Origin of the sequence: Arthrobacter sp. UYCu712 (assembly GCF_040547005.1) — a bacterium.
Lineage (GTDB): Bacteria > Actinomycetota > Actinomycetes > Actinomycetales > Micrococcaceae > Arthrobacter.
The window spans coordinates 1-110,177 of the sequence record NZ_JBEPOZ010000011.1; the positions used below are offsets into that span (position 1 = coordinate 1).

At 66.1% G+C, this 110,177-nt stretch carries 120 protein-coding genes and 4 pseudogenes (1 of these 124 running past the window's edge); 73 read left to right on the top strand and 51 right to left on the bottom strand.

The features are described 5' to 3' along the window. From ABIB51_RS23235 to ABIB51_RS12270, 7 genes are all read right to left on the bottom strand, one after another. On the bottom strand, nt 1-153 hold a 153-nt coding region (locus ABIB51_RS23235), incomplete at its 3' end, for a TetR family transcriptional regulator (RefSeq protein ID WP_502916126.1). After that, nucleotides 150-596 (bottom strand): cupredoxin domain-containing protein, encoded by a 447-nt coding sequence (locus ABIB51_RS12245; protein ID WP_354188336.1) that lies wholly within the window; start codon nt 594-596, stop codon nt 150-152. The genes ABIB51_RS12245 and ABIB51_RS23235, both read right to left, overlap by 4 nt. Before the next feature lie 46 nt (nt 597-642). Beyond that, nucleotides 643-1,287, bottom strand: a complete 645-nt coding sequence (locus ABIB51_RS12250) for a hypothetical protein (RefSeq protein WP_354188338.1) — start codon at nt 1,285-1,287, stop codon at nt 643-645. Nucleotides 1,288-1,328: 41 nt separating this feature from the next. Then, entirely contained in the window at nt 1,329-1,769 is a 441-nt protein-coding gene (locus ABIB51_RS12255; RefSeq protein ID WP_354188340.1) for a sortase domain-containing protein, read from the bottom strand. 267 nt (nt 1,770-2,036) lie between these two features. Next, a complete protein-coding gene (locus ABIB51_RS12260) occupies nt 2,037-2,807 on the bottom strand; it encodes a hypothetical protein (protein ID WP_354188342.1) in 771 nt (256 codons plus the stop codon). A 183-nt stretch (nt 2,808-2,990) separates the two neighbouring features. Beyond that, entirely contained in the window at nt 2,991-3,377 is a 387-nt protein-coding gene (locus ABIB51_RS12265; RefSeq protein WP_354188344.1) for a hypothetical protein, read from the bottom strand. A gap of 86 nt (nt 3,378-3,463) precedes the next feature. Next, a complete protein-coding gene (locus tag ABIB51_RS12270) occupies nt 3,464-3,865 on the bottom strand; it encodes a cupredoxin domain-containing protein (RefSeq protein WP_354188346.1) in 402 nt (133 codons plus the stop codon). A 264-nt stretch (nt 3,866-4,129) separates the two neighbouring features. Here ABIB51_RS12270 and ABIB51_RS12275 point away from each other — a divergent pair, with 264 nt between their 5' ends. Further along, nucleotides 4,130-4,966, top strand: a complete 837-nt coding sequence (locus ABIB51_RS12275) for an alpha/beta fold hydrolase (RefSeq protein ID WP_354188348.1) — start codon at nt 4,130-4,132, stop codon at nt 4,964-4,966. Between the two features lie 25 nt (nt 4,967-4,991). Then, nucleotides 4,992-5,269 (top strand): annotated as a pseudogene (locus ABIB51_RS12280) (ATP-binding protein); the annotation flags it as partial. An 842-nt stretch (nt 5,270-6,111) separates the two neighbouring features. Here the strand turns inward: ABIB51_RS12280 and ABIB51_RS12285 are convergent. The 7 genes from ABIB51_RS12285 to ABIB51_RS12315 form a co-directional block, all read right to left on the bottom strand. Further along, a complete protein-coding gene (locus ABIB51_RS12285) occupies nt 6,112-6,870 on the bottom strand; it encodes an RES domain-containing protein (protein ID WP_354188350.1) in 759 nt (252 codons plus the stop codon). A 3-nt stretch (nt 6,871-6,873) separates the two neighbouring features. Then, nucleotides 6,874-7,266, bottom strand: coding sequence for a hypothetical protein (locus tag ABIB51_RS12290; protein ID WP_354188352.1), 393 nt, complete (start codon nt 7,264-7,266; stop codon nt 6,874-6,876). 446 nt (nt 7,267-7,712) lie between these two features. After that, the gene (gene glyS / locus ABIB51_RS12295) at nt 7,713-10,754 is read right to left on the bottom strand and encodes a glycine--tRNA ligase subunit beta (RefSeq protein ID WP_354188354.1); all 3,042 of its coding nucleotides are present in this window, start codon (nt 10,752-10,754) and stop codon (nt 7,713-7,715) included. 165 nt (nt 10,755-10,919) lie between these two features. Next, a complete protein-coding gene (locus tag ABIB51_RS12300; RefSeq protein ID WP_354188356.1) occupies nt 10,920-12,203 on the bottom strand; it encodes an ATP-grasp domain-containing protein in 1,284 nt (427 codons plus the stop codon). After that, nucleotides 12,200-13,246, bottom strand: coding sequence for a hypothetical protein (locus ABIB51_RS12305; RefSeq protein WP_354188358.1), 1,047 nt, complete (start codon nt 13,244-13,246; stop codon nt 12,200-12,202). Before ABIB51_RS12305 ends, ABIB51_RS12300 begins: the two co-directional genes overlap by 4 nt. A gap of 14 nt (nt 13,247-13,260) precedes the next feature. Then, the gene (locus tag ABIB51_RS12310) at nt 13,261-14,538 is read right to left on the bottom strand and encodes an ATP-grasp domain-containing protein (RefSeq protein ID WP_354188360.1); all 1,278 of its coding nucleotides are present in this window, start codon (nt 14,536-14,538) and stop codon (nt 13,261-13,263) included. Further along, nucleotides 14,535-15,863 (bottom strand): MFS transporter, encoded by a 1,329-nt coding sequence (locus tag ABIB51_RS12315; protein ID WP_354188362.1) that lies wholly within the window; start codon nt 15,861-15,863, stop codon nt 14,535-14,537. The genes ABIB51_RS12310 and ABIB51_RS12315 overlap by 4 nt, the downstream gene beginning before the upstream one ends. Before the next feature lie 245 nt (nt 15,864-16,108). Between ABIB51_RS12315 and ABIB51_RS12320 the strand changes: the two genes are divergently transcribed. Together ABIB51_RS12320 and ABIB51_RS12325 are read left to right on the top strand one after the other, a co-directional pair. Beyond that, nucleotides 16,109-17,134, top strand: coding sequence for an asparagine synthetase A (locus tag ABIB51_RS12320; RefSeq protein WP_354188364.1), 1,026 nt, complete (start codon nt 16,109-16,111; stop codon nt 17,132-17,134). Between the two features lie 77 nt (nt 17,135-17,211). Further along, nucleotides 17,212-17,571, top strand: a complete 360-nt coding sequence (locus ABIB51_RS12325) for a nuclear transport factor 2 family protein (protein WP_354188366.1) — start codon at nt 17,212-17,214, stop codon at nt 17,569-17,571. On the opposite strand, the gene ABIB51_RS12330 is transcribed toward ABIB51_RS12325, so the two are convergent. The 10 genes and pseudogenes from ABIB51_RS12330 to ABIB51_RS12375 form a co-directional block, all read right to left on the bottom strand. Further along, entirely contained in the window at nt 17,568-18,554 is a 987-nt protein-coding gene (locus ABIB51_RS12330; protein ID WP_354188368.1) for a S66 peptidase family protein, read from the bottom strand. The genes ABIB51_RS12325 and ABIB51_RS12330 overlap by 4 nt on opposite strands. 263 nt (nt 18,555-18,817) lie before the next feature. Then, entirely contained in the window at nt 18,818-19,243 is a 426-nt protein-coding gene (locus tag ABIB51_RS12335; protein ID WP_502916123.1) for a transposase, read from the bottom strand. A 32-nt stretch (nt 19,244-19,275) separates the two neighbouring features. Further along, nucleotides 19,276-20,133: pseudogene (locus ABIB51_RS12340) on the bottom strand (IS3 family transposase); the annotation flags it as partial. Between the two features lie 32 nt (nt 20,134-20,165). After that, nucleotides 20,166-20,456: a transposase gene (locus ABIB51_RS12345; RefSeq protein WP_354188370.1), complete on the bottom strand. Its 291-nt coding sequence runs from the start codon at nt 20,454-20,456 to the stop codon at nt 20,166-20,168. Further along, a complete protein-coding gene (locus tag ABIB51_RS12350; protein ID WP_354188372.1) occupies nt 20,369-20,992 on the bottom strand; it encodes a DDE-type integrase/transposase/recombinase in 624 nt (207 codons plus the stop codon). The genes ABIB51_RS12345 and ABIB51_RS12350 overlap by 88 nt, the downstream gene beginning before the upstream one ends. Beyond that, a complete protein-coding gene (locus ABIB51_RS12355; RefSeq protein WP_354188374.1) occupies nt 20,883-21,380 on the bottom strand; it encodes a transposase in 498 nt (165 codons plus the stop codon). The genes ABIB51_RS12350 and ABIB51_RS12355 overlap by 110 nt, the downstream gene beginning before the upstream one ends. A 99-nt stretch (nt 21,381-21,479) precedes the next feature. Next, entirely contained in the window at nt 21,480-22,223 is a 744-nt protein-coding gene (locus ABIB51_RS12360; RefSeq protein WP_354188376.1) for a copper homeostasis protein CutC, read from the bottom strand. Between the two features lie 414 nt (nt 22,224-22,637). Further along, complete coding sequence (gene nagB / locus ABIB51_RS12365; RefSeq protein WP_354188378.1) at nt 22,638-23,432, bottom strand: glucosamine-6-phosphate deaminase; 795 nt, start codon at nt 23,430-23,432, stop codon at nt 22,638-22,640. Further along, on the bottom strand, nt 23,413-24,690 hold the full coding sequence (locus ABIB51_RS12370) for an N-acetylglucosamine-6-phosphate deacetylase (RefSeq protein WP_354188380.1): 1,278 nt from the start codon (nt 24,688-24,690) through the stop codon (nt 23,413-23,415). The genes nagB and ABIB51_RS12370 overlap by 20 nt, the downstream gene beginning before the upstream one ends. Then, nucleotides 24,680-25,954, bottom strand: a complete 1,275-nt coding sequence (locus tag ABIB51_RS12375) for a PTS transporter subunit EIIC (RefSeq protein WP_354188382.1) — start codon at nt 25,952-25,954, stop codon at nt 24,680-24,682. The genes ABIB51_RS12370 and ABIB51_RS12375 overlap by 11 nt, the downstream gene beginning before the upstream one ends. Before the next feature lie 197 nt (nt 25,955-26,151). Here ABIB51_RS12375 and ABIB51_RS12380 point away from each other — a divergent pair, with 197 nt between their 5' ends. Genes ABIB51_RS12380 through ABIB51_RS12390 form a run of 3 tightly spaced genes read left to right on the top strand, consistent with a single transcriptional unit; the run spans nt 26,152 to nt 27,589 of the window. Then, nucleotides 26,152-26,382 carry a PTS sugar transporter subunit IIB gene (locus tag ABIB51_RS12380; protein WP_354188384.1) on the top strand — a complete coding sequence of 77 codons (231 nt, stop codon included), beginning with the start codon at nt 26,152-26,154 and terminating at the stop codon, nt 26,380-26,382. Next, nucleotides 26,379-26,864: a PTS sugar transporter subunit IIA gene (locus ABIB51_RS12385; RefSeq protein ID WP_354188386.1), complete on the top strand. Its 486-nt coding sequence runs from the start codon at nt 26,379-26,381 to the stop codon at nt 26,862-26,864. The genes ABIB51_RS12380 and ABIB51_RS12385 overlap by 4 nt, the downstream gene beginning before the upstream one ends. A gap of 5 nt (nt 26,865-26,869) precedes the next feature. Continuing rightward, nucleotides 26,870-27,589 (top strand): GntR family transcriptional regulator, encoded by a 720-nt coding sequence (locus ABIB51_RS12390; RefSeq protein WP_354188388.1) that lies wholly within the window; start codon nt 26,870-26,872, stop codon nt 27,587-27,589. Between the two features lie 497 nt (nt 27,590-28,086). Here ABIB51_RS12390 and ABIB51_RS12395 read toward each other — a convergent pair whose 3' ends face one another. Both ABIB51_RS12395 and ABIB51_RS12400 read right to left on the bottom strand, forming a co-directional pair. Further along, nucleotides 28,087-28,680 (bottom strand): sugar O-acetyltransferase, encoded by a 594-nt coding sequence (locus ABIB51_RS12395; protein WP_354188390.1) that lies wholly within the window; start codon nt 28,678-28,680, stop codon nt 28,087-28,089. Between the two features lie 144 nt (nt 28,681-28,824). Continuing rightward, entirely contained in the window at nt 28,825-29,199 is a 375-nt protein-coding gene (locus ABIB51_RS12400) for a hypothetical protein (RefSeq protein ID WP_354188392.1), read from the bottom strand. Nucleotides 29,200-29,304: 105 nt separating this feature from the next. On the opposite strand from ABIB51_RS12400, the gene ABIB51_RS12405 reads away from it, so the two are divergent. After that, entirely contained in the window at nt 29,305-29,508 is a 204-nt protein-coding gene (locus tag ABIB51_RS12405) for a tautomerase family protein (RefSeq protein ID WP_354188394.1), read from the top strand. A gap of 151 nt (nt 29,509-29,659) precedes the next feature. Beyond that, nucleotides 29,660-30,133, top strand: coding sequence for an NUDIX hydrolase (locus ABIB51_RS12410; RefSeq protein WP_354188396.1), 474 nt, complete (start codon nt 29,660-29,662; stop codon nt 30,131-30,133). Between the two features lie 180 nt (nt 30,134-30,313). Here ABIB51_RS12410 and ABIB51_RS12415 read toward each other — a convergent pair whose 3' ends face one another. The 3 genes and pseudogenes from ABIB51_RS12415 to ABIB51_RS12425 all read right to left on the bottom strand — a co-directional run bounded on the left by ABIB51_RS12415 (nt 30,314) and on the right by ABIB51_RS12425 (nt 32,499). Continuing rightward, nucleotides 30,314-30,877 carry a dihydrofolate reductase family protein gene (locus ABIB51_RS12415; protein WP_354188398.1) on the bottom strand — a complete coding sequence of 188 codons (564 nt, stop codon included), beginning with the start codon at nt 30,875-30,877 and terminating at the stop codon, nt 30,314-30,316. Between the two features lie 532 nt (nt 30,878-31,409). After that, nucleotides 31,410-31,790: pseudogene (locus ABIB51_RS12420) on the bottom strand (DapH/DapD/GlmU-related protein); the annotation flags it as partial. 52 nt (nt 31,791-31,842) lie between these two features. Then, nucleotides 31,843-32,499, bottom strand: coding sequence for a cation:dicarboxylate symporter family transporter (locus ABIB51_RS12425; protein WP_354188400.1), 657 nt, complete (start codon nt 32,497-32,499; stop codon nt 31,843-31,845). A gap of 40 nt (nt 32,500-32,539) precedes the next feature. Here ABIB51_RS12425 and ABIB51_RS12430 point away from each other — a divergent pair, with 40 nt between their 5' ends. Further along, on the top strand, nt 32,540-32,707 hold the full coding sequence (locus tag ABIB51_RS12430; protein WP_354188402.1) for a transposase: 168 nt from the start codon (nt 32,540-32,542) through the stop codon (nt 32,705-32,707). Between the two features lie 307 nt (nt 32,708-33,014). Here ABIB51_RS12430 and ABIB51_RS12435 read toward each other — a convergent pair whose 3' ends face one another. From ABIB51_RS12435 to ABIB51_RS12445, 3 genes are all read right to left on the bottom strand, one after another. Further along, on the bottom strand, nt 33,015-33,272 hold the full coding sequence (locus ABIB51_RS12435) for a hypothetical protein (RefSeq protein WP_354188404.1): 258 nt from the start codon (nt 33,270-33,272) through the stop codon (nt 33,015-33,017). A gap of 23 nt (nt 33,273-33,295) precedes the next feature. Beyond that, on the bottom strand, nt 33,296-34,024 hold the full coding sequence (locus ABIB51_RS12440) for a VIT1/CCC1 transporter family protein (protein ID WP_354188406.1): 729 nt from the start codon (nt 34,022-34,024) through the stop codon (nt 33,296-33,298). A gap of 214 nt (nt 34,025-34,238) precedes the next feature. Next, nucleotides 34,239-35,441: a ferritin-like domain-containing protein gene (locus tag ABIB51_RS12445; RefSeq protein WP_354188408.1), complete on the bottom strand. Its 1,203-nt coding sequence runs from the start codon at nt 35,439-35,441 to the stop codon at nt 34,239-34,241. Between the two features lie 30 nt (nt 35,442-35,471). Between ABIB51_RS12445 and rimP the strand changes: the two genes are divergently transcribed. The 7 genes and pseudogenes from rimP to rbfA all read left to right on the top strand — a co-directional run bounded on the left by rimP (nt 35,472) and on the right by rbfA (nt 41,331). Beyond that, on the top strand, nt 35,472-36,089 hold the full coding sequence (gene rimP, locus ABIB51_RS12450; protein ID WP_354188410.1) for a ribosome maturation factor RimP: 618 nt from the start codon (nt 35,472-35,474) through the stop codon (nt 36,087-36,089). Continuing rightward, entirely contained in the window at nt 36,089-37,069 is a 981-nt protein-coding gene (gene nusA / locus ABIB51_RS12455) for a transcription termination factor NusA (protein ID WP_354188412.1), read from the top strand. The genes rimP and nusA overlap by 1 nt, the downstream gene beginning before the upstream one ends. A gap of 160 nt (nt 37,070-37,229) precedes the next feature. After that, the gene (locus tag ABIB51_RS12460) at nt 37,230-37,562 is read left to right on the top strand and encodes a YlxR family protein (RefSeq protein ID WP_354188605.1); all 333 of its coding nucleotides are present in this window, start codon (nt 37,230-37,232) and stop codon (nt 37,560-37,562) included. 152 nt (nt 37,563-37,714) lie between these two features. Then, a pseudogene (locus ABIB51_RS23240) lies at nt 37,715-37,852 on the top strand (translation initiation factor IF-2 N-terminal domain-containing protein); the annotation flags it as partial. A 466-nt stretch (nt 37,853-38,318) separates the two neighbouring features. Then, nucleotides 38,319-38,477 carry a hypothetical protein gene (locus ABIB51_RS23245; protein WP_502916128.1) on the top strand — a complete coding sequence of 53 codons (159 nt, stop codon included), beginning with the start codon at nt 38,319-38,321 and terminating at the stop codon, nt 38,475-38,477. Then, on the top strand, nt 38,474-40,579 hold the full coding sequence (gene infB, locus ABIB51_RS12465) for a translation initiation factor IF-2 (protein ID WP_502916127.1): 2,106 nt from the start codon (nt 38,474-38,476) through the stop codon (nt 40,577-40,579). The genes ABIB51_RS23245 and infB overlap by 4 nt, the downstream gene beginning before the upstream one ends. Nucleotides 40,580-40,821: 242 nt before the next feature. Continuing rightward, nucleotides 40,822-41,331: a 30S ribosome-binding factor RbfA gene (gene rbfA, locus ABIB51_RS12470; RefSeq protein ID WP_354188416.1), complete on the top strand. Its 510-nt coding sequence runs from the start codon at nt 40,822-40,824 to the stop codon at nt 41,329-41,331. A gap of 125 nt (nt 41,332-41,456) precedes the next feature. On the opposite strand, the gene ABIB51_RS12475 is transcribed toward rbfA, so the two are convergent. From ABIB51_RS12475 to ABIB51_RS12485, 3 genes are all read right to left on the bottom strand, one after another. Then, nucleotides 41,457-42,641: a ScyD/ScyE family protein gene (locus ABIB51_RS12475; RefSeq protein WP_354188418.1), complete on the bottom strand. Its 1,185-nt coding sequence runs from the start codon at nt 42,639-42,641 to the stop codon at nt 41,457-41,459. A 232-nt stretch (nt 42,642-42,873) separates the two neighbouring features. After that, complete coding sequence (locus ABIB51_RS12480; RefSeq protein ID WP_354188420.1) at nt 42,874-43,083, bottom strand: hypothetical protein; 210 nt, start codon at nt 43,081-43,083, stop codon at nt 42,874-42,876. Nucleotides 43,084-43,208: 125 nt separating this feature from the next. Next, nucleotides 43,209-44,366, bottom strand: coding sequence for a pyridoxal phosphate-dependent aminotransferase (locus ABIB51_RS12485; protein WP_354188422.1), 1,158 nt, complete (start codon nt 44,364-44,366; stop codon nt 43,209-43,211). Between the two features lie 59 nt (nt 44,367-44,425). Between ABIB51_RS12485 and truB the strand changes: the two genes are divergently transcribed. The 3 genes from truB to ABIB51_RS12500 are packed head-to-tail and all read left to right on the top strand — an operon-like array spanning nt 44,426 to nt 46,249. Next, nucleotides 44,426-45,409 (top strand): tRNA pseudouridine(55) synthase TruB, encoded by a 984-nt coding sequence (gene truB, locus ABIB51_RS12490; RefSeq protein ID WP_354188424.1) that lies wholly within the window; start codon nt 44,426-44,428, stop codon nt 45,407-45,409. Beyond that, the gene (locus ABIB51_RS12495; RefSeq protein ID WP_354188426.1) at nt 45,409-45,762 is read left to right on the top strand and encodes a hypothetical protein; all 354 of its coding nucleotides are present in this window, start codon (nt 45,409-45,411) and stop codon (nt 45,760-45,762) included. The genes truB and ABIB51_RS12495 overlap by 1 nt, the downstream gene beginning before the upstream one ends. Nucleotides 45,763-45,820: 58 nt before the next feature. Continuing rightward, nucleotides 45,821-46,249 carry a hypothetical protein gene (locus tag ABIB51_RS12500; RefSeq protein ID WP_354188607.1) on the top strand — a complete coding sequence of 143 codons (429 nt, stop codon included), beginning with the start codon at nt 45,821-45,823 and terminating at the stop codon, nt 46,247-46,249. On the opposite strand, the gene ABIB51_RS12505 is transcribed toward ABIB51_RS12500, so the two are convergent. After that, nucleotides 46,209-46,697, bottom strand: coding sequence for a VOC family protein (locus ABIB51_RS12505; RefSeq protein ID WP_354188428.1), 489 nt, complete (start codon nt 46,695-46,697; stop codon nt 46,209-46,211). The genes ABIB51_RS12500 and ABIB51_RS12505 overlap by 41 nt on opposite strands. 9 nt (nt 46,698-46,706) lie before the next feature. Next, entirely contained in the window at nt 46,707-47,258 is a 552-nt protein-coding gene (locus ABIB51_RS12510; protein ID WP_354188430.1) for an NUDIX domain-containing protein, read from the bottom strand. 116 nt (nt 47,259-47,374) lie between these two features. Here ABIB51_RS12510 and ABIB51_RS12515 point away from each other — a divergent pair, with 116 nt between their 5' ends. Continuing rightward, entirely contained in the window at nt 47,375-49,063 is a 1,689-nt protein-coding gene (locus ABIB51_RS12515) for an HNH endonuclease signature motif containing protein (protein ID WP_354188432.1), read from the top strand. Nucleotides 49,064-49,539: 476 nt separating this feature from the next. Here the strand turns inward: ABIB51_RS12515 and ABIB51_RS12520 are convergent, their stop codons facing one another. Further along, nucleotides 49,540-49,713 (bottom strand): hypothetical protein, encoded by a 174-nt coding sequence (locus tag ABIB51_RS12520; protein WP_354188434.1) that lies wholly within the window; start codon nt 49,711-49,713, stop codon nt 49,540-49,542. Nucleotides 49,714-49,868: 155 nt separating this feature from the next. On the opposite strand from ABIB51_RS12520, the gene ABIB51_RS12525 reads away from it, so the two are divergent. The 11 genes from ABIB51_RS12525 to ABIB51_RS12575 all read left to right on the top strand — a co-directional run bounded on the left by ABIB51_RS12525 (nt 49,869) and on the right by ABIB51_RS12575 (nt 60,428). Beyond that, the gene (locus ABIB51_RS12525) at nt 49,869-50,852 is read left to right on the top strand and encodes a bifunctional riboflavin kinase/FAD synthetase (RefSeq protein ID WP_354188436.1); all 984 of its coding nucleotides are present in this window, start codon (nt 49,869-49,871) and stop codon (nt 50,850-50,852) included. Between the two features lie 90 nt (nt 50,853-50,942). After that, nucleotides 50,943-51,797, top strand: coding sequence for a tryptophan 2,3-dioxygenase (gene kynA, locus ABIB51_RS12530; protein WP_354188438.1), 855 nt, complete (start codon nt 50,943-50,945; stop codon nt 51,795-51,797). After that, nucleotides 51,794-53,077, top strand: coding sequence for a kynureninase (locus ABIB51_RS12535; protein ID WP_354188440.1), 1,284 nt, complete (start codon nt 51,794-51,796; stop codon nt 53,075-53,077). The genes kynA and ABIB51_RS12535 overlap by 4 nt, the downstream gene beginning before the upstream one ends. A gap of 139 nt (nt 53,078-53,216) precedes the next feature. Further along, nucleotides 53,217-53,486 carry a 30S ribosomal protein S15 gene (rpsO, locus tag ABIB51_RS12540; RefSeq protein ID WP_104063120.1) on the top strand — a complete coding sequence of 90 codons (270 nt, stop codon included), beginning with the start codon at nt 53,217-53,219 and terminating at the stop codon, nt 53,484-53,486. Nucleotides 53,487-53,734: 248 nt separating this feature from the next. Then, nucleotides 53,735-55,996: a polyribonucleotide nucleotidyltransferase gene (locus ABIB51_RS12545; protein ID WP_354188442.1), complete on the top strand. Its 2,262-nt coding sequence runs from the start codon at nt 53,735-53,737 to the stop codon at nt 55,994-55,996. Nucleotides 55,997-56,101: 105 nt separating this feature from the next. Then, a complete protein-coding gene (locus tag ABIB51_RS12550) occupies nt 56,102-57,445 on the top strand; it encodes a M16 family metallopeptidase (RefSeq protein ID WP_354188444.1) in 1,344 nt (447 codons plus the stop codon). 86 nt (nt 57,446-57,531) lie between these two features. Next, a complete protein-coding gene (locus ABIB51_RS12555) occupies nt 57,532-58,017 on the top strand; it encodes a DUF1579 domain-containing protein (RefSeq protein WP_354188446.1) in 486 nt (161 codons plus the stop codon). Between the two features lie 100 nt (nt 58,018-58,117). After that, nucleotides 58,118-58,924, top strand: a complete 807-nt coding sequence (locus ABIB51_RS12560) for a class I adenylate-forming enzyme family protein (RefSeq protein ID WP_354188448.1) — start codon at nt 58,118-58,120, stop codon at nt 58,922-58,924. Beyond that, nucleotides 58,924-59,586: a TetR/AcrR family transcriptional regulator gene (locus tag ABIB51_RS12565; RefSeq protein WP_354188450.1), complete on the top strand. Its 663-nt coding sequence runs from the start codon at nt 58,924-58,926 to the stop codon at nt 59,584-59,586. Before ABIB51_RS12560 ends, ABIB51_RS12565 begins: the two co-directional genes overlap by 1 nt. A gap of 4 nt (nt 59,587-59,590) precedes the next feature. Further along, on the top strand, nt 59,591-60,022 hold the full coding sequence (locus ABIB51_RS12570; protein WP_354188452.1) for an alpha/beta fold hydrolase: 432 nt from the start codon (nt 59,591-59,593) through the stop codon (nt 60,020-60,022). A 70-nt stretch (nt 60,023-60,092) separates the two neighbouring features. Continuing rightward, a complete protein-coding gene (locus tag ABIB51_RS12575; protein WP_354188453.1) occupies nt 60,093-60,428 on the top strand; it encodes a hypothetical protein in 336 nt (111 codons plus the stop codon). Nucleotides 60,429-60,459: 31 nt separating this feature from the next. Here the strand turns inward: ABIB51_RS12575 and ABIB51_RS12580 are convergent, their stop codons facing one another. After that, nucleotides 60,460-60,741, bottom strand: a complete 282-nt coding sequence (locus ABIB51_RS12580) for a hypothetical protein (RefSeq protein WP_354188455.1) — start codon at nt 60,739-60,741, stop codon at nt 60,460-60,462. Nucleotides 60,742-60,879: 138 nt separating this feature from the next. Here ABIB51_RS12580 and ABIB51_RS12585 point away from each other — a divergent pair, with 138 nt between their 5' ends. Continuing rightward, nucleotides 60,880-62,034 (top strand): helix-turn-helix transcriptional regulator, encoded by a 1,155-nt coding sequence (locus ABIB51_RS12585; RefSeq protein WP_354188457.1) that lies wholly within the window; start codon nt 60,880-60,882, stop codon nt 62,032-62,034. Here ABIB51_RS12585 and ABIB51_RS12590 read toward each other — a convergent pair. After that, nucleotides 62,031-62,297, bottom strand: a complete 267-nt coding sequence (locus tag ABIB51_RS12590) for a MoaD/ThiS family protein (protein ID WP_354188459.1) — start codon at nt 62,295-62,297, stop codon at nt 62,031-62,033. The genes ABIB51_RS12585 and ABIB51_RS12590 overlap by 4 nt on opposite strands. 7 nt (nt 62,298-62,304) lie before the next feature. Next, nucleotides 62,305-63,444 (bottom strand): GTP 3',8-cyclase MoaA, encoded by a 1,140-nt coding sequence (gene moaA, locus ABIB51_RS12595; protein ID WP_354188461.1) that lies wholly within the window; start codon nt 63,442-63,444, stop codon nt 62,305-62,307. 277 nt (nt 63,445-63,721) lie between these two features. Here moaA and ABIB51_RS12600 point away from each other — a divergent pair, with 277 nt between their 5' ends. From ABIB51_RS12600 to ABIB51_RS12620, 5 genes are all read left to right on the top strand, one after another. Then, the gene (locus ABIB51_RS12600; protein WP_354188609.1) at nt 63,722-65,194 is read left to right on the top strand and encodes a molybdopterin-dependent oxidoreductase; all 1,473 of its coding nucleotides are present in this window, start codon (nt 63,722-63,724) and stop codon (nt 65,192-65,194) included. Between the two features lie 99 nt (nt 65,195-65,293). Beyond that, complete coding sequence (locus tag ABIB51_RS12605) at nt 65,294-66,517, top strand: molybdopterin molybdotransferase MoeA (RefSeq protein WP_354188463.1); 1,224 nt, start codon at nt 65,294-65,296, stop codon at nt 66,515-66,517. Between the two features lie 113 nt (nt 66,518-66,630). Continuing rightward, on the top strand, nt 66,631-67,056 hold the full coding sequence (gene moaC, locus ABIB51_RS12610) for a cyclic pyranopterin monophosphate synthase MoaC (protein WP_354188611.1): 426 nt from the start codon (nt 66,631-66,633) through the stop codon (nt 67,054-67,056). Next, complete coding sequence (locus ABIB51_RS12615) at nt 67,053-67,565, top strand: MogA/MoaB family molybdenum cofactor biosynthesis protein (RefSeq protein ID WP_354188465.1); 513 nt, start codon at nt 67,053-67,055, stop codon at nt 67,563-67,565. The genes moaC and ABIB51_RS12615 overlap by 4 nt, the downstream gene beginning before the upstream one ends. Further along, nucleotides 67,555-68,028, top strand: coding sequence for a molybdenum cofactor biosynthesis protein MoaE (locus tag ABIB51_RS12620; RefSeq protein ID WP_354188467.1), 474 nt, complete (start codon nt 67,555-67,557; stop codon nt 68,026-68,028). Before ABIB51_RS12615 ends, ABIB51_RS12620 begins: the two co-directional genes overlap by 11 nt. Nucleotides 68,029-68,047: 19 nt before the next feature. Here the strand turns inward: ABIB51_RS12620 and ABIB51_RS12625 are convergent, their stop codons facing one another. Together ABIB51_RS12625 and ABIB51_RS12630 are read right to left on the bottom strand one after the other, a co-directional pair. Next, entirely contained in the window at nt 68,048-68,524 is a 477-nt protein-coding gene (locus tag ABIB51_RS12625; RefSeq protein WP_354188469.1) for a Clp protease N-terminal domain-containing protein, read from the bottom strand. Between the two features lie 9 nt (nt 68,525-68,533). Beyond that, on the bottom strand, nt 68,534-68,737 hold the full coding sequence (locus ABIB51_RS12630) for a helix-turn-helix domain-containing protein (RefSeq protein ID WP_354188471.1): 204 nt from the start codon (nt 68,735-68,737) through the stop codon (nt 68,534-68,536). A 119-nt stretch (nt 68,738-68,856) separates the two neighbouring features. Here ABIB51_RS12630 and dapB point away from each other — a divergent pair, with 119 nt between their 5' ends. Further along, nucleotides 68,857-69,615, top strand: a complete 759-nt coding sequence (gene dapB, locus ABIB51_RS12635) for a 4-hydroxy-tetrahydrodipicolinate reductase (protein ID WP_354188473.1) — start codon at nt 68,857-68,859, stop codon at nt 69,613-69,615. A gap of 5 nt (nt 69,616-69,620) precedes the next feature. Further along, on the top strand, nt 69,621-70,112 hold the full coding sequence (locus ABIB51_RS12640) for a hypothetical protein (RefSeq protein ID WP_354188475.1): 492 nt from the start codon (nt 69,621-69,623) through the stop codon (nt 70,110-70,112). On the opposite strand, the gene ABIB51_RS12645 is transcribed toward ABIB51_RS12640, so the two are convergent. After that, the gene (locus ABIB51_RS12645) at nt 70,109-71,344 is read right to left on the bottom strand and encodes a heparan-alpha-glucosaminide N-acetyltransferase domain-containing protein (protein ID WP_354188477.1); all 1,236 of its coding nucleotides are present in this window, start codon (nt 71,342-71,344) and stop codon (nt 70,109-70,111) included. The genes ABIB51_RS12640 and ABIB51_RS12645 overlap by 4 nt on opposite strands. 115 nt (nt 71,345-71,459) lie before the next feature. On the opposite strand from ABIB51_RS12645, the gene ABIB51_RS12650 reads away from it, so the two are divergent. The 8 genes from ABIB51_RS12650 (at nt 71,460) to ABIB51_RS12685 (ending at nt 79,739) form a co-directional block, all read left to right on the top strand. Beyond that, nucleotides 71,460-71,861, top strand: a complete 402-nt coding sequence (locus ABIB51_RS12650) for a hypothetical protein (RefSeq protein ID WP_354188479.1) — start codon at nt 71,460-71,462, stop codon at nt 71,859-71,861. Nucleotides 71,862-71,900: 39 nt separating this feature from the next. Next, nucleotides 71,901-72,074, top strand: a complete 174-nt coding sequence (locus ABIB51_RS12655; protein ID WP_354188481.1) for a nitrilase-related carbon-nitrogen hydrolase — start codon at nt 71,901-71,903, stop codon at nt 72,072-72,074. Nucleotides 72,075-72,161: 87 nt separating this feature from the next. Beyond that, a complete protein-coding gene (dapA, locus tag ABIB51_RS12660; protein ID WP_354188483.1) occupies nt 72,162-73,070 on the top strand; it encodes a 4-hydroxy-tetrahydrodipicolinate synthase in 909 nt (302 codons plus the stop codon). Nucleotides 73,071-73,131: 61 nt separating this feature from the next. After that, on the top strand, nt 73,132-74,823 hold the full coding sequence (locus ABIB51_RS12665) for a ribonuclease J (protein WP_354188485.1): 1,692 nt from the start codon (nt 73,132-73,134) through the stop codon (nt 74,821-74,823). Between the two features lie 231 nt (nt 74,824-75,054). Then, a complete protein-coding gene (locus tag ABIB51_RS12670) occupies nt 75,055-78,000 on the top strand; it encodes an FtsK/SpoIIIE family DNA translocase (RefSeq protein WP_354188487.1) in 2,946 nt (981 codons plus the stop codon). 9 nt (nt 78,001-78,009) lie between these two features. Further along, nucleotides 78,010-78,645, top strand: coding sequence for a CDP-diacylglycerol--glycerol-3-phosphate 3-phosphatidyltransferase (gene pgsA / locus ABIB51_RS12675; protein WP_354188489.1), 636 nt, complete (start codon nt 78,010-78,012; stop codon nt 78,643-78,645). After that, a complete protein-coding gene (locus tag ABIB51_RS12680; protein WP_354188491.1) occupies nt 78,642-79,148 on the top strand; it encodes a CinA family protein in 507 nt (168 codons plus the stop codon). Before pgsA ends, ABIB51_RS12680 begins: the two co-directional genes overlap by 4 nt. A 138-nt stretch (nt 79,149-79,286) precedes the next feature. After that, nucleotides 79,287-79,739, top strand: a complete 453-nt coding sequence (locus tag ABIB51_RS12685) for a helix-turn-helix domain-containing protein (RefSeq protein WP_354188493.1) — start codon at nt 79,287-79,289, stop codon at nt 79,737-79,739. A 128-nt stretch (nt 79,740-79,867) separates the two neighbouring features. Here ABIB51_RS12685 and ABIB51_RS12690 read toward each other — a convergent pair whose 3' ends face one another. After that, entirely contained in the window at nt 79,868-80,389 is a 522-nt protein-coding gene (locus ABIB51_RS12690; protein ID WP_502916124.1) for a MarR family winged helix-turn-helix transcriptional regulator, read from the bottom strand. A gap of 41 nt (nt 80,390-80,430) precedes the next feature. Here ABIB51_RS12690 and ABIB51_RS12695 point away from each other — a divergent pair, with 41 nt between their 5' ends. The 6 genes from ABIB51_RS12695 to dapF all read left to right on the top strand — a co-directional run bounded on the left by ABIB51_RS12695 (nt 80,431) and on the right by dapF (nt 86,183). Further along, the gene (locus ABIB51_RS12695; RefSeq protein WP_354188497.1) at nt 80,431-80,649 is read left to right on the top strand and encodes a DUF3046 domain-containing protein; all 219 of its coding nucleotides are present in this window, start codon (nt 80,431-80,433) and stop codon (nt 80,647-80,649) included. A 245-nt stretch (nt 80,650-80,894) separates the two neighbouring features. After that, entirely contained in the window at nt 80,895-81,947 is a 1,053-nt protein-coding gene (gene recA / locus ABIB51_RS12700; protein WP_354188499.1) for a recombinase RecA, read from the top strand. Nucleotides 81,948-82,107: 160 nt separating this feature from the next. Further along, nucleotides 82,108-82,587 (top strand): regulatory protein RecX, encoded by a 480-nt coding sequence (locus tag ABIB51_RS12705; RefSeq protein WP_354188613.1) that lies wholly within the window; start codon nt 82,108-82,110, stop codon nt 82,585-82,587. A 75-nt stretch (nt 82,588-82,662) separates the two neighbouring features. Then, nucleotides 82,663-84,237: a tRNA (N6-isopentenyl adenosine(37)-C2)-methylthiotransferase MiaB gene (miaB, locus tag ABIB51_RS12710; protein ID WP_354188501.1), complete on the top strand. Its 1,575-nt coding sequence runs from the start codon at nt 82,663-82,665 to the stop codon at nt 84,235-84,237. Nucleotides 84,238-84,316: 79 nt separating this feature from the next. Then, nucleotides 84,317-85,234, top strand: coding sequence for a tRNA (adenosine(37)-N6)-dimethylallyltransferase MiaA (miaA, locus tag ABIB51_RS12715; protein ID WP_354188614.1), 918 nt, complete (start codon nt 84,317-84,319; stop codon nt 85,232-85,234). Next, the gene (dapF, locus tag ABIB51_RS12720; RefSeq protein WP_354188503.1) at nt 85,227-86,183 is read left to right on the top strand and encodes a diaminopimelate epimerase; all 957 of its coding nucleotides are present in this window, start codon (nt 85,227-85,229) and stop codon (nt 86,181-86,183) included. The genes miaA and dapF overlap by 8 nt, the downstream gene beginning before the upstream one ends. Here dapF and ABIB51_RS12725 read toward each other — a convergent pair. Then, a complete protein-coding gene (locus ABIB51_RS12725) occupies nt 86,164-86,778 on the bottom strand; it encodes a class I SAM-dependent methyltransferase (RefSeq protein ID WP_354188505.1) in 615 nt (204 codons plus the stop codon). The genes dapF and ABIB51_RS12725 overlap by 20 nt on opposite strands. Before the next feature lie 521 nt (nt 86,779-87,299). Here ABIB51_RS12725 and hflX point away from each other — a divergent pair. Beyond that, nucleotides 87,300-88,868: a GTPase HflX gene (hflX, locus tag ABIB51_RS12730; protein ID WP_354188507.1), complete on the top strand. Its 1,569-nt coding sequence runs from the start codon at nt 87,300-87,302 to the stop codon at nt 88,866-88,868. After that, nucleotides 88,861-91,020: an ATP-dependent DNA helicase gene (locus ABIB51_RS12735; protein WP_354188509.1), complete on the top strand. Its 2,160-nt coding sequence runs from the start codon at nt 88,861-88,863 to the stop codon at nt 91,018-91,020. The genes hflX and ABIB51_RS12735 overlap by 8 nt, the downstream gene beginning before the upstream one ends. Before the next feature lie 132 nt (nt 91,021-91,152). Here ABIB51_RS12735 and lexA read toward each other — a convergent pair whose 3' ends face one another. Continuing rightward, nucleotides 91,153-91,902, bottom strand: coding sequence for a transcriptional repressor LexA (lexA, locus tag ABIB51_RS12740; RefSeq protein WP_354188511.1), 750 nt, complete (start codon nt 91,900-91,902; stop codon nt 91,153-91,155). Nucleotides 91,903-92,274: 372 nt separating this feature from the next. Here lexA and ABIB51_RS12745 point away from each other — a divergent pair, with 372 nt between their 5' ends. From ABIB51_RS12745 to ABIB51_RS12780, 8 genes are all read left to right on the top strand, one after another. Further along, on the top strand, nt 92,275-92,727 hold the full coding sequence (locus ABIB51_RS12745) for a LysM peptidoglycan-binding domain-containing protein (protein ID WP_354188513.1): 453 nt from the start codon (nt 92,275-92,277) through the stop codon (nt 92,725-92,727). A 111-nt stretch (nt 92,728-92,838) separates the two neighbouring features. Then, nucleotides 92,839-93,957, top strand: a complete 1,119-nt coding sequence (locus ABIB51_RS12750; RefSeq protein WP_354188515.1) for a histidinol-phosphate transaminase — start codon at nt 92,839-92,841, stop codon at nt 93,955-93,957. Nucleotides 93,958-94,040: 83 nt separating this feature from the next. Continuing rightward, nucleotides 94,041-94,667: an imidazoleglycerol-phosphate dehydratase HisB gene (gene hisB / locus ABIB51_RS12755; RefSeq protein WP_354188517.1), complete on the top strand. Its 627-nt coding sequence runs from the start codon at nt 94,041-94,043 to the stop codon at nt 94,665-94,667. Beyond that, nucleotides 94,664-95,419: an imidazole glycerol phosphate synthase subunit HisH gene (hisH, locus tag ABIB51_RS12760; protein WP_354188519.1), complete on the top strand. Its 756-nt coding sequence runs from the start codon at nt 94,664-94,666 to the stop codon at nt 95,417-95,419. The genes hisB and hisH overlap by 4 nt, the downstream gene beginning before the upstream one ends. Continuing rightward, entirely contained in the window at nt 95,420-95,578 is a 159-nt protein-coding gene (locus ABIB51_RS12765) for a CG2302 family histidine operon protein (protein ID WP_354188521.1), read from the top strand. A 56-nt stretch (nt 95,579-95,634) separates the two neighbouring features. Next, nucleotides 95,635-96,381, top strand: a complete 747-nt coding sequence (gene priA, locus ABIB51_RS12770) for a bifunctional 1-(5-phosphoribosyl)-5-((5-phosphoribosylamino)methylideneamino)imidazole-4-carboxamide isomerase/phosphoribosylanthranilate isomerase PriA (protein WP_354188523.1) — start codon at nt 95,635-95,637, stop codon at nt 96,379-96,381. Nucleotides 96,382-96,394: 13 nt separating this feature from the next. Continuing rightward, a complete protein-coding gene (locus ABIB51_RS12775) occupies nt 96,395-97,360 on the top strand; it encodes an SseB family protein (protein WP_354188525.1) in 966 nt (321 codons plus the stop codon). A 72-nt stretch (nt 97,361-97,432) separates the two neighbouring features. Further along, nucleotides 97,433-98,749: an MFS transporter gene (locus ABIB51_RS12780; RefSeq protein WP_354188527.1), complete on the top strand. Its 1,317-nt coding sequence runs from the start codon at nt 97,433-97,435 to the stop codon at nt 98,747-98,749. Between the two features lie 102 nt (nt 98,750-98,851). Here the strand turns inward: ABIB51_RS12780 and ABIB51_RS12785 are convergent, their stop codons facing one another. Beyond that, entirely contained in the window at nt 98,852-99,238 is a 387-nt protein-coding gene (locus tag ABIB51_RS12785; protein WP_354188529.1) for a DUF1844 domain-containing protein, read from the bottom strand. A gap of 448 nt (nt 99,239-99,686) precedes the next feature. Between ABIB51_RS12785 and infC the strand changes: the two genes are divergently transcribed. From infC to ABIB51_RS12805, 4 genes are all read left to right on the top strand, one after another. Next, nucleotides 99,687-100,793, top strand: a complete 1,107-nt coding sequence (gene infC, locus ABIB51_RS12790; RefSeq protein ID WP_502916125.1) for a translation initiation factor IF-3 — start codon at nt 99,687-99,689, stop codon at nt 100,791-100,793. Nucleotides 100,794-100,908: 115 nt separating this feature from the next. Next, the gene (gene rpmI, locus ABIB51_RS12795; protein WP_009358635.1) at nt 100,909-101,103 is read left to right on the top strand and encodes a 50S ribosomal protein L35; all 195 of its coding nucleotides are present in this window, start codon (nt 100,909-100,911) and stop codon (nt 101,101-101,103) included. A 120-nt stretch (nt 101,104-101,223) separates the two neighbouring features. After that, nucleotides 101,224-101,718, top strand: a complete 495-nt coding sequence (gene rplT, locus ABIB51_RS12800) for a 50S ribosomal protein L20 (RefSeq protein ID WP_354188531.1) — start codon at nt 101,224-101,226, stop codon at nt 101,716-101,718. Between the two features lie 66 nt (nt 101,719-101,784). Beyond that, nucleotides 101,785-102,693: a TrmH family RNA methyltransferase gene (locus ABIB51_RS12805; protein WP_354188533.1), complete on the top strand. Its 909-nt coding sequence runs from the start codon at nt 101,785-101,787 to the stop codon at nt 102,691-102,693. A 137-nt stretch (nt 102,694-102,830) separates the two neighbouring features. Here the strand turns inward: ABIB51_RS12805 and ABIB51_RS12810 are convergent, their stop codons facing one another. Then, nucleotides 102,831-103,097, bottom strand: coding sequence for a GlsB/YeaQ/YmgE family stress response membrane protein (locus ABIB51_RS12810; RefSeq protein WP_354188535.1), 267 nt, complete (start codon nt 103,095-103,097; stop codon nt 102,831-102,833). Nucleotides 103,098-103,346: 249 nt separating this feature from the next. Between ABIB51_RS12810 and ABIB51_RS12815 the strand changes: the two genes are divergently transcribed. After that, nucleotides 103,347-104,267 (top strand): cation diffusion facilitator family transporter, encoded by a 921-nt coding sequence (locus tag ABIB51_RS12815; protein ID WP_354188537.1) that lies wholly within the window; start codon nt 103,347-103,349, stop codon nt 104,265-104,267. Nucleotides 104,268-104,345: 78 nt separating this feature from the next. Here ABIB51_RS12815 and ABIB51_RS12820 read toward each other — a convergent pair whose 3' ends face one another. Continuing rightward, a complete protein-coding gene (locus ABIB51_RS12820) occupies nt 104,346-105,554 on the bottom strand; it encodes an MFS transporter (protein WP_354188539.1) in 1,209 nt (402 codons plus the stop codon). 158 nt (nt 105,555-105,712) lie between these two features. Between ABIB51_RS12820 and ABIB51_RS12825 the strand changes: the two genes are divergently transcribed. The 4 genes from ABIB51_RS12825 (at nt 105,713) to ABIB51_RS12840 (ending at nt 109,088) form a co-directional block, all read left to right on the top strand. Beyond that, a complete protein-coding gene (locus ABIB51_RS12825) occupies nt 105,713-106,168 on the top strand; it encodes a (deoxy)nucleoside triphosphate pyrophosphohydrolase (protein ID WP_354188541.1) in 456 nt (151 codons plus the stop codon). 69 nt (nt 106,169-106,237) lie between these two features. After that, a complete protein-coding gene (locus tag ABIB51_RS12830) occupies nt 106,238-107,395 on the top strand; it encodes a Re/Si-specific NAD(P)(+) transhydrogenase subunit alpha (protein WP_354188543.1) in 1,158 nt (385 codons plus the stop codon). Beyond that, nucleotides 107,395-107,718, top strand: a complete 324-nt coding sequence (locus ABIB51_RS12835; RefSeq protein ID WP_354188618.1) for an NAD(P) transhydrogenase subunit alpha part 2 — start codon at nt 107,395-107,397, stop codon at nt 107,716-107,718. The genes ABIB51_RS12830 and ABIB51_RS12835 overlap by 1 nt, the downstream gene beginning before the upstream one ends. Next, the gene (locus tag ABIB51_RS12840; RefSeq protein WP_354188545.1) at nt 107,715-109,088 is read left to right on the top strand and encodes an NAD(P)(+) transhydrogenase (Re/Si-specific) subunit beta; all 1,374 of its coding nucleotides are present in this window, start codon (nt 107,715-107,717) and stop codon (nt 109,086-109,088) included. Before ABIB51_RS12835 ends, ABIB51_RS12840 begins: the two co-directional genes overlap by 4 nt. A 25-nt stretch (nt 109,089-109,113) precedes the next feature. Here the strand turns inward: ABIB51_RS12840 and ABIB51_RS12845 are convergent, their stop codons facing one another. Beyond that, nucleotides 109,114-110,177, bottom strand: the 3' portion of a protein-coding gene (locus ABIB51_RS12845) for an Rv2578c family radical SAM protein (RefSeq protein ID WP_354188547.1). Its footprint extends 91 nt past the window's final position; 1,064 of the gene's 1,155 nt are visible here — the last part of the coding sequence; the start codon falls outside the window, past its right edge — the gene reads right to left on this strand; it ends in the stop codon at nt 109,114-109,116.

Below are 110,177 nucleotides of genomic sequence, written 5' to 3' on the forward strand. Positions count from 1 at the left end.
CTTGGCAACCCCGGCCCGCGATATCAGCTCCGCGATGCCGACATCGCGGATGCCACGCTGGGCGAACAACTCATAGGCAGCGGCCATGATCCGCTGCCGCGCCCCCACAGGACCTGGTGGCGGCGCGGCAGCCGCATCCCGTGAGGGTGCTATTTCACGGTGAGGGTGCCGTGCATGTTGCCGTGGAAGGTGCAGTGGTACGGGTAGGTTCCGGGTTTGGTCGGGGCGGTGAACGTGCCGGTGCCGACTTTGATGATCGCGTCGAATGCGGTGCCCGTGTCGGCGGTAGTGGTGTGAGCTTCGATGTCCTCGTTGGTGACGGTGACGACCGTTCCTGGGCTCACGGTTTCGGCCCCTTGGTATTTGAAGCCCTTGATCAGGATTTCCGCTGGAACCGCCGCCGCCGATGAGGAATCCGGGCTGGAAGGCGTGGTAGTCATCGTGGGCGGAGCCGATGTTGGCTGTTCTGCGGCTGTTGGTGCTGCTGCCGTGGAAGGCCCGGGAATGCCGGGGTTCCCGCAGCCGGACAGGGCCAGCATCGCCGCCGCTGCTGCCGCGAGTCCGAGCGCCCAGGGTGTCTTGATGCTTGTCTTCATAATGAAACCTTTCGTGGGCGCGGCCGTGGTCGCGTGCCGAGGGCTGTCAGGGGTGTTCGACCCAGCAGGCGAGGATAGTGGTGGAAAGCTGGTAGGCCAGAGCGTTCCTGGTGATGTTGTTCGGTCCCAAGGTCGCGGGGAGATCGGCGGCGTCCACGTGCAGGACGAAGTTGTCTTTTTGGAACACGGCTGACCCGTCGGCGGTTTCGTAGGCCGGGAATCCCAAATTGGCGAGCCCTGCGATGGGTTTGGCATCTTGTGCCAGGGCCCGCATCGCCTCAAAATACTTCAGCGCCGACGCCTTGTCGGCGGCTTCCTGGACGGAGATTTCCAGTGCTCCGTCCTGCAGATGGTAGGTGCAGGTGAAGGTGTTGTTTGCCCAGTCGTTGACGGTGTGCGGTTTCTCCTTCAGGCCCAGGATGGATGTGAGCCTGTCCATTGGTTGGTCTCCGCAGACCATCAGGGCGGCTTCGCTGGGCCCGTCCGCGGCTGCGCTGGGCGAGGACGTCCCGCCGCCGTGGTGACCGCCTCCGTGTCCCGTCTGGGCAGATGGGGAGCCCGGCGGCCCGGCCTCGCCCTGCGCTGCTCCGGTTCCCGCAACGGGTGCCACGGCCCCGGTAGCGGCCGCGCAGCCGGAGAGCAGGACGGCGGCCAGGGTGAGGGCGGCCAGTCTATGATTGCGGGTTTTCATTCCTTGTCCGTCCTTGCCACCGTTAGGGGCAGTGGCCCTTGTCAGGCCTTGAGTTTGGCGTAGATCACGTAGTTGTCATCGAAGAGTTTGGTCGCGGGGTCGTAACCGTCGCAGGTGATCAGCCGCAGCTCGGCGCCAGGGGTGTTTCCGTAGACCTCAACGGTGGGGAAGCTGTCTTTGCTGTAGGCGGCTCCGCGGTCAACGGTGAACACGGCCGTGGTGCCGTCGGTTCGTGAAACGTTGATTTCGGTCCCTGGGGTGAGCTTCCGCAGGTCCGCGAAGACTCCGGTGTTGCCGCCGAGTGCGTTCACATGGCCCAGCATCACGGAGGGTCCGCGTTCCCCGGGAGTGGGGGATCCGTTGTACCAGCTGGCGGGTGCCCCGCTGCCGTTGTCCTGCGGTACGTCCAAGGACCCGTTCTCGCGCAATCCGAGGTGGAGAAGGTCCGTCCGGACCCCGATCGAGGGAATGCTGAGGGTCACGGGAGCAGAAGCACCCATCACCGGTGGAAGCTGCTGCGTTGGCGGGATTGCCGCGGGTGAGGGCGCTGCAATCGCCGGGGACGGAGCAGCGCTAGAGGTAGCCGGGGCCGCAACGGAAGCAGAAGGAGCGGTCCCGGCATCGGCGGTTCCGGCGGCGCAGCCGGCCAGGGTCAGCAGGAGCAGAACCCCGGCCGCCGTGGGGGCACGGAGGCCTCCGCGGCGGCCGGGCTTCTTTGTTCTCACAGTAGTGATCTGGTCAGCCGGTGCTTAGGCTGCCGTGCCGCCGCTACGGCGGCGCACGACATAGGCTCCGCCGGCGAGGGCGACGAGGACGAGGCCACCACCAACGGCGAGGGCTCCGGTGTCGGTGCCGGTTTCCTGGTTGACACCGGTGTCAGCGCCACCGACGGGCATCTTCATCTGCCCGGCCTTCAAGGTCCCGCACAGGGCGGGGGATGTGGCGGCCAGCGGAAGTGTGGGAGCCAGGTCGGATTTGGCCGCCTGTCCTGCCGCGCTGAGGGTCGCGGGGTCAAGGCCGTGGACGACGACCACAGCGGTGCCGGCTTCCAGGGCTGTTTTGGTCTCGGCGTTCAGTTCGAACGTGCGGTCAACGGTGTACGCCGCGCCCTGGCCGCCGACTTTCAGGTCAAGGCCAGCTGCGGGGCTGGTGTCGCCGCTGGTGGACAAGGTGGTGACGATTGCGCCGTAGGACGGGGCGCCTTCGGTGGTGGAGATGACTTTGTCGCCGTCCTTATCAGCCGAGGGTGCCGGGCAGGTGCCCTGGGCTCCGCCGTGGATGTGCTGAACGTGCGGGTACGGGGCGTCCATGAAGGTCGCGGGCATGCCCGAAACTTTCAGGACAACGTGGGCCTGGTTGCCCGTGACATCAACCGTCACAGTGCCGGCGCCTGCGCTGCCGTTGACCTGGCCCAAAGTGGACTGGTAAGAATGGTCCGCTGCCATCGCGGGAGAACCGGAAACAGCCAAGGCGGCCAGGGCCAGGGTGGGGACCGCCATAAGGCGAAGAGTCTTCTTCATGGGATAAATCTCCTCAAATCACGCGCGTGTGATGTTTGCGCCCCCAGGAAAGGGACACCGGTACTTCGGAGCCGAACAGCAGGAGGACTGGTGTGAATGTGGCGTGGACCACAGAATCTTCTGAGAAGGGCCCTGCCGGGCAGGTACCGGCAGGCGTTCAGAGGTGACGGCTGCGCAGCGCGCTCAGGCAGTTGAAGCCCCTCGGCGGCCCCGGGCGGCCGTCCCCGATCCAGGTCGTGTCTTGTGCAGCAGGGCGTATCCGGTCAGCGCCAGGGCGCCGGCGGCCGCTTCGGCGACCGCCGTGATGACCTTGGCCGCGTACCAGACCGGTTCATACATCGACGGCAGCGGCCCGAGGGCAGGGACCTGGACATACCGGTAGAGGATAACTGCGGCCAAGGACGAGAACGCCACCACGGCGGCGGCCGCGAAAGCGGCACGGGAGCCTTTGATCAGAACAAACGCCGCGGCCAGGGCCGCGGCTCCGGCCTGGATCAAAAACAGGGTTCCTTGTCCGATGCCGCCGGGGGCTGCCTGCTGATAACCCGGGGCGAGCTGGACATGGATCACGGCACTGACTACCAGGGCAGCCGCGACACAAACACGCGGCACCCACAAGGCGCGCGTCCGGTTAGCTGGCGGTAGTTCCGGGCGGTTCATTTCACGACCAGCGTCCCGGTCATCTGCGGATGAAAGCTGCAAATAATCCCGTACTCACCCGCGGCGTCGGGTGCCTTAAAACTCACCGTTCCACCGCCCGGGACTTCAACGTCGAAACCGCCGTTGTCCTTGGCAGTGACCGTATGCGGTGCGCTGTCCGCGTTCGTCACCGTCACCATCGCCCCCGGTTTCACCGAATCCGGAACCGCATAGGCGAAGTCCCTGATCGTGATGACAGCTTCACCGGACTGCGCCGAAGCAGCTGTAGACGGGGCAGAAGCGGTGCTGCTGGCGGCGGGCTTCGGGCCGGACTGCCCCCCTTCCTGAGCTGCGCACCCGCCGATGCCGGCCAACGACACTGCCGCCGCCACGGCCAAGACCCTATTGAAAATTTTCATGACAATCCCCTCCAAAGGGATGTGACCTCCACCCGCCAGACGGCGCGCCATCAGGAAACTACCCCACGGGCTATTCGTCACACACGCCCCCGCGGACTGCCCATCCGGCGTTCGGGTCGAATGTTTCTGAAGTCATCGTGCGGCCGCGACCAGCTAATTGGCCGGGTATGCTGCCCCGCGGATGATTTCGAATCGAAGTCACCATGCCTGGGGCCTGTGTAGGCTGGCTCCAACCGGCACGGAACAAACATCGAAGGGTGAGTCATGACTGAAATCACTGCACATCACGGATTGTTCAAAGACACCAACCTGCACGTGGATGACACCGGCGGGCCGGGCCGGCCGGTGGTCCTGATCCACGGGTGGCCGCTCTCGGGAGAAGCGTTTCAGGCCCAGATTCCGGCCCTTCAGGGCGCCGGGTACCGGGTCATCACCTATGACCGGCGCGGCTTTGGCCGCAGCGACAAGCCCCGGACCGGGTACACCTACGACACCCTGACCGAGGACCTGCACGCACTGCTGGAGCAACTTGACCTCAATGACGTCACCCTGGTCGGTTTCTCCATGGGCGGGGGCGAAGTCGCCCGCTACTTCAGCCGGTATGGCGCCGAGCGGCTGCGCAGCGTGGTTTTCGCCTCAGCCGTTCCGCCCTACCTGATGCAGACCGAGGACAACCCCGACGGGCCCCTGACCAAGGACGCGGCCGCCAACATGACCGCTGACCTGACCAAAGACGAAGATGAGTTCTACGACGGATTTACGCGCACGTTTTTCTCCGTCAATGGAGAGCTCAAGGTCAGCGAAGAACAGCGCCAAGACGCCCTCGCGTTGTGTAAGCAGGCAGACAAGGAAGCAGCCCTTGCCTGCATGGCCGCTTTCGGCGGGACGGACTTCCGGGATGATCTGCTCAACGTGAGCGTACCCGCGCTCGTGCTGCACGGTGACGGCGACGCCACCGTGCCCTTTGAAGGATCCGGCCAGCGCACCCACAGGGCCCTGCCCGGCAGCGAACTGCACGTCATCGCCGACGCACCCCACGGGTGCAACGTCAGTCACCCCGACGAATGGAACAAAACACTGATCCAATTCCTGGCGAAATAGCCGCTAAGACGGCGGGGACCGGGTGGAAACCGGCTACATGGAACCGGACAAGCGCGGCGCCGGACTCCTCTTCCAGGTCCTCACCGAGCGGGAAGAAAAGTATCCGTTGCGATCGCCACCAATGAGTCGTTCTCCGGATGGACGAAGACCACCACAGATCCGCTGCTGTGCGTCGCGATCGTGGACAGGCTCAGGTTCAAAGGAACCGTCATCGACACCGGTACGGATTCCTACCGCCTCGCCCACACCCTCAACGGGGTTGTGGCGGACCTGATCCGGGCCGTCACAGCTGATCCGGGATGAAATCCCGATATAGGTATCGAGGTGCGGATGGAGGATGACCCGGAGGAGGAGCCGTGGGGCTTCCCGCGCGGCCGCGGCCACAGAATCTTCCCGAGCTCCGCTTTTCAGTGCCTTTTCCTGCGGCAGCGTCAGGGGCCGGGCAAGCCGGTCCGGTCCGTCGGGGCCGGCGCGTCGAGCAAGGTCCGCGATCCATCCCAGAACCTGGCGCTTGTGTTCCACGGAGCGGCCTCAGCCGCGGCGTTGATAAATGGACACCCTCGGAAACTCGCGTGTCCACTCACGGAATCACGAGCATCAAACAACCCCCACCGGCTGGTGACCCGGATCCGGCCCGGCGGCCTCGGCAGCGACGGGAGGCTGCCCGGTCCAGGCATGGTCGACCCGGACGGGTTTGAGCAGTTTCTAAAGAATCTTGAAATACAAATGACCCGAAGCTTAGACTCGCCCCAGGCCGCAACGAGCCGATTTTTTGTTTTTGGGGGAAATCGACAGTCTCTGGCGGCTTCGGCAATGAAGTGCAGGGAACACCGTCGGCTGCGTCCGGCGGCGAATGAGGATTGGGGGAAGGCCGTTGCGCCCACAGATGCGGGTGACGGCCTTCCTCCTTCTTCAACACAGGGCTCGGCGGAAAAGGCGCGGGTGTGTCCGTGTCGAACAAGCCGAAATCGTCTGCCATGGCTGATTGATTCCTTACTCCGTGACCCAGGGGTCAGCGACCGGTGCAGCGGGCACCGGGGCGGGCTCTACTTCCTCTGGGTGGGGGCTGTATAATTCCATGTTGTTCATGGCAGCGTCGAGCAAGAACAAGACGGCCGCGCAAACGGCACTCATGGTGCAACTGATCAACACCGCGCCGTGTACGAAATGCACGCCCAGTCCGGCGGTTGGGAATGGTTCTGGTCGTTCTCCCACACAAGTCCGAGGAAGCGGAAAGCAGCGGTCACTTCGGGGCTGTCGTGTTGCAGCTCTTCGACCAGCGCTTCCTGGATTCTCGGCGTGATGAGCGAATCGCCCGGACGCTCGAAGATGGCCCAGAGTTGGAGATCGTCACCGTGGCGGGAAGCAAAAGTGACGCCGTTGAAGTCTGTCATCTCGTAAAGCCAGGAGGCTACAGCCTGAGTCAGGTGACGCGGGCGGGCGTCTTTGAGCGCCGCCGTATCGAAATCACCCAAACCTGCGGCCAGCGCCAGTCCGATGAAGTGCGGGTACAGTGCGGCGAAACTGCCGGAGTCGGTCACCGCGCAGTATCGGCCGGACAGCTCCGCCGACGCGGCGGCGCGCACATCGAGCCACTCCCTGGGGACCAGCCCCGGGGCGATGGTGGGGTGCAGGACCTTATCCTCGTCGTCCTCGATGATCTCGTCCAGTTCCATGCTCAGCCGTGCATCCTTGCGGAAATGCGCCAAGACCTCCAAAAGGCACGCCAGCAGGGACGAGCCGGCGTAGATGGTGCGGAAGTTGCCGTGCAGGTCATCCCACCGTCCCGGGAACCGCCCCTCGGTAGCCCATTCCCAGCCGCTCCAGGCCCACGGCTCCGGCCGGAAGCCAACACGCCAGACCCTGCCGGCGGCCTCGGCCGCGGCCAGTTGTACAGAAACCACCGATCAGCCTGCGGCCGTGAATGCGCGTGCAGCGGCCAGCACCTGCGGGCCGGCGTCGTCCAGCTGCCCGTCTCGGAGCAGCCGTGCTGGCGGAACGTCATCCAGCTGCGGGTTCATGCCCTGGAACCAGGCCTGCACCACGGCCCGGGAATCCCGCTCCGCGAGCAGGGCGGCCACGTGGTAGGCGGTCCTTAACCGGTGCATCACCTCATCGGAGGGTTTCCGTTCCCCGTCGGCCCATTGCCGGACCGCCCGGGTTTCCTTCACGGACCCGATGTAGGCGACCAGTTTCGCTCCCAGCAGGTCCCTCAGATCCCGGACCAGCACGTCGTCGGCCAGCCGGATGGAATCCTGATGGGCCTTCAGCCCTCCACGGGCGCCTGTCACTGCAGTCATAGTTCATGGTCCCACGAAAAGGCTCGCTGAATCAAGGGGTCAAACACACTCCAGATCACACCCTGAAACACCAATATCCGTGATTATGACAAGTGGGGAAGGGCAATTCCTGGGCGACCGGGAGAGTCGGCTGCTTTCACAAGCTTCGTGCCGCCGCCTCTGGACTCTGCTCGCTCCTATCAGCCCTGGACTCCGGCAACTGATACCAGACACCCACCGGCGACACATTCAAGATACGGACTCCGCCCTTTCCTGAATGTGTCGCCGACTGGAATAATCAGGAAGCGCAAATACCGATCACCGGTACACCGGATGCCATCTCCGAAGAGCTCTGCACATGGAGGCAGCGTCCAACCTTCAGGGGATCAGCCCACAGGGGGATGCCCTGGATTGCGCGTTCATCGAGGTCTCCAGTCCATCACCCCCGATGAATCGAGCCGCAAGACTTAGAACTGCGTCCAATCGGCGTAGCTGTTCGCGAATTCCACCACAGAGTTCAGGAGTGAAAGGTTACCGTTTCTCAATTCCAGGTCATCGTCCATAACGCGCACGTTTTCAAGGAATTCGTTCAGGGCTGATGCCAGCCCACTGGAGCCCCTCACAAGGTTTGGCAGGCTCTGGTTGGCTGCGTCCGAGCGGGCAAGTGTGAGGCGCAGTTTTTGAAGTTCTGCGAGGAGCTGATGTGCGTATCCGTTGTCAGCGTTCGCAGGGGCGGGAGCGAAATCGGCCGCCGAGCCAAGCATATTGGCGGCCCGGATCACTGCGACTGAGAGTTCCTGGAGCTGGTCCTCGGGTGAATTCTTATACAAGAAGTTCACGTTCTGAACAAACTCGTAAGGTCGCCCGGCTGAAGGGCGGCACGCGCGGATGTGACGCACATCGTGTCCATCTTCCAGCAGCTGCTGCTCCAACCGGCTCTGAACCAGCGCGAGAAGCATGTCAACCTGGGTTTCGCTGACAATAATGCCTTGGTTGGCGTAGCCCTTGACAGCGCTCCGAATAGCAGTGTCCGTGTCCAGCTGCCGCAGCGCGGGCTGCGAACTCATCACCAAACCAAGCCCGAGCGCAGCACGTCGCAGGCCGAACTGATCTGAACTGCTTGTGGACTTGATTTCCAAGCTGCATAGTCCGGCCAACAGATCCGCTCGGTCGGCTATGGACAGTAGCGCCCCCGGCAGAGTCGCCGGGAGGCGTCCCCCCGCCTTTTTGGGCCACTCCGATTCCTCCAGCGCCGCGGAAACCTCATCACTCTCGCCAGAGGCCAATGCGTAGTACTTGGCCATCGTCCCGGTCAGGGAAGAGAATTCGGCCACCATGCCCGTCACGTGGTCAAAGCGAATAAGCTGACCAGCCCGTCGTACCGTTCGTGTTACGTCCGGTGCCGCTCGGACGTGTCCAGTCAGAGCAGACGCCAATGTACTGATCCGTCCGGCCCTTTCGCGCATTGTGCCCAGCTGCGTCGCGAATATCAAGGAATCCAGTTCCTGCGTCCATTGCTCAGGAGTCCGGCTTAGGTCTGTGCGCCAGAAAAACGCTGCGTCCTCAAAGCGCGCACGGATCACCGACTCATTGCCAGCTCGGACCAGAGTATCGTCGCGCCGGCCATTGGTCACGGTGATGAAGTTCGGCAGCAGCTTGCCATCCGTGTACACCGGCAGATACCGCTGGTGTTCGGTCATGACGGTCAGAAGTACCTCGTCCGGTAGGACGAGGTACTTTTCTTCGAAGCTGCCCATGATCGCTACAGGCGCTTCCACAAGGTTCACGATTTCATCAAGCAGGTCACTGTTGAGAGCGACGTCGACGCTGCCTCCAACGGATGAAGCAAGTGTGGCCGACTGCTCAATGATCATGTCCCTCCGTTTGCCTGGATCGGCCACGATTCCGTGCTCCAGAAGCGTGCTCTCATAGAGTTCGGCGCCACCTACTTTAACTTCTTCCGATGCGCCACCACGCAAACCCCGCGTGGTGGCGCCCGCCACCAGCCCGGCAGCTTCAAACCGAATGGTCTGCGATCCCCGCAGCGCCAGCAACCAGCGGATGGGTCGAGAAAAGCCGATGTCGGATCCTTGCCAGCGCATATTCTTACCGGGCTGCAATTCGAGCAGGCATTCCCGAAGAATTCCTGGCAATAGTTCTTGCGCTGTCTTTCCTGCGTCCACTCTTCGGTATGACACGTGAACGTCCCCGCCGGCCGTTGTGATGGTGCTCAGCTCAGCAGGTTCTACTCCGTTTTTCGCCGCGAATCCCACGAGTGCACGCGTCGGGGACCCGTTGCTGTCGAACGCATCCCTGGTCTTGGGTCCGCGGACATCTACCGAGTGGGCAGTCTCTGCGTCACTCACATCCTGGATCAGCACGGCCAGGCGACGAGGTGTTGCGAAAGTCTTTATGGTACCGGTGGACAGACGTGTCGCGGCTAACTTCGAGGTCATGCTTCGCGCCAATTGCTGGGCGAGTGAGGTTACTTCCCTGTGAGGAAGCTCTTCGACACCGATCTCCAGCAGCACATGCTCGTGTGCCCGGGGCACGGGCTGTACTTCGTCCGGTTCCGCGGCCTCGGCCAAGGAAGGCAGTGATGGCCCCTTTGCCGGGCCAGCGCCAAGTTCGGCGACGTCTCGTGCCGCCGCGAGCGGGAAGCCTAGTTCCTCGCGCCGTTCCAACCACAATTCCGCTGCGCGTCGCGTCAGATCCCGCATCTGGGCGAAAGATCCGGCCCGTTCGGTAGGACTCACTGCCCCGCGGGCATCCAGGACATTGAAGAGATGGCTGCACTTCAGCACACTGAGGTACGCCGGGACGGGCAGGCGTCGGTCCAGAAGCATGTCTGCTTCCTCTGCGTATAGACCGAACAGGGCCCGGCTGCGGTCCAAATCAGCGTCGTCCAAGTAGTAGCGGCTCATTTCGTACTCGCTTTGGCCCCAGATTTCACCGTAACTGACGGCCTCGGAATATTTGATGTCCTTGAAGTGGGCCACGCCCTGAAGCGCCATCATGATGCGTTCGATGCCATAGGTGAGTTCAACAGCGACCGGTTCAAGGGAGGCGCCGGCGGCCTGCTGGAAGTAAGTGAACTGGGTGATCTCCATACCGTTGAGCCATACTTCCCAGCCCAGACCCCAAGCACCCAGTGCGGGCGATGCCCAGTTGTCTTCAACGAACCGGACGTCGTTGGAGTCGGTGTTCACGCCGATGGACCGCAGGCTGGCAAGATAGAGCTCCTGGGCGTTGGCGGGTTCGGGCTTCAGGATTACCTGGAACTGGGTATGGGTCTGCAACCGGTTCGGATTTTCCCCGTATCGGGAGTCATCTGGACGCACGCTGGGTTCTACGTAGCAGGCGTTCCACGGCTCGGGGCCAAGAACACGCAGCAGCGTGGAAGGGTTGGCGGTGCCGGCTCCGACCTCTGTGTTGAAAGGCTGCAGAACGATGCAGCCATGGGCTGCCCAGAACGCCTGCAGCGCCTGTAGAACCTGCTGCATGGACATAAATTCTTTGTGTGCCGGCACTTTCATTCCTTTTCTACAAACTCTTTACAGTGGTTCCACCACCGCTAGAAAATCCTAACTGTGGTTGCAAGCGTCGCAATCCATCGGGGGCACGATCAACCGGAGATCGCAGAGAGATACCGGCTTCAGTCCGCTAAAAGCGGCCTATCTGATTGATTTTCGCAGCGTGGCAGTCGACGCGTTAGGCGGTATAACGCTGACATTCTCCCCACACCATTCCAAGAAAGTGTCCATGGATGCGTTGAGGTCGTCCATGGTTGTTGCTGTCATGCATGCCCCTCCGAGTTTGAACAGGGTGTTTGCCACGCCGCCCATGGAGAATCCGAGCGGTAGTTCGATGCGAACCAGTTCCACGCCCGGAAAGTCCGCAAAATCCTGTTCGGGGGGCATCGAGAACAGCACGCCTGGAGGGCATGGAATAAGCGTGCTCCCCACCTCCGCCGGATTCAGCGTTACCTGGATGTCCCGCCCGCGCCCGATCGACGCGAGAAGTGACTCCTCCGCCAAATCCACGCCGTGTTTAACCAGTGTGTCCTCCTGGAGCAATCCTCCGCCACGACGTGCCGCGCATTCCCCAAAAACAAGAGCGCCGTCGTCAGGGTTTCTGAATAGCTCCAGATGGAAGATTCCGTTGAACTTTCCTAGGGCCTGGATGCACGCGCTGGCAAAGACGATCAGTTGGTCGTGGAGCTCAGGATTTCGGTCTGGATCCAGCTTCAGCATGCGCACCGGGCGCCGGGCGTCAATAGCGCTGAGGCAAGGTTCGCCATAGTGGGTAGTTGACGCGAACGTAATCTCGCCGTCGTACAAGATGCCGTCCACAATCCATTCCTCGCCGGCCGCAAAATCCTCAACTATCACGGTCCTAGGACCTTCTGTTCGGCCTATGGACTCGAGTACCTCCGGCAGGGCAGCAATATCCGGTACGAGCAGGGTGTCGTTCGTGGCTGCACCCGAAATCGGTTTGACCACCACACCATGGTGGCCAAACCCGGGGGTGATTCTCTGCGCGGTCTGGCGGATGTCGTCAATGACTATATGGGCGCTGGTTCTGATTCCGGCGGCTTCGATCTTCCGCTTCTGCAGAGACTTGTCCCGATACCCGAGTAAAACAGCCGAATCGTTGGTCGTGGTGGCAAAGCGTTCCGCGACAGCTGCGGCTGTGAATACTGAGAATTCATCATTGGTGACCACGGCTGCGAAGGGCTTTCCGGAGAAACCTGCGCGAACAAGCGCCGCGCAAACCTGCTCATAGTTGCTGATGTCCTGGACGAAAAGCTCGGTGAATCCGGCGGGAGTTGAATGGAATCCGAAGTCCCTGGCGGCAGCGCCGACCACGACAGTAGCGTGCAAGCGTTGGCGCACTGCGGCGTCCATGAGGGCTTGGTCGGCTCCTATGAATAGGATGTGGGGCTGCTCGGGGTTCACGATGTCACTTTCTGCAGAGCGGTTGAGACCGGGCCGATGGTAGGAGATATTTTCCTGATCCCGGTAAGAATGATGTCGGCGGCTTCCTCCGGGCATAAGTCCTCGAATCCATCGGGTTCGCTGGCGACTGTGCGGAGCTCCATTTCCGCGCGGGTTGCAGCCTGGACCGTCTCTTCCATCCGCGAATAGTTCAGCGCGGGTGCAAGCACCTTCAGAAAATCGCGGAAGTTGCGCCCCCGTCCCCGACCGGAGGGACGCAGCCCATCCAATGCCAGAGCGGCCGCCGAGCCGAGGGCATCGGTCTCTATCTCCGAACCGAAGTCTGGCCGGCAGCCAAGTTCCCGGATGACGCCGTGTGCAACGGAGGCGTGAACGGGGTGGGCCAGATTCTCTGCCCGTGAGAGAAGATTGTTGATCCCGAACGCCATCTCCACCCCCACCGGAACACCGTTGTGTTCGATGACAATGACATTCCCGACATCGAACAAACCGCGGTCGGTCCGGATGGCAACATTCGAGTTACGTCCGGTGGTGCCTCCGACGCCGAAGACGTGCCGATAGCGACTCGGTTCGTAACCGTCGGCCTCACTGGGCATCCCTAGGGCCTCCACTGCGCGCGCCAGCTCCACATCTCGCGATGAGTATCGCCACACCACCCGCTCTTCCGGTATACCCAGCCGATGCACCAGGAAGGCCGAGACGAGGGCATGGAACTCTTCGAGCCAGGATGGGCCGGCTAGAGCTCCGAAGGCCATGAAGTAGCAGCCGAATGCCGACATGGAGCCGGTCCTTTTCCAGTGTTCAATATTCTGCAGCCGAAGTGCGGGCTGGAGCAGGAATGACGGGTTGGAGACCCCGTTCTGCAACAGGGGTTTCAGGACGCTGATGGTGGAATTCGTGAACCGAATGGACTCGTCGTGGCGGGACACCAAAGGAACTCGCTTTTCCTCAGTTATCCCTGCACCAGCACACAGCGCCCTGAATTCCTGGGCTATGTACCGGCTGGATCCCAAAACTTGAGACCGCTTCAGCGAATCCTGCACCTTGGGTCCTGGTGTCATTGCGCTGCCCGTCGGAGCTTCCCCTGGCTGGGTGCCGTTCCGATCAGGTAAGTTTCGGTAATTCGGGCAGCTGCTGCCTCCAATTCGACCTCTGAATTAGCCACGATAACAGTGAGGATGCACCATACGGCAGGGTGGTGCAGTTCCACTAATTCCCCTACGCTTCTGGAGACGGTGACGCTGGATATGTTGGGGTCCGCCAACAGCGCTACCTCGTCCGGCAGCTCCGTGATGTATCCGCTGCTGCGTGGTCCTAGATTGATCACCCCGACGTGTGAGAAAGCTGAGGGTTTCAACGGCAGCTCATCCAGATGTCTACCCGTCAATTCATGCAGCCAGAGTTCGCGTTCGTCTACACCGCAACGTTCGCGAATCATCTCAAAGATGGAGGCGCCGCCGTATCGGGACGCAATCTCGGAAAATGTAATCTCCCCGCTCTGCGGGTCCATAAAGACCTCAAGATGAGTTGCCCCGTCCTCGAGCGACAACGCAGAATTCACTTGATCGTGGAATACTCGGAGCCGGGCGTACAACTCCGGATACTCGTCTTCGTTCAGCATCGCGGAGCCGTTGATGCCCCCATCGGTGAAGTACTCCAGGCGGGGAACAAAGTAGCGACTGACGTAGAAGATCCACGGCTTACCTCCGCGCCAGATGGCGTCGATGTGGAGTTCATCGCCGTGGATGAAGGCTTCAGCGATGAGTTGTTGAGACCGGATTTCCGGGCGTGTTGTGAACCCCTTGAGGCACCAGTTGAGTTCTTCGGCAGTATCCAAACGGTATGTGGACATGGTGCTCATCCCGTTCGCGGGCTTGAGGACTAAAGGCAGCCCGACTGAGTCGACGATCTCTTTCGCCGAAGCGGTGCTGGAATCAGAAACGGACAGAAATCTCGCGGTGGCCAGTCCGGCTCCCGCGATGAGCTGCTTCATTCGCCGTTTGTCCCGGGTGTTGAGTGCTACTTCACTTGAGTAATTGTCGACGTTGAGGAGGCCCGCCAGGTAGCCGGCGGCATATTGGCTGAACTCCGTATGAGTCGCGATTTTGTCGATCTGGACGCCGTTGCACAGCAGATCGACGGCGACAGCTGAGATTTCGTCAATCGAGTCGCAGGAAGACACCAGATACGTCTTTTCTACCCGGGACCGGATCCGAGGGTCCAGCTCGCGTGCGGCATCAAAGGCATCAAGTACTAGATAGACGCGGTCGGCACGCTCCAGTAGCCAGAGAGGAACCTCTTGGGTGGTGTCGATTTTAAGCAGCAGAATATTCATTTCCGTGTTCCTTCAGTTAGTGTCGGTTGCTCGGATTCAGTCGTTAAAGGCTCCAGCTTGGTTCTTGCCGCCAGCACTGCGAACCCGGCAAACGGCACTAGCAGAAAGGCGGCCAGCGTCCACAGGGTTGAAGAGGCGCCAATAGTCTCCACGAGGGGGCCGGCCATGACCGGCCCGGCGACGAACGCCAGAGAGACGGCGACATTCTGAGCTGCAAAAGCTCTCCCACGCAGTCGTGGAGGGACGATATCCGTGGTCAGAGCAGGAATTGACGCTGCGTACATGACTTCGCCCAAGGCAAATACGACGGCTCCCGAAGCGGTAAGAATAGTGATGGCTGGCTGCCCCGAAGCCGACATCAGGACCCCCAACACCACCCAAGCCACAGCCCAGACCAGAGGCACTAGACCAGCAATGATCGTCCGGTCCTTGCGGGCAAGCAACGGCAGCACCGCCAGGTTCAACAGAATTACTGCCGCGGTGTTAGCCAGCATCAGGAAGGCTATAACCCACGGAGGGAGGTGCGGAGAATCGATGATTGCGGCCACGACGCCTGACTCAATCTGGACGTACCCGAAGGTGTAGACCAGGAAGATGCAGCACGTGAGAAGCCCGAATCGGGCAAGCCGTCGACCGGATTTGGTTCCGGTATCGAGCGCAGCTCCGCTAGGGTCTGGCTCCGGACAGACGTCAGATTTGATCTTGGCGTAGGGAGAGGACTTTTCTTCGGGTTTCGAACCGTCGCATCGGATGATCCGGATCAGCACAAGGATTACGACGACATAACCGGCAGCCTTGATTCCGTACAGCGACCGATAGGTGACTTCCGATGCGCTGGAAATCAGCAGACTGCTGGCAGCCAGCCCCAGTCCCACCCCAACATTGATGCCCAGCTGATTGGCGCCGAACACAAAGGAACGCTGCTGTTCCGTTGAATGCAAGGCCAACATGGCGAACCATGCGGTGGTTGCGCCGAGACCGAGCCCGGACACAACAGACCAAACCACTACATCGGTAAACGACCGCGCTGTGGCAAAGCCGGCGCTGCCGGTGACCGAGAGAGCAAGAGCGAGGATACCTCCGGCCGCCGGGGACTTGCGATCTGAAATCCAGCCCACTATTGGGTGCCCCAGTATGGCGCCGGCGGAAATCATGGCCACCGTAGATGTGGCCAGCGCAAGACCCACGCCGATCACCTGGGTGGAAAAGATAATTCCCACCGGAAGTGTCAGCCCGATGCCGAGGCTGTTCAGGGCGCCCGAAAAGAGCAGTGACCTGGCGGGACTATTCAACCGCGAAAACTCACGAATCCAATTATTTGTCATTAATCTGTGTCCATTATGTGGATATTTGCGCCAACACTACCAGAGCTATCAGTGGTTTTGCTCGCATGGATGTGACACGGAGGATCACTGCGGACAGATGAAAGTTTTACAGACTTGACTTGACAAAAATGCCCTTTGAACAGGCACGATGAGTCCATCAGTCGATCTGGCAGGTAGTGCTACAGTCTCGGTGCTATGGCAACTTTTCAGTTTTGTGACAAAAATTTAGAGAAAGACGCGAAAAAATGACAACAAATGCTTTGAGCACTCGACACGCCCCCTCTTGGGAGTCCGGACCCACCAGATTTCTTGACATCCTTGACTCGCCGCTAACTAAAGCCCTCGTTGACGTTCAGGACCACATCACGTTTTACACTGCCCAGTTCTGGCATGATCGCGGAGTGAAGTCGGTTCACCTCCCGGTGACCACGGACTCTGTTTCCAGTCCTATGGGACTCGGTTCAGATTCTGAGCCGGTGTTGATCGAGCTTTACGGGCAGCCGACATACCTCGCTGACTCCATGCAGTTTCTATTGGAATATGGTTGCCGCCTCAGCCCGGAGGGCGCTTGGTATCTCATGCCTAGCTTCCGCGGTGAGTCTGTAGATTCCACGCACCTCAATCAGTTCTTCCACAGCGAGGCGGAAATTCCGGGTGATCTGTCAGACGTGATTGCGGTAGTAGAGGAGTACGTCAATTTTCTGGGGCGCACGGCTCTCGAGCGCCTAGGTGAAACGATCAAGTCAATTGCTGGTAATACACAGCACATCGAGGACTTCGTGGCTGCGAAGACGTTCAAGCGGATGACCCTGGACGAAGCATGCAGTTACCTTCAGGATGCCCCTGAGTTCGTCCGCGATGAGGGCCGCTGGAAGACCCTCACCCGGGCTGGCGAACAGGAACTGATCCGTGCTTTCGGGCCAGCCGTATGGGTCTCCCATTCCGATGCCCTCTCCGTGCCGTTCTATCAAGCGGATGCGGCCGACCACCCGGGCAAGACACTGAATGCTGATCTTCTGTTCGGATTGGGTGAGATTGCGGGATGTGGTCAGAGGCACGAAAACCGGGACCAGGTCCTGGCCGCCTTGGCAGCGCGAGAGGTCAATCCGGAGCACTACGACTGGTACATCCGGATGAAGGAAGCCCGCCCGATGCTCACATCAGGTTTCGGGCTGGGTGTGGAGCGCTGGGTGATGTGGCTTCTGCAGCTGGACGATATCCGGGATGTTTCCCTCGTCCCGCGGGTCAACGGCGTTTCGCTTCAGCCATAGTCAGGTGAGTTAAAGGTGCGGGGGCGGCTCTTTATCTGCGCGTCCCCGCACCGGATGCTACACCCGAGAGGAATATTATGCCGAAAAATGAATCGCCTCTGCTCGTCAGGGAATATTATCGTCTTGTCGATGCCAACGAATTCGCCGGGCTGGTCAGCCTCTTCGCGGAAGACGCTGAGTATGACAGGCCCGGTTACAACACGATTTTCGGGCGCGAAGCCCTGCGTCGCTTCTACTTGGACGAGCGTGTGATTGAGCGCGGCGAACACCGGATCGAAAGTATTCTCACGGAAGGCCGTGAAGTGGTGGCCTTCGGTGATTTCATCGGCGTAGCAAAATCTGGTGAACCTTTGCGTGTTGGTTTCTGTGACCGGTTCCTCTTCGAATCGGGTTCGATTCGGAAAAGAACCACATACTTCTTCCAGCCAGCTGTCTAAGTTTCCGGCAGGATCTGCAGAAAAGGATTGAGTTCGACGCTGCTGATCTGAATCCGGCCACCGACAGGCCAAGTCATCAACGGGTTGGTGTGGCCGAAATCTACATTGGCCATCACTGGTACGTTGGCTGCCAGGGGCAGGCCTTGGAAGATCAATTCCAAATCCTGCCGCGAAACGGCTGACTCCCGCTGGAACCGGCCCACCACGACTCCGGCAGCCGATACGCCCAGATGCGAGTGGCATAGAGAGTGCATTTCCCGCGCGAAGCGCTGCGCATTAGTGCCAGAGGTCGCCTCGACAAACAAGATCGGGTTCTCCACCTGCGGCATAAAATCCGTGCCCTGAAGGAGAAGGAAGCTCGACAGATTCCCGCCTACGGCTCGTCCGGTGGCTTCTCCTGGTGCGATGGCCCACCATCCTTCACCGCTCTGCACTGATCGATTTTCCTGATCAAGAAACCATAAATCGTCCGTCCAGTAGGACGATGGATCAACTCGGACCTGTTCGTTGAATGCGGCGGCAACAAACCACTGAAGCGTCTGGTCAAAGTGGTTCTTCATGCCGAAAGTCGACCAGTGTGGCCCGGAGTACGTCTGGATCCCGGTCTTGGCAAGAATGGCATTTTGGAGCGTGGTGATGTCTGAGTAGCCGGAGAATATCTTCGGATTCTCCCGCACTAAGTCCCAGTCAATATGGGGCAGAAGCTCGATGCTGTTATACCCTCCGATGACCGTCAGGATGCCCCTTACCCCGGGATCCTCGAACGCCTCGTGAAAGTCTGCTATGCGCGCGCTGACGGGGGAAGAGTCATAGCGGTCCCGCTGCATTACGGTCCTGCCGTAGCTGAGGGAAAGTCCAAGAGTCTCGAACCTCTCCTGGATAGCCACTGAATTCTGCATCCCCACGAAGCCTAATGATCTCGATGGGGCGATAACTCTGAGGTGGTCACCTGAATGAAGTCGGGCCGGTTGGATGAATTTCATGGCCGCCATCCTAGTGCGCTTGTTGCTAACTGGCTGTGTCAATCGTTCTCGGGAGGTCCGAGACATCGGAGCGTCGGGTGGACACGCGTGCGTTGGCACACGATGAGCGTCCGATAAGCATGTCACTTTGATCGGAGCTCACTCACTGTGGCGGGGCAGAGATACTTTCACCCTGAGTCAAGCCAGGCAGCCTCAGCGAGTGGCGCTGGTCTTCTTCACCCTCTGCGAACTTCTGCCGGAAGTCACGAGTGCCCAGCCCGGAATCATGCCGCCGTTTTGTTGGCGGCGTCGTCCTGTGACGAGCCGATTTCTCGAGCATAGTATGCCTGCTCGAATTCCTCGGGCGTCTGGTGCCCGAGGGAGGAATGGAGGCGCTGGTTATTGTACCAGTGGACCCACTCGAAAACGATCTCCATCACGTCGGTTTCGGTCTTCAACGCCCCCGTGCGGAACGGTGAATCCTTCGCGACAGCCTCGTTCTTGAACAGCCCCATCACGGTCTCCGCGGCAGCGTTGTCATATGCGTCACCGACGCTGCCGATGGACGGCTGCAGGCCCTCCAAAGCCAGTGTGTCGGTGTACCGGATCGAGGTGTACTGGCTGCCCGCGTCTGAATGATGGATCAGTCCCGCCGGTACCGGCCGTCCGGTGTGTTGACGCCGCCACAGAGCCATACTGAGGTGTGTCAAGGATGTGAGACAGTCGCGTGGTTTCGTTTTGGTCAGGCGGCCGCAGGTAGCGGCTGCTGGTGGGTGGTGAATTTCGCCATTGCTGTCGCTGGCGGCAGGCCGGCGTTGTTGGTGTGGGGCCGCCAGCGGTTGTAGAACACCTCGATATAGCGCATGGTCGCCCGGCGGGCGTCCTGGCGGGTGGCGAAGCTGTGGTGGTGGTAGAACTCGTTTTTCAGGGAGGAGAACGCCGACTCGGCGACGGCATTGTCCCAGCAGACCCCGGTGGCTCCCATCGACTGCCGGACGCCGTTGCCGGTGCACCAGGCGCCCATTTCCCTGGACGTGTATTGCGTGCCGCGGTCACTATGGAAGATCGCGTCCGGGGCCAGGTGTCCGCGGTCTCTGGCCATTTTCAGCGCATCCGTGACGAGGGAGGCGCGCATGTGATCGGCCATGGCCCAGCCAACGACCATGCGGGTGCACAGGTCGGTGACGGTGGCCAGGTAGAGCCAGCCCTCTCCGGTACGAAGGTAGGTGATGTCCCCGACGAGCTTCGTGCCGGGGGTATCTGAGGTGAAGTCCCGGCCGATGAGGTCCGCGAAGACCTTGTCCGGGTCCGAGGGGATTGTCGTGCGTTTGAACGCGCGCATCCGCTTGGCCGCCCAGCCGTTCTCGGCCATGATGGCAGCGACCGTGCCCACGGAAACCTCCACACCGGTGGAGGCAAGTTTGGTGGGAACCATCCGGTGGCCGAAGATCCCGTCCGAGGAATCGAACATCGCCTTCACCAGTCCGGTCAGCTCCCGGTGCCGGGCAGCCGTCGCTGATTCCTTCTGGTCCAGCCACCGGTAGTACGAGGCCCGTGGAATGCCCAGCCGGGCGCACATCCAGGCCACAGGGAATTCGGCGTTCTTCTCCTGAACAAGCCGGTAAAGGTCCTCTACCGTTGTTCTTTGGCGAAGAACGCCGACACTTTTTTCAGGAAATCATTTTCCCTTTCGACTTCCCGCAGCCGGGCCTCCAACGCCTTGTACTTCGCGGGATCAACCGGATCATCCGGTGTGCCACGGGCACCGCTCTGCCCTTCCCGGTGCAGTTGCACCCACCGCTTTAGCGCGGTCACGGAGATCCCCAGTTCGGGGACTACCGAAGCGGGCGAACGGCCGGAGGAAATGACCAGGCTAACGGCATCGGCCCTGAACTCATCGGAATAGGTGGGACGGGAAGACATGGGCACAATCCTTCCAAACTGTGTCTCACATCAGTAGTACACCTCATACGAAGGCAGTGTTCGACGAACGCGGTGTCCTTGACGGTTGAGGTCTCCCAGCCAACGATCGCCCGGGAGTACAGGTCGATCACCAGGGCAACATAGACGAATCCGGAGTAGACAGGGACGTAGGTGAAATCGGTCACCCAGATCTGGTTCGGGGCCGGGGAGGTGAAGTCCCGATTCAGCAGGTCTCCTGCGCGGCGGCCGTCCTTGCCAGGGATCGTGGTGCGGGTCTTGCGACCACGGACCAGGCCGTTCATGCCCTCTTCGCGCATGAGCCGGTCCACGGTGTGTTTGGAAGCTTCCGGGAAGCCGCTACGCCGCAGCCACTGCGTAATTTTCCGTCGCCCGTAGATGATCTCGGGCCGGGGGCGTCCCTTCACATCAGGGACTTTCAAGCCTCGGAGCGCGTCCGTAATGCGTGCGTCTTCGATGGTGCGCAGGGCCGGCAGGCGCTTTTTCCACGCCCGGTAGGTTCGTGCGGCGACCTGCACGCCCTGCTCCCGCAGGACGGCGCAGATCGACTCGACCGCATAACCAACAGCGCGCATTTCGTCGATGAACCGACAGATCAGCGGCGGCGAGGTCGAGCTCCCTCGCGAAGAAAATCGAGGCCTGTTTCAGGATCTCGTTGGACTCCTTCAAGTCCCGCACTTCAGCCCGAAGCCGCTTGATTTCCTCCAGCTCATCACTGCTTGGTCCGGTCTTCTCTCCGGCATCGATCTGGGCCTGGACAACCCAGCGGCGCAGCGATTCAGGACCGACTCCGAGCTTCGGCGCCAGCGCCTTGCAGGCAGCATAAACAGACGGGTACTCGGACAACCGATCCACCGTCATGCGCACTGCACGGTCACGGATTTTAGGAGGGAACTGCTTGGGCATAATCACTATCTTTCTCACAGAAGATAGCGGCATCAGACTCGGGACGGTTCAGACCGGCTTGTGGGACATTCGATGTCATCTCCCGGTCCATGGCAGTAACTAGCTGTTGCCGGCCGTGCGGGCGGCCCGGACTGCCTCTGCGTCCGTTACTTGGTATTCCGTGGGATCAGTTCCATCCCGGTCACCCGTGGGCGTTGAGCCCGGCGGAAGGGTTGACACTGTTTTCTTAGCGGACAGGTGGACGGCGTCCATCCCGGACCTCTTCATGCTTGGGATGTCTTGGATCCTCAGCCCGCCGCCGGCCATGATCTGAACGCGGCCGGCTGAGAACCGGGCCATGCGTGCCAGTGTTTTCAGGCCTGCACCCGCAGAAGCGGCCTGCCCGGAGCTCAGAACACGGGTGATACCGAGGCCTATCAATACGTCCAAGGCTGTTTCTGCGTTCGGGGTCTGATCGATGGCCCGGTGGAATGTGAGCTGCGCCGAGGGGTTTGCGTTCCGGGCGCACTCAACGAGACGGCGGATGGCGGGAACATTAATTTCGCCTCCGGGCCTTAGGGCTCCGAACACGACCCCGTGGGCACCTTGCCTCAGCAGGTGTTGAGCTTCGCGTCCCATGGTGTCCAGCTCCGCGGCGGAGTAGATGAAGTCGCCAGGGCGGCACCTGATCAGCGGGTGGATCTCCAGCCGGTCGGCTACTTGCTCCGCTGCGGCGTCCATCAGGCCCTGGGACGGCGTGATGCCGCCGAGTTCGAGACTGCTGCATAATTCGATCCGGTCGGCACCCTCAGTTGCGGCGATTCCGGCACCCTCCGCGCTGACGACTGCTATTTCAAGTTTCATGGGTAACTCCTGGCGTTGAGGACGGCCGTTCAGTGGTGGCCGGATCTGTTGGGGCGGGGTATTGGCGGGGCGGCTGAGTGTCTACAGATCCGGGATAGCTGTGGGCAGGGCGTCCGGCTCCTTCCGGGGTGGTTTCGCGTCGGCTGGGCCCGATCTCCTGGCGTCACTGCATGCCGACACAGGTTCAGTGACGCGTGCTGGCAGTCGGAAGCAGCGGGATTGAATACCGATCGAGCATCTCAGCCCTGGTAGGGAAGAGTCCGGGGCGAACTCCTCGAAAGACATCACCTGGGCCGGCACGGGTCGTGCATGGAACCTGCTCGGAAGATGCCTTCGAGGTGGGGAAATGACCCGCCCTCGCCTGGTGCCCTCCGGTTTGGGCTGTCCGAAGGGCACCAGACCCTCTGGTCGGTGTTAGAGCCAGGGTCGTGTGGGGCTGCGGTCCAGTTGGTCGTTGAATTCCTGGGCTTCCCGGTAGTACTCCTGCATTGACAGCTGGGACGCGGCCCCGGGGTCGAGGATGATCACTGCCCGGCGGTGCAGCTGCAGCACTGAGGCGGGGCAGTGGGCGCTGACCGGTCCTTCCACCATGGCCTGAACGGCGGCAGCCTTGTTCTCTCCCATGGCAACCAGTATGGCCAGCTTCGCTTCCCGGATGGTTCCGAGGCCCTGGGTCAGGCATAGCCGCGGAACATCGCCCTCCGGGAAGTACCGGGCGTTGTCCGCCCGGGTGGCCCCTGCCAGCGTCTTCACCCTGGTACGGGAGGCCAGGGAGGACGTGGGTTCGTTGAAGCCGATGTGGCCGTTGGCCCCTATGCCCAGGATTTGGACGTCCACGCCGCCGGCCGCCACGATGGCAGCGTCGTAGCGTTCAGCCTCGGTGACCAGGTCCGGGGCGTCCCCTTGCGGAGTGATGAGCTGACCCAGGGGCAGGTCGACATGGTCGGTGAATTCCCTCCGGATGCTGGAGTAGTAGGACTGCTCGTGCCCCGGTGGCAGCCCGGCGTACTCATCGAGGGTGAAGGCGGTGACCTGGCCGAAGCTGAGCTGTTCTTCGCGGTGCCGCCGGATGAGTTCCTGATAGGTGGACTTCGGTGAACCACCGGTGGCCAGGCCCAGTACCGCCGGTCCCTGCCGGACCCGGGCTTCGATGATGTCCGCGGCCCGGACCCCGACATGCTCGGCGGACTCACACAGAATAATCTGCACGCGTATTCCTTTCCTGCGTTAGTGATATGCCGGCGCGGTAGACCTGCAACAGTTCAAGTTCTTCGTTGGTGACCAGCAGGTCCGCCCGGCGCCCTTTCGTGATGGAGCCAACTTGGTCGAGGCCCATCAGCCGGGCCGGGGTGGAGGAAGCAGCCATGACGGCGTCCTCGAGGGGGATGCCCCACTCAATGCAGCGGCGCACGTTTTCCAGCAGCCGGCTCGTCGCGCCGGCGATCGCTCCAGGCTGCCCTCGGTCCACCGCTGGGGCCAGCCGGGCGACGCGGTCCTGAACCAGCACCTCCAGCCGGCCCAGGGTGTAGGGGCCGTCCGGCATTCCCGCCGCCGCCATGGCATCCGTGACCAGTGCTATCGATCGCGGGCCCACCAGGTCGAAGACCATGCGGACGATCTCCGGGTCCAGATGTATGCCGTCGGCAACCAGCTCCACCACCATCTTTTCCGGGGACTGCCGGGCCGTCTGCAGCAGGACCGCGATAGGCCCGGGCGCCCGGTGGCCCAGCGGGGGCATCCGGTTGAACAGGTGCGTCGCCGACCAGGGACCCGCGTCCCCGGGACCCGCGTTGCCCGGACTGCTGTCCGGCGAACTCGCCAGTGCTTCCCTCGTCCTGGCCGCCGTGGCGTTGGTGTGGCCGAGGGACGGGACCACACGGTACTCGCGGCATAGCTTCACGAGTTCGGCAAAGTGCGGGGTTTCCGGGGCGAGGGTGATCGAACGCACCGTGCCGCGGCCCGCGTCGAGCCACCGCTTCAGGAGCGCAGGGTCGCCGTCGATGATGGCTGCCGGGTCCTGGGCTCCGCACATGCTCTTGGCGATGAACGGACCCTCCAGGTGCAGGCCGGCCAAGGTGCCGTCCTGCACCAACTCCCGCAGTATGGCGACCTGTTCCAGCAGCGCCGGGGAGGGCGCCGAGACGAGCGAGGCGACCACCGACGTCGTTCCCTGGGCAGCGTGATGGGTTGCGGCCAGGCGCGCTCCCTCCGCATCCGCGGAGAACGTGTGCCCGACGGCGCCGTGGCAGTGCACGTCCACGAGTCCGGGCAGGATGAGCGGCACCTGCGCGATTTCGACGGCGACACCGGGTGGAAGGTCTGCCGTGGGGCCGCACCACAGGATGCGGCCCCCGGCCACCACCACGGTGCCGTCGTCGATCACTTCCTCGCCGGGGCGGCCGGTGATGAGGCGGCCCCGCAGCCCCAGCCCGCCGGCGTTCAGGGGCAGTGTCCGGTCAGCTCGCATCGGCTTTGGCCATTGACTCGTTCTCGTCGGTTTCATCTTCGCGTCCCATGGTGCGCAGGTTCCAGCGCCGGATGACGAAGCGGAACACCACATAGTAGACGGCGGCGTAGCCAAGCCCGATGGGGATCAGCCAGAGTGGATTTTGGGCGATGCCGAAGTTGAGGACGTAGTCAATGGCGCCGGCGGAGAAACCGAACCCGTGGTGGATACCCAGGGCGTTGACCAGCATCATGGACGTTCCGGTCAGGACGGCGTGGACGAGGTAGAGCGGCCAGGCGACGAACATGAAGGAGAATTCCAGCGGTTCGGTGATGCCGGTGAGGAAGGCGGTGAGGCCGGTGGAGAGCATGACGCCGCCGACAATCTTCTTCTGGGAAGGCTTGGCTTCGTGCCAGATGGCGAGGGCGGCCGCGGGCAGGGCGAACATCATGATGGGGAAGAACCCGGTCATGAAGACCCCTGCGGTGGGGTCCCCGGCGAAGAACCGGTTCAGGTCGCCGTGGGCTCCGTCGTAATCACCGATGATGAACCAGACAATGGAGTTCAGGATGTGGTGCAGTCCCACCGGGATGAGCAGTCGGTTGAGGACGCCGTAGACTCCGCTGCCCACCACCGTGTTGTCCGCGACCGTGTTGCCGACCGCTGTCAGGCCCGTGTTGAAGAGGGGGTAAATCAGGGCCATGACCACACCGATGACGATGGCGGCAAAAGAGGTCAGGATCGGCACCAAACGGCGGCCGGCGAAGAACCCCAGCCAGTCCGGCAGGGTGGTGCGGTGGAAGCGCTGCCACAGCCACGCCGTTGTCAGGCCCATCACAATGCCGGCCAGCACGCCGTAGTTGATGACCGGATCCTTGCCGCCCTCCGGAGCGGCACCCAGCACCAAGGGTGCCATGACTTTGAAGACGTTGGTCAGGACCAGATAGCCGACGACGGCGGCCAAGGCAGTGGACCCATCACCCTTTTTGGCGAAGCCAAAGGAAATTCCGACGGCGAAGATCAGTGGCAGGTTCTCAAACAGGGCGCCACCGGCTGCGCCGATGACCTGGGCAACGGTGCTCAGGGATTCGAACCTGCCCAGCAGGTCGTCCTGGCCCAGACGCAGCAGGAGCGCGGCGGCTGGAAGGGCGGCGATCGGGAGCATGAGGCTGCGGCCGAAGCGCTGCATGTTCTGCAGCGTTTTTCCGCTGCCCTTGCCCTTGCCAGGGGCCGGAGCAGTCGCCGGGTCGGCCCCGGCAGAAGGGGGCGGGTTTTCCGTGGACATGAGGTTCCTCGATTCAAAGAAGGGCTTTGTGCTTGTGCGTAGGGGGCGGGTTCAGTAGAGTCATTCCAAGGTGGTTATAACCAGTGATACCCATCACTGTGAAGTGCAGCAGGTCCGGTTGTCAACCTCAGGGCGGACAGAAAAACCTAAAAGGACCCGGCCGTGGCCACCAGTGGAAACGACAAGAGGGAGTGGACATGTCCAAAGCAGAAATCATTCTGGCCGCGCTTGGCGGCGCGGACAATGTGGAAGAAATCGAAGGGTGCATCACGCGGCTGCGCACCGAAGTGATCGACGCCGGGCGGGTGGACGAGGCGGCGCTCAAGGCCGCGGGCGCGCATGGCGTCATGATGTCGGGCACGGTCGTGCAGGTGGTCGTAGGACCCGAAGCCGAGAGCCTGGCTGAAGACATCCAGGACCTGATGTGAGCACCGTCGCACCGTCCGGTTCACTCTCGGTGGTCTCGCCCCTGCCCGGTCGGCTCATCCCGCTTAGCGAGGTGCCGGACCCCGTCTTCGCGAAGGGGCTCGTCGGGGGAGGGGCCGCCGTCATTCCCGACGACGACGCGGGCGTGCTCACCGCCGTCGCTCCGCTGGACGGCCGCGTCGTCAAGGTCATGCCGCACGCCTACATCGTCCAGCACGCCACGGGACCTGCGGTGCTGGTCCACGTCGGGATCGACACCGTGGGCCTGAAAGGCGAGGGCTTTACGGTGATTGCTCAAAAAGGCGACGAGGTCCGTGCAGGGGACCCCATGATCAGCGTGGACGTCACATTGGTCCGCTCGAAGAACCTCAGCATGTGCAGCCCGGTGGTGGTGCTGGACACCAAACCGGAGGCCGTCGACTCCCCGGCTGCCGGAGGCCGCGTGGAAGCGGGTGGGCAGCTGTTCAACTTTCCCGGAAAATAGGGGACATGGATACGGCAGGGGAACTAAAACACGTCTGGGTCCGCAAGCAGATCCAGGACCTGGTGGCCAGCTCACTGCGGCCCGGGGACGCGCTGGTGGGAGAACGACAGCTTGAGGAACAGTTCGGCGTCTCCCGCATTACGGTGCGCCGGGCTATTTCGGACCTCGTCCAAGACGGAGCGCTGGTGCGGATCAAGGGCAAAGGAACCTTCGTCTCCCACGGACTGGTGCGCTCAACCCTGCACCTGGCCTCCTTCAACGAGGATATGCGCGCCGCCGGCTTCGAACCCAGTACCCGCGTCATCACCACCGTGACTGCGATGCCGCCGACAGCGGCGGCGGAGCATCTGCAACTTGCCGCAGGGCAGGAGGCGTACCAGGTGCGTAGGCTGAGGCTGGCCAACGGGGCTCCCGTCAGCGTGGACGATTCGTGGCTGCCGTCAGATCTGCTGCCTGATCTGCTCGCGGGCGACCTTACGGGATCTCTCTACGGGGTCCTCGCAGCCTTCGGGCACCCCGTGCAGCATGTTGAACAGACCGTTGAGGCCGCCGCGGCACCGGAGGAAACGGCCGCCCTGCTGGACATCGCACCCGGGGCGCCCGTACTGCTCTTCCGCCGACGTTCCTTCACCGGACCCGACGATCCAGGCACACCTATCGAATACTCCATCTCCACCTACCGCTCAGACCGGTACCAAGTCTCGATGCGCCTCGGGCTCGGGTAACTGCAGGCCTACCATGCGGACGTTTCTGTACCCGGCGGAAATAGCCAGATTGGCACATAATCCTGGGACGTCGGATTCGCTGTTTACGCGGAACCCCCATTTCCTCCGAACGGGTGACAGCGGCCGGCGGGTGTCCCATTCCCGCAATAGGGGCAGCCGAAGGCAAATCGGACGTAGCGGTGAGCGATCCTTTACCGGACGCTTCGGTCACCCGGCTACTTAGGTGAAGTAGTCAGCCAAACCGGAGGCAGTCCCGGTCGGCGCCCAGAATGAAATGAGCTGTCGCCCTTCTTCGGGTGTTCGATTTCCATCTCAACGGCAAAGCCTCGGATCGTCTCCAGTGGTCTGGCTAAGGCAGGCGCGGCGTATGACGATGGACGCTGGAGGGGCTGATGCCTGGGCTTGGACAATCCCGCAGATGGGCGGCTCCCTCTGATCGCGACGGTGTGCGGGCGGTCCGGGCTTAGTGTCCTTCGCTCGCGAACACCTGGGGAATTTCAGGCATCTAGGGAGCCGGAGCGGTCAGCGTCGGTGATCTTGCGGATGACCTTTGCAGGTACCCCGAGCGCGAGGGAGTTCGGGGGGACGTCACGTGTCACGACGCTGCCCGAGCCGATGACGGAGTTATCGCCGACAGTGACGCCTTGGTTGAGGGTCACGCCGCCACCCACCCAGACGTTGTTACCGATGTGCACGGGTTTGGCATAGCAGGCGCCTGCAGCACGTTCCCTCGTGTCCAGTGCGTGGTTGGTTGTGTAGATGGAAACCCGCGGGCCGAACAGCACGTTGTCGCCGATGGTGATGTCGGCTCCGTCCAGGAGAATGCAGTCGAAGTTGGCATAGAAGTTTGCGCCGATGAAGATGTTGTAGCCGAATTCACAGCGGAACGTGGGCTCGAAATGCACCCTCGTCCCCATGGAGCCGAGGATCTTCGCGAGGAGTGGTTCCCGCTGATCTCCTGCCTGCCCGAAGCTGGCGTTGTATTTGTTGGTGGCGATGACAGTACGTTCACGTGCATCCACGAGTTCCGGGGTGAGGTCGTTGTACACAGCACCTTGGCGCATGCGGGCGCGTTGGGCTTCAAGGTCCATGTTGGCTCCATTCTCGTAGGTCGGCAGCGCCGTCGCTGAGATCCCAGCCCGCGCAAGAAGTACGGCGGTCGACTCCCCGCGGGGGTCTGGTGATTTCTCACGATTGGGAGAGCGCTCGTTCAGCGTGCTGGTCCAGTAGAGGCTTTAGCTGTTGGCCCATGCCGTTTTGAACATTGCTTTGGTTTTTGGGTCAAGGTAGATCATGTACATGCCGGCCGCGACGGATAGTTTCGCCGCCAAACTGCGGGCAAAAGCAAGCGGCCAGGTCAGGTCTTCGGGATGCAGGAATGGGAAGACTTCGATCTGGTCTGAGATTGCGTAGATCATGAAGAAGATCGTCAGGGAGCAAACCGTTTTGGATTGCCAGCCGTCGGGGATCCCGATCACGGCGAAAAGCGGCAGGAACCACAAAATCCACCATGACTGGCGCAACTTGCGGTGAGCACGCGGGCGCAAGAGCTGGCAGTACAACTGGCAGGCCGAAATGCTCCGCCCGTAAACCGATCCTTTACCGGGCACTGTTGGGTACTGGTTCGAAAGCTCTCCGCCTATTGTTTTGCGCCTCGCGGGGCCTACGGGTCCGGACCTAGCTTCATCTCTCGCGGAAAGTGCCAGAATCTGAACATGCCGCTTATCCAGGTTCTCAATGCATCCCCTTCCTCCACTGAAAAAAAGCGTCAGCTGCTCGCTGCGCTGACGGCCACCTACGCGGAAGTCATGGAAATCCGTCCCGACACCATCCGGGTGGTTTTGCACGAACTCCCTCGCGAGAACTGGTCCGTCGCCGGCGTCACCCTGGCGGACTCAGGGCAGAACGAATCCATCTAAATGGGAATGACCCAAGACGGAGGACCGCCAGCGTCTTCGCTACGCTCGAGACGCCAGCCTTTGAGCTGTTCCTTTAGCAGGTCCGTAACCGGGTCCTGGAACTGAACGCTGCAAGGATGGAACGTCCCCTAAACCGTGAGAAGGATTGTCCATGGATAGCCGAGACCAGCTAACCCCAGTCAGTTATGTCATTTTCAGGCGCCAAGATTTTGTACTTCTACAGCTGCGCCAAGGAACTGGGTACCTAGACGGGCACTGGGCTACAGCGGCCGCTGGCCATGTTGAAGCCAACGAGTCTGCCCAGGATGCGGCGTCCCGTGAAGTCCAGGAAGAGCTTGGCGTTTCAATCAACGCGGATGCACTCTTGCCGCTGGTTGTCATGCACCGGAAGCAGGAGCAAGGGGAAACCTATCAGGGGAGAGTGGACTTCTTTTTCCAGTGCACAGCTTGGTCCTCAGAGCCACGCCTGATGGAGCAAGAAAAGGCCTCCGAGCTCAAATGGTTCCACCTCGATGATCTGCCGTCGCCAGTCGTTCCTCACGAGCTTCACGTCTTGAAATCTCTTCGCTCAGGAATGCCAGCGATCATCTCCCTCGGATTCCCTTCCCATGTGACTACTAAGTAAGCCCGCCACCGACTCGCTGAAGCGTTCGGTGGCGAAACTTCGCCCGTTAGCCGATCCCTATCCGGACGGATCGTCTGCGGTGAAGAACAGGGTCCGGCAGGAACGTCACGATCGCCTCGGAACACAGCGCCACGAGATCCTTGGGTGGCCCGAAGCCCGCGCTGATTCGACGTCGGGCACTCAGCTCCTGGTCTCGTACCTGGTAAGGACCACACCCTCGGGAAACGTCCGGGTCTCCACCAGGCTCAGGTTCACCCAGTTGTCCAGGGCTGTGAAGAACGGCGTGCCGCCGCCCACCAGGACCGGATGGGTGACGATCGCGTACTCGTCGATCAGCCCGGCCCGCATGGCCGCCGCGGCGAGTGTGGCACCGCCGATGTCCATGGGGCCGCCGTCGTCGGCCTTGAGCCGGGTGATCTCGGTGACCGCGTCGCCGGTGACCAGGCGGGTATTCCAGTCGACCGTGCTGGTCGTCGAGGAGAACACCACCTTCGGCATGTCCCGCCAGCGGCGGGCGAACTCGATCTGCGCCGGTGTGGCGCCAGGCTGCTGGTCGGCGGTCGGCCAGTGCGAGCTCATCGTCTCCCACAGTTTGCGCCCGTACAGCGCCAGGCCCGTCGCCCCCACCCGGTCGGACCACCATTGGAACAGCTCGTCGCTCGGTACGCTCCAGCCGAGGTCGTCGCCGGGCGCGGCGATGTAGCCGTCCAGGCTCAGGTTCATGCCGAAGGTCAGTTTGCGCATGGCGCCAGTCTCCCGTGAGTCGGTAGTGGTTGTACAGACCAGCACGGCGCGGAAAAGTCATCGGTCAGGCCACACCGAGGGCCAGTTGACCACCACGCCAAGCAGATCCTCCGTACGGAAAGGATCCCCCAACGGGCGGGTTGTGCAGACGACTTTGGACATTCTGTGCAGTCGACTTCGGAAACTGACACTTTCAGCCTGGAGGCTACAGGCGATTTCGGGGAGGCAGCCACCGTCACAGCACTTGCCGTCCTGGGCAGAACACCCCGTGACCCCGTCATCGCCCATAGACTTCTTCGACTGGCCCCGGCCAGGTGTCCCGCCAAATACTTCACGGACAAAAAGAAGCCATGATCTGTCTCCGTACCATCGGATCCTCCAGGGCCTTTCCGTCTTCGGCCCGTCCTGAAAAAGGATCCTTTATCCAGACAGGATTGCCGACCAAGCGGCGCCCGTCCGCATGACGGCGTCAGGCTACTGTCCACAGTGACGGTCGGCGGCTGCGCGATGATCGGCCAGATGATGATCAACGTCAAGGGCTGGTCAGTGAGCGCACCACTCGGGCGGGCGAGCCCACAACAATCGATCGTTCTGGTACGTCCTTCGTAACTACTGACGCAGCCGCCACGACGGCATCATCGCCAATTGTCACGCCCGGCAGAACGGTCACGTTCGATCCGTTCCAAACATCGCGGCCGATGACGATGGGGGCGGGGTGCATGTCCGCGCGGCGGCTCGGGGCCAAGTCGTGGTTGAGGGTGGCCAGCATCGCGTTGTGCCCGATGAGGCAGTCGTCCCCAATGACCACCCCGCCCTGGTCCTGAAACTTGCAGCCGGAATTGATAAAGATCCGCTTCCCGAGGGTGATGTTCTTCCCGAAGTCGGAGTAGAAGGGCGGGAAAACAGTCACAGATTCCGGGCCCGGCGACAACACCCCCCGGATCATCAATGACAGGGCGAGAAAGTCATACCGGGTCCAGCGACCAAATCCCCGGCATTCGGGGACTCAATAAATGTAACGGGGCGACTGCGTTGCCGGTGAAGTTCACGATGGCGCGGCATTCTGACATGAACCTGTCGATGCCGAAGATGAGCATGATGCCGGCGGCGGGGATGGTGCCGATGGTGGTCAGCGTGGCCGTGAGGGCGATGAAGCCGCCGCCTGTGACGCCCGCTGCACCCTTTGATGTGAGGAGCATCAATGCGAGCAGACCAAGCTGCTGGCCGATGGTCAGGTCGGTGTTGGTGGCTTGGGCGATGTAGAGGGCCGCGAGGGAGAGGTAAATTGCGGCGCCGTCGAGGTTGAAGCTGTAGCCGGTGGGGACGACGAGGCCGACGGTTTCCTTCTTCACGCCGGCGTGCTCGAGCTTGCGGATCAGGCCCGGGAGGGCGGGTTCGGCGGTGGAGGTGCCAAGGATGAGCAGGTATTCCTCTTTGAGGTGGCGGATCATCCTGAAGATGTTCAGCTTCAGGAAGGCCACGACGGAGCCGAGGACCACCACGATGAACAGGATGGAGGCGATGTAGAACAGGGCAATGAGCCCGCCCACGCAACCCGGGGCCGGAAAATCGAGCTGCATCCCGAGCACGCGCTGATGCGCGAACACCGCGCCGCAGCCCAAGAAGACAGTTTTCGAGCCGACTACACACGGCACCGGCCAAATGGTCGAACGCTCCATCGCCTGGCTCGTAAAAGCTAACCGGCGCCTGCGCTACCGCGGGACCACGAAGAACCACGCCTGGTGGCAGCTCCGCACCGCCGCAGTGAACCTCAAACGCCTCCTGAGACTTGGACTCAGCAACGAAAACTGCTCATGGGCCATCCAGTGAGCGTCGGGAAAGCCACCAGCGGAGCCCCAGGAGGACCAGCAACACGCCCCTAAGGCCATGAGTACGCCCTGACCAACAACCAAACGACGAACAGAGCCCGCCGGTACTCACCGGCACATGCCTGAAGGGCCAGACCAAGCACGCATGCCCGGCACCGACCCCTCAAACAGCACTCAGTTCAGCAGTCTCCTTGGAGTCCGTCCCCCGGCATCGGCGTGGGACGCCAGCAGCCGGTCAGCGCCGTCCCCGTCCCACAAGCTGAGTGCGTGCCGTTCCACGAGGGCCTCATCGTCCGGATAGGCGATTTTCAGGACGGCGGTTGGCCGGCGGCGGTGTCGCCTCGACGCCGGACCGGCACCACGATGGCGCCGTGCCCGTGCCCGTGCCCGTGCCCGTGCCCGTTCCAGGGCAGGGCGTCCGGTGCGAGGTCAAGACCGAGCTGCCACCGGTCGAAGCATTGGCTGACCAGACGGGGGAGTGGCGCCAGCCAGTCCCGGCCTTGGACGCTGCCGCTGTAGCGGCGGCTGAGGTCGGGCGGGATCGGGACATCTGCGGGCTGGTTCATCCGACCCAGCGTAGTTGCTGATGTCAGACGACACCGCTTGCGCCGAGGAGGTTGCCGATGAGGAAGGTCGCCACAAGTGCAAGGGCCCCACCGGTCACCACCCGGGCGGCGGCCGTCAGTTTTGACCCGCCGCCGATCCAGGCCCCCAGCGCACCCGTTGCCGCCAGCGCCACGAGCACGGACACGAACGTCAGCGGTACACGGATGTCCTCCGGCGGCAGCAGGATGGCCAGCATGGGCAGGATCGCGCCGGCCAGGAACGCGGTGGCGGACGCAAGCGCCGCGTGCCAGGGGCTCACGATGTCCGTCTCGTCGATGTTGAGTTCGGCGGAGAGGTGGGCGCCGAGGGCATCGTGCGCGGTCAGTTCCCTCGCGACCGTGCGGGCCGTGTCGGCGCTCAGGCCCTTGCCCTGGTAGATGGCGGCCAGTTCCTCGAGCTCTTCCTCGGGCTGTTCCAGCAGCTCCCGGCGTTCCTTCTCGATCAGGGCCTTCTGGCTGTCCTTCTGGCTGCTGACCGAGACGTACTCGCCCAAGGCCATCGAGATCGCCCCACCCACCAGCCCTGCGGCACCGGCGATGAGGATGGGACCCGAATCCGTGGTGACACCGGCGACGCCGACCACGATAGCTGCGACCGACACGATTCCGTCGTTGGCGCCCAGCACGCCGGCGCGAAGCCAGTTCAGTCGGTGTGCGATGTCGTTGTGGTGGGGCTCGTTCTCATGAAGCGTGGGGGCGCCGGTGCTGTCCATAAGAACAGCAAAGCATCAGCACCCGGGGCTGGCCAGTATCACGAGCCTAAGTTAGCCGCAGCTACCTCGCACCAGCGTCCCGGGGAGCGTCCAAACCGGGTGCCGCCGGCGTCGGGGCGCAGCCGGGGCACTTTGACACGGAACACGCCGCGTACAGAGCGGGATTCCCCGCTTGCGAGCGTCAAAGCCGCCCCATACGACGACGGGTGGCTGCTCAGCGCGTGGTGCTTGGGCTGGCGCTGGGCGTCGGCAGGGAGGGGAACGACGCCGGATCCGCCGCCAGCCCGGGGAGGCTTCCCGCGTCCGCGCCCCACAGCTCGGCCCGCCGGGCGGCGCCGACGAGTCCGGAGATGGCCCACTGGCGGGTCTCGCCGTCGCTCAGGGCCACGAGATCGCCGTAGACCGGCAGCGCGGCCGCTTCCAGCCTGCCCAGGCCGGAAGCGGGGGAGGCCAGGAAGGACTGCTCCAGGGTGTAGCCCGCTTCCCGCGGAGGCACAGGGACGCAGTGTGCCCGGCTCAGGGTTTCGGCGCCGCTGATCAGGGACTCGTGACGAGCCAGCTGCTTCGCGGCGGCGCTGGACTGCTCGCCGCCGAGCCGGGTCAGCGCCACCTGATAGCCGTAGATGGTTTCCAATTCGGTCCGTACCGCCGCGGCAAGTGCCCCTTCGAGGCTGGCGTCCTCGGCATCAGCGGCACCGTCGGTCCCGGCGGCGGCGGGCAACGACGTTGCCGCCGGCGTCCGGCAAGCCCCGGACAACGCCGGGGAGGCCGGATCCGCCGCGGCAGGTGCCGGAGACCCGGTGGCCACGGCGAGCGAGGACGCTTCCAGGAGCTGGGCCGCTCCGACCGCTGCGAGCAGCCGGGCGATGCCGCCGTCGGCCGCGGCAGCCTCGGCCAGCCGCTCGGACCCGCTCGCGGCAAGGGCGGCAGCCAGTTCCGCCGCCGACGCCGGACCGGGCTGTGCCGCAGCGGACGGCGTTGCCGGAGATGACGCCGGAAGCGGTTCAGCGGCGGGCTCGTCGCCCGGGCCCAGGAGCGCGCGGGCCTGGTCTGTCAGCAAATTCACAGTCTGCGCAATGGGGGCCTGCGATCCAGTGGGGGCAGCGCCCGCCGCAGGGGTGACAAGCTGTTCACCGGCGGCCCTGAGCCGGAGGGTCTCGGACAAGGCCGCGGCCCGCGCCTGCTCGGAAAACGGCTGGTCCGCGGATGCTTTGGGGCTCCCGGGCGTCAGGGCCACCCCCAGGCTGATCACTACGACGGTGATGCACGCCAGCAGCGCGATGCGGGGAAAAAACCGGGGAAGGAGCTCCCGCCATCGCTTTTCCCTGGTGTCGTCTTTCACAACAGACCATGTTGTCATGCCGGCCGGGAACTCCGTGCACCACGGCGCCCGGAAAATCGCTAGGCTAGTAGACACAACATCATCTAGCGGGAGGCGGCGGGCATCATGACCAACGCAGAGGCCACGACTTCAACAGACCGGACCGGGACGGGGAAGGCTGAAGCCGCACCCGCCCACAATTTCGAGGCTGAGCGTCTGCACGCCCTCCTCGAACCCGCAGTCCTGGCAAACCGCCTGTACCTGGAGGACGTCTCCATCCATGTCGCCGGCGCCAACCGGGTGGTCCACGTAGTAGTGGACCTGCCCCAGGAAGAGTCCGGCGGCGTCAGCCTGGACGTGATCGCCCAGACATCCACCACCCTGTCCGACATCCTGGACAACGATCCCAGCACCGACGCGCGCCCTTACGAGCTTGAGGTCTCCTCGCCCGGCGTCGGGCGCCCCCTCACAGAAGAGCGGCATTGGCACCGCGCCCGCGGGCGCATGGTCAAGATCAACGTCCTGCAGGGCGAAAACGTCACCGGAAGGATCCAGTCCGTCGAAGACGACGGCGTCACGCTGGTGCCGGAGATCGCGGTCAAGAAGGGCATGAAGCCCAAGCAGGGCGAAGCAGTCAAGATTCCTTTCGACAGGATCCGCAGCGGAAAAGTCGAGATAGAGTTCAGCCACCTTGAAGAGGCCGGGCTGGAAAACGCAAACAATGGACCTTCTGAGGAGGCCTAATGGATATTGACATGAGCGCGCTGAGACTCCTGGAGCGTGAGCGCGAAATCCCGCTGGATGTCCTGATCCCGACCATCGAGCAGGCCCTGCTGGTCGCCTACCACAAGACGCCCGGTGCCTTCGAGAAGGCCCGGGCCGAGCTGGACCGCAAGAGCGGCCACGTGACCATCTGGGCCACCGAGATCGACGACGACGGCGCCCCGATCGGCGAGTTCGAGGACACCCCTGCCGGCTTTGGCCGCATTGCTGCGAGCACTGCACGGCAGATCATCCTGCAGCGCCTGCGCGACGCCGAGGATGACAACGTCCTCGGCCAGTTCAAGGGCCGCGAGGGCGAGCTTGTTGCCGGCACCATCCAGCAGGGCAACAACCCGCACATGATCCAGGTCAACCTGGGCGCGGTCGAGGCACTGCTGCCGCCGCCCGAGCAGGTTCCCGGGGAGAAATACATCCACGGCAACCGCCTCCGTGCCTTCGTGATCGATGTGCACCGGGGCACCAAGGGTCCCTCCATCACGCTCTCCCGTTCGCACCCCGGGCTGGTCCGGAAGCTCTTCGAACTGGAAGTGCCGGAAATCGCGGACCGCTCGGTCGAGATCGTGGCACTGGCCCGTGAAGCCGGCCACCGCACCAAGATTGCCGTCAAAGCCAACACCCCGGGCATCAATGCCAAGGGTGCCTGCATCGGTGAAATGGGTTCGCGCGTCCGGGCAGTCATGACCGAGCTGAACGACGAGAAGATCGACATCGTGGACTACAGCGACGATCCCGCCAGCTTCATCGCCAGCGCACTGTCGCCGTCACGAGTGAATTCGGTCACCATCACGGATGAATCGACCCGCTCCGCCCGCGTTGTGGTCCCCGACTACCAGCTCTCCCTCGCCATCGGCAAGGAAGGCCAGAATGCCCGGCTCGCCGCCAAGCTCACCGGCTGGCGGATCGACATCGTCTCCGACGCTGTGGTCCACCGCGACAAATAGGCGGCCCTTCGGCCCGGCCCGTTGGCGCCCGAGTCCCCTCAGTTCGGGGTCCGAGCGCCGGAGGGGCTAGAATAGACATGACCGCGCCTAAGGGCCGGTGTCCGCGTGCCCTCGGGCAGGCAGTCAAGTACTGGCAGGAAGATACTCGAACGTGGCACAAGTGCAACACCTCGAGGATCAGCCCCAACGTACCTGCATCGGATGCCGGCAAAAAGGATCGCGGTCTGAGTTACTCCGGCTCGTCTCCGGCGGCAGCGGTTCATCCGCCGTCGTAGTGGATGAACGACGCCGGATGGCTGGCAGGGGTGCATGGCTGCACCCCAGCGAAAAGTGCCTGGCACTGGCGGTCAAACGTCGAGCGTTCGGACGCGCCCTCAACGGCGCGACCGGGACAGCCGACGTCGAACGCCGGATCACGGCAGGCACGAAAGCCGTGGACACTCCGGTGGCCGCAGCAACAACCGTCCAACCTGAAAGCGGGTCAGAAAACTGATGGAAACCCGATGAGTTCCCAGCGATGAGTGCGCAACGATGACAACTTTGTTGCGCTCTGCAATGGGCCTTTCAGCTGCACTCGCGGCGGAGGCCCGCAGTAAGAATTAGACGGTTCGTGCCTGGCTCGGTGCGGACCGAGACAGGAGAAATGTGGCCAAGGTCCGCGTACATGAGCTTGCTAAAGAGCTCGGTATTACTTCCAAAGATGCAGTAACCAAACTGCAGGAACTGGGCGAATTCGTTCGCTCGGCCTCTTCAACCATTGAGGCCCCCGTTGTGAGGAAACTCCGCAACGCCTACCCCGACGCACCGGCAGCTTCGAAGTCCGAGGCCCCCGCGTCCACCCCTTCGGCACCCGCCAGCCCCGCTGCAACCCGTCCGGCCCCCGCGCCGGCTCCGGCTGCACCCGGTGCCCCGGCGCAGGCAGCAGCACCCAAGTCCGAAGCCCCGGCTCCGGCAGCAGCTGCACCGGCACCCGCTGCCCAGGCACCGGCTGCTCCCTCGACGGGCATCAAGCCCGGCGCGCGGCCTGCTCCCAAGGCTGAGGCACCGGCTGCTCCGGCACGCCAGGGCGGCTCGGCACCTCGCCCGGGCGGTCCCCGTCCCGGCAACAACCCCTTCGCCACGTCCCAGGGCATGCCCCGGGGCCGCGGCGGCGACAACGAACGTCCCTCGCGTCCGGGTAACAACCCGTTCGCTCCCTCCCAGGGCATGCCCCGTCCGGGGGGAAGCCGTACCGAGGGCGAACGCCCCGGTGGCCCCCGTCCCGCAGCAGGCGCAGGGGGTCCCCGTCCGGGTGCTCCCCGCACCGGCGGCGCTCCGGGTGCACGCCCGGGTGCTCCCCGTCCGGCAGGCGCTCCGGGCGCTGGCCGTCCGGCAGGCGCCGGCGGAAACCGTCCGACTCCCGGCATGATGCCTAACCGCACCGAACGTCCGGCACCGGCTGGTGCAGGCCGTCCCGGCGGCGGCGCACGTGGTCCGGGCCGTCCGGGTGGCGCTCCAGGCACGGGTGCTCCCGGTGCCGGTGGCGGCGCTCCGGCCGGCGGCGGCTTCGGCAAGGGTGGCCGCGGTCGCGGTGGCACCCAGGGTGCCTTCGGTAAGGGCGGCGCAGGCCGTGGCAAGCAGCGCAAGTCGAAGCGTGCCAAGCGTCAGGAACTCGAGCAGATGAGTGCTCCGTCGCTGGGTGGCGTGAGCGTACCCCGCGGCGACGGCAACACCGTAGTCCGGCTTCGCCGTGGCTCGTCCATCACGGACTTTGCCGACAAGATCGAGGCGAACCCCGCAGCACTGGTCACGGTTCTCTTCCACCTCGGCGAAATGGCTACGGCCACGCAGTCGCTGGATGAAGAGACCTTCGCCTTGCTCGGCGAGGAGCTTGGCTACAAGCTCCAGGTCGTGTCTCCGGAGGATGAGGAGCGCGAGCTGCTCTCCGGGTTCGACATCGACTTCGAAGCAGAGCTGGAAGCCGAAGGCGACGAAGACCTCGAGGCACGTCCTCCGGTTGTCACCGTCATGGGTCACGTTGACCACGGTAAGACCCGGCTGCTCGATGCCATCCGCAAGTCCGACGTTATGGCGGGCGAGCACGGCGGCATCACGCAGCACATCGGTGCCTACCAGGTCACCCACCCGCACGAAGGCATCGATCGCAAGATCACCTTCATCGATACGCCGGGCCACGAGGCGTTCACCGCCATGCGTGCCCGTGGTGCGAAGGTCACCGACATCGCCATCCTGGTGGTCGCAGCGGACGACGGCGTTATGCCGCAGACCGTTGAGGCCCTCAACCACGCACAGGCGGCCAACGTGCCGATCGTCGTGGCTGTGAACAAGATCGACAAGGAAGGCGCCAACCCGGAGAAGGTCCGCGGCCAGCTGACCGAATACGGTCTGGTTCCTGAGGAGTACGGTGGCGACACCATGTTCGTGGAGGTCTCTGCCCGCCAGAACCTCAACATCGACGAGCTGCTCGAGGCTGTCCTGCTTACCGCAGACGCTGCCCTCGACATGCGCGCCAACCCGAACAAGGACGCCCGCGGCATTGCGATTGAAGCCAACCTGGACAAGGGCCGCGGTTCAGTGGCCACCGTCCTGGTTCAGTCCGGTACCTTGCACGTCGGCGACACCATCGTGGCAGGCACGGCCCACGGCCGTGTCCGTGCGATGTTCGACGACGACGGCAGTGTCCTGACCGAGGCCGGCCCGTCCCGCCCCGTGCAGGTCCTGGGTCTGTCCAACGTCCCGCGCGCCGGTGACACCTTCTTCGTGACTGCTGACGAGCGCACCGCCCGCCAGATCGCCGAGAAGCGTGAAACCGCCGACCGCAACGCCGCCCTGGCCAAGCGCCGCAAGCGCATCAGCCTGGAAGACTTCGACCAGGCCGTCGCCGACGGCAAGATCGACACCCTCAACCTCATCCTCAAGGGTGACGTGTCCGGTGCCGTGGAAGCCCTCGAAGACGCGCTGCTTAAGATCGACGTCGGCGAAGGTGTCCAGCTGCGTATCATCCACCGCGGTGTCGGTGCGATCACGCAGAATGACGTCAACCTGGCGACGGTCGACAGCGCCGTCATCATCGGCTTCAACGTCAAGCCCGCCGAGCGTGTTGCCGAACTGGCAGACCGCGAAGGCGTGGACATGCGCTTCTACTCCGTCATCTACGCAGCAATCGATGACATTGAGGCAGCCCTCAAGGGCATGCTCAAGCCGGAGTACGAAGAGCACCAGCTTGGCACCGCCGAGGTCCGCGAAGTGTTCCGTTCCTCCAAGTTCGGCAACATTGCAGGCTCGATCGTGCGCTCGGGTGTTATCCGACGCAACGCCAAGGCCCGCATCAGCCGCGACGGCAAGATCATCGGCGACAACCTCACCGTTGAGACGCTCAAGCGCTTCAAGGACGACGCCACCGAGGTCCGCACGGACTTCGAATGTGGTATCGGTCTTGGCTCGTTCAACGACATCAACGAAGGTGACACCATCGAGACCTTCGAGATGCGCGAAAAGCCGCGCGTCTAGTCTGTCCTAGCGTTACAGGTGCGGGGCCGTTGGATTTTTCCGGCGGCCCCGCCCCTACGCTGGGCGGCACCGGATCTGCGATCCTGTGCCGCCCAGCTCCGGTAGGCCCGATGCCGCTCCCGGGCGCCCCCAAAACTCTCCGGCATCGTCATAGACTCACCATAGGCGCGTGGCAGCAAAGGCAACTCAAAAGGCCAAGCCGCTACTGCGCCGTCGTACAACCCAAATTTTTAGGAGTGGAAATGGCTGATCCCGCACGGGCTGCCAAATTGGCGCAGCGCATTAAGGTTGTTGTTGCCGAGGCCCTGGGCCGTAGGGTCAAGGATCCGCGGCTTGAGGGCATTACTGTCACCGATGCCCGCGTGACCAACGATCTGCAGCACGCCACGGTCTACTACACGGTGTTCGGTGACCAGCTGGTCCAGGCCGAAGCCGCCAAGGGACTCGAGAAGGCCAAGGGTGTGCTCCGGCAGGAAGTCGGGCGGAACATCACTGTCCGGCTGACCCCCACGCTGGAGTTTGTGGCTGACCAGATTCCGGTCAACGCCTCCAACCTCGAGGAACTGCTCCGGGCCGCCAAGAAGCGCGACGCCGAGGTGGCGGCTCTCGCCGCCAGCGCCCAGCACGCCGGCGACGCCGACCCCTACAAGAGCGACGCCCCGCAGGACGTCGACCTCGACGAGGACGACTTCGACGAAGAGGACATTGACGTCACGGCAGACACCGATCTGGATGAGGACAGCAACAAGTAGTCCTCAGCAGCACAGCGTCGCCAACAAACGCAGCGAATGGCCGGCCCCGAAACGGGCCGGCCATTCTTGTGTCTGGCTGCTGTTGTATTCCGGCATTGTTGTGTCCGGGCAAAGTTGTCTCCGGCTCAGGAGTCGTCGGAATCGTCGGAGTCGCGGGAATCGCGGCCGAGCTTCAGGGTTGCGACCTGGCCGTTAGGAGGCGCGGGGTCGGACGGCAGCGAGTTCACCGTGGCATACAGCGTGGAACCACGGAGGACGACGTCGGCCGTCGAAGCCGAGGCCAGGGCAACGCTGGGCTTGCCGGTCCGTCCGTCCAGCTTGATGACTCCGTCGCCGAACAACGACGCAACGTACACATCACCGTCGCTGGTGACGGCAATCCCGGTGGGGGACAGGATGCTCTCGGCCAGCAGCTTCACCTTCCCGTGTTCCGGGTCGATTTTGAAGACGGCCCCCCGGGCGTCCGCGCCGGGGCTCTCCGGCCCGCCCGGCATGGTTGACACGTAGAGCCAGCCGTCCGGGCCGACGGCGACGTCGGTAGGCACCGGCTCGAAGGCATAGGACCGGCCCACGACACACTGCGGCAGGTGCAGCCCGGCCGCTGCGGCGGCGGTGATCCTGGACGGACGCGGCGGCAGGACGGCGACCGTTTTCGCCTTGCCGGACCGGATATTTACCGACACCACCGTGTTCGCCCCTGCATCGGCGGCGAAGACGGTGCCGTCAGAGACCGCGATGCCATAGGGACGCGTGTTCAGCTCGCCGGTGTAGGAGGCCGGAAGCTCCGGCGGAAGTTTCGACGCACAGTCAGCCGGAAGATCGCGGAAGCCGTAGCGGGCCCCGCCGTCGGCGTTGTCCTTCTTCTCGAGCGCCGCGAAATCGCCGATGGTCCGCTGGTCGCCGTCTTCTTCAATGATCCGGACATGGGCTGCCAGCTCACGGTTGTCCCCGCGGCCGGCTCCCTGGCTCTCAACGACGTAGGTGGTGGAGCCCTCCTGGGTGTTCCCGGCGACATCCCAACCGTTGTTTTCGTAGAGCACCTTCCTTGAACCGTCGGCATCGATCCGGGTCAGCCTGCTGGCGAACTGCTCGCTGACGGTCACCGAGCCGTCGCGTCCGGCGCTGACGTGGAGCGGTCCCACGAGGCCTGCAGCCAGCCGGACGGCGGGAATCCCTGCGGGACTCCTGGCGGAGGCCCCTGCGTAGCCCCCTGCGGAGGACCCGTCCGGGGCGTCGGCCCGTGGCGGCCCGGTAGCAAGGAGGAGGGCAGCCGTGGCGGCCACAGCCAGCGATGACAGTTGTTTTCTCATGGTGTGCTCCGAGGTGAATGAAGAATCCCCAGCTCTTGAGACCATGTAAATCGGGCAAATCAGCTAGATCAAACAGACCAGGCAGGCGGCCGGCTCATCACGGCCCCTACGAGCGGATTTTAATCCGTTGACGCGGGAAAGTCGATGCTCCGACGCCGGGTCCGGCGCCCGCCGGAGGTCCCTGGCGCAGCCGCAGTGCAGCCGCAGCTCCCTCAACGGGGCGGTAGCTCCATCAACGCCGCCGGGACCGCCCTCCGCGGACACCCAGGCCGCCCAGCAGGGGAGAGCCCATGCCCAGCAGGAACCCGAAGTCATACCAGTTCCCGGCCCGGGCGGTGTTGTAGAAGGGGTACTCGCCCCACTGCCCGAGGACATGGGCGATCAACACGATCCATGCCGTGAGCCCGTTCCAGATGCCCCACAATAAGTCCTGCCACCACATGCCATACCTCCCGACGGAACTATGAAGCCCACGGCGCAATGCGTCGTGGGCTCAGGCTAATGGCAGCGTTCCCGGGGCGATAGGGGCAACGGACCCTGGGGCCTGCCGGGCTCGGCCTGCCGGGCTCAGGCCTGGCGGGCTGGAAGCCGGCCGAGGCCCTCGACGAGTTCGTCCTGGCTGCCGCAGAGCGCTATCCGGATCCAGCCTTCGCCGATCGAGCCGAACGCGGTGCCCGGCGCGAACGACACACCGGACTCGGCCAGGAACCGGCGGACCCAGGCCCGGACGTCGCCGCCGCTGACGTGGGACATGTCCGCCCAGAGGTAGAAGGCTCCCTGCGCGGTGAGGAACGGGATCCCCCTGGACGCCAGGACCGCCGAGGCCGCATCCCTGTTGGCCCGGTAGTGGGCGTGCGCGTGGCTGACGTAGTCCTGCGGGCCCGTCAGCGCCGCCAGCGCCGCGTACTGCGACGGGGAGGCGACGCACGAGACAATCGACTCCATCACGTTGTTCATCTTCTGCTCCAGGCCGGGCGGGCAGATCAGGGCGCCGATGCGCAGTCCGGTCAGGCCGTAGGTCTTGGACAGCGTCAACGACGTGAACACCCGGGCCTCGCCCGGGACATCGCTGTCAAACCGGGCCGGGCTCACATGCGGAATGTCATAGGTGAACGCCTCGTAGCATTCGTCGGAGATGATCCACAGATCGCGGCGGCGGGCCAGTTCCACGAGGCTCCGGGTGAGTTCCTCGCCCAGGACCGCACCCAAGGGGTTGGACGGTGAGTTCAGGATCAGCACTTTGGTCCGCGGCGTAAGGAGTGCCTCGATGTCGTCGATCCGCGGCTGGAAGTCATGCTCCGGGAAGAGCGGGTACTGCACAGGGACGCCATGCAGGAGGCTGCTGGTCATCGCGAACGTGGGATAACCCGGGTTGGGAATGAGGATTTCGTCGCCGGGGGAGAGCAGCAGGCTCATGGCGAAGTGGAGCCCCTGCTGGGCGCCGTCGACGACGTAGACGCGGTCCGCTCCGACCGGCGTCGCGTTGTGTTCCCGGAACCTGGCCGCAAAAGCCTCCCGCAAGGCGGGGATGCCGGCGTTGGGCGTGTAATTGGTCTCGTCCCGGTCCAGGCAGGCCATCCCGGCCTCGAGGATGTGGCGCGGGAGCGCAAAGCCCGGCTCGCCGATGCTCAGGACGATGGCGCCGGGGGTGCTCCAGGCGGCTTCTGTGATCTCCCGGATCTGGTTGATGGGGACATCGCGGACGTGGGCGGCAAGCTCGGGCATGTCTGCCATCCTAGCCGCCGGGCGCAGGAGCGGGTCCGCGCGCAGATATACTGGGAAGCGTGCTTTCTGGACTGGTGATAGTGGACAAGCCGCAAGGCTGGACCAGCCACGATGTGGTTGGACGGATGCGGCGGCTCGCCGGTACCCGAAAGGTGGGCCACGCCGGAACCCTTGATCCGATGGCCACCGGCGTTCTGGTGGTCGGCATCAACAAGGCCACGCGTCTGCTGACCTATATCGTGGGCACCTCCAAGACCTACACGGCCACCATCCGGCTCGGCGAATCAACCGTGACGGACGACGCCGAAGGCGAGGTCACCGCGACGCACAGCGCCGCCGCGGTCACCGAAGAGGCGGTCCGGTCCGGCGTCACCGCGCTGACCGGCGAGATCGAACAGGTTCCCAGCAGCGTCAGTGCCATCAAAGTCAACGGCGAACGTGCCTACGCCCGGGTCCGTTCCGGCGAAGAGGTCAAGCTCGCCGCCAGGCCGGTCACCATCCACCGTTTCGAAGTCCACGGGGTCCGCCCGGTGCGCGATGGGGAGGCCCTGGACGTGGACGTCACGGTTGAGTGCTCCTCCGGCACCTACATCCGTGCCCTCGCCCGCGACCTCGGCAACGCCCTGGGCGTCGGCGGCCACCTGACAGCGCTGCGCCGGACCCAGGTGGGCCCCTACACCCTCGACCAGGCCCACACCCTGGAACAGTTGGCTGAAGAACTCGACGTGCTGGAAATGTCCCAGGCCGCGCGGGCCCTGATGCCGAACCGTGAACTCAGCGACGCGGAAACCACCGAAATTTCCTTTGGCCGCAGGATCCCGGCGGGAGCGTTGGCCGGGACGCCGGACGCGGCGACGGCGGACAAACCGGCGGCAGGGTTCGCCCCGGACGGCACGCTCGTGGCGCTGCTGGCCGACGCGGGAAGCTACGCCAAGCCTGTGCTCGTGTTCGCCCCGGACAACGAGAAGCGCGCCGCCAAGCAGGCGGCTCAGGCAGAGGAAACCCCCGAACAGCCCGCCCCATCGCAGCAGGCAGGGCAGTAGTGGACGCCTATTTTTACATCATCCTGACCGTCGGACTGATCTCCAGCATCATCTGCCTCACCGCCGGGATCCTCAAGAAGGCGCCGAACGACACGACGATCCTGTCGGTGGCCGCCGTCGAACTGTCCCTCCTGGTGTATCTGGTGGGGTCGATCGTCCGGGTGGCGGGCGGGGAACAGATTGCGGGGGAGGCCTGGGAATTCTGGGGCTATTTGCTGACCGCCCTGATGCTGCCCGTCGGCGCGGTGTACTGGTCCATTCTTGAACGCACGCGCTGGAGCAACTTTGTCCTGGCCGCCGTCGGTGTCACAGCACTTGTGATGGCGGCCCGCATGAACCAGATTTGGTACTGACTTGGAAGAGGCACATAACGTGACGGCAAAACCTTCGCATCAGGACACCGCCGCAGGAGTGCACACGGCCGCGCCCGGGACACCTGCGACCGACACCCGCAACACCGGTCCCGGCCGGCTCCTGATCGCGGTTTACGCCGTGTTCGCCATTTCGGCAACAGCCCGGGCGGGCTACCAGATCCTGACCAAGTTCTCCGAGGCTCCGCTGGCCTACCTGCTGTCCGCATTCGCCGCCGTCGTCTACCTCGTGGCCACCGTGTCACTCGCGAAGCCGGGCCGCACCTGGTTCAAAGTGTCCGTGGCGGCCGTCCTGGTGGAGCTGATCGGAGTGCTTGTGGTCGGAGCGCTCAGCGTCTTCGACTCGGTGAACTTCCCGCACGAGACGGTCTGGTCCCTGTTCGGCCGCGGCTACGGCTTCATCCCGCTGCTGCTTCCAATCCTGGGCCTCATCTGGCTGTACCGCCGCCGTCCGGGGCGTCGGGCCTGAGTCCGGCCGGCTCCCCGGCCGGCTCCCGAGGCGGGCCGAGCTCCTGGAACAGCGTGATCTGCAACCCGGCCGGAGCATCGAGCCTGGAGTTCGGTGACCGCCACGGGGTTTCCCGCGGCTCCGCGATCAGCGTCCCGCCGGCCGCCACGAGATCCCGGGTGGTGCCCGCGGAATCCTCTACCTCGAAGGCCGCCCTGATCTTGGCGCTGGGCTGACCGTCAGCCTCGATCCGGTCGATCATCCGGACCTGCGCGGGGTTGGAGAGTTCCAGCGTGGCCCTGCCGGCTTCCAGGATGGTGATGCGGGCGTCCCCTTCGCCCTGGGCCGCCTCGTGCTCGACCAGGCCGAGCACGTCGCGATAGAAGGTGAGGGCGGCGTCGTAGTCGTCAGTCTCGACGACGAGTCGAAGCTGCCGCACCCGTGGCGGGGTCCCGGGCTCTGTTGTCATGCCCGTACATTAGGACGCGTTGGGGCTCGAATCCATAAGCCGACGGCGCAGCTCCGGCCAGGAACGCGCAAAGCCGGGGTGCAACGCCTTGTCGCCGACCCCGTCAACAGGGACCCAGACGAGTTCCAGGCTTTCCGGATCGCTGATGGCCGGGTCGAATGGCGCGATCACCTCGACAACCACGGTTGTGTACGTCCAGTAGCCGACGTCGAACACCGAGGTGAACAGGGTCCGGACGTTCTCCGGTGGGACCGCTGCTTCCTCCCGGGCCTCCCGCAGGGCGCCGTGGACTGCTTGTTCGCCTTGATGCAGCGCTCCGCCGGGCAGCCCCCAGGTTCCCCCTTGGTCGCTCCACAAGGCCCGGTGCTGGAGCAGGATGCCCTTGGCCGGATCGTGGACCAGCAGACCTGCGGAGCCGAACCGGCCCCAGAACCGTCCGCGGTCGCCTTCGACCCATGCATCGCCCGGGTCGCGGGGACCCAACGGGCGCCGCGGGTCATCGGGTAGGGGGCTGACCGGCTGCGGGGATCCCGGTTGGTGCGGGACGGCGGTACGGTCCATGATTACAGCTTGCCACGGGCTGCCCGGGGCAGTGCAGGGCCTTATCTCCGTAGGCAACATTGCCCGGGCACAACTGTCTGGGCATTCTTGTCGGACCCCTCTGGCAGAGTTCAGTTATGGAGGCAATAGCAGACTTCACTCCGGACCAGGCCGCGCAGGCCGTGGCTCACCGCGGTTCGGGTGGCCTCGACAGCGCCATGGACGGGGCGCTTGGCCTGCTGTGCGATGCAACGACGACGGCGGTCGCAGACTCGGCACTGTTTGGCACGAAGGAAGCCGCGGACTTCGCCGGCCGCGTGGAGGAACTAACCTGCCTGGCCGAGTACTTGCAGCTCATTGCCGCCGCCGCGGTCGACCGGGCCCGGAACCAGGCGTCCACGGCATTGAGCGGATCCGGTGCCGGCGCACCCGCGGGGTGGTTGACGGGCTGGAACACGGCGGAAAGTGTCCCGCCGGACGTGGTGCCCGGAGCGGCCGCGCCGCCGGAATATGTGGATGACGGCTACCGGAGTACCGCCGAGTTCCTGCGGGCACGGTTGCGGATCAGCGCCGCGGAAGCCCGCCGTCGGCTCTCGCTCGTCGGCGCCGTCCTGCCACGTACCGGAATCGGAGGCCGGTGCCTCCCCGCCGCGAACGAAGAGCTCGCTGCGGCAGTCGCCGCTGGAAGCATCGCTTCCCGCGCCGCCACCGTCATTGCCCTCTCGCTGGACCGGGTCCGTCAGCGGGTCCCGCCAGAGACGGCGGCCCGGATGGAGCATGCCCTGACCCTGACGGCCATCGAGAATGATCACGATTTCCTGACCCGGATCGCCAAACGCTGGACGGACGCCTTGGACCAGGACGGCGACGAGCCCGGCGAAACGGAACTTCGTCAGCGGCAGGGCGCCTTCATCCGGCAGGACCGGCGAGGGCTGCATTATCTGGAAATTTTCGCCACGACAGATCAGTTCGAGCACCTCATCACGGTCATGAATGTCGCCACGAACCCGCGCATCGACAAGGGCGGCGCAGCTGCAGATCAAACTGGCGCCACCGCAGACGATGCCGGTGCCGCCGGGCCCGAGGGCGATGACCAGGAAGCGCCTGGTTTTCGGGAAGAACCAGGCGCCGAACAGTTGCACCAACGTTCCAGGCCACAGCGTCTCCTGGACGGCCTCGTCAGTGCCTGCAAGGCCGCTCTCGCAGCCGGAGGCCTGCCCGCGACGGGCGGCTTGCGCCCGCAGGTGATGGTCACCATCGACTACCGGCATCTGCTCGACCAGCTCGAAGGGGCGGCCCCGGACACCGGCGGTCCAGGCTCGAATGTGGGAATGCTGATGTTCGCGGGTCCGGTCACCGCCTCGACCGTGCGCAAGACCGCTTGCGACGCCGACGTCATTCCTGTCCTCCTCGGCGGCGAGGGCAGGATCCTGGACATCGGCCGCGCCTCGAGGCTCTTCCCACCGCATGTCAGGAAGGCCCTATCTGCGAGGGACGGGGGCTGCGCGTTCCCGCAATGCACCGTTCCAGCGCCCTGGTGCGAGGCCCACCACATCGACTACTGGTCGCGGGGCGGGAGGACCGGAGCCGGCAACGGCGCCCTGCTCTGCTCGCACCACCATCACCTGATCCACAAGGAACAATGGGTCATCGAGATACGAGGCGGAGTTCCTGGTTCATCCCGCCGCCACATGTGGACCCGCGCCGGAACCGCTACTTCCGGCTCGAATGATGCCCGACGGCGCAGCCGGTGCCAGTTCGCCCCGGCTGCTGGTTCGCCCTTCAGGACAGCTTCCACTTCCACCAGATGGATCCGGGCTCGGTAACCGTAGATCGTCGTTTCTCCGTCCGCGCGGACCGGTTGCCGATGACAACGAGGGCCGTCGAAGTGCTGCCGCGGTGACTCGAAACGGATCCAATCGACGCACCTTTCGGTGACTGTGCCGGTCAACAGGCCGCAACCGGCCGCCAGGGCGCGGGCCAGGAGCGCGACGAGCACCGTTCGGCAGTTCCTCCCATCCCACAACATAGCTGCGCCCGGTGGTGTGGTCCACGGCTTACCAAGGGCCTCACGGAACGGACGGTAAACGGGGCTTCCGTTGCCCGCTGACAGCCTTGGCCCGGGACCTCGGCGACGCCACCGGCTCCGTCACCGATATCTACCTGCCGAAATGGTTCGCGCGGAACCTGCCCGTGATTCACATCCCGCTGATCCTGGCCGCGGTGGCTCTGCTCTGGCGGAATCACCGCTTGGCCCACTCCGGGACGGCAACGGCGGAACGGGAGCGGAGGCCGGCGCAGGCTAGCGCAGGGGAAACCCGTTGACGTCCACGCGGAAGCTCTCGATGACCTTGTTCGTCGCGGTGCTGACTGCCACGTTTTCCTGCGGCAGTCCCGCCATGTCACCCGAAGCGGGCGTGCCGTTCCACCAGCCCTCATAGCCGCCGGCAGTCGCCGGCGCTGAAGCGGGCGGCATCGATGGAACGACCCTCCCAGCTCGCGCCACAGCGCCCGGGCGGCCTTCCCGGGGCGTCGGGGACCTGCGGTGAATGCGGGTAATCTTAGAGAGTTCCGGGGCCGGCACCTTTGCTCCGGACGAGCTCATGGCAGGCAGCAAAAAAGGCGAGGTTGATGGTCCACATCTGGAACGATCCGTCCGAAGTCCCGGCGGACTTCGGTCCTTCCGTTGTCACGTTCGGCAATTTCGACGGCGTGCACCGCGGTCACCAACAGGTGCTCTCCCAGCTCATCCGGGTAGCCCGGGTGAACCACGGCCGCGCCGTTGCCATCACCTTCGATCCGCACCCCGCGCAGGTACACCGGCCCGAGTCCGCGCCGGAACTGATCATGGGGCTGGAGGACAAGCTGGCGGCCCTCGGCGAGGTGGGCCTCGACGCCGTGCTGGTGATGAAGTACTCACTCGAGCTGGCCAGCCTCACACCGGAAGAATTCGTTTCCTCGGTCCTGGTCGACAGCCTCCGCGCCAGCCACGTCGTGATCGGCCACGATGCCCGCTTCGGCCGCGGCAACACCGGGGACCTGCACACCATGCAGGAACTCGGGAAAAAGCTCGGCTTCGAAGTGCTGGTGATCAGCGAGTTCGGTTCCGAGGGATTCCCCATCCACGGCGACGACGATTCGGACCGCCGCTGCTCCTCCACCTGGGTCCGGGAGGCCCTGCGGGAGGGAGATGTCGCCACCGCCGCCGCCGTCCTCGGCCGGCCGCACCGGATGCGCGGCGAAGTGGTGCACGGTGCCGCGCGCGGCCGCGACCTCGGCTTCCCCACAGCCAACCTCGGCCCCAGCGCGACCGGCTACATCCCCGCGGACGGCATCTACGCCGGCTGGCTGGTGGACCAGGCCGGTACGCGCTGGCCGGCCGCCATCTCCGTCGGCTCCAACCCCACCTTCGACGGTGTCAGCCGGCAGGTGGAAGCCCACGTCATCGACCGGCCGGAAGAGGACGTCGACGACTTCGATCTGTACGACCAGACTGTAGTGGTGGAATTTGTCGCCAGGCTGCGCGGCATGGTGGCGTACCGTGGCCCTGAAGCGCTGGTTGACCAGATGCGGCTTGACGTGGTCCAGGCCCACGAGATCCTGTTTGCGCACTGATTACTGCACTACCCCGTAGGCCCTGGTCCGCGGCGTCCCGGCGTCGGTTCGCGGATTGATTCACAGCCATTGGCAAGGAAGGCAAGAGACGTGACCATTGAGAAAAACACGAGGGAGCTGGACAAGGACATCGTCCGCGACTTCAGCTCGCGGATGAGCTACGCATCCTACCTGCAGCTGCCCACGCTGCTGAGCGCCCAGCAGCCGGTCAGCGCCCCGGAGCACCACGACGAGATGCTGTTCATCATCCAGCACCAGACCACGGAACTGTGGCTCAAACTGGTCCTGCATGAGCTCCGCAGTGCCGCCGCCTGGCTCCGCGCCGACGACCTCGGCTCGGCCCTGAAGGCGATCGCCCGGGTCAAGCACATCCAGAAGACCCTCACCGAGCAGTGGTCCGTGCTCGCCACCCTCACGCCCACCGAGTACTCGCAGTTCCGCGGTTTCCTGGGCAACTCCTCCGGGTTCCAGTCCAGCCAGTACCGCGCCGTCGAGTTCCTGCTCGGCAACAAGAACCGCAAGATGCTGCCGGTGTTCGAATCCGATCCGGAGGCCCATGCCATGCTGCTGGAGCTCCTCGAAGCGCCCAGCATCTATGACGACTTCCTGGCCTACCTCAAGCGCCAGGGCTTCGACGTTCCGGTGTCCCTCCTGGAGCGGGACGTCACCAAAGCCCACGAGTTCTGCCCGGAACTGGTCCCGGTGTTCAAATACATCTACGAGAACGCTGCCGACAACTGGGGCGCCTACGAGGCCTGCGAGGAACTCGTGGACCTCGAGGACAACTTCCAGCTCTGGCGCTTCCGGCACCTGCGCACCGTGCAGCGCACCATCGGCATGAAGTCCGGCACCGGCGGCTCCAGCGGGGCGGCCTTCCTGCAGAAGGCCCTCGAACTGACCTTTTTCCCCGAGCTCTTCGCCGTCCGGACGGAGATCGGCCAGTGAGCATCCCCGCCAGCACTGAAGCGACCGACATCCTGTGGCAGCGGGCCCGGGACCTCGACGCCGCCGACCCGCTCTCCGCGTACCGCGAGCACTTCATCGGCACCGACACGGCGCTGTCCTACCTCGACGGCAACTCCCTGGGCCGCCCACTCAAGCGCACCGTAGCCGACGTCGGCAGCTTCATCCAGGAGAGCTGGGGCGGCCGGCTGATCCGCGGCTGGGACGAGGAATGGCTGGAGCTCCCGCAGGCCATCGGCGACCAGCTGGGACGGGCCGTCCTCGGCGCCGCCCCGGGGCAGACCATCATCGCCGACTCCACCACGGTGGTGCTCTACAAGCTGATCCGGGCCGCGCTGGCTGCCGTCACAGACCCCGCCCGCACCGAAATCGTGCTGGACACGGACAATTTCCCCACCGACCGCTACCTCGTCGAGGGCATCGCCCGCGAAGGGGGACTGACGCTGCGCTGGATCGACGCCGATCCCGCCTCCGGCGTGACGGTCGAGCAGGTGCGCGCCGCCACCGGGCCGGCCACCGCCGTCGTGGTCCTGAGCCAGATCGCCTACCGCTCCGGGTTCCTCGCGGACCTGCCGGGGATCACGGCCGCCGTGCATGACGCCGGCGCCCTCATGGTCTGGGACCTGTGCCATTCCGCGGGTTCCGTGGAAATCGGCCTGGACGCTGCGGACGTCGACTTCGCCGCCGGCTGCACCTACAAGTACCTGAACGGGGGACCGGGCTCGCCCGCGTTCGCCTACGTCAACGCCCGGCACCTGCCGGGCCTGCAGCAGCCGATCTGGGGCTGGATGGGCCGCAAGGACGCGTTCGAGATGGGCTCCGGCTACGAGGCGGCCGCCGGCATCCGCGGGTTCCTGAGCGGAACTCCGGCGATTTTCGGGATGCTCGCCATGCGCGGGACTCTGGATTTGCTCGAAGAAGCGGGCATGGCGGCGGTCCGCGAGAAATCCCGGCTGCTGACCGCGTTCGCCGTCGAACTCCATGACGCCTGGCTGGCGCCGGCGGGTGTGACCCTGGGAACGCCGCGCGACCCGGAACTGCGCGGCAGCCACATCACCGTGGACCACCCCGCGTTCCGGGAGATGACCGCGGCGCTGTGGGACCAGGACGTCATCCCCGATTTCCGTGCGCCGCAGGGCATCCGGATCGGGTTGTCCCCGCTCAGCACGTCGTTTGCCGAGCTTTACCGCGGCGTCGCCGCCATCCGGGAACGGCTGGGGAGCGGCGGTTTCGACAAGATCACAAGCGTGCCGGTAAACTAAACGTTGGATCCGGCTGCAGTCCGTGGCGGCTGGCTCTTGTTGTGTACGGGAAAGCCTCTTTTTGGAGGGCTAATCCGGCGCAGCACCCCCGGCAGTGAGTTACTGATTCGGGCCTCACGGCACATCTCTAGGAGTTATCGTGGCACTTGAAGCCGCTGTAAAGCAGTCCATCATTCAGGATTTCGCAACGTCCGAGGGCGACACCGGTTCGCCGGAGGTCCAGGTTGCAGTCCTGACTCAGCGGATCAAGGATCTCACTGAGCACATGAAGGTGCACAAGCACGATTACCACACCCAGCGCGGTCTGCTGGCCATGGTTGGTCGTCGCAAGCGCATGCTGACCTACCTCAAGAACACTGACATCACCCGCTACCGCGCGCTCATCGAGCGTCTCGGCCTGCGCCGCTAGTCAGCTTTAAGGGGCGGCCCCTTCCGTGACGGAAAGGGCCGCCTTCTTCAAATAAAAACTCAACAGGAGGATCAACCGCATCACGCATTCGCGGTCCTCGGTAGTGATCCCCGGGAACGGCTTCAAAGAGTGAAGCCCTAGCCCGTGGGTCTCGATCGATGACCGGGTGCAGTGCAGGCCAGTAGACAGATGCTGGACTGGGTTGATGCGGCTGGGCTCCGTGAACCATGAAACGGAGGTGACTCTCTATGGAGGGTCCCGAAATCCAGTTCTCAGAAGCAGTCATTGACAATGGCCGCTTCGGCAAGCGTGTAATCCGCTTTGAAACCGGCCGCCTTGCCAAGCAGGCAGCCGGCGCATCGATGGTCTACCTCGACGAAGAGACCGCGCTGCTGTCCGCCACCACCGCCGGCAAGCACCCGCGTGAAGGATTCGACTTCTTCCCGCTGACAGTCGACGTCGAAGAGCGTATGTACGCCGCCGGCCGCATCCCGGGCTCGTTCTTCCGCCGCGAAGGCCGCCCGTCCACGGAAGCGATCCTCGCCTGCCGCCTGATGGACCGCCCGCTGCGTCCCGCCTTCGTCAAGGGCCTGCGCAACGAGGTCCAGATCGTCGTCACCGTGCTGTCCATCAACCCGGACGAGCTCTACGACGTAGTGGCGATCAACGCTTCCTCGATGTCCACCCAGCTCTCCGGCCTGCCGTTCTCCGGCCCGATCGGCGGCGTCCGCGTTGCCCTGATCGCCGACGAGCACGGTTCGCAGTGGGTTGCGTTCCCGAAGCACTCCCAGCTCGAGAACGCCGTCTTCAACATGGTCGTCGCCGGCCGCGTCAAGAGCGGTGCCGAAGGCGATGACATTGCCATCATGATGGTTGAAGCCGAAGCTACCGACAACTCCTGGAACCTCATCAAGGAACAGGGCGCCACCGCCCCGACCGAAGAGGTTGTTTCCGAAGGCCTCGAGGCTGCCAAGCCGTTCATCAAGGCCCTCTGCGACGCACAGTCCGACCTGGCAGCACGCGCCGCCAAGCCGACCGTCGAGTTCCCGGTCTTCCTGGACTACCAGGACGACGTCTACGCCGCTGTGGAGTCCGCTGCCGCCGAGAAGCTGGCCGCTATCTTCCAGATCGCCGACAAGCAGGAACGCGACACCGCGTCCGACGAGCTCAAGGACGAGGTCACCTCTTCCCTGGCCGGCCAGTTCGAAGGCCGCGAGAAGGAGCTGTCCGCAGCCTTCCGCTCGGTCACCAAGCACGTTGTGCGCCAGCGCATCCTCACGGACCAGATCCGCATCGACGGCCGCGGCCTGACGGACATCCGCCAGCTCACCGCCGAGGTTGAGGTTCTGCCCCGCGTCCACGGATCGGCCATCTTCGAGCGCGGCGAAACCCAGATCATGGGTGTCACCACGCTGAACATGCTCAAGATGGAACAGCAGATCGACTCGCTGTCTCCCGTGACGCGCAAGCGCTACATGCACAACTACAACTTCCCGCCGTACTCCACCGGCGAGACCGGCCGCGTCGGTTCGCCGAAGCGCCGCGAAATCGGCCACGGTGCCCTCGCAGAGCGCGCCATCATGCCGGTGCTGCCGTCCCGCGAGGAATTCCCCTACGCCATCCGCCAGGTGTCTGAGGCTCTCAGCTCCAACGGTTCGACGTCGATGGGTTCCGTCTGCGCCTCCACGCTGTCCCTGCTCAACGCAGGTGTGCCGCTGAAGGCCGCCGTCGCCGGTATCGCCATGGGCCTGGTCTCCGACCAGGTTGACGGCCAGACCCGCTACGCCGCCCTGACCGATATCCTCGGCGCCGAAGATGCCTTCGGCGACATGGACTTCAAGGTTGCCGGTACCGCTGAGTTCGTCACGGCCATCCAGCTGGACACCAAGCTCGACGGCATCCCGGCGTCGGTCCTGGCCGCCGCCCTGAAGCAGGCCCGCGAAGCCCGCCTGCACATCCTGGACGTCCTGAACTCAGCGATCGACACCCCGGACGAGCTCTCCGAGTTCGCGCCGCGCGTCATCGCGGTCAAGATCCCGGTAGACAAGATCGGCGAGGTCATCGGCCCGAAGGGCAAGATGATCAACCAGATCCAGGAAGACACCGGAGCCGACATCTCGATCGAGGACGACGGAACTGTCTACATCGGCGCCACGAACGGCCCGTCTGCCGACGCAGCACGGTCCGCGATCAACGCAATCGCCAACCCGCAGATCCCGGAAATCGGCGAGCGCTACCTGGGCACGGTCGTCAAGACCACGGCCTTCGGCGCCTTCGTTTCCCTGACTCCGGGCAAGGACGGCCTCCTGCACATCTCCGAGCTGCGCAAGATCGCCGGCGGCAAGCGCGTGGACAACGTCGAGGACGTCGTCTCCGTGGGCCAGAAGATCCAGGTGGAAATCACCAAGATCGACGACCGCGGAAAGCTTTCCCTGTCACCCGTAGTGGCTGACGGTGCGGGCGCCGGGGACGCAGACAACGCTGAGGTCTCCGAGGAGTCCGCAGAGTAGTCTCTCCTGTACCAAAGCGCGGGGCCGGTGGATCAACCACCGGCCCCGCTGCTGTTAAAGGTAGGATTGCAGCCAGATTTGGCACGTGTTCAATGAAAGGCCTTGATGACTGTCGTCCCCCTGCCGCTAGAGCAGAACCAGCACGCTGACACCCTGATCCACGGAGCCGACGGCGGCTCCGAAGTGCGCCGCTCGGTCCTGCCCGGCGGCGTCCGTGTGCTGACAGAGGCGATGCCCGGCCAGCGCTCTGCCACGATCGGATTCTGGGTCGGAGTGGGTTCCCGCGACGAGGCGCCCGGTCAGCACGGCTCCACCCACTTCCTGGAGCACCTGCTCTTCAAAGGCACCAAGCGCCGCACCGCCCTGGAGATCGCCTCGGCCTTCGACGAGGTGGGCGGAGAGTCCAACGCGGCCACCGCGAAGGAAAGCACCTGCTACTTCGCCCGTGTGCTGGACACGGACCTTCCCATGGCGATCGACGTCATTGCGGACATGATCACCGGCGCCGTCCTGGACCCGCAGGAGATGGAGCAGGAGCGGGACGTCATCCTCGAGGAAATCGCCATGGACAGCGATGACCCCACCGACGTCGCGCACGAGAACTTCGTCGCCGCCGTTTTGGGAACCCATCCGCTGGGCCGCCCCATCGGCGGCACCCCGGACGCCATCCGGGCCGTCGCCCGCGACTCGGTCTGGGACCACTACCGCCGCTACTACCGCCCCGACGAGCTCGTCATCACTGCGGCCGGAGGACTGGACCACGACGTCGTCTGCGGCCTCGTGGTGAACGCCCTGCATTCCGCCGGCTGGAGCCTCGAACCGGATGCGTCCCCGGTCCAGCGCCGCCCCACCGAACGTGCGGACATCACCGGCACCGCCGGCCTGCATGTGGTCAAGCGCCCCGTGGAGCAGGCCAACATCATCATGGGCTGCCCCACGATCGTGGCCACCGACGGCCGGCGCTTCGTCATGAGCGTGCTCAATGCCGTGCTCGGCGGCGGCATGTCCTCCAGGCTTTTCCAGGAGGTCCGGGAAAAGCGCGGACTTGTCTACTCGACGTACTCGTTCGCCTCGTCCTACGCCGACGCCGGCTACTTCGGCATGTACGCCGGGTGCACGCCCTCGAAGGTCCGCCAGGTCCTCGAACTCCTCGGCGCAGAACTGGACAACCTGGCCGAGGGCGGCATCTCCGACGAGGAGCTCCGCAAGGCGGTCGGCCAGCTCTGCGGCGGCATCGTGCTGGCCCTCGAGGACACCGGCTCCCGGATGTCCCGGCTGGGCCGCGCCGAACTGGTCTCCGGCGAATACCAGGACATCGACGAGACCCTGCGCCAGATCAAGGCTGTCACCGCGGCCGAAGTCCAGGAGCTGGCCCGCGAGCTCGCGGCCGCCCCAAGGACCGTCACTGTGGTGGGACCGTTCGAGGAAACCGAGACGTTCGGCCTCTGAGGCTCCCGGGAGCTGGACAGCGCTGGCGGGGCCGCGTGATGATGGGGTCGGGGTCACTCGGGAGGACCCCCACCTGGAAGGACAACATGAACCGTCCGCTGGCGGGCAGCGCGCATGAGGCTCTTGAGGCATTTGTGGGGCATTGGACCGGCACCACGCAGTGGGAGGCAACGCCCTGGGGCCCGGCGCGGTCGGCGACCGTCGAGTTGACGTTCGCCCGGGCCGCCGCCGGTCTCGCCGTCACGTACAGCTACCGGCACACGGACCCGGACGGCACCCGGTCCGAGGGCCACGGCGTGTTCACCATTGACCCTGACCACCCGGACACCCTTTGGTATCACGTCAACAGCATGGGTCTGCCCCCCGAGGCGCCGGCGCGGGCCATGTGGCAGGAGGGCACCCTCACCGTGGAACGGCGCAGCGACCGCGGCACCGCCCGGCACACGTTCCGCGTGGACGACGGCGTACTGACCCACGGCGCCGGGCTCCGGCTCGGCGCCGCCAGTGAATTCACGCCGTTCATGACCTCGGTCTGCCGGCGCGTGCCCGAGGCCGCCTCCGTCCCGGCCTAAGCCGCGCTCCGCTGCTGCTCAGCAGCCCCCGCCCCGCAACCCTCCGGCGGGCCCGGCACGCTGCCCCCGGCACATCAGGCGCCCGGACCTTTGCCATTTCATGATGGGCGTCCCCACGCACTACCTGATGCTGGCGGAACACCCTGATTTCGCGCACGCGGAGCTGGGGAACCTGCGGCACGCCGTGGTGGGCGGGGCGCCGATGCCCGCGCCGCTGCTGCGGATCTGGCACCGCAGGGGAGTGGCGCTCAGCCAGGGCTACGGGCTGACCGAGGCTTCCCCGAATGTGCTGTGCCTGGCCAACGAGGACGCCGCCCGGATGGTGGGCTATTCCGGCGAGCCCTACCCGCACGTATCGGTCGCCGTGGCCGACGCCGTCACCGGCGAGATCTTCGATGGCGCCGCCACCGGTGAGCTGCTGGTCGGCGGACCCGGGGTTTTTGCCGGCTATTTCCGCGACCCCGCTGCCACCGCCGCCGTCCTCGCGGACGGCTGGCTGCGCACCGGGGACCTGGTGGAACGCGACGCGGAGGGGTACATCAAAGTGGTGGACCGGCTCAAGGACATCTACATCTCCGGCGGCGAGAACGTCGCGCCGGCCGAGGTCGAGGCGGCCCTGCTGGCCCACCCGGCGGTGGGGCAGGCCGCCGTCGTCGGCGTGGCGGACGAGCGCTGGGGTGAAAGCGGCATCGCCTTCGTGGTGGTCCGCCCCGGCTCGGCCACCGACGAGCAGGAACTGCTGGAGCATGGCGCCGCCCGGCTGGCCCGCTTCAAGGTCCCGGCCCGGATCGAGATGGTCGGTGCGTTGCCCCGCACGGCCCTGAACAAGGTCCTCCGGGGCAGGCTGCGGCAGGAACTGGCGGACCGCGGGTCCGTTGCCCGCGAGTCCGTTGAAGGGGGCCGGTGATGAGCGCCGCACCGCGCACGGCACGGGGCACCCGCACCCGGGCCAAACTGCTGCAGGCCGCCGAGACAGTCTTCGCCTCGGTGGGCTATCACGAGGCCTCGATCGTGAAAATCACCGAGGAGGCAGGCGTCGGCCTGGGCACGTTCTACCTGTACTTCGAGGGCAAGCAGACCATCTTCGACGAGGTCGTCGAGGACCTGAACCGGCGGGTCCGGCACGCCATGAACGACGCCGCCCGCAGCGCCGGGACCCGGCTCGAGGCCGAACGGGCCGGTTTCAGGGCGTTCTTCAAATTCACCGCGGAACATCCTGCCCTGTACCGGATCATCCGGCAGGCCGAGTTCGTCTCGCCCGGCGCGCTCCGGCTGCACTACACCCGGATAGTCAACGGCTACATCGAAGGTCTCAAGGCGGCGCAGCTCAGCGGCGAGGTCCGGGAGATGGACCCCACCGTGGCGGCCTGGGCCCTGATGGGCATCGGCGAACTGATCGGCATGCGGTGGGTGCTGTGGGACGAGGAAGGCGCCGAACCGACGCCGGGCGCCCGCCCCGACGTGCCGGAAGAAGTCTTCGAGGAAATGATGAAGTTCATCGAGCGCGCCCTCGCCCCCGGCCCGGCCGCCGGAACCAGCGCCGGCCCCACCCGCCCCAGGAAGGGATAGCCCCATGACCCGTGCAACCTGCAACGCCAACTACCGGACCGCAGACATTGAGGTCCGCGGCGGCACCCTGCACACCGCCATCTGGGGACCGGAAGATCCGCACGTGCCGACCATCCTCGCCGTCCACGGAGTAACGGCGTCGCACAAGGCCTGGCCGTATCTCGCCGAGGCCATGCCCGGGGTGCGGATCATTGCCCCGGACCTCCGCGGACGGGGCCGCAGCAACGCGCTGCCCGCGCCCTACGGCATGCCGTCGCACGCCGAGGACCTTGCGGCCGTGCTTGCCGCCCTGGCCGCCGGCCCGGTGGTCGTCGTCGGGCATTCCATGGGCGCCTTCGCTGCCGTGGTGCTGGCCAACCTGTTCCCCGAGCGGGTGCGCTCCCTGGTCCTGGTGGACGGCGGCCGATCGCCTGACCGCCACTTTCCCCAGCCGTGAGGTCTACCGCGGCTTCTGGAAGCAGCATCCGGCGTTCAGCGCGGACTGGAGCCCGCTCGTGGAGGAGTACGTGGATTATGATCTCACCGGAGAGGAACCGGTGCTCCGGCCGGCCACGCGCTACCAGGCGATGGCGGACGACACCGCCGAGCTGCACCGCGGTGCTTCGCTGCTCAAGGCGCTAAATGAGCTGGCCGTGGACACCCAGGTTCTCCGGGCGCCGCGCGGACTTCTCAATGAGCCGGCGGGGCTGTACGCGCCGGGCTACCTGGACTCCTGGGCCCGGAGGCTGCCGGCCCTGCGGATCCGCGAGGTGCCGGACGTCAACCATTACACGATCGTCATGACCGAGGCCGGCGCGGGCGCCGTGGCGGAGAGCGCGCGGGAGGCCCTGGTGCTCCCTTGAGGCCCGGAACGGCCGCGGGACGCGCCTGTCATCAGGACGCGCACTCCATGACCCGGGTTTTCGGGGCGCCCAAAAGGGCGGGGGCGGTGTCGGGGGAGTTCCAGACCTTCGCACGCAGCTTGGCCAGGAAGGACTCGGCCTGCGCGTGCTGCTCGAAGTCGAGTTCAACCACGACGTAGTGCGGGTCGTCCACCGGCCGGCCGATCCGGTGCGCCGTAACTCCTGACGCCGCGCGGCCCACCGGGTCGCGGTCGAAAGCCGCCTTCCACATGCCGAAATCCTTGATCCCATGCTCGATCTGCAAGGTGTACATCGCACTTCCTCCTCGTGGCTGTGTGTCCCCTGGCCGGCGGGACATCACCACGCTAGGCCCGGCAGGGCGCGTACTGAATCCCAGAAATCTGGGTGCCGGACGGGCCCGGATTCCGCCGGTGCGGCGGATACTGAATCCATGACCAGCAGTTGGGCGTTGCACCGGAGCCTGGAACGGATCGGCAAGCTCTGCGGTGCTGCACTGGAGGACCACGAACTGCGCCGGCAGGCGCTCGATGAGCTGGCCGTGATTGTGCCGTTCAGCGCCTATGCCTGGCCGCTATCGGACCCGGAGTCGGCCACCGGGGTCTCGCCGATGGCCAGGATCCCGTGTCCGGAGGAGTTGCCGGAACTGATCCGGCTGAAGTACCTGACACCGGCCGGCCGCTGGACCGCGCTAATGGGTCAGCGCCGGCCGGCCATGAGCCTCCTCGCGGCCACCGGCGGGGAACCGTCACGCAGCCTGTTGTGGGACCGTCTGCTGCGGCGCTTCGGTGTGACCGACATGCTGTCCACGGTTTTCGCAGACAAATACGGTTGCTGGGGATGGCTTGACCTGTGGCGCAGCGGAGCCGGGGGAGGCTTCCCGGAAGCGGAGACGGCGTACCTCGGTGCAGCGGCGCCGCTGCTGGCCGGGGGGTTGCGCCGGAGCCGGGCGGCGCAGTGCCGGCGGGACGCCGCTGACGGCGCTGCTCCGCAAGCGGCCCGGAGGACCCTGCCGGAGCAGGCGGTACTGACCCTGGACGAGGGGATGGCAGTGCTGGGACAAACAGCCTCCGCGGGCGAATGGCTGGAGCTGCTGCAGCGCGGGCCGCGGCCGTACCAGGGTGTCCCGGCCGAGGTGCTCAATGTCGCAGCCCAGCTGCTGGCGAGGGAAGCCGGGGTGGACAGCCACCCGGCCATGTCGCGTGTGCCGGTCGGGTCCGGCGACTGGGCGCTGCTGCGCTCAACCAGGATGGATTCCGCAACCAGGATCGACGGCGGCCGGTCCCGGGCAGCGCCTCCGCTGGCGGTGACCATCCAGGTCTGCCCGGCGGCGGACCGCCTCGAGGTGTTTGCCCGGTGCTTTGCACTGACCGGGCAGCAGCGCCGGCTACTGGTGCTCGCCGTCGGCGGCCTCAATACTGCCGGGCTGGCCGCAGCCCTGCGGATCAGCCCCTACACCGTTCAGGACCAGTTCAAAGCGGTCTTCGCCGCGTGCGGGGTCCGCAGCAGAAGCGCGCTCCTGGCGCTGGCCCTGGGCACGGCGGCAGTGCCACCGCCGGCCGGACCTGATGCGCCGGTGGAAAGTTAGCCGCCCGCGAAGGGCGGGAGCACGTCCACGACGTCGGCCGGCCCGAGCGCCGCAGCGTGGTTCCGCACGGCCACCTCGTTGAGCAGGAAGGAGGACCGGGACAGGATGCGCGCCAGCGGCGGTGTCCCAGCCGGCGGTTTGGGACGCTCGACGGCGAGGATCGCCTCGAGCAGGCTCGCGAGGGTGTCCCCGTCGGAGAGGTCAAAATTTTCCTCGTCCACACCGGCGGCAGCGCGCGCGGCAGCGAAGTAGCGTACATTCATCCGTTGCTCAGCCTCCGATGGCGCTCATGCTGCGGTCCGGCTGGACGAAGTCCGGGGCGTCCAGCCCGACGTGGTCCATGCCGTGGGCCTTGGGCTTGATCCACATGGCGTCCTGCCAGCGTTCGGCGAGCTGTTCGTCGTCGGCACCTTCCCGGAGCAGCCCCAGCAGGTCCACCTCGTCGCGGGAGAACAGGCAGCTCATGATCTTGCCTTCGGCGGTGATCCTGGTGCGGCGGCAGTCCGAGCAGAACGGTTCGGTGACCGACGCGATGATGCCCACGGTCCCCAGCACTGGACCGGTGGCGTCCGCGGTGCCGGGCACGCGGGCACGGACCTCAAAGCGCTCGGCCGGGGCGCCGTCCCGGTCCCGCTGATCGGGGCTGAGCACATAGTCGACCGAAAGCAGCCCGCGGATCTCCGCCGCGGTGATCATGTTCCTGCGGGTCCAGCCGTGGTCGGCGTCGAGGGGCATCTGCTCGATGAAGCGGAGTTCATACCCGCGGTCCAGGGCCCAGGCCAGCAGCGACGGGGACTCGGCGTCGTTGATTCCGCGCATCAGCACGGCGTTGAGCTTCACCGGCCCCAGGCCGGCCGCCCAGGCGGCGTCCACCCCGGCCAGGACCCGGTCGAGGAAGGGGCGGCGGGTCAGTTTGGCGAAGGTTTCCTCATGCAGCGAATCAAGCGAGACATTGATTCGGGTAAGTCCCGCGGCCTTCAGTCCGGCCGCCTTCTTGTCGAGGCCGACGGCGTTTGTCGTCATCGAGATCGGCAGTTCCGGGTGGGCCTGGCGGAGGGCGGAGATGATGTCCAGCAGATCCGCGCGCACCAGCGGTTCCCCGCCGGTCAGCCGGAGTTCGCGCACACCCAGCATGTCCACGCCGATCCGCACGATCCGGACGATTTCTTCCGCCGACATGACGGCCTGCTTGGCCAGCCACTCCAGGCCTTCCGCCGGCATGCAGTACGTGCAGCGCAGGTTGCATTTGTCGGTCAGGGAAAGGCGCATGTCTGTGGCACGGCGGCCGAACCGGTCCACGAGTCCGGCGGGCATCCCGGCCGGGCGTCCGGGCAGCGACGGCGCGCCGGGAAGACCACCGGCGGGGCCGGTTCCTCCGCGGGGCTGGGGCATGCCAAGCTGAACACTCATATAGTCAGGCTACGCCACCTCAGGGTAAGCATCATCCCTGTTGAGCCGGTGATCTTAAGGATTTGCCTCCGCCGGGACGGCCATGCCGTGCCGGGTGCGCGCAGCGGCCCTCCGTGGGTGCGGGCCCGGTGCCGTGGCCCGGTTCCGAACCTATGCTGGAAGCGTGAACATCTCCCAGAGCGCGCCGGCGCAAACCGTTTCCGGAAACCGACGGATCCCGGACCGGCGGACCACCGCGTGGGCGGCCGCCGCCGGGGTGGTTGCCGTGGGTGCCGGGGTGGTCCTGGGCGAAGTCGCCGCCAGTCTTTTGAGCCCCTCCGTTTCACCCGTCACGGCCGTGGGCGGCGCCGTGATCGACGCTGTCCCGCCGGGAGTCAAGGACTGGGCGATCTCGTTGTTCGGCACGGCCGACAAAGTCGCGCTGGTGGCCGGCATCGTCCTCGCCATCGCGGGGCTGGCTGCCCTCTCCGGAGTCGTTGAGCTGCGCCGCCGGTTTGCCGGCGTGGCCGTCATTGCGGTGTTCGGCGCCGTGGGCGTGGTGGCCGTGCTGGGCCGGCCCGAGGTGACGGCCGTCGCGATCCCCATCCCGCTGCTGGTCGCGGCCGTGGGGATCGGGCTGCTGCGCTGGCTGATCCGGAGGTTGGCGGAATGGCAGGCCGACGCCGGAGCCGTGGCGGCCCCTGCCCGCCGCCGATTCCTGCAGGCGCTCGGCGGAACAGCCGCCGTCGCGGCCCTCGGAGCTGTGCTCGCCTCCACATTGCGGGGAGCCGCCGCCGTCGTGAGCGAAGTGCGCAGCAAACTCGTGCTCCCGGCGCCCGCGTCGCCGGCACCGGTGATCCCGGCCGGCGCCGAGCTGGGGCTGGACGGCATCGGCCCGCTCGTGACCCCCAACAAGGACTTTTACCGAATCGACACGGCGCTGCGGGTCCCGGTGGTGGACCCCGGCCCGTGGACGCTAAGGGTCACCGGACTCGTGGAGCAGGACGTGGAACTCGATTTCGCTGCCCTGCTGGCCAAGCCCCTGATAGAACGCCACGTGACCATAGCCTGCGTCTCCAACGAAGTGGGCGGTGACCTGATCGGAAACGCCCGCTGGCTGGGCTGGCCGGTCCGGGAACTGCTGGCCCTGGCCGTCCCGCAACCCGGCGCGGACATGGTGCTGTCCCGCAGCGCCGACGGCTGGACGGCGGGCACCCCGCTCGAGGTGCTGATGGACAACAGGGACGCGCTGCTGGCCGTCGGCATGAACGGAGAGCCGCTGCCCCTGGAGCACGGCTTCCCGGCCCGGCTCATCGTGCCCGGCCTCTACGGCTATGTCTCGGCGACGAAGTGGGTCACCGAGCTGAAGGTGACCCGCTTCGCGGACGATGTTGGCTACTGGACCCCCAGGGGCTGGAGCGACCGCGGCCCCATCAAAACCTCCTCCCGCATCGACGTGCCGCGGGCCAACCGCTCCGTCCCGGCGGGGACTGTTGCCTTCGGCGGCGTCGCGTGGTCCCAGCACACGGGCATCGGCAAGGTGGAACTCCGGGTGAACCGCGGCGCCTGGCAGCAGGCCCAGCTGGCTCCCGGGATCTCCAAAGACACCTGGTACCAGTGGAACCTGGCCCTGCCGCTGAGCCCGGGCCAATACGAGGTGCAGGTCCGGGCCACGGACCTCAACGGCGTCCCGCAGGTGGAGGACCGCGCCCCAGTGGTGCCGGACGGTGCCACCGGCTACCACACGGTTAGAGTTGACGTGAAGTCCTAGCGGACCGGCCCACCGGGCAGGGCCGACACAACACGACCAGACACGGGCCGGGCACAACAGGGCCGGGCCACCGGGCCACGACGAGGGGTCACATATCGTATGCACCGCACCCAGACACGGCGCCCCAGCGTGGACGAGCACCGCGAGTCAGTCCGCCGGCTGCTGGCCCCGCTCCGCACTCCGGACCGGATTGAAAAGCTTCCGCTGCTCGCGGCTCTCGGGCGCGGGCTCGCGGCGGACATCGTGGCACCGGTGGACCTCCCGCCCTTCGCCAACTCCCAGATGGACGGCTTCGCCATCCTGAGTTCGGACGTGCCCGACGGCGGGACGGAACTGCGCGTTGTGGCGCCCATCCCCGCCGGAGCCGCCCCGCAGGAACTCGCCCCCGGCACGGCCGCCCCGATCATGACCGGGGCCATGATGCCGCCGGGCGCTGACGCCGTCGTGCCCATTGAACAGGCCGTACCGGATTCCTTCCCCGTGCCCGGTGAGGCGGCCACTGTCACCGTGCCCGCCGCCCCGGCGGGGAACTTTGTCCGCGACGCGGGCAGCGACATCCGCGCCGGAGAGCCCGCCCTGGCCGCCGGGACGTTCCTGGGACCGGGACAACTGGGACTGCTGGCCGCGCTCGGGCTCACCGAAGTGGCTGTTTACCGCGCCCTGCGGATCCTCCTTGTCACCACCGGCGACGAAGTCGTGGAACCCGGCCGCCCGCTGGAGGCCGGCAAAATCTACGACTCCAATGGAACCCTTCTCGAAGCCGCGATGCGCCAGGCCGGCCTGGACGTGACCAGGACCGGGATTTCCACGGACCGGCCCGGGGAACTCGCCGCGCTGCTGCGCCGGCACGCCCCGGACGTGGACCTGATCGTCACCACCGGCGGCGTCAGCCAGGGCGCCTACGAGGTGGTCCGGCAGGCGATGGAAGGCCATGAGGTGGACTTCCTCGGCGTCGCCATGCAGCCCGGCGGCCCGCAGGGGATCGGAACGTTCGACGGCGTCCCCGTCCTCGGCTTCCCGGGGAACCCGGTGAGCTGCCTCGTCTCCTTCGAGATGTTCCTGCGCCCCGTACTGGGCGCCCTGTTCGGCGCGCCCGCCCCGCGTCCCGCGGTCCGGGCGCAGCTGGCCGAAGCCGTGACGTCACCGCCGGGCAAGCACCAGGTCCGGCGCGGCACGCTCCAGCCGGACGGCACGGTCCGCCTCGAAGGCGGCGCAGGCTCGCACCTGGTCAGCGCCCTGGCACACTCGAACGCCCTCATCCACGTCCCCGAAGGAATTGCCGCGCTCGCTGAGGGCGCAGAAGTGGAAGTATGGATGCTGTGAACGATGCAGATATCCCCACAACGGGAAACCCGGCAGGTGCTGACGCGGAAACCGTTACCACTGAAGCCAGAAAACCGGTCCTGACCCACCTGCGCCAGGACGGCACCGCCCAAATGGTCGACGTGTCCAACAAAGCCGAATCAACGCGGGAGGCCACGGCCACCGCCACGGTCAACAGTACGGCCGAAGTCCTGGCCCTCCTCGGCGCCGGTGACCTGCCCAAGGGCGATGCGCTGGCCGTCGCCCGCATCGCCGGCATCCTGGCGGCCAAAAAGACCTCCGACCTCATTCCGCTGTGCCATCCGCTGCCGATCGCCAAAGTCACCGTCGACTTCGAACTGGACACCTCGTCCATCACTGTGTTCGCCACTGTCAAGACCCGTGGCGTCACCGGCGTAGAGATGGAAGCGCTGACCGCCGCCTCGGTGGCAGCGCTCAGCGTGTACGACATGATCAAGGCCGTGGACAAGCACGCGGTCCTTACCGACATCAAAGTGCTGGCCAAAAGCGGCGGCAAGAGCGGGGACTGGACCATATGAGCATGCCCGAACCACACCGGCACGGCGAAGCGACCGGGCGGAAGGCCGGCGTCGTGATTGCCTCGACGCGGGCCGCAGCCGGCGTCTATGACGACCTCACCGGTCCCGTCATCATCGACTGGCTCACCGAACACGGCTTCGAGCCGTTCCCCCCGCTCGTCGTCCCGGACGGCGAGCCGGTGGGGGCTGCCCTCCGCGCCCTCCTGACCCAGCAGCCCGCCGTCATCATCACCAGCGGCGGCACGGGCCTCAGCCCCACCGACGCCACCCCGGAACAGACCCTGCCTTTCCTGGACCGCGAGATTCCGGGCATCATGGAAGGAATCCGGAGCGCGGGAACGGCCAAAACGCCCCTGGCCATGCTGAGCCGGGGCCACGCCGGGGCAGCAGGACAGACTTTCATCGTCAACCTCCCCGGATCCCCGAAGGGCGTCATGGACGGCCTGGGTGTGCTGGATCCCATCCTCGGACACCTCTGCGACCAGCTCGAAGGCAGCCATGGGCACTGACACTGGTTTTGAAATCGTCCACGCCGTCCTCAGCGCTGAACCGATCTCCGTGGACCAGGCCATCGCCGCAGTCGAATCGGACACCGCCGGGGCGGTCGTCAGCTTCAGCGGCGTCGTCCGGAACCACGACGGCGGCAAGCCCGTCCGGCGGCTCAGCTACAGCGCCCACCCCACGGCGCACCAGGTGATGGCCGACGTCGTCGCCCGGCTCGTCGCCGAACAGTCGAGCGCCGGCGGGACCGGCAGCGGGCCGGACCAGCCCGTGCGGATCTGGGCTGCGCACCGGATCGGCATGCTCGGGATCGGCGACCCGGCGCTGGTCTGCGCCGTCTCGGCCGCGCACCGCGGCCAGGCCTTCGAGGTCTGCTCTGAGCTTGTGGACCGGATCAAGTCCCAGGTTCCCATCTGGAAGGAACAGTTCTTCACCGACGGCACGGTCGAGTGGGTCGGCGCGGGGGAGTAGGAACCCGGCCGTCAGCCCGTCAGCCCGGTAGCCCGCGATCAAGGGCAAGGACCATGCGACGGGCCTCGGCCCTGTCGACCCCCAGCTCGTCGAGGAGCGAGGCCGCCGGATCATGTTCTTCGCGGTCCAGCAGCGAGAGCAGAAGGTCCGCGGTGGTGATGTGTCGTGACTTCTGGTCAATGGTGTACCGAAGCATGCTTTCCATGACCGACCGGGCACCTGAGCAGAAGGGCGGCTTTTTCCCCCGGCTGGGCATTGTGCCGCGTTCAAAGCCCTGGGCATCAATTCCGATGGACGCGAGTGCTGCGCGGTCCAGCGTCGCTGCTGCCGCCCTCGCCTGATCGAGCGTGACACCAAGAATGCCGGCCGGACCGGGATCGTGAAGCGCCCCCAACAGCAGATGATCCGTGCCCAGCCGCTTGTCGCCGCTGTAGCGGGCCTCTTCCATGGCAAAGCCGACGATCTTGCGGGTGTCGTCGGCAAATCGTTCAAACATCGTGTGCCCTCACTCTCGGTATTTCGCGTGGACGGACTGCCGTGAGACGCCCAGGGCGTCACCGATCTGCTCCCAGGTCCATCCCTGTTCCCGAGCAGCCCCTACCTGCGCTGCCTCGACCTGTTCTGCGAGACGGTGAAGGGCGCCGACCGCCCGTAGACCGACCGCGGGGTCAAGTGAATGAATGTGCGCGGACAGTTCGTCATTATCCATGCCTGTCAGTTTGGACTGACAGGCGGGTGCCGTCAATCCAGCCTGACAGTCGCAGGATTGGGCTTCAACGCAGGTCTCCGGTTCAAGGAGGCCCCGGCCCCGGCGGTAGGGTTGATGGCATGATCGAACAACTCGCAGTCGCCGTGCTGGGCGCGAACGGGCGCATGGGTGCCGAGGCGGTGAAGGCTGTCGAAGCCGCCGCGGACCTTAAGCTTGTCGCGGCCCTGGGCCGGAACGATTCCCTCGACACGCTCGTCGACGCCGGCGCCCGGATCGTGGTGGACCTGACGGTCCCGGAAGGCACCGAAGCCAACGTCCGTTTCGCCGTCGAACACGGCATGCACGCCGTTGTCGGCACCACCGGCTGGGACGCGGACCGGCTGGCACGGCTCGAGGAACTCCTCGCCGGCCGGCAGGACACCGGGGTCCTGATAGCCCCCAATTTTGCCCTCGGCTCGGTCCTGGCCTCGGCCTTCGCCGCCAAGGCCGCGCGGTACTTCGAATCTGTCGAGATCATCGAACTGCACCACCCTGACAAGGTCGACGCCCCCTCGGGAACAGCCGTGCGGACCGCCCAGCTGATCGCGGCCGAGCGGGAAGCCGCCGGCGTTCCCGCCAGCCCGGACGCCACCACCAGCGAACGCCCCGGCGCGCGCGGCTGCGACGTCGACGGCGTGCGGGTGCACAGCGTCCGGCTGCGCGGGCTCGTAGCACACCAGGAAGTCCTGCTGGGCGGGCCGGGGGAGCAGCTGACCTTCCGGCACGACTCCTTTGATCGCGCCTCCTTCATGCCCGGCGTGCTGCTGGGCATCCGCAACGTTGCCGCGAACCCGGGCCTGACCCTGGGACTCGACGGCTACCTGGACCTGGGACTCTGAACGCCGTGGCCAATGTGCTGACCGCCCTGAAAGCCAACCGCACCAAGATCTGGGTCGGCGCCGTCACCCTCCTGCTCGTGTTCTATCTGGTGGTGTCCTTCCAGCGTTCCGTGCTCCTGATGTCCGATCCCAACCTCGTGGCGAAGGCCATCGGCGTGGCCTACCTGGTCCTGCCGCTGGTCGGGGCCTGGGCCCTCGTCCGGGAGCTGCTGTTCGGCGCCCGTACCGAGCAGATGGCGAAAATCCTCGAAGCCGAAGGCGGGCTGCCGGAGGACAACCTGCCGCGCACCCCGGCCGGGCGGATCATCCGGGAGGCCGCGGATCTCGAATTCGAAAAGTACCGGGAGGAGACTGAAGCGGCGCCGGAGGACTGGCGCTCATGGTTCCGGCTCAGCTGCGCCTACGACGCCTCGGGTGACCGCAAGCGCGCCCGCGCCTCGATGCGCGACGCCGTCCGCCTGTTCCGTTCGGGCTCCTCCGGGACGCCCGCGGCCTAGCGGAGGCGGGCCGGCTGGTGCCGGCCCAGCTGGTTGGCCGCATGGGCCACCCATTCCAGCGGCCCGCGCCATGCCAGGGCGGCGAAGATCCCGCCAATAATCACGACGGCGGCTGCCTGCGCCCAGTACACACCATCCACCGTCCACCCGGATGGCAGCGGCTTCTGGTACAGGGATGCCATCACGCACAGATGGGCCGTGTAGAGGCTCAACGTCAGGGCGCCGGCGCCGCGCAATGGGAGCAGCAGGTCCAGCTCGACCCATTCGGCAAGCCGGCCCAGCAGCAGGCAGGCACCCACAACTGCGGCCGCGACCCCTGAGGTATGCAGCAGGTCCAGCGTGCTGCCCGAGTGCGGGGCGCTTGTGGCCAGCCACCACCACGATCCGGACTGCTCCACCCCGGCAACGTTGACCTGCAGCAGGTTCGCCAGCGGATACGAGGGGTCCGCCAGCTGCTCTTCGAGTGCCCGCCGGCCGCCCCAGTCCTCCATCATGAGAACGCTGGCCCATTTGGCCAAGATGGCCACCATGGCTCCGCCGGCCAGCAGCAGCGCCGGAACGGCCGCCGCCGTCAGGGCCATCCGGCCGATGGCGAGGCCGATCAGCAGATAGGCGATCCACTGGAACACGGGGTAATAGCCGGTCAGGAATAGATCGCCGAGCAGGGCCGCCGGGGTCCCGAGGTCGTCCCAGCCGGGGTTGTGTCCGAGGTGCAGCGGCGGAGTGGCCGCCAGGAGCCAGGGCCGAAGCAGAAAAGCCAGCACAGGCGCCACCACGATCCAGGCGGCGGCGAGGGGCAACAGTCTTTTGACGCCGAGCCCGAGGAACGGAAGGACGCAGAGGAACAGGACCGCGTAGTGGACCAGGATGATGGCGATATTGACTTCGAGACCGCCCAGCGAGAGCCCGACGGCGCCGACCACGAGGGCGCGCAGGGCGATGCCGCGCCGGGCCGCCCACAGGTCCGGGCCCTGGAGGGGTTGCTGCTTTCCCGTGGACAGGGCCAGCCCGATCCCTGCCAGCACGGCGAACAAGGCGGAGGCGCGTCCGGAGAACACCAGCCCCACCCACGTCGGGGTGAGCTGGGCATCGGGCTCGAAGGTGGGCAGCACATGGGTGGCCATCATGCCCAGGAGCGCCAGCCCGCGGGCGGCATCGATACCTGCCAGCCGGGCGCCGGGCCGCTTGCCCCGGGCGGTCCGGGAATTCGAGGCCGTTGCGCGCTGGGTCATCTTTCGATCGTCTCATGTCCGGCCGGCGCGAGGCCCCCGCATGCGGGTGCCCGGACATGTTCACAGGAGCTCCACAGGCCTTGTATTCGAATATATGTTCGAATACCATGGGGCCATGAACAACGCACCAGACCCCGCTTCCCACCCTCCAGCGTTCCCGGACCGGGCATTTCGGGATCAGGCAGTCCAGGGTCAGGCAGTTCCCGAAGGGGCGCCCGGCGTGCTGAAGGCGATGAGTCCCGGGGTTGTGGATTTCCTCTTCCGGCAACTCGTCGCCGGCGAGTCAGCGGAAGATATCCAGTGGCACCAGGAGGGCACGGTGCTGGCGGCGCAGGCGCCCGGTGCCGAGCTGGCCCGCCGGCTCGCCGAGACGGACCTTGAGGCGCTCACGCCCACGGAACTGTTCCACTACGTACGCGCCGCCCAGCGGCTTTCGGCCTGGGCGGAGTCCATGCGTGAGGCCGCCGTGGGCCGGTACTGCGCCACACCCGCCGGAGGTGCACCTCCGGCCGCCTGAAATCCCGACCGGGCGGTGCGGAGTGCCTACGATGGCAGCGTGACCACCGCGCTGACACTCTCCGCCATCCAGTACCAGGCACTCGACGGCGGCCCCGCAGCCAACGTGCCGGAGCACATCCGCCTGATCGAAGACGCAGCTGACCATGGGGCCAGGCTCGTGGTCTTTCCGGAGCTGTCCCTCGCGGGTGCTGAAATTCCGACGCTCGTGTGACGCCCGGAAGCCCGGACGCGCGAATTTGACGCTCATCACGCCCCCGCCATTCTCCTAACATGCCGCAGACAGGGTAACGTTTTTACCATGGTTGACTCTGACATTCGCTCTTACACGTTCGGAACCCTCGTGACCGCCATGGTCACGCCTTTCACCGCCGACGGTGAGGTCGACTACCAGGAGTCCGCTGAACTGGCCAGCAAGCTTGTCGACGACGGCAACGACGCCCTCGTCATCTCCGGCACCACAGGCGAAACCTCGACGCTGGAAGACGACGAAAAAGAACAACTGTTCCGCGTCATCGTCGAAGCTGTCGGGGACCGCGCGAAGGTGATCGCCGGGACCGGCACCAACCACACCTCACACTCGATCGAGATGGCAAAGCGCGCCGCCAAAGCCGGCGCCCACGGCCAGCTGATCGTCACGCCGTACTACAACAAGCCGAGCCAGGCCGGGATCCAGGCCCACATCGAAGCCGTCGCCGACGCCGCTGACCTTCCCGTCATGGTCTACGACATCCCCGGCCGGGCCGGTGTCCCGATCCTGCCGGAGACGATGATCCGTCTAGCGGACCACCCCCGCATCATTGCGCTCAAGGATGCCAAGGCGGATTTCGCCGCCGTGACCCGTGTCCTGGCGAATACCGATCTGGATGTCTATTCGGGCGACGACGGACTGACGCTGCCGTGGATGGCAGCCGGCGCCGTCGGGCTCGTCAGCGTTTCGGCCCACGTGGCCACCAAGCAGTTCCGTGCGATGATCGACGCCGCACTTGCAGGCGATTTTGCTACCGCCCGCACCATACATTTCGAACTGGACCCCGTGGTCCGTGCAGTGATGACCCATATTCAGGGTGCTGTTGCTGCGAAGCAAGTTCTTAAGTGGCAGGGAGTCCTGCCCAACTCGGTTGTCCGTTTGCCCCTCGTGGAGCCGGGCGAAGCCGAGATCGAAACCATCCGCGAGGACTTGGCAGAAGCGGGACTGGTCTTTTCCTGATCGGGTGTTTTCCCCGATCGGCAACGACCCGTCCCGGCGAACGCCTGGAAAGTAGTGCACTATGACCCAAACCGCCCTTCCCGGCCTTGTCACGCCGCCCAAACTCGCCAAGGACACCCTGCGGATTGTCCCGCTCGGTGGCCTGGGCGAGATCGGCCGCAACATGACGGTCTTCGAAATCGACGGCAAACTGCTGATCGTTGACTGCGGTGTCCTCTTCCCGGAGGAGACCCAGCCCGGCGTCGACCTGATCCTGCCGGACTTCTCCTACATCAAGAACCGTCTCGAGGACATCGTGGCCGTCGTCTTGACCCACGGCCACGAGGACCACATCGGTGCCGTCCCGTACCTGCTGCGACTGCGCGCCGACATTCCCCTGATCGGCTCCCGGCTGACGCTGGCGCTCATCGAGGCGAAGCTGCTGGAACACCGGATCAAGCCGGTGACCCAGACCGTCACCGAGGGACAGGTGCAGAAGTTCGGCCCGTTCGAATGCGAATTCGTCGCCGTCAACCACTCGATCCCTGACGCCCTCGCCGTGTTCCTCCGCACCTCCGGGGGCACCGTGCTGCACACCGGCGACTTCAAGATGGACCAGCTGCCCCTGGACGGCCGGATCACCGACCTCCGCCACTTCGCCAAGCTGGGCGAAGAAGGCGTGGACCTGTTCATGTCGGACTCCACGAACGCCGACGTGCCGGGCTTCACCACCGCGGAGAAGGAAATCGGACCCACCCTGGACCGGCTCTTCGGCCAGGCCTCCAAGCGACTGATCGTCGCGTCCTTCTCCTCGCACGTGCACCGCGTCCAGCAGGTCCTCGACGCCGCCGCCAACCACAACCGCAAGGTGGCCTTCGTCGGCCGCTCGATGGTCCGCAACATGGCCATCGCCGAGAAGCTCGGCTACCTCGAGGTGCCCCCCGGCATCCTGGTCGACATCAAGAACATCGACAACCTGCCGGACAACCGCGTCGTGCTGATGTCCACCGGTTCCCAGGGCGAGCCGATGGCAGCCCTGTCCCGCATGGCCAACGGTGACCACCGCGTCGTCGTGGGCCAGGGCGACACCGTCATCCTCGCCTCCAGCCTCATCCCGGGCAACGAGAACGCCGTGTTCCGCATCATCAACGGCCTCCTCAAGCTCGGCGCCGACGTCATCCACAAGGGCAACGCCAAGGTGCACGTCTCCGGCCATGCCGCGGCCGGCGAGCTGCTGTACTGCTACAACATCCTCGAGCCGCTCAACGCGATGCCGGTGCACGGCGAAACCCGTCACCTCATCGCCAACGGCAAGATCGCCCTGGACTCCGGCGTCCCTGAGGAAAGCATCCTGCTCGCGGACAACGGCACCGTCATCGACCTCCGGGACCACCAGGCCGACATCGTCGGCCAGGTCGAGGTCGGGTTTGTCTACGTCGACGGCTCCAGCGTCGGCGAAGTCACGGAAGCGGACCTGAAGGACCGCCAGACGCTGGGCGATGAAGGCTTCATCTCCATCATCACGGTCATCCACCGCGCCACCGGCAAGGTGGTCTCGGGACCGGAAATCCACGCCCGCGGCGTGGCCGAGGACGACTCAGTGTTCGACGAGATCATTCCCAAGATCAACGCCGCCCTGGAAGAAGCCGTGCTCAACCGCTCGGACCACACCACGCACCAGCTGCAGCAGGTTGTCCGCCGTGTGGTCGGCACCTGGGTCAACCGCAAACTGCGCCGCAAGCCCCTGATCATCCCGGTGGTCCTGGAGGCGTAAGCCCCTTACCCGCGGAGCCCTCCGCGGGTAAACCACGACGGCCTTCCCGGCCCGCAACAGCCCCTGGCTGAGGCTCGCCGGGAGGGCCGTTTTGCGTCGGACGAGGTCCCCGGTGGGGGAGTGCGCGGGGTGTGCGCGCGCCCGGCGGGGACGCCCGGGGCCGGCAACATGGTTCCCGTTCCGGCCCGGAAATCCGGGGTTTTCGGGGTGAAGTCAGGTACCGTGGCGGGTATGGCGACACGTACTTCCTCCGCGCCAAGAGGAAACTCAAACGGTAAATCAGGCAGCTCCACGGGCCGCGGCCCGGGCACGGCTGCGTCCAAAACACGGTCCTCCGGATCGGCAGGCACCGCACGGACCCGCCAGCTGGCCGCCGTCGAACCGAGGCAGCCCTGGCTGGTGCGGGTCGTTGCCGGCGCCTGGCTGGGTATTGCCCACGTCGTCGGCGCCGGGGTCCGCCGCGTCGGCTCCGACGTCAGCGACCTCGCCCCCGAGGACCGCCGCGACGGCGCAGCCCTGTTCAATCTCGCCCTCGGCGTCTTCGTCGCCACCTTCGCCTGGTGGGGCTTCCAGGGCTGGTTCCCGGACGCGGTCTACGGGATCGTGAACGGCACCTTCGGCTGGATGTCCCTGCTGCTGCCGCTGATGCTCTTCGTCTGCGCCTTCCGCCTGTTCCGCCAGCCCATCGACGGCCGGGGCAACAACCGGATCGGCATCGGCTTCCTGCTGATGACTTTCGCCGGCACGGCCCTGGCGCACATCATCGGGGGCGAGCCGACCGTCGCAGACGGCTTCGACGGCCTCCGCCAGGCCGGCGGCATGCTCGGTTACCTGGCCGCCGCGCCGCTGGCCGCCATCCACGCCGCCGTCCCCGTGGCCGTGTACGGCCTGCTCGCCTTTACCTCGCTGCTGATCGTCACAGCCACACCCTTCGGCGCCATCCCCAGCCGGCTCCGGGACGCCTACGAGCACCTCATGGGCATCGATCTGGAGGATCACGACGCCGACGACGGCCACGACCGCAGCTACCTCTACGAAAACGACGCCCCGGCCGCCCCGGCGAAGAAGAAGCGCCGGCGGCTCTTCGGCAAGGACGCCGAGGCCGACGCCGGCATGGAAGGCTATGTCGGGGACGAAGCCTTCGAACGTGCCCTCATCGAGGACCAGGAAGCCGAGGCCGCGAATGCTGCCATCGGCACTAAATCCGGCTCCAAATCCGGCTCCAAGTCCGTGGCTCCCGGCGTGCGGCGGCCCACCCAGGCCGAGCTCGCCGTCGAGAAGATCAAGGCGGCCCAGGGCCTCGGCGCTGCCGCCGGGGAAAACGCCACCGAGGCGATCCCGCTCGTCACCCCGGGAATGGTGGCCGCGGGGTCCCTGAACCTGGCCGCCGGCACGGCGGCGGCCGCCGCCGCCAAGGTCCCGTCCAACCCGGTCGCGCCGGCGCCGCTGCCCACACCCATTCCGCAGCGCACCGAACAGCTCTCCCTGGCCGGGGACGTCACGTACACCCTGCCCTCCTCGGACGTCCTGACGCCCGGCTCCATCCCGAAAGAGCGCACCGAGGCCAACGACGCCATCGTGGCCTCCCTGACGGACACGCTGAACCAGTTCAACGTGGACGCCCAGGTCACCGGCTTCAGCCGCGGCCCCACCGTGACCCGGTACGAAATCGAACTGTCCGCGGGCACCAAGGTGGAACGCGTCACGGCGCTGTCCAAGAACATTTCCTATGCCGTGGCCAGCTCGGATGTCCGCATCCTGAGCCCCATCCCCGGCAAGTCGGCCATCGGCATCGAAATTCCCAACACGGACCGCGAGACCGTCTCCCTCGGCGACGTGCTGCGCAGCCAGAACGCCCGCCGCACGGACCACCCCATGGTCATGGGCGTCGGCAAGGACGTCGAGGGCGGCTACGTCGTCGCGAACCTCGCCAAGATGCCGCACCTCCTGGTGGCCGGCGCCACCGGCGCCGGCAAGTCCTCGTTCGTGAACTCGATGATCACCTCCATCCTGATGCGGGCCACACCCGACGAGGTCCGGATGGTCATGGTCGACCCCAAACGGGTGGAGCTGACCGCCTACGAAGGCGTCCCGCACCTCATCACGCCCATCATCACCAACCCCAAGAAGGCCGCCGAGGCGCTGCAGTGGGTGGTCCGCGAGATGGACGCCCGCTACGACGACCTCGCCAACTACGGCTTCAAGCACATCGACGACTTCAACAAGGCCGTCCGCGGTGGGAAGGTCCACCCGCCGGAGGGTTCCAAGCGGGTCATCCGGCCGTACCCTTACCTGCTGGTGATCGTGGACGAACTCGCCGACCTCATGATGGTCGCCCCGCGCGACGTCGAAGATTCCATTGTCCGCATCACCCAGCTGGCGCGTGCGGCCGGCATCCACCTGGTCCTGGCCACCCAGCGCCCGTCCGTGGACGTCGTCACCGGCCTGATCAAGGCCAACGTGCCGTCCCGGATGGCCTTCGCGACCTCCTCCGTCACGGACTCCCGAGTGGTCCTGGACCAGCCGGGCGCCGAGAAGCTCATCGGCCAGGGCGACGCGCTGTTCCTGCCGATGGGCGCCTCCAAGGCCATGCGCGTCCAGGGCGCCTGGGTCACCGAATCTGAAATCCACAAGGTGGTCGAACACGTCAAGGGCCAGCTCAAGGCGGTCTACCGTGACGACGTCGCCCCGGAAGCGCAGAAGAAGCAGATCGACGACGACATCGGGGATGACCTCGAGGTGCTGCTGCAGGCCACCGAACTGGTGGTCACCACGCAGTTCGGCTCCACCTCGATGCTGCAGCGAAAGCTCCGCGTCGGCTTCGCGAAGGCCGGCCGGCTGATGGACCTGCTCGAGTCCAGGGGAGTGGTGGGCCCGTCCGAGGGATCCAAGGCCCGCGACGTCCTGGTCAAGCCGGACGACCTCGCCGCCGTCCTCGCCGCCATGAAGGGCCAGGACGGTCCGGTAACCGCGGACCCGCAGACCGCGGCGCTGAGCGAGAATGCCAACGCCAACATTGCCCAGGGGGGCTACGCGGAAGACCTCGTCGCCGCCGACCTGGACCGGCGGACGCAGAACACCGAGTACCACGATGGCGCCGACGGCGGGGACGGTTCCGGCGGTTCCGGCGAAGACGAAGACGGCTCCGAGGACGCCTGGTCGCTCACCGGACGGTAGCCTAGAAAGGTGACTAGCGCCGAAGCCAAAAGTGCCGGATCCGCCGCGCGGATCTGGAACCTGCCCAACATCCTGACGATGCTGCGGATTGTGCTGGTGCCATTTTTCGTCTGGTTCCTCATCCTTGACGCCCCCGGGCTGGTCAGCCAGAACGGCGTCTGGCGCTGGGTGGCGGCGGCGACGTTCGCCGTCGCGATCTACACGGACAAACTCGACGGCGACATCGCCCGCAGCCGCGGACTCGTCACCGACTTCGGCAAAATCGCCGACCCGATCGCGGACAAGCTCCTGATCGGCTCCGCCCTGGTGATGCTCTCCCTGCTCCAGGAACTCCCGTGGTGGGTCACCATCCTGATCCTGGTCCGTGAGTGGGGCATCACGGGGCTGCGGTTCTTCGTCATCCGCTACGGCGTGATCCCGGCCTCCAGGGGCGGCAAGCTCAAGACCGTCGTCCAGACGGCGGCCATATTCCTGTACGTCATCCCGCTGGCCTCCCTCGCGCCGTGGCTCGGCGTCGTGGCCTTTGCCGTCATGATGGCTGCCCTGGCCATTACGGTCTGGACCGGCGGAGAATACGTCATCGAGGCCCTCAAGCTGCGCGCCAGCGGCCGCCGGGCACCGCAGAACCAGGAGGGCAAGCAATGACCACTCTGCATCCCAACCTTCACCGCATCGCGGAACAGGCCGTCAACCAGGCAATCGAGCGCGGGCTGACCGTCGCCACCGCCGAATCCCTGACCGCCGGCATGGTCGCTGCCGTCCTGGCCGACACCCCCGGCGCCTCGGGGATGCTGCAGGGCGGCGTGGTCTCCTACCAGGACTCGGTCAAGGCCGGCGTGCTGGGAGTGCCCCGGGACCTCCTCGACGACGTCGGGGCCGTGGACGGAGAGGTCGCTGCCGCCATGGCAGCCGGCACCCGCCGGATCTGCGGGGCCGACATCGGGGTGTCCACCACCGGCGTCGCGGGCCCCGAGCCGCACGCGGGCAAGGCCGTGGGGTCGGTGTATGTCGGCATTGCCACGGCGGACGGCTCCACGTCGTACGCCTACACTTTCGAGGGCAGTCGGGCGGAAATCCGGGCCCTGGCCTGTGCCGCGGCGCTGGACCGCCTGCTGGAAGTACTGGCGCCCACGGGCCAGCCTGCGTAAGGTTGCCGGGAACAAAAGTTGAATCCCAATAGTTGTTACATTGTGTCGCCTCCGAATATGGGAGGCGCCTAGGATGAAAGCATCAATAGTTCGCCTCACAGCGGCGGACTCAACATACGAGGGAGCAAGGCGATACAGATGGTAAAGCAGCCCGTATCCGTAAACGGCGTTGTCCGCTGGAAGGATGTGGGCCTCGCCGATCAGGCTAAGAGCGAACAGAAGGAGCGCAAAATGGTTGTACTTCGTCACGAAATCGGCGATGTCCTGCGCGATGTTCGCCAACGCCAAGGCCGTACCCTCCGCGAAGTCTCGCACAGCGCCCGTGTTTCACTGGGCTACCTGAGTGAAGTGGAACGCGGCCAAAAGGAAGCCTCCTCGGAGCTTCTTTCCTCGATCTGCTCGGCCCTCGATGTTCCGCTCTCCAGCATGCTCCGCGAAGTCAGCGACCGCGTCGCCGTCGCCGAGGGTGTGGCAGTTCCGGACACCGTCCCGCAGGAGTTCGCACAGCGCTACGGCCGTGACCTGGACCGTGAGCTCAACTCGGACCTGAACGAAGAGTTGGCCAAGGGCCTTCTTTCCGGGGCGCGCTAGCTCCGTCCCCCATGCGATTCCAGGAAGGTCCCCGGCGGTGTGCCGGGGGCCTTTTCCGTGCCCCGGGCCCTGTTGTGCCGGAAAAGTCGGCGGCGGGGCGCTGTGCCGGGTAGGAGCCCCAGCGGTCCTTACAGGGACTCGTCCCTGGGGAAACCGTCGCGCTCGTAGGTGGCGTTGAGCTTCGCCATCAGGGTGGCGAGGGCCTGCAGGTCCCCGGCCGGCCACTCCGAGAGCCGTTCACGGAAGACTTCGCGGCGGGCGTCCTGGACCTGGTGCATTTTCTCTTCGCCCTTGTCCGTCAGCCTGATCGACTGCGCCCGGCCATCGAGCGGATCGGCCTCCTTGGACACGAGGTCGAGGTTCTCAAGGAAAGCGATCTGGCGGCTCACGGAGGGCTTGCCGACGCCGATGCAGGACGCCAGTTCAGTGAGCCGGATGGGGCCCTGCCGGCGGATCACGGACAGCAAGCCGTACGCGGCAGGCTCCATGTCCGGATGAACCTGCCGGGACAGCTGCTGGGAGACCGAACGGGCCCGGCGCCAGAGCAGGCTCAGCTGGTGCTCGACGGCGTTGAGGGCAGCGTCGGCGGGATCCCCTGGGTCGCCCGGAATTCCTGCTGACGTACCGGTTTCCCCGGCTGGGTTGCTCATGGCAACCATTCTATGGTCCCGCACCGTGAGAGACTTTATTGGTGCGAATCAGTGACTTCTGGCGGCTTATGGACGACGAGTTCGGGGCAGGGTACTCCCGCGTCCTCAGCAGCTCGCTGGTCCTGGCCGGAGTGGGCGGACGCACGGCAGACCAGGCCCTCAGGGCCGGGATCCCGCCGCGGCAGGTATGGCTGGCCCTGTGCGTCGTCCAGGACGTGCCGCCAGAACGCCGGCTGGGCCGCGACGTCACACCGCGCTGATCCACCGCGGAGGCCCGCGGCGCTGACCCCTAGCGGAGGCGGCCGGCCGGGACGCTCCGCTGTTGACACGCCGCCGGATTGTTCGAATATCTGTTCGGGTGGGACTATGCTTTTTCCTAGACTGTTTCCACATACGCGGCGCCGCCGGCAACTCTGTCGGTGGGTGCAGGTAGCGTCAGTGAAGACAGATAACGGGCCGAGAAATACGGCCACTCCACAGCGAGAAAGCATTAGAGGTGTGAACCATGGCAGCAGCCCCGGATCGCCAGAAGGCGCTCGATGCAGCGCTTGCCCAGATTGACAAGCAGTTCGGCAAAGGCTCTGTCATGCGCCTGGGTGACGAAGTCCGGGCGCCCATCGAGGTCATCCCGACCGGTTCCATCGCGTTGGATGTAGCCCTGGGAATTGGCGGGCTGCCCCGCGGCCGGGTCGTTGAGATCTACGGCCCGGAATCCTCCGGTAAGACCACCGTCGCACTGCACGCGGTGGCGAACGCCCAGCGCCTGGGTGGCATCGCAGCCTTCATCGACGCCGAGCACGCGCTGGACCCGGAATATGCCGCCAAGCTGGGCGTCGACACCGACGCGCTCCTGGTTTCGCAGCCGGATACCGGCGAGCAGGCCCTGGAGATCATGGACATGCTGATCGGCTCGGGCTCCCTCGACGTCATCGTTATCGACTCCGTTGCCGCGCTGGTTCCCCGCGCCGAAATCGAAGGCGACATGGGCGACAGCCACGTCGGCCTGCAGGCGCGCCTCATGAGCCAGGCCCTGCGTAAGATCACCGGACGCCTGAGCCAGACCAAGACCACCGCCATCTTTATCAACCAGTTGCGCGAGAAAATCGGCGTGTTCTTCGGTTCTCCGGAAACCACCACCGGTGGTAAAGCCCTGAAGTTCTACGCGTCCATCCGCATCGACGTCCGCCGGATCCAGACCCTCAAGGAAGGTGCGGACTCGGTCGGTAACCGCACCAAGGCCAAGATCGTCAAGAACAAGATGGCCCCGCCCTTCAAGATCGCCGAATTCGACATCATCTACGGCCAGGGCATTTCCCGCGAGGGCGGCATCATCGACATGGGTGTCGAGCACGGTTTTATCAAGAAGTCCGGCTCGTGGTTCACCTACGACGGTGACCAGCTGGGCCAGGGCATGGAGAACTCGCGCCGCTTCCTGCGCGACAACCCCGAGCTTGCGGCCGAGCTCGAGCGTCTGATCAAGGAGAAGCTCGGCGTCGGCGTGAAGGCGCCGGTCGAGGCCGAAGCTTCACCGAAGCTGAAGGCCGTTGACGGCTTCTAACGGCGGACGGCGCAAGGGGGCAGGATTCCCGTCCCGGAATCCTGCCCCCGCCGTCGAGGATGGCGGCGCGGCCCACGGCGCGCCCCGCGAAGGGCGCCGCGGGCAAGGGGGGTCTCCGGAAGAGGACCTCGAAGCCGATCCGGCGGCGGTAGCGCGCACCATCGTGCTGCGGCAGCTGACTTCCTCACCCAAGAGCCGGCTCCAGCTCGCCCGCAAGCTGGCCGAGCGGAACGTCCCCGATGACGTCGCCGAAGCCGTGCTGGACCGCTTCGAGGAAGTCCGGCTCGTCGACGACGCGGAGTTCGCAGACATGTGGGTCCGCAGCCGGTCCCAAAGCCGGAAGCTTGCCAAGGGCGCCCTGCGGCGCGAACTCGCGGACAAAGGCATCGACGGCGACACTGCCGCTGTTGCCCTCGAGCAGCTCAGCGACGAGGCCGAGGAAGCCGCGGCCCGGGAGCTCGTCGAGCGTAAGCTCCGGGGAGCCACCGGGCTCGAGGACCGTGAGACGCGGGACAAGACCACACGCCGGCTGGCGTCCATGCTTGCCCGCAAGGGTTACCAGCCCTCGCAGGCCTTCCGGTTCGTGGGCGAGGTCGTCGCCGATGCGGCGGCCCGTGAGGACGCCGGCCCAGCCTACTGACCGGTCCAGGCTACTGACCGGGCTGCCGGCACCCGGTCCGGCGCGGCAACCGTGCCGACCCGTTACCCTTAACAGGTGAGTTTGACCATTCCCTCCCCAGCAGCCGGCACCACCCCTTCCACGGACGGGACGCCGGCCTCCGGCACCGCGCAGGCACCCGTCGCCGCGCAGCCCCGTACCTATCAGGTGCGTACTTTCGGCTGCCAGATGAACGTCCACGATTCCGAGCGGATGTCCGGGATGCTCGAAGCCGCCGGTTACGTTCCCGCGGCGGGGGAACTGGCCGACGTCGTGGTCTTCAACACCTGCGCGGTCCGGGAAAATGCGGACAACAAGCTGTACGGCAACCTCGGCATCCTCGCGCCGGTGAAAGCCGCCAACCCGGGCATGCAGATCGCCGTCGGAGGCTGCCTGGCGCAGAAGGACCGCGAAACCATCCTGAAGAAGGCGCCCTGGGTGGACGCCGTCTTCGGCACGCACAACGTCGGCGCCCTGCCTGCCCTGCTGGACCGGGCACGCCACAACAACGAGGCGCAGCTCGAGATCCTCGAGTCCCTCGACGTCTTCCCGTCCACGCTTCCCACCAAGCGTGACTCAGTCTACTCCGGCTGGGTCTCAATTTCCGTGGGCTGCAACAATACCTGCACGTTCTGCATCGTCCCGGCCCTGCGGGGCAAGGAAAAGGACCGCCGCCCCGGCGACATCCTCGCCGAGATCCAGGCCCTCGTCGACGACGGCGCCATCGAAGTGACGCTGCTGGGCCAGAACGTCAATTCCTACGGCGTCGAATTCGGCGACCGGCTGGCGTTCTCCAAGCTCCTGCGCGCCTGCGGGGACATCCCGGGCCTGGAACGCGTCCGCTTCACGAGCCCGCACCCGGCCGCCTTCACCGACGACGTCATCGACGCCATGGCCGAAACCCCCAACGTCATGCCCCAGCTGCATATGCCGCTGCAGTCCGGTTCGGACAAGGTCCTCAAGGACATGCGCCGTTCCTACCGCTCGACGAAGTTCCTCGGCATCTTGGACAAGGTGCGAGACAAGATCCCGCACGCCTCCATTTCGACGGACATCATCGTCGGATTCCCCGGCGAGACCGAGGAGGACTTCCAGGCCACCCTCGACGTTGTGGAGAAGTCGCGCTTCGCGACCGCCTTCACCTTCCAGTACTCCAAGCGGCCCGGCACACCGGCAGCGGACCTCCCGGACCAGCTACCCAAAGCCGTGGTCCAGGAACGCTTTGAACGACTCACCGCACTGCAGGACCGGATCGCCGCCGAGGAGAACGCCCGCCAGCTCGGCCGCCGCGTCGAGGTCATGGTCACGGCCCAGTCCGGCCGCAAAGCCGAGGAAACCCACCGGCTCTCCGGCCGTGCCCAGGACCAGCGGCTGGTGCATTTCTCGGTGCCTGCCGGCGCCGAGGTGCCGCGCCCCGGCGATCTCGTCACCGTGACCATCACCGAGGCGGCCTCCTTCCACCTCGTCGCCGATCCTGCGTCGGCGGACGACTACAGCCTCCGCCGCTCCCGCGCCGGCGACGCCTGGGACAGGTCCCAGGCCGACTCTTGCGGGGCGCCCGTCCCCGGCGCGGCCGCCGGCAAGACCGGCGTGTCCCTGGGCATGCCCACCCTTCCGGTCCGCGGCCGTTAACCCGGTGGCAGGTCCGCAGGACAGGCCCGCCGGCGGAACGCCGGACCCGCAATCCCGGACGGCACCCGGCGCGCCGCCGGTGATCGCCGTCGTCGGGCCCACGGGATCCGGCAAATCGGACCTTGCCGTCTCGCTGGCGCTGGAACTCAACGGCGAGGTCATCAACGCCGATTCGATGCAGTTCTACCGCGGCATGGACATCGGCACCGCGAAAATCACCGAGGCCGAACGCAGGGGAGTGCGGCACCACCTCCTCGACATCCTCGACGTGACCGAGGAAGCCAGCGTCTCGGAATTCCAGCAGCAGGCCCGCGCACTGATCGCCGACATCCACGCCCGCGGCAAACGGGCCATCCTGGCCGGCGGCTCCGGGCTCTACGTCCGTGCAGCATTGGATGTGCTGGAGTTCCCGGGTACCGACCCCGCCATCCGCAGCCGGCTCGAGGCGGAACTGGAATCCGGCGGCCCGGCTCCGTTGCGGGCACGGCTGGAGGCCGTGGATCCGGTGTCCGCGGGCCGGCTCGGCGACGCGCGGCGGATCATCCGCGCCCTGGAGGTGCGCGAACTCACCGGCCGGCCCTTCAGCTCCTTCATGCCCACCCGTGAGTACGTCCAGCCGGCCGTGCAGATCGGCCTCGACGTGGACCGCGAACTGCTCAGGGAACGGCTCGCCCGCCGCGTCCACGCCATGGTGGACCAGGGGCTGCTCGAAGAAGTCCGGCGGCTCGACGCCGCCGGCCTCCGACTCGGCAGGACCGCCCCGCGGGCCCTCGGCTACGCCCAGTTCCTCAAAGTCCTCGACGGCGAGGCCGACGCCGCGCAGGCAGCCGAGGACACGATCGTCGCGACCCGGCAGTTCGCCCGCCGCCAGCTGACCTGGTTCCGCGCCGATCCCCGGATCCGGTGGCTGGACTGGCGGGATCCAGGACTCGTGGCCAGCGCCGCCGCGCTGTGCCGCCCCGGCCATCCGGGACCGGTAATCTTGAATCATGGATGAAACCCTTGCCGCAGCCCTTGACCGAAACCCGGAAGCCGAGACCGCGGCCCTGAGCGGTCTCAAGTTTTCCAAAGGCCACGGCACCGGCAACGATTTTGTGCTCCTCGCCGACCCGAACGGCACCCTCTCGGTCACCCCGGAGCAGGTCGCAGCACTGTGCGACAGGCACCGCGGCATCGGCGGTGACGGGCTGATCCGGGCCGTCCCCTCCCGGCTGCTTCCCGAGGGCCAGGAGCTGCTCGCGGAGCACCCGGACGCCGAGTGGTTCATGGATTACCGCAACGGCGACGGCTCACTGTCCGAAATGTGCGGCAACGGTGTCCGCGTGTTTGTCCACTTCCTGATCGCGGAGGGCCTCGTCGAGCTGCCCGCTGGTGAATCCCTGACCATCGGCACCCGCGGCGGACCCAAGACGATCGTCCGCACCGCCGGCGGCTACGCCGTCGACATGGGCCCCTGGGAGTTCATTTTCCCGGGGGAGGCGACGGCGCGGGCCATGGATTCACTGGTCGGCGCGGCCGGACTGGAGGTCGCCCGGCCGGCCCTGTCCGTCAGCATGGGCAACCCGCACACCGTGGTGGCGCTGGCGGAACTGGCCGAACTGCAGGCCACGCAGCTGTTCGCCGCACCCCAGGTCGACCCCACCCCGCCGCACGGCACCAACGTCGAATTCGTCGTCCCGTCCGAACCCCTGGTCCACGAGGGCGTCGGAACCATCACCATGCGCGTCCATGAGCGGGGCGTGGGGGAGACCCAGTCCTGCGGCACGGGCGCCTGCGCGGCCGCGGTCGCCATCCGCCACTGGGCCGGCCAGGGCGCCCCGGACGCCTGGAGCGTCCACGTCCCGGGCGGCGTCGTCGGCGTGAAGTTTTTCCTCGGCGCGGAGGGCCACGAGCACGTCGAACTCAGCGGCCCGGCCGTGATCGTGGCTAGCGGGACGCTTTCCTGACCCGCAGGATGCGGAACGACTTCGACGTGCTCTCGCGCGTCACGGTGAAACTCCCGTCGAGCTCGGTGGCCAGCCAGCGCTGCAGCGAATCGGAGCCCAGGTTCTTCTGCACCACAAGCCACGCCGAGCCGCCCGGCGCCAACCGCGGCAGCCACAGGAGCAGCAGGGCATGGAGCTCATCCTTGCCGATCCGGATGGGCGGGTTGGACCAGATGGTGTCGAAGCGCAGCTCCGGATCGACGGCGTCGGGAGTGCTGGCCGTGACGTTTCCGAGCCCCAGCAGCGCCGCGTTCTCGTTCGTCAAGGTCGCACAGCGCTCGTTGACGTCCACCGCGTAGACGCGCGAATGCGGGGCCCGCAGCGCCAGGGTCAGGGCGATCGGACCCCAGCCGCAGCCGATGTCCAGGAGGTTTCCCTGCGGCGCCGGGGACGGGGCCTCGGCCAGCAACACGGCCGTTCCCTTGTCAATGCCGTCCGGGCTGAAGATACCCGAGGAGGTCTGCAGCCGGCGCGTCTCACCGGCAAGCTCCACGGTCAGTGGTTTGCGGCTGAACGGCCCGGCCGGCTGGGCGCTGAAATAGTGTGCAGACTCCATAACTGGCCAGATTAGTTGGCTGTCGGCCCGTATGGGAAACCGATGGAAACGGGCCGGCAGCCACCGGGCGGCAGCAGGTCAGCCGCCGGTCCGGGACAGGAAAGCGGTCTGCTAGGGTTTAATACATGATCTTGAACTTCAAGTAGCCGGCACGGGTCACATCCCGTCCCCGCAGCGACGCAGGTACTTACCTTCCGCTCAGCGCGCCCCCATTGGTGATCAGTGCAACGTTCTGCCCACCTGCCGGCGCCCGATCCCCTTGGAGTCCAGCAGTGCTCATCTGAGTCCGCTCACTGGACAGCCCGAAGACTGTCCAGTCGCAGTCGGGAGATGTCCGCCCGTGCCCCCGCAGATCTCTCCTCTTTCACCGCTCCCATCTGGAGCCCGCCCTGCCCCCGGCACAGCTGCCGCAGGCAACCCAGGAGGCCCGAATGACCGATAGTCGTCAGCCCAGCGCGAATACCGCCCCACACAGCACCGATCGGCACTATTCTGAAACTGCCGAACCTTCTAAGGAGACCATGACCAGCCAGCCCAACACCGGACCCGATTCAGCAGCCCAGGACATGAGTCCTGCCGAAATCCAGGCTGTCATCGACCGGATCCTCTCGAAGGACACCCCTGCCCGCAAGGCGGCACCGGGCGCCGGCGAACCCAAGTCGGTGCTCGGCAAGGCCCAGGCCATTTCCCGGCAGGACGAGGACTTCACCAACTACGACGGCGACCAGCAGGACCTCGCGGAACGGCACGCCCTGCGCCGCACCGCCGGCCTGTCCACCGAACTCGAAGACGTCACCGAAGTTGAATACCGGCAGTTGCGCCTCGAACGCGTTGTCCTCGCCGGGCTCTGGACCGAAGGCACCCTTGCCGACGCCGAGAACTCGCTGCGCGAACTCGCAGCACTCGCGGAGACTGCCGGCTCGGAAGTGCTCGACGGCATCGTCCAGCGCCGGGCGAAGCCCGACCCGGGCACCTTCCTCGGCTCCGGCAAGGCGCAGGAACTCAAGGACATCGTGATGTCCACCGGCGCGGACACCGTTGTGGTCGACGCCGAACTGGCTCCGTCCCAGCGGCGCGGCCTGGAAGACATCGTCAAGGTCAAAGTCATTGACCGCACGGCCCTGATTCTGGACATTTTCGCCCAGCACGCCAAGAGCCGCGAGGGCAAGGCGCAGGTGGAACTGGCGCAGCTCGAATACCTGCTCCCGCGCCTGCGAGGCTGGGGCGAGTCGATGTCGCGCCAGGCCGGTGGCCAGGTGGGCGGTGCCGGCGCCGGCATGGGTTCGCGGGGTCCCGGTGAAACCAAGATCGAACTGGACCGCCGCCGGATCCGCACCCGGATGGCCAAGCTGCGGCGCGAGATTGCTGCAATGAAACCGGCCCGGGAAACCAAACGCGCCAACCGGCGTCGTAACGCCGTGCCCTCGGTGGCAATCGCCGGCTACACCAACGCCGGAAAGTCATCACTGCTGAACCGGCTCACCGACGCCGGGGTGCTCGTGGAGAACGCCCTGTTCGCCACGCTGGATCCGACGGTCCGCAAGGCCGAAACCTCGGACGGGCTGGGCTACACCCTTGCCGACACAGTGGGCTTCGTCCGTTCGCTGCCCACCCAGCTCGTGGAGGCCTTCCGCTCCACCCTGGAAGAAGTGGCGGACGCGGACCTGATCCTGCACGTCGTCGACGTCTCACACCCGGATCCGGAAGGCCAGATCGCCGCCGTCCGCGCCGTCTTCAGCGAGGTCGATGCGCGCAAGGTGCCGGAAATCATCGTCCTGAACAAGGCCGACGCCGCCGATCCGTTCGTGATCGAACGGCTCAAGCAGCGCGAACCGCGCCACATTGTGGTGTCGGCACGCACCGGGGAAGGCATCCCGGAACTGCTGCAGGCCATCAGCGAAGGCATTCCGCGGCCCAGCGTGAAACTGGAACTGATGATCCCGTACAACCGCGGGGACCTGCTCAGCAAACTGCACGAGACCGACGCCGAGATCCTCAGCCTCGACCATGTGGAAACCGGCACCCGCGCCGTCGTGATGGTGCGCGAGGGCCTGGCCGCTGAACTGGATTCGTTCATCAGCAATGACTAAGGCAGCGGCAACCGGAGCGGCCACCGACGCGGCCCGCCCGGCGGGGGAGGACCCGGAAGGGGACACTTCCCGCGACGAGACACCAGCCGCGCAGGTTCCGGCCGCAAAGAACCGCCCGGCCGGCGGGGAGTTCGTGATCGAACTCCTCGACCGGGCGGTTTCCGGCATGGGCGGCCAGAGCCGCACGGGCCAGCACGAAATGGCCCGGCAGGTCGCCCGCGCCATCGACACCGGCGACCACCTCCTGGTCCAGGCCGGCACCGGCACAGGAAAGTCACTGGCCTACCTGATCCCGCTGATCGCGCACTCGCTCGTCAGTGACAAGCCCACCCTCGTCTCCACCGCCACCCTGGCCCTGCAGACCCAGATCGTGGGCCGAGACCTGCCCCGGCTGCTCAAGACCATCACCCCTGCCCTGGAGCGCCCGGTCAAGGTCGCCCTCGTCAAGGGCCGGTCCAATTACGTCTGCCGCCACAAGCTCGAGGGCGGCTTCCCCTCGGAAGAACCCTCAGAGGGCCAGCTCTTCTCCCTCGGCGAGGACACGTCCGTGCCGCACTTTGCCGCGGCCATGGGCGGCCCGTCCTCCCAGTTCGGCAAGGAAGTCGTCCGGCTCCGCGAGTGGGCCGAGCAAACCGCCTCGGGGGACCGTGACGAGCTCATGCCCGGTGTGACGGACCGCGCCTGGCGCCAGGTCTCCGTCACGTCGATGGAATGCCTCGGCGCGCAGAAATGCCCCCTCGCCGCGGAATGCTTCAGCGAACTGGCCCGGCAGAACGCCGCCGACGCCGACGTCGTCGTCACCAACCACGCCATGCTGGCCGTCAGCGCCTTCGAAGGACTCGCCGTGCTGCCCGAGTACGACGTCGTGGTGGTCGATGAGGCGCACGAGCTGCAGGACCGCGTTACCGGAGCCGTGTCCGGACAGCTCTCCGTCGCGATGGTGCACGTCGCCGCGTCCGGGGCCCGGAAGCACACCGGCATCACCGTGGACGCGCTCAACAACGCCGCGGCCAACCTCGAACTTGCCATAGAAGGCGTCCCCAGCGGGCTGATGCCCAACGGGCTCAACAGCGAACAGCTGGACTGCGTGGACCAGCTGCGTGACGCCTGCCGCGCAGCCCTCTCCGATTCCAAGGGCGACAGCGCCACCACCGCCGATGGCGGACGCCAGCTGGCGCGCTCCCGCCTTATGGTCATCCTGGAACTCTGCGAACGGCTGCTGGCCGCCCGCGAAAACCGCGAGGTGGTCTGGTTCTCCCGGAACAGCACGTTCGATCCGGCGCAGGGTTACGCCCAGCCCGACGAGTCCGCTCCGGCCCTGATCAATGTGGCCCCGCTGAGCGTCGCCGGGAGGCTCCGCGAGGGCCTGTTCGCGGACCACACCGTCATCCTGACCTCGGCGACCCTCGCGATCGGCTCGGCCTTCGAGCCCGCCGCGGGCGGACTCGGCCTGGTCGGTCCGGGCGCACCCAGCTGGACCGGGGTGGACGTCGGGTCGCCCTTCGAATATCCCAAGCAGGGCATCCTCTATGTAGCCAAGCACCTGCCCAAGCCAGGCCGCGGCACGTCCCCGGAAGCCCTCGACGAGCTGGAAAAACTGATCAGGGCCTCCGGCGGCGGGGCACTGTGCCTGTTCTCGTCCCGCCGGGCGGCCGAGGACGCCGCGGAGGCGATGCGGCCCCGGCTGGACATGAGCATCCTGTGCCAGGGGGATTCAACCATGACGGCGCTTGTCCGCCAGTTCGCCGATGAACCGGACACGTGCCTGTTCGGCACCATGTCGCTGTGGCAGGGCGTCGACGTTCCCGGGGACTCCTGCCGGCTGGTGGTCATCGACCGGATTCCGTTCCCGCGGCCGGATGATCCGCTCATGACGGCACGCTCCCGGGCAGTGGCCCAGGCCGGCGGCAACGGGTTCATGAGCGTCTCGGCAACGCATGCCGCGATCCGGCTGGCCCAGGGGGCCGGACGGCTGATCCGGTCGACGTCGGACAAGGGGGTGGTGGCGGTGCTGGATTCGCGCCTGTCCACGGAACGCTACGGGGGATTCCTCCGTGCGGCGCTGCCGCCGTTCTGGCCCACGACCGATCCCGCCGTCGCCTTCGCTGCCCTGGAGCGGCGCGCCAAGGAATCGGCACAGTCCGCCACGTAGGCAGCCAGGCACGCGAGTAAGTACGCAGGGGAGCCAGGCGGGAGCCCGAAAAGCAAAAGGTCCCCGTCCGGAGCACCCGGCGGGGACCTTGGCTTCAGGAGTTGGCGGCCCAGGTGTTCGTGGCCGCAACCGTCAGAGGGAGCGCAGGACCGAAACGACCTTGCCCATGATGACGGCGTGGTCGCCCAGGATCGGCTCGTACTGCGTGTTCTGCGGCAGCAGCCAGGTGTGGCCGTCCCGCTGGCGGAAGGTCTTCACCGTCGCCTCGTCGTCCAGGAGCGCGGCCACAATGTCACCGTTCACGGCGTCACCCTGCCGGCGCACCACCACCCAGTCGCCGTCGCAGATGGCGGCATCGATCATCGAGTCGCCCGCCACCTTGAGCATAAAGAGTTCGCCGTGGCCCACCAGCTGGCGCGGCAGCGGCATGATGTCCTCCACCACCTGGTCCGCGAGGATCGGACCGCCGGCCGCGATCCGGCCCACCAGCGGCACCATCGCAGTATCGGTGGCGCTGGCCAGTTCCGAGACGGAGAGTCCGCCGACGGCACGCAGTCCGCTGGACTTCTCGACGCCGGAAACCTTGGTGCTGCCCTCATCAAGGGTCAGCGGCATCAGCACTTCCATGGCGCGTGGACGTTTGGGGTCCCTCCGCAGGTAGCCGAGCTTCTCGAGCTGGGACAGCTGGTGGGTCACGCTGGAAAGGCTCGCCAGACCCACGGTGTCGCCGATCTCGCGCATCGAGGGAGGGTAGCCGTTGTCCGTCACCGAACGCTGGATGGTTTCCAGGATCTTCTTCTGCCGCACGGTCAGGCTCTTGGGAGGCCTGGCGGACTGCGGGCTCCGCTGGGATGCCCTGCCGCCGGTGGCTTGTGCTGCCATGTTCGCCAATGCCTTTCGATTCCGCCCGGCTGCCGTGAAGGCAGTTATCGGGCCCTTCCGGCCTGAATGTCAGACCCTGCTGATCAACTATTGATGACCGACTGCAGAAGTGGTTGTCCTGTGACTCAAACGTAGGCCAGCCGCACACCATTTTCAAACATTTGTTCTAGCGAGTCTCGACAATGTTCGTCAATAGGTGCTAAAACTGGAGGAGTGAAGTTCGAATATGTGTTCGAACATTGCGGATCGGATGAAAGCATTGCAGTCCGATGAGAGCGAAACATTCGGTTCTATGTTCGAAGATCGGGCCGGTTGGCGGCAAGTACGTGGAGTACGCCGGGCGGCACAGTATGGTCCAGGAGGGCTCAGTTCATGTCAGCATCAAGCGCGTTTCACGACACATTCGGCCACGGCGCGGCCGGTGGCTACGGCAAGTCCCTGCCCCGCGCCTCCTTCGGCAAGGCAGCCTCCCCCAAAGGGGCTGCCTCCGGCCGGGGCTCCCGCCCCAAGCAGGCGCCGCTCCGTCTGACCAGGCGGGGCCGGTTTGTGTTCTTCGGCGTGCCGCTCATCCTGCTGGCCGCCTTGATCCTTTCGCTCGGCGGCTTCCTGAATGCGCCGGCCAAGGCCTCAGAGTCCGCCTCCGAGCTGTCGGTCACCCCCACCGTCTCCGTCACGGTGCAGCCCGGGGAATCGCTGTGGGCCATCGCCGGAACCGTGGCCCCCGAGCGCGACCCCCGCGACGTTGTCGCCGACATCGTCCAGCTCAACAACCTCGACGCCGCCCGCGTCCGGCCCGGCCAGACGCTCTTCGTCCCGGTGAAGTAGCACCGCCGGCGCCCGAGAGCCACGGATCACGCGGCCGCCACGGCGCCCACGTTTCCCGGTCCAGGGCGTCACAGTTTCAAGGCCCGCCGACGTCTCACTTAAACTAGTGAAGTGACTGACCAGTTAGAGCGACTGAACCGACTTCCCCTCCGGACGAATCTGCGGGGCATGAGCCCCTACGGCGCGCCGCAGCTGGACGTCCCCATCCTGCTCAACGTCAACGAGAACACCCACGGTGTCCCGGCCGACGTGCAGGAAGCCATCTCGAAGGCTGTCACTGAGGCAGCCGCCGGCCTGAACCGCTACCCGGACCGGGAATTTACTGAGCTGCGTGAAGCGCTGGCCGAATACCTCGGCCACGGGCTGGGCGCGGAAAACCTCTGGGCCGCCAACGGCTCCAACGAGGTACTCCAGCAGATCCTGCAGGCCTTCGGCGGACCCGGGCGCACCGCACTGGGCTTCCCTCCCACCTACTCCATGTACCCCTTGCTCGCCGCGGGCACGGACACCGGATACGTTGTGGGCGTGCGCGCCGGCGACTACGGGCTGAGCGCGGAATCGGCGGCGCGGCAGGTCCGTGAGCTCCAGCCCAACGTCGTCTTCCTCTGCTCGCCGAACAATCCCACGGGCACGGGCCTCGGGCTCGACGTCGTGGAAGCCGTGTACGAGGCCGGCGAAGCCAGCCAGACCATCGTGATCGTCGACGAGGCGTACCACGAGTTCGCCCACGACGGCACGCCGAGCGCGCTCGAACTGCTCCCGGGCCGCGAACGGCTGATCGTCTCGCGCACCATGAGCAAAGCCTTCGCGCTGGCCGGCGCGCGCCTCGGTTACATGGCGGCGGCGCCCGAGGTGGCCGACGCGTTGCGGCTGGTCCGGCTGCCCTACCACCTCTCGGCCGTCACCCAGGCAACTGCCCTTGCCGCCCTGCACCACCGTGTGGCGCTCATGGCCGACGTCGAGGACATCAAACGCCAGCGGGACAGGATCGTTTCCGAGCTGCAGCGGATGGGCCTCAAGCCGTCGGCCTCGGATTCGAACTACGTCTTCTTCGGCGGCGTCGAGGATCCGCATGCGGTCTGGAAGGGCCTGCTGGAGGCCGGAGTGCTCATCCGGGACGTCGGCATCCCCGGCCACCTGCGCGTCACAGCCGGCACTGAGACGGAAACCACAGCGTTCCTCGTGGCCCTCGAACGGATCCTGGGCGGCCCCGCGGAACTGCGGGCCTAGACTTAAGGCAGGGTCATCAGCTCCGGAACACCACCACCGCCAGAACGCCCAGCACCGCCTTCATCACCAAAGGACACCCCCACATGAGCAACACCGGATCAGCCGCTGCCGAGGGCCGGACCGCACGCCTGGAACGGACCACCAGCGAGTCATCCGTGCTGGTCGAGATCAACCTGGACGGCACCGGCGTCTCGGACATCAGCACCTCGGTTCCTTTCTACGACCACATGCTGACGGCGCTGAGCAAGCACTCCCTGATCGACATGACGGTCAAGGCGACCGGCGACACCCACATCGACGTCCACCACACGGTCGAGGACGTCGCCATCACCTTTGGCGAGGTCCTGCGCACGGCACTGGGGAACAAAGCCGGCATCCGGCGCTTCGGGGAGGCGACGGTCCCCCTGGACGAGGCACTGGCGCACGCCGTCGTCGACGTCTCCGGCCGCCCGTACCTCGTGCACGGCGGCGAGCCCGCAGGCCAGGAATACCACCTGATCGGCGGACACTTCACCGGGTCGCTGACCCGGCACGTCTTCGAGGCCATCACCCTGCACGCCGGCATCTGCCTGCACATGAATGTCACGGCCGGCCGGGACCCGCACCACATCGTCGAGGCCCAGTTCAAGGCGTTTGCCCGCGCCCTCCGCGCGGCCGTGGAACCGGACCCCCGCGTCGAAGGCATCCCCTCCACCAAGGGTGCACTGTGACCGGCAAGGTGCTGCAGGACGGCGCCATCATCGATCCCGACGCCGGCCGGAAGCCTGCCTCGCCCGAGGGCAAGCCCACCGTCACGGTGCTGGACTACGGCTCCGGCAACGTCCGCTCGGCTGTCCGCGCCCTGGAACGGGCCGGTGCCGAGGTGATCCTCAGCGCCAAACCCGAAGACGTGCTCAACGCCGACGGCTTGGTTGTCCCCGGTGTCGGCGCGTTCGGGACGGTCATGAACGAACTCAAGGCTGTCGACGGAATCCGGATGATCGGCCGCCGCGTCGCCGGCGGCCGGCCCGTGCTCGCCATCTGCGTCGGCCTCCAGGTCCTGTTCGAAGCAGGCGTGGAGCACGGCACCGAAGCCCCGGGCATGGGGGAGTGGCCGGGTAAAGTCGAGCTGCTGCCCGCCGAAGTGGTCCCGCACATGGGCTGGAACACGGTGTCCGTTCCCGCCGGGTCCACGCTCTTCAACGGCGTGGAGAACGAGCGCTTCTACTTTGTGCACTCCTATGGCGTGCAGAAGTGGGACTTTGACGTCATCCAGCCCCGGATGGCCGCACCGCTCGTCACCTGGTCGGAGCACGGCGCCCCCTTCATCGCCGCGGTGGAAAACGGTCCGCTGTGCGCCACGCAGTTCCACCCGGAAAAATCCGGCGACGCCGGCGCGCACCTGCTGCGCAACTGGGTCGGGAGCCTGCGGAAGGGGTCCCCGGCCGGGGACTCCGGCGCCGGCCCGGAACAGACCGCCTAGATGTGGTCCATCGTCCTGATGGGACTTGCCGGACTCCTGGCCGGCGGGGCCCTGTCCTTCCGGCAGCAGAAGAGCCCGCTCTGGGTGCAGATCGTGTTCTATGTCCTGGCCGGGATGTCGCTGCTGGCCGCCTACCTCCTGACGCTGCCCGCCTCCTAGCGGGCCCGCCGCATTCCCTGACCATCCGCCGCCCCCAGAGAAGCTGAGGATCCCCGATGACCACCGAAACCCCGCTGCCCGTGCTCGAGCTGCTGCCCGCCGTCGACGTCGTCAACGGCCAGGCCGTACGCCTCGTCCAGGGCGAGGCCGGCAGCGAAACGAGCTACGGCACACCGCTGGAAGCGGCCCTCAACTGGCAGCAGCAGGGGGCCGAGTGGGTCCACCTCGTGGACCTCGACGCCGCGTTCGGCCGCGGCTCCAACGCCGAACTGCTGCGCGAGGTCGTGGGGCGCCTGGACATCAAGGTGGAGCTCTCCGGCGGCCTCCGCGACGACGAATCTCTTGAGAAGGCCCTCGACCTCGGCGTCGCCCGGGTCAACCTCGGCACCGCGGCGCTGGAAAACCCGGAGTGGACGTCCCGCGTGATCGAGCGCTTCGGCGACAAGATCGCCGTGGGCCTCGACGTCCGCGGCACCACCCTCGCCGGCCGCGGCTGGACCAAGGAAGGCGGGGACCTCTGGGAGGTCCTGAACCGGCTCGAGGAAGCCGGCTGCGCCCGCTACGTCGTGACAGACGTGACCAAGGACGGTACCCTGCAGGGTCCCAACGTCGAGCTGCTGCGCCAGATGGTGGAGAAGACGGGCAAGCCCGTCGTCGCTTCCGGCGGCATCTCCAGCCTCGATGACCTCAAGGTGCTGCGCTCCCTCGTCCCGCTCGGCGTCGAAGGCGCGATCATCGGCAAGGCCCTCTACAACGGCAACTTCACGCTGCCCGAGGCCCTCGACGTCGCCGGCCGCCGCTAGCCGGACCGCTGCCATGAAACACCAGCCGGCAGGCACGGACCCGGCGCGGGACGCAGGCGGGAAGGCCGCGCCGGCCCGCCATCTGCCCGGACACATCGCGGCTGCATTGGCGGGCGCCGGCGGGCCGGCCGACTCCGCCGGCCAGCCGTGGGCCGGCCGGAGCCTCGCCGGCGACGACGCCAGCATCCATAATTTCGAGGACGACGACGGCGCTGCCGACCCCGGCTACCTCGCGGCCATCGACCGGCTCGCCAGCGGCGGCGGTGACGAGGCCGCTGTGATCGCATCGCTGGCCACCGCACGCGTCTTCGTGCCGATCCTTGCCCGGCTCGCCGAAGAAGGCGACGGCGCGACACCCCCCGCAGGGGACATAAACGGGGACAATCACGGGCACACGCAGCACGGCGACGAGCTGAAGGGGGACAAGCAGGCCGACATGGCGCTCGTGACCCTCAAGGCGCCCGACGGCCGGACGGCCATGCCCGTGTTCACTTCCGCCGCGGCGCTTGCCGCGTGGCACCCCGAGGGCCGCCCCGTGGCCGTCTACGCGGCGCGCGCGGCATTGTCCGCCGTCGCGGAAGGCGCCGAGCTGCTGGTCGTGGACCCCGGTTCCGACGTGACGTTCGTGGTGCGCCGGCCCGCCGTGTGGGCCCTCGCGCAGCAGCGGCCCTGGACGCCGTGCTACGCGGATCCCGAGCTGGCGCAGTCCCTCGGCGGGGCCACGGTTGGCTTTCCGGAGATCCGGCGTGTTGAAATTCATCCTGGCGGTGGAGTTGCCTCGGCTGCGGCTGACGGCCGGCAGCTTCCCGGCGGAGGACCGGGCCCGGAACTCCGGGTGGTCCTATTCCTCGAAGACGGACTCGACGCCGCGGGGGTGCAGTCCATCGTGGCCGGCCTCAACATGGCCTGGGCCCGGAATGAAATGTTTGCCGATCGGGTTGACTCGATCGAAATCAAATTGCAGCGCGCAGCGCCGTAGCTGACGGCCAGCGGGGGCTTCCTGCCGGGAGCAGTACGAGGCTGCCGGGGCAGTACTAAAAGGATGTAGTCCGTGAACTTCACGCTTTACCGGGAGCTGCTGGCCATCCGGCCGATCAGGCGCCTCCTGCTGGTCGGAATGGTTGCCCGCATACCGCACTCCGCCGCGGGTGTGCTGCTGACCCTGCATATTGTCCTGACCCTGGGCCAGGGCTATGCCGCCGCCGGCGCCGCGGCAGCCGTCATGACCATCGGGATCGCCGTCGGCGCACCCTGGCGCGGACGGCGTGTCGACACGGTGGGCCTGCGCAAGGCCCTGATCCCGTCGGTCGTATCCGAGGCCGTCATCTGGTCGATTGTGCCGCACGTGTCGTACGAGGTGCTGCTGCCGCTGGTGTTCGTCGGCGGACTCCTGACGCTGCCGATCTTCAGCGTCGTACGGCAGTCCCTCGGGGTCCTCGCCACGGGAGAGCAGCGGCGCACCGCGTTTGCGCTTGACGCGATCTCCACCGAAATGGTCTTTATGATCGGACCCGCCGCCGGCGCCCTCGTCGCCACCGGCGGATACTCGGTGCTGGGACTCACGATCGTCGGCATCGCCACGTCGGTGTCAGGGCTCTTCCTGATGTGGTTCAACCCGCCGACCCGCAGCGCCGTATCCGACGCCGCGCTCGAGGCCGATGAGCAGGAGTGCGCGGAAGCCGCCGTCGTGGCCGCGGCCCCGGCGCACCTGCAGGAAGCGGCCGCAGAGCTGGCCCCGCTCGGTGCAGCCGCCGAACAGCGGCGCCAGCGGCGTTCCGGGCTCCGCCACAAGGTGGTCCATAACTTCGCCTGGTTCACGGCAGCCGTAGCCGCCGTCTTCGCCGTCGCAGCCGGCACCGGCATGGTGCTCAGCGGCACCGACGTGGGGATCGTGGCCGCCCTCGAGACCGGCGGCCACCAAGCCGAAATCGGGCTCGTCTTCCTCTTCTGGTGCGCGGCCTCCGTGGTCGGCGGGCTGATCTACGGTGCCATGCACCGCCCGATCTCGCCGATCCTGCTGCTGCTCGGCATGTCTGCGCTGACCATCCCGATGGCGTTCGCGGCCGACACCTGGACCCTGAGCCTGCTCTCGCTGCTGCCCGGGCTGCTGTGCGCCCCGGTCCTCTCGGCGGCGTCCGAAAAAGTGGCCGATCTGGTCGACGAGAGCCGCCGCGGCGAGGCGATGGGCTGGTACGGGTCGGCCCTGACCGGCGGCGTGGCGCTCGGCGCGCCGCTTGCCGGGCTCTTCATCGACGGTGTGGGACCCGGGGCCGGCTTCGTCTCCGTGGGGGCCGCCGGCGTCGTGCTGTGTTTGGTCGGCCTGGTGCTGCAGCACCGCCGCCGCCGGCGCCTGGCCGTAGCAGCCTAGCTCCGAGCCAAAGGGCCCATCAACGACGACGGCGGCGGCGGCGGACCTTTATGGTCCGCCGCCGTCGTTACTCGCTGGGGCCCGTCGGCCCGGTGGCCTGGGTCAGTTGACCGCTCCGGTGTACTTCTCGCCCGGGCCCTTGCCCGGGGCATCGGGGATGATGGATTCCTCGCGGAAGGCCAGCTGCAGCGACCGCAGCCCATCGCGCAAGGGTCCGGCGTGCTGCGAGCCGATTTCGGGTGCCGCCGCGGTGACGAGGCCGGCGAGTGCCGTAATGAGCTTGCGGGCCTCATCCAAGTCCTTGAGCTCTTCGGCGTTCTCCTCGGCGGCCAGGCCGAGCTTCACTGCCGCTGCGCTCATCAGGTGCACTGCGGCAGTGGTGATGACTTCGATCGCGGGGACCTCGGAGATGTCGCGGATCTGCTGGCTGACGTCGGCCTGGGCGCCGGCGGGCTCGTAAACGTGTGAATTACTGTCTGAAGTGCTCATGCTGGTAAGCTTGTCACAGACCGACTGAATGTCGCTATTTCGCTTTGGTTAGTTCATCTTGGCGGATGAACCGCCTAAGTGAATGAACTGCCCCGGGACCCCCCGATCCATATGTGCTCTGTCATGTATGTGCGCCGGGCGGGAATCATTAGGTAGGATCAACTTTCAGTTTGCAAGCGGAGTTCTCTCCCACCCGCGTCAGCCGCTCTCCTTCGGGAAGCTTCGCAAGAAGCAAGGTTGCCGGGTACCTGGTCGGGTATTCTCCTCGGGCGTCAGCCTGGCGGGAATGCATGCCACCTCACATGAGGCAGGCAGCTCCGATCCTCGAGGCCTTCGATTGCTCCGGCAATTGGGGGCCTTCTCTTTTTGCCGGTGGAGTACCCGTCACGAACACAGGAGCTTTAACATTAGCGAGCCAAGAATCAATGAGCGTATCCGCGTCCCCGAGGTGCGGCTGGTCGGCCCTGCAGGCGAACAAGTAGGAATCGTCCGTATTGAGGATGCCCTGCGTTTGGCTGCCGAGTCCGATCTTGATCTCGTTGAAGTTGCACCGCAGGCCAAGCCTCCGGTGTGCAAGCTGATGGACTTCGGCAAGTACAAGTACGAAGCCGCTGTCAAGGCACGCGAGGCCCGGAAGAACCAGACCAACACGGTCCTGAAGGAAATCCGCTTCCGCCTGAAGATCGACACCCACGACTACGAGACGAAGCGCGGCCACGCGCTCCGCTTCCTCGGTGCCGGCGACAAGGTCAAGGCCATGATCCAGTTCCGCGGACGTGAGCAGCAGCGCCCCGAGATGGGCATCCGCCTGCTCCAGCGCTTTGCCGCGGACGTCGCCGAAGTCGGTGTCGTGGAGTCCACCCCACGCATCGACGGCCGCAACATGGTCATGGTGGTAGGCCCGCTCAAGAACAAGGCCGAAGCCAAGGCAGAGGCCCGCCGCGCAACGCAGCGCGCCGAGGCCAAGGCCGAGAACGAAGCCAAGGCTTCAGGCTCAGGCTCAGCCCGCGTCGACATGTCCGGCGGGAACGCTCCGCTGACCCAGTCGCTGGCGGACCTCCTGCCGGAAGGCTACGAGATCCAGACTGAGGCAACCGCGGCAGAGGTGACCGCAGCGGAAACTCCGGCAACGGAAGCTGCTCCCGCCGAGGCGGTAGCCGCAGAGACTGCTCCCGCTGAAGCTGCAGCCACGGAGGCCCCGGCCGCCGCGGTGAAGGTCGAGGGGGCCCCGGCCGCCGAGGCGAAGGTCAAGGAAGTTCCGGCCGAAAAGGCTCCCGTCCAGGAAGCGCCCAAGCAGGAGGCCCCCAGGGCCGCCAAGCAGGCCGCTCCGAAGCGCGAGGCTCCGAAGGCTGCCGAGAAGCCGGCAGCCGCCAAGGCACCTGAGGCTGCCAAGGTGACTGAGGCTGTCAAGGCACCCGAGGCTGCAAAGGCCGCTCCGGCGGCAGCACCGAAGCCGGTCGCTGCTCCGAAGCCGGTTCCGCGCCCCGCGCCGAAGCCTGCTGCACGGCCGGCCGCGAAGCCCGCGGCCAAGCCGGCGAGCAAGAAGACCAACTAGTTCACGGCTGCCGGACTGCAATGTCCGGCAGCAAGCAACCAGCACGCCGCCCGCAGGGTCGGCTGCACGAAAGAACTGCAGACCTGTCTGCGGATACGTAAGGAGATCGGTTCCCATGCCGAAGATGAAGACCCACAGTGGTGCTAAGAAGCGCTTCAAGCTGACCGGCAGCGGCAAGCTGCGCCGCCAGCAGGCCAACCGCCGCCACTACCTCGAGCACAAGTCCTCCAGGCTGACCCGCCGCCTCGCCGGCGACAAGATCGTCTTCAAGGGCGACGCCAAGGTCATCCGGAAGATGCTCGGCATCTAAGTTCCAAGTTCTCTGACTGTTAGCCACCTGGCAGCAGTCAACTACCAAAAAGGCTTCTCAGGCCAGCCGGTTGTTCCGGCAGTAGTCGCTTGGGATCAGAATTTTCGAAGGAGTACGCACGTGGCACGTGTGAAGAGGGCGGTCAACGCCCACAAGAAGCGCCGGGTTATCCTTGAACGCGCAAAGGGCTACCGTGGACAGCGTTCACGCCTGTACCGCAAGGCCAAAGAGCAGCTGCTGCACTCGTTTGTGTACAGCTACGGCGACCGCAAGAAGAAGAAGGGCGACTTCCGCCGCCTGTGGATCCAGCGTATCAACGCTGCATCCCGCGCCAATGGCCTGACCTACAACCGTCTGATCCAGGGCCTGAAGGCCGCTGAGGTCGAGGTTGACCGCCGTATGCTGGCCGAGCTGGCCGTTTCCGACGCCAACGCCTTCGCCGCGCTGGTGAAGATCGCCAAGGATTCGCTGCCCGCCGACACGTCGGCTCCGGCCCTCACGGCCGAGGCTGCACCGGCTGCCAAGAAGCCGGCTGCCAAGAAGCCGGCCGCCAAGAAGGCCGCCGCCAAGAAGCCGGCTGCCAAGAAGGCTGCTGCCGACGAGGCTGCTGAGTAGTACCCCGTAGCCGCTCCATAGCTACGCCGTTCAAGAACCGGCTGCAATAGCCAGTAAGGTTCTCATATGAACGACACCGGGCGCCCGCAAGACATTCCACTCTCCAATCCCCGAGCTGATCGGGTGAGGAAGGTGGCACAGCTTGCCGGGCGCCCGGCCCGTTTAAAACGCAGGGAGTTCCTGGCAGAGGGACCGCAGGCCGTCCGGGAAGCCCTGGCCCTGCACCAGAAAAGGATCGCCGCGGGGGAGCCCGGCGTCGTCTATGAGGTTTACGCGAGCGAGTCCTGCCTCGACCGGCACCCGGACCTTGAGGCACTCGCGGAGGGCACCACCGCCTTCCTCGTCACGGACGAAGTGCTGGCCGCGATGGCGGACACGGTCAACTCGCAGGGCATTCTCGCGGTCTGCGGTTTCCTGGACGTGAGCCTTGAGCAGGTCCTCGACGCCGGTCCCCGGCTGATCGCCGTGCTGTGCCAGGTCCGGGACCCGGGCAATGCCGGCACCGTACTGCGGGCGGCGGACGCGGCCGGAGCGGACGCCGTCATCCTGACCGCGTCCAGCGTTGACATCTACAACCCCAAAGCAGTCCGGTCGACGGCGGGATCCCTCTTCCACCTGCCCGTGGTGCTCGGCGTTGAGATCGAGGAGCTGGTGGCCCGCTGCAAGGAACGCGGCATCGGAGTGCTCGCAGCGGACGGCCAGGGGCAGCTGAACCTGGACCTGCTCCAGGACGGGAATGCCGCCCGCCGGCTGGGCGCACCGCCCCGGGACTCCGGGTACGCGCTGGAGAATCCGACCGCCTGGCTCTTTGGCAATGAGGCGCAGGGCCTGTCCGAGGAGGAACTGGCGCTGGCGGACCACCGCGTCGCCGTTCCCGTGTACGGAGCCGCCGAAAGCCTCAACCTCGGCACGGCGGCGACTGTCTGCCTCTACGCCAGTGCCCGCGCGCAGCAGGACGGCGCACTGGGAAGCTGACCGGCAGGCACGGCGGCGTACTGCGATTTCAGCGGGAAAGCAGAAGGCGGGGGTCCACCGGATGGTGGGCTCCCGCCGTCGTATTGGTGCAATGTATCTTGCTGAAACCAGGGGCGTGGATACGTGACCCTGCGCGATCAGCTGGTCTTGTTGCGTCCTGTGACGGCGCCGTAGATGCCGGCAACCGCAAGGCCGCCAACGATGGCCAGGAGCCAGGAACCGAGATTCCAGAATTCCATCTTGCCGCCGCCGAACAGCAGATCGCCGATCCAGCCGCCGACGATGGCGCCGACAACACCGAGCACGAGGCTGGTGACCCAGCCGCCGCCCACTTTGCCGGGCATGATTGCCTTAACGATTGCACCCACTATGAGTCCGAGAATGATCCAGCCTAGAAAGCCCATGTCTCCTCCTACATATTCGTCGGCACCCAAATTGTGGATCCCGAACATGGCTTCAAGCTAACACCTACGGCAATAAATGTCAGCAGGATCATATTCAATCGTTATGTGCCGTGATCCGGCCGGAAGACCCGTTCCAGCCCGTGGGTGCGCGGTGCACCGGCCCTGCTCCACCGGGTACGGTATTCCTTGCGGGCACGGCATTTTCCGGTCCCCGCGAACAACTCAGCAGAACCCGAAGGAGAAGCTCACGTGGCTGCAAATGGCGGTACCAAGGCGATAGTTGCGGCGCTGGCCGCCAACCTGACCATCGCCGTCCTGAAGTTCGTCGCGTATTTCCTGACGCTGTCCTCGTCCATGCTCGCGGAGGCCATCCACTCGCTCGCGGACTCCGGCAACCAGATCCTCCTGCTGGTGGGCGGCAAACGCGCCCAGCGGGCGGCCAGCCCGGAACATCCGTTCGGCTACGGACGCGAGCGCTACATCTACGCGTTCATCGTCTCGATCGTCCTGTTCAGCGTCGGCGGTCTCTTTGCGCTCTACGAAGCGTGGGGAAAGCTCCAGCACCCGCACGCCATCGAGGGCGATTTCTGGTGGGTGCCGCTCGCGGTGCTCCTCGGCGCAATCGTCGCAGAGTCCTTTTCCTTCCGGACCGCGATCATCGAGTCCAACCACGTCCGGGGCAAGCAGAGCTGGGTCAAGTTCATCCGCAGCGCCAAGCAGCCGGAACTTCCCGTCATCCTGCTGGAGGACTTCGGCGCCCTCCTGGGCCTGGTGTTCGCGCTCTTCGGCGTGAGCCTGACGCTCATCACCGGCAACGGCATCTTCGACGCCCTGGGCACCGCAATGATCGGCCTGCTGCTCGTGGCAATCGCGGCGGTGCTGGCCATCGAGACGAAGTCCCTGCTGTTGGGCGAATCCGCGACCAAGGATGACGTGGCGAAGATCCGTGCCGCCATCGAGGCCGACGGTACCGGCATCATCCACCTCAAGACCCTGCACCTGGGCCCCGAAGAGCTGCTGGTGGCTGCCAAGATCAGCATCGGCCGGGCGGACACGGGCCAGGAAATCGCCCACGTGATTGACGGCGCCGAGACCAGGATCCGCGAGGCCGTGCCGATTGCACGGGTCATCTACCTGGAACCGGATGTCCAGCGCGTCAGCACACCCTGAGGGGTGCCCTGTTGAAAGCCGGGCTAAGAGCCCGGCTGGCACCACGTCCCGGAGGCCGTTGGTCCGTTGCCCTTCCGGCTACGGTGCCAGCGGCCTCTTGCGTTCCACCAGCCCGCTGACGGCCGCGACGCCGAGGCCCAGGATGGCCAGGCCGGCGCCGACGAGCGCGGGGGCCACATAGCCCCAACCCCAGGCGATGACGAGGCCGCCCAGGAAGGCTCCCAGGGCATTCGCGACGTTGAGTGCGGCATGGTTGAGCGAGGAAGCCAGCGACGGCGCATCGGGGGAGGCATCGAGCAGCCGTGTCTGAAGGGCCGGGACCAGCAGCGAACCTGCGCCGCCCACCACGAGGACCATCACGAGGGCGGACCACGGCCAGTGGACGGCCACGGCATAGACCACAAGCGCCACGGCAATGCCGGGCAGGACCCAGTAGATGGTGCCCATGACGGACTTGTCCGCGATCCGGCCGCCGACAATATTGCCCGCCACCATGCCGAGGCCGTACAGCGCGACGACCAGGGGCAGCCATTCGGCCCGGATGCCGGCAACCGAAGTCATGGTGTGCGCGATGTAGGTGTACGTGGCGAAGAAGCCGCCGAATCCGACGATGCCGATCAGGATCGCCAGCCAGACCTGCAGGCGCTTGAGCGCCCGGAGTTCGCGGCGGATGCTGGCATCGGCGTGCGGCTTCTGGAAGGGCAGGAACTTCCACAGCATCAACAGCGTGATCATGCCGATCAGGCCGACCAGGAGGAACAGCAGCCGCCAACCGAAGGCCTGGCCGAGCCAGGTGGCGAACGGGACGCCGATGACGTTGGAGATGGTCAGCCCGGCCATGACCATGGAGATCGCCCAGCCGCGCCTGGTCGGGGCGACGAGGGAGGCCGCAATGACCGCCGCGACGCCGAAGAAGGCGCCGTGCGGCAGCCCGGCCGCGAAGCGGGAGACGAGCATGGTGCCGTAGTCCGGGGCGATGAAGGACGTGAGGTTGGCGATGCTGAAGAACAGCATGAGCCCCAGGGCCAGGTATTTCCGCGGCATTTTGGCGCCGACGGCGGCCAGCAGGGGAGCGCCGATCACCACACCGAGGGCATACGCCGAGATCAGGTGGCCGGCCTCAGGGGTGCTGATGTTGAGGCCCTGCTCCACTTCCTTGAGCAGGCCCATCATGGTGAATTCCGTGGTGCCGATGCCGAATCCGCCCATGGCCAGGGAAATGATGGCCAGGGCAACGTGGCGGTTGCCGGTCTTCGGCGTCGCTGGGGCTTGTTGAGTGGTGGTCATTCGTCTGCTTTGCGAGAAAGTCCCAGGCCGGTAGCCAGGAGAATACGGCATTTAAATCTGATTTATGTAACAGCTGGGGCGCGCCCGGTATTCCGGGGAATCGGGAGGGCGGCTTCCTCCATTCTCCCCCAAGCGGACACCGCCCTAGACTTGGTGACGTGACTGGACACATTGACGTCGTTGGCGGCGCGGTATTGGATTCGCTGGCAGACCCGGGCCGGCTGCTCGTGGCCCGGCGGACCGCGCCCCCGCAGTTTGCTGGCATGTGGGAGTTCCCCGGCGGCAAGGTGGAGGCCGGAGAAACGGCCGTGGAGGCGCTGCACCGTGAACTGCGGGAAGAGCTTGGCGTCAGCGTCCGGCTGGGTGCCGAACTCCAGGCGGCGTCCGCCTCCGGCTGGCCGCTGAACGAGCGCGCCGCCATGCGGGTCTGGTTTGCGGAGCTGCTCGACGGCGAGCCGCGCCCCCTGCAGGACCACGATGAGCTGCGCTGGATCGACCTCCGGAACCGCGGGGAAGTACTGGGCCTGGCCTGGATCCCGGCCGACCTGCCCATCGTCGAAGCGCTCCTTGACGCGCTCCAGGATTCGGTCCGCGCCGCCCTGCCCGCGCATTGATCCCCGGCCCGCCTCTCGCCAAAGCGCGAAGCATGTGACTACTCTGAAGCGAATCGAGAGGAGTCGTCCGTGCAGGTCGGTGTCAGGCGGGAGCAGCGAACGGGGGAACGCCGGGTGGCGGCCACACCGGAGACGGTGAAGCAGCTGACGGCCCTTGGCCTCGACGTGGCCGTTGAGAGCGGAGCGGGGAGCGAGGCCGGTTTCCCGGACGCCGCGTTCGTCGCGGCTGGCGCCAGTGTGGTTCCGGACCTCCCGCCGGAGTCGCTGGAGATCCTGCTGCACGTCAGGCCGCTCAGCCCGGAGATCGCTGCAGGGCTGCGGCCGGGCACCATCACCGTCGGTTTCGGCTCGCCCGCCTCCGAACTGTCCACGGTACGGGCCCTTGCCGCTGCCGGGGTCACCTCCTTCGCGCTGGAGCTGGTCCCGCGGATCTCCCGGGCGCAGTCGATGGATGCCCTCAGTTCGCAGTCCCTCGTCTCCGGCTACCGTGCGGTGCTGGAGGCGGCCCTGCGCTACCCAAGATTCTTCCCGCTGTATATGACCGCCGCGGGGACGATTCCGCCGGCCCGGGTGCTGGTTCTCGGGGCCGGGGTCGCCGGACTGCAGGCCATCGGCACCGCCAAACGCCTCGGCGCCCGGGTGTCGGCCAATGACATCCGGGCGGCTTCGGCCGACGAGGTCGCCTCGATGGGAGGCACGTTCATCCACCTGGACCTGGACAGCCGGACTGCTGGTGCCGCCACGGAGGGCAGCGGAGGCTATGCCCGGGAACTCGGCGAGGACCGGGCCAGACGGCAGCGCGGCCTGCTCGCACCGCACGTCGCGGCGGCGGACGTCCTGATCACCACGGCCGCCATTCCCGGGCGGGCGGCGCCCCTGCTCGTGACCATCGACATGGTGGCCGGCATGCGCGCCGGTTCCGTCGTCGTCGACCTTGCGGCCGAGTCGGGCGGGAACGTCGAAGGGGTCATCGCCGGCGAGGAGATCCAGGTTCCTGCCGCCGGGGGTTCCGTGACCCTCGTGGGCCTGCAGGACGCTGCCTCGGCAATGCCGTCGGACGCGTCCCGGCTGTTCGCCAAGAACGTGGCCAACCTCCTGGCCCTGATGACGGCGGACGGCAAGGTCATACCGGACTTCGACGACGAAGTCGTTGCGGGAGCGTGCCTGACCCACGGCGGCTCGGTCCGGCACGCCGCCACCTCTGACGCCATGGAGGCCCTCAAATGATGGACCCGGCCACACTGCTGACCGTTGTGGTGCTCTCTGTCTTCGTCGGCTTCGAAGTCGTCTCCAAGGTGACCAGCAAACTGCATACGCCGCTGATGTCCGGCGCCAATGCCATCCACGGCATCATCCTGGTCGGTGCCATCCTCGTCGCGGGCCAGGCCAACGATCCGTGGCTGCTCACGATTGCCTTGATCGCCGTGATCCTGGCGACTGCCAACCTGGTGGGCGGCTTCGTCGTCACCGACCGGATGCTGGAGATGTTCGGCGGACGGAAGCCTGCCAGGCCACCGGCCGGGCGCACGGCAGGGGAGGACGGCGCGTGAGCGTCCTCGCCCCGGAGGGGACCGCCCTGTTGTACCTGGCGTCGGCCGTCTGCTTCATCCTCGCGCTCAAGGGCCTGAGTTCGCCCCGGACCGCACGCCGCGGCAACGCGATCGGCGCCGCCGGCGCCCTCGTGGCCGTGATCACCGTCTTCCTGTCCGTGCGGCTGGAGAATGTCCCGCTCATCCTCGCCGCGATCGCCGTAGGCTCCGCCGTCGCCGTCCCGGTGGCCCGGCGCGTGCAGATGACCCAGATGCCGCAGCTGGTCGCCTTGTTCAACGGGGTTGGGGGCGGGGCCGCCGCGCTCGTCGCGGTGCTGGAACTCGGCCACAGCGGGGACCCGTGGGTGCGCCTGGCCGTGGTCTTCACCATGCTGGTCGGCGCCGTGTCCTTTGCCGGCTCGGCGGTGACAGTGGGCAAGCTGCAGGAGCTGATCAGCACCCGTCCGCTGCTGTTCCCGGGGATGCCCGTGGTCATGGTCCTTGCCCTGGCGGGCGCCATCACGTCCGGCGTCCTGGTCATCCTCACCGGCTCGGCGGGCTGGGCGGTTGTGGTGCTGGTGCTGGGGCTCGTGGCAGGGCTGCTCCTGGTGCTGCCCGTCGGTGGCGCGGATGTGCCGATCGTGATCTCGCTGCTCAACGCCTTCACGGGGCTGGCCGTGGCCGCCTCCGGCATCGTGCTGGGCAACGTGCTCCTGCTGGTCGCCGGCACGCTCGTGGGCGCCAGCGGCACCATCCTGACCAAAGTGATGGCCGCCGCCATGGGCCGCGGCGTGGCGGGCATCATGTTCGGGGCGTTCCGGGGAGGTTCGACGGCGGGCTCGACCGTCCAGAGTGACCGCCCGGTGCGCTCGTCCTCACCGGAGGATGTGGCCGTCCAGCTCGGCTACGCCCAGCGCGTGGTGATCGTCCCCGGCTACGGACTCGCCGTGGCCCAGGGCCAGCACACCGTCGCCGAGCTCGCCACCGCGCTGGAGGCCCGCGGCATCGAAGTGGTCTTCGCCATCCATCCGGTGGCCGGACGCATGCCGGGCCACATGAACGTGCTCCTGGCCGAGGCCAACGTGCCCTATGAGGCGCTCCGGGAGCTGGAGGAAGTCAATCCGGAATTCCCGAACACCGACATCGTCTTGGTGGTGGGTGCCAACGACGTCGTCAACCCGGCGGCCAAATCCACGCCCGGGGCCCCCATCTACGGGATGCCGATCCTCGAGGTGGCACTGGCCGGCCAGGTGGTGTTCCTCAAACGTTCGATGCGCCCGGGATTCGCGGGGATCGAGAACGAGCTCCTGCACGATCCGAAGACCACTCTGCTGTTTGGGGATGCGAAGGACTCCTTGACCAAGGTCCTTGGCGCGGTGAAGGCCCTCTAGCTGCGCTGCTGCGCTGGCCGCGCGTTCAGAACAGCGTCGGCTGGGCGGCCGGGGCTGCCGGGTTGCCGGTCCGGCCCGGGTGGCCGGCGGTCTGGGGGATGCTGCCGGCGGGGTACTGGGCTTCCTCGTCCCGGGGATCGGCGTCGAGGTCGCGGTGGCTGAAACCGTGGGAGCCGGAGAAGCCATGCAATGCCTTGAAGTACCGGATGCGTCCGGCGAGCCAGGCCCGGTACTCCTTCGAAGCGTACGATCCGCTGCCGTACAGGCGCCGGTACTTGCCGGCGAGCTGGGGGTGCTCCCGGGCAATCCACTGCATGAACCATTCGCGGGTTCCGGGCTTGAGGTAGAGGGCGCCGGCCGTGACGCCGGTGGCGCCGGCCGCGGCGAGGGCACCGAAGAGGGAATCCAGGGCATCGTCGCTATCCGAGAGCCACGGCAGGATGGGCATCGCCATGACCCCGCAGGGCAGTCCGGCTTCCCGCAGCCGGGAGACCAGCTTCAGCCGTGCCCGGGGACCCGGGGTTCCCGGTTCCACAGCTTCGGAGAGGTGCTCATCGGTCATCGCCAGCGAAATGCCGACCCCCACGGGGACCTGGGCCGCCGCATGCTTCAGGAGCGGTATGTCCCGGGCCAGGAGGGTGCCCTTGGTCAGGATGGACAGCGGCGTGCCGGAATCGGCGAGGGCGCCGATGATGCCGGGCATCAGCTGGTAGCGGCCCTCGGCCCGCTGGTACGGATCCGTATTCGTGCCGAGGGCCACGTGCTGCCGTCCCCACGAGGGCTTTGCCAGTTCCTTGCGCAGGACCTGCGCCGAGTTGATCTTGACCACCACCTGGCTGTCAAAGTCCAGCCCGGCGTCGAAGTCCAGATAGGTGTGGCTCTTGCGGGCAAAACAGTACACGCAGGCATGGCTGCACCCGCGGTAGGGGTTGATGGTCCATTCGAAGGGCATCCGGGAACCGGAGACCACCTTGTTGAGCACCGATTTGGCGGTGACCTCATGAAAAGTGATCCCGGCAAACTCGGGCGTTGAAACGGAGCGCACCAGCCCCAGGAGCGGAAGAAGCGCATCGGCGGGTGCGGTCCCGC

What these genes read in the sequence shown, in the direction of transcription:
- ABIB51_RS12245 (WP_354188336.1), bottom strand. Translation starts at nt 596, where the DNA reads ATGAAGACAAGCATCAAGACACCCTGGGCGCTCGGACTCGCGGCAGCA.
- ABIB51_RS12250 (WP_354188338.1), bottom strand. Translation starts at nt 1,287, where the DNA reads ATGAAAACCCGCAATCATAGACTGGCCGCCCTCACCCTGGCCGCCGTC.
- ABIB51_RS12260 (WP_354188342.1), bottom strand. Translation starts at nt 2,807, where the DNA reads ATGAAGAAGACTCTTCGCCTTATGGCGGTCCCCACCCTGGCCCTGGCC.
- ABIB51_RS12270 (WP_354188346.1), bottom strand. Translation starts at nt 3,865, where the DNA reads ATGAAAATTTTCAATAGGGTCTTGGCCGTGGCGGCGGCAGTGTCGTTG.
- ABIB51_RS12275 (WP_354188348.1), top strand. Translation starts at nt 4,130, where the DNA reads ATGACTGAAATCACTGCACATCACGGATTGTTCAAAGACACCAACCTG.
- ABIB51_RS12290 (WP_354188352.1), bottom strand. Translation starts at nt 7,266, where the DNA reads ATGACTGCAGTGACAGGCGCCCGTGGAGGGCTGAAGGCCCATCAGGAT.
- glyS (WP_354188354.1), bottom strand. Translation starts at nt 10,754, where the DNA reads ATGTCCATGCAGCAGGTTCTACAGGCGCTGCAGGCGTTCTGGGCAGCC.
- ABIB51_RS12310 (WP_354188360.1), bottom strand. Translation starts at nt 14,538, where the DNA reads ATGAATATTCTGCTGCTTAAAATCGACACCACCCAAGAGGTTCCTCTC.
- ABIB51_RS12315 (WP_354188362.1), bottom strand. Translation starts at nt 15,863, where the DNA reads ATGACAAATAATTGGATTCGTGAGTTTTCGCGGTTGAATAGTCCCGCC.
- ABIB51_RS12320 (WP_354188364.1), top strand. Translation starts at nt 16,109, where the DNA reads ATGACAACAAATGCTTTGAGCACTCGACACGCCCCCTCTTGGGAGTCC.
- ABIB51_RS12325 (WP_354188366.1), top strand. Translation starts at nt 17,212, where the DNA reads ATGCCGAAAAATGAATCGCCTCTGCTCGTCAGGGAATATTATCGTCTT.
- ABIB51_RS12330 (WP_354188368.1), bottom strand. Translation starts at nt 18,554, where the DNA reads ATGAAATTCATCCAACCGGCCCGACTTCATTCAGGTGACCACCTCAGA.
- ABIB51_RS12345 (WP_354188370.1), bottom strand. Translation starts at nt 20,456, where the DNA reads ATGTCTTCCCGTCCCACCTATTCCGATGAGTTCAGGGCCGATGCCGTT.
- ABIB51_RS12355 (WP_354188374.1), bottom strand. Translation starts at nt 21,380, where the DNA reads ATGCCCAAGCAGTTCCCTCCTAAAATCCGTGACCGTGCAGTGCGCATG.
- ABIB51_RS12360 (WP_354188376.1), bottom strand. Translation starts at nt 22,223, where the DNA reads ATGAAACTTGAAATAGCAGTCGTCAGCGCGGAGGGTGCCGGAATCGCC.
- ABIB51_RS12370 (WP_354188380.1), bottom strand. Translation starts at nt 24,690, where the DNA reads ATGCGAGCTGACCGGACACTGCCCCTGAACGCCGGCGGGCTGGGGCTG.
- ABIB51_RS12375 (WP_354188382.1), bottom strand. Translation starts at nt 25,954, where the DNA reads ATGTCCACGGAAAACCCGCCCCCTTCTGCCGGGGCCGACCCGGCGACT.
- ABIB51_RS12380 (WP_354188384.1), top strand. Translation starts at nt 26,152, where the DNA reads ATGTCCAAAGCAGAAATCATTCTGGCCGCGCTTGGCGGCGCGGACAAT.
- ABIB51_RS12390 (WP_354188388.1), top strand. Translation starts at nt 26,870, where the DNA reads ATGGATACGGCAGGGGAACTAAAACACGTCTGGGTCCGCAAGCAGATC.
- ABIB51_RS12395 (WP_354188390.1), bottom strand. Translation starts at nt 28,680, where the DNA reads ATGGACCTTGAAGCCCAACGCGCCCGCATGCGCCAAGGTGCTGTGTAC.
- ABIB51_RS12405 (WP_354188394.1), top strand. Translation starts at nt 29,305, where the DNA reads ATGCCGCTTATCCAGGTTCTCAATGCATCCCCTTCCTCCACTGAAAAA.
- ABIB51_RS12410 (WP_354188396.1), top strand. Translation starts at nt 29,660, where the DNA reads ATGGATAGCCGAGACCAGCTAACCCCAGTCAGTTATGTCATTTTCAGG.
- ABIB51_RS12415 (WP_354188398.1), bottom strand. Translation starts at nt 30,877, where the DNA reads ATGCGCAAACTGACCTTCGGCATGAACCTGAGCCTGGACGGCTACATC.
- ABIB51_RS12430 (WP_354188402.1), top strand. Translation starts at nt 32,540, where the DNA reads ATGGTCGAACGCTCCATCGCCTGGCTCGTAAAAGCTAACCGGCGCCTG.
- ABIB51_RS12435 (WP_354188404.1), bottom strand. Translation starts at nt 33,272, where the DNA reads ATGAACCAGCCCGCAGATGTCCCGATCCCGCCCGACCTCAGCCGCCGC.
- ABIB51_RS12440 (WP_354188406.1), bottom strand. Translation starts at nt 34,024, where the DNA reads ATGGACAGCACCGGCGCCCCCACGCTTCATGAGAACGAGCCCCACCAC.
- rimP (WP_354188410.1), top strand. Translation starts at nt 35,472, where the DNA reads ATGACCAACGCAGAGGCCACGACTTCAACAGACCGGACCGGGACGGGG.
- nusA (WP_354188412.1), top strand. Translation starts at nt 36,089, where the DNA reads ATGGATATTGACATGAGCGCGCTGAGACTCCTGGAGCGTGAGCGCGAA.
- infB (WP_502916127.1), top strand. Translation starts at nt 38,474, where the DNA reads ATGATGCCTAACCGCACCGAACGTCCGGCACCGGCTGGTGCAGGCCGT.
- rbfA (WP_354188416.1), top strand. Translation starts at nt 40,822, where the DNA reads ATGGCTGATCCCGCACGGGCTGCCAAATTGGCGCAGCGCATTAAGGTT.
- ABIB51_RS12475 (WP_354188418.1), bottom strand. Translation starts at nt 42,641, where the DNA reads ATGAGAAAACAACTGTCATCGCTGGCTGTGGCCGCCACGGCTGCCCTC.
- ABIB51_RS12480 (WP_354188420.1), bottom strand. Translation starts at nt 43,083, where the DNA reads ATGTGGTGGCAGGACTTATTGTGGGGCATCTGGAACGGGCTCACGGCA.
- ABIB51_RS12485 (WP_354188422.1), bottom strand. Translation starts at nt 44,366, where the DNA reads ATGCCCGAGCTTGCCGCCCACGTCCGCGATGTCCCCATCAACCAGATC.
- ABIB51_RS12505 (WP_354188428.1), bottom strand. Translation starts at nt 46,697, where the DNA reads ATGACAACAGAGCCCGGGACCCCGCCACGGGTGCGGCAGCTTCGACTC.
- ABIB51_RS12510 (WP_354188430.1), bottom strand. Translation starts at nt 47,258, where the DNA reads ATGGACCGTACCGCCGTCCCGCACCAACCGGGATCCCCGCAGCCGGTC.
- ABIB51_RS12515 (WP_354188432.1), top strand. Translation starts at nt 47,375, where the DNA reads ATGGAGGCAATAGCAGACTTCACTCCGGACCAGGCCGCGCAGGCCGTG.
- ABIB51_RS12520 (WP_354188434.1), bottom strand. Translation starts at nt 49,713, where the DNA reads ATGCCGCCCGCTTCAGCGCCGGCGACTGCCGGCGGCTATGAGGGCTGG.
- ABIB51_RS12525 (WP_354188436.1), top strand. Translation starts at nt 49,869, where the DNA reads ATGGTCCACATCTGGAACGATCCGTCCGAAGTCCCGGCGGACTTCGGT.
- ABIB51_RS12545 (WP_354188442.1), top strand. Translation starts at nt 53,735, where the DNA reads ATGGAGGGTCCCGAAATCCAGTTCTCAGAAGCAGTCATTGACAATGGC.
- ABIB51_RS12550 (WP_354188444.1), top strand. Translation starts at nt 56,102, where the DNA reads ATGACTGTCGTCCCCCTGCCGCTAGAGCAGAACCAGCACGCTGACACC.
- ABIB51_RS12555 (WP_354188446.1), top strand. Translation starts at nt 57,532, where the DNA reads ATGAACCGTCCGCTGGCGGGCAGCGCGCATGAGGCTCTTGAGGCATTT.
- ABIB51_RS12560 (WP_354188448.1), top strand. Translation starts at nt 58,118, where the DNA reads ATGATGGGCGTCCCCACGCACTACCTGATGCTGGCGGAACACCCTGAT.
- ABIB51_RS12565 (WP_354188450.1), top strand. Translation starts at nt 58,924, where the DNA reads ATGAGCGCCGCACCGCGCACGGCACGGGGCACCCGCACCCGGGCCAAA.
- ABIB51_RS12570 (WP_354188452.1), top strand. Translation starts at nt 59,591, where the DNA reads ATGACCCGTGCAACCTGCAACGCCAACTACCGGACCGCAGACATTGAG.
- ABIB51_RS12580 (WP_354188455.1), bottom strand. Translation starts at nt 60,741, where the DNA reads ATGTACACCTTGCAGATCGAGCATGGGATCAAGGATTTCGGCATGTGG.
- ABIB51_RS12585 (WP_354188457.1), top strand. Translation starts at nt 60,880, where the DNA reads ATGACCAGCAGTTGGGCGTTGCACCGGAGCCTGGAACGGATCGGCAAG.
- ABIB51_RS12590 (WP_354188459.1), bottom strand. Translation starts at nt 62,297, where the DNA reads ATGAATGTACGCTACTTCGCTGCCGCGCGCGCTGCCGCCGGTGTGGAC.
- moaA (WP_354188461.1), bottom strand. Translation starts at nt 63,444, where the DNA reads ATGAGTGTTCAGCTTGGCATGCCCCAGCCCCGCGGAGGAACCGGCCCC.
- ABIB51_RS12605 (WP_354188463.1), top strand. Translation starts at nt 65,294, where the DNA reads ATGCACCGCACCCAGACACGGCGCCCCAGCGTGGACGAGCACCGCGAG.
- moaC (WP_354188611.1), top strand. Translation starts at nt 66,631, where the DNA reads ATGGTCGACGTGTCCAACAAAGCCGAATCAACGCGGGAGGCCACGGCC.
- ABIB51_RS12615 (WP_354188465.1), top strand. Translation starts at nt 67,053, where the DNA reads ATGAGCATGCCCGAACCACACCGGCACGGCGAAGCGACCGGGCGGAAG.
- ABIB51_RS12620 (WP_354188467.1), top strand. Translation starts at nt 67,555, where the DNA reads ATGGGCACTGACACTGGTTTTGAAATCGTCCACGCCGTCCTCAGCGCT.
- ABIB51_RS12625 (WP_354188469.1), bottom strand. Translation starts at nt 68,524, where the DNA reads ATGTTTGAACGATTTGCCGACGACACCCGCAAGATCGTCGGCTTTGCC.
- ABIB51_RS12630 (WP_354188471.1), bottom strand. Translation starts at nt 68,737, where the DNA reads ATGGATAATGACGAACTGTCCGCGCACATTCATTCACTTGACCCCGCG.
- dapB (WP_354188473.1), top strand. Translation starts at nt 68,857, where the DNA reads ATGATCGAACAACTCGCAGTCGCCGTGCTGGGCGCGAACGGGCGCATG.
- ABIB51_RS12645 (WP_354188477.1), bottom strand. Translation starts at nt 71,344, where the DNA reads ATGACCCAGCGCGCAACGGCCTCGAATTCCCGGACCGCCCGGGGCAAG.
- ABIB51_RS12650 (WP_354188479.1), top strand. Translation starts at nt 71,460, where the DNA reads ATGAACAACGCACCAGACCCCGCTTCCCACCCTCCAGCGTTCCCGGAC.
- dapA (WP_354188483.1), top strand. Translation starts at nt 72,162, where the DNA reads ATGGTTGACTCTGACATTCGCTCTTACACGTTCGGAACCCTCGTGACC.
- ABIB51_RS12665 (WP_354188485.1), top strand. Translation starts at nt 73,132, where the DNA reads ATGACCCAAACCGCCCTTCCCGGCCTTGTCACGCCGCCCAAACTCGCC.
- ABIB51_RS12670 (WP_354188487.1), top strand. Translation starts at nt 75,055, where the DNA reads ATGGCGACACGTACTTCCTCCGCGCCAAGAGGAAACTCAAACGGTAAA.
- ABIB51_RS12680 (WP_354188491.1), top strand. Translation starts at nt 78,642, where the DNA reads ATGACCACTCTGCATCCCAACCTTCACCGCATCGCGGAACAGGCCGTC.
- ABIB51_RS12685 (WP_354188493.1), top strand. Translation starts at nt 79,287, where the DNA reads ATGGTAAAGCAGCCCGTATCCGTAAACGGCGTTGTCCGCTGGAAGGAT.
- ABIB51_RS12690 (WP_502916124.1), bottom strand. Translation starts at nt 80,389, where the DNA reads ATGAGCAACCCAGCCGGGGAAACCGGTACGTCAGCAGGAATTCCGGGC.
- recA (WP_354188499.1), top strand. Translation starts at nt 80,895, where the DNA reads ATGGCAGCAGCCCCGGATCGCCAGAAGGCGCTCGATGCAGCGCTTGCC.
- dapF (WP_354188503.1), top strand. Translation starts at nt 85,227, where the DNA reads ATGGATGAAACCCTTGCCGCAGCCCTTGACCGAAACCCGGAAGCCGAG.
- ABIB51_RS12725 (WP_354188505.1), bottom strand. Translation starts at nt 86,778, where the DNA reads ATGGAGTCTGCACACTATTTCAGCGCCCAGCCGGCCGGGCCGTTCAGC.
- hflX (WP_354188507.1), top strand. Translation starts at nt 87,300, where the DNA reads ATGACCAGCCAGCCCAACACCGGACCCGATTCAGCAGCCCAGGACATG.
- ABIB51_RS12735 (WP_354188509.1), top strand. Translation starts at nt 88,861, where the DNA reads ATGACTAAGGCAGCGGCAACCGGAGCGGCCACCGACGCGGCCCGCCCG.
- lexA (WP_354188511.1), bottom strand. Translation starts at nt 91,902, where the DNA reads ATGGCAGCACAAGCCACCGGCGGCAGGGCATCCCAGCGGAGCCCGCAG.
- ABIB51_RS12745 (WP_354188513.1), top strand. Translation starts at nt 92,275, where the DNA reads ATGTCAGCATCAAGCGCGTTTCACGACACATTCGGCCACGGCGCGGCC.
- hisB (WP_354188517.1), top strand. Translation starts at nt 94,041, where the DNA reads ATGAGCAACACCGGATCAGCCGCTGCCGAGGGCCGGACCGCACGCCTG.
- ABIB51_RS12765 (WP_354188521.1), top strand. Translation starts at nt 95,420, where the DNA reads ATGTGGTCCATCGTCCTGATGGGACTTGCCGGACTCCTGGCCGGCGGG.
- priA (WP_354188523.1), top strand. Translation starts at nt 95,635, where the DNA reads ATGACCACCGAAACCCCGCTGCCCGTGCTCGAGCTGCTGCCCGCCGTC.
- ABIB51_RS12775 (WP_354188525.1), top strand. Translation starts at nt 96,395, where the DNA reads ATGAAACACCAGCCGGCAGGCACGGACCCGGCGCGGGACGCAGGCGGG.
- ABIB51_RS12785 (WP_354188529.1), bottom strand. Translation starts at nt 99,238, where the DNA reads ATGAGCACTTCAGACAGTAATTCACACGTTTACGAGCCCGCCGGCGCC.
- rpmI (WP_009358635.1), top strand. Translation starts at nt 100,909, where the DNA reads ATGCCGAAGATGAAGACCCACAGTGGTGCTAAGAAGCGCTTCAAGCTG.
- ABIB51_RS12805 (WP_354188533.1), top strand. Translation starts at nt 101,785, where the DNA reads ATGAACGACACCGGGCGCCCGCAAGACATTCCACTCTCCAATCCCCGA.
- ABIB51_RS12810 (WP_354188535.1), bottom strand. Translation starts at nt 103,097, where the DNA reads ATGGGCTTTCTAGGCTGGATCATTCTCGGACTCATAGTGGGTGCAATC.
- ABIB51_RS12820 (WP_354188539.1), bottom strand. Translation starts at nt 105,554, where the DNA reads ATGACCACCACTCAACAAGCCCCAGCGACGCCGAAGACCGGCAACCGC.
- ABIB51_RS12835 (WP_354188618.1), top strand. Translation starts at nt 107,395, where the DNA reads ATGGACCCGGCCACACTGCTGACCGTTGTGGTGCTCTCTGTCTTCGTC.